Raw genomic sequence first — 115,343 nt, 5'->3', positions numbered from 1 at the left:
CCTTACCTTCGATCATCTTAGGCTGGAAAGCCTGAATACCCAGTCTGTGAAGAGTAGGTGCCCTGTTCAATAGTACCGGGTGACCTTTCATCACGTTTTCAAGGATATCATAAACTACCGGTTCTTTTCTGTCGATAATTCTCTTCATAGATTTTACTGTTTTTACAATACCTCTTTCAATCAGTTTTCTAATGATGAACGGTTTGTAAAGTTCAGCAGCCATATCTTTAGGAATACCACATTCGTGAAGCTGTAAGTTCGGACCTACAACAATTACCGAACGCGCAGAGTAGTCAACCCTTTTCCCTAGTAAGTTCTGACGGAAACGACCTTGCTTACCTTTCAATGAATCAGAAAGTGATTTCAATGGTCTGTTTGATTCAGATTTTACTGCAGAAGATTTTCTTGTGTTATCGAATAATGAATCTACTGATTCCTGAAGCATACGCTTCTCGTTTCTCAGGATTACTTCAGGAGCTTTAATCTCCAATAATCTCTTCAAACGGTTATTTCTGATGATAACTCTTCTATAAAGGTCATTCAAGTCAGAAGTAGCGAAACGTCCTCCATCCAATGGAACCAATGGTCTTAGTTCCGGTGGTATAACAGGAAGCACACGCATAATCATCCACTCCGGTCTGTTGATCATTCTTGTATTAGCACCTCTCAATGCTTCTACAACGTTCAATCTCTTAAGAGCTTCAGTTCTTCTTTGTTTTGAACCTTCGTTGTGAGCTTTGTGTCTCAAGTCGAAAGACAATGCATCAAGATCGATTCTTTTCAAAAGATCTTCCACAGCTTCAGCACCCATTCTGGCGATGAATTTGTTTGGATCGGAATCATCAAGATACTGGTTTTCTACAGGAAGAGTTTCCATGATGTCAAGGTACTCTTCTTCTGTAAGGAATTCCATATTTTCAAAATCAGAACCGTCTAATTTTTTAGCAATACCCTGCTGAATCACTACATATCTTTCGTAGTAGATGATCATATCTAATTTCTTAGAAGGAATTCCCAAAAGGTATCCGATTTTGTTTGGTAATGAACGGAAATACCAGATGTGTGCAATTGGAACTACAAGATTAATGTGCCCGATTCTCTCTCTTCTTACTTTTTTCTCAGTAACTTCTACTCCACAACGGTCACAAACGATCCCTTTGTAACGAATTCTCTTGTATTTACCACAAGCACATTCGTAATCCTTTACAGGACCAAAGATTTTCTCACAGAATAGCCCGTCTCTTTCAGGCTTGTGAGTTCTGTAGTTAATAGTTTCCGGTTTTAAAACCTCCCCTCTTGAGTCCTGTAAAATAGACTCCGGTGAAGCTAAACCGATGGTTATTTTATTAAATCTACTTGATTTATTTTTATTTGACATAATTTTTTTTAGATTTTAGATTTCAGATTTCAGATTTCAGACGAAATCATCATTCCAAATTCAAGGATTATAAAATTCTTAGAGTGCCATAGTCTGACATCTTGTGTCTGACATCTGATATCTTACTCCTCCAATCTTACGTCTAATCCAAGACCTTGTAACTCGTGAAGTAATACGTTGAATGATTCCGGAATACCTGGTTCAGGCATAGATTCACCTTTCGCAATAGCTTCATAAGTTTTTGCTCTACCAATCACGTCATCCGACTTCACAGTCAGGATTTCTCTCAGGATATTAGATGCACCGAATGCTTCAAGTGCCCAAACCTCCATCTCTCCGAATCTCTGACCTCCGAACTGAGCTTTACCTCCTAACGGCTGCTGAGTAATCAATGAGTAAGGACCAATAGAACGTGCGTGCATTTTGTCATCAACCATGTGTCCCAGCTTCAGCATATAAATAACACCTACAGTTGCAGCCTGAGTAAATCTTTCTCCGGTACCACCATCATAAAGGTAAGTGTGACCGAATTTAGGAAGACCTGCCTTGTCTGTATATTCAGTAATCTGATCAAGAGTTGCCCCATCAAAGATTGGTGTAGCGAACTTCATTCCCAGTTTCTGACCAGCCCATCCAAGAACTGTTTCATAGATCTGTCCGATGTTCATACGTGAAGGTACCCCAAGTGGATTCAATACGATATCTACCGGTGTTCCGTCTTCAAGGAATGGCATATCTTCTTCACGAACGATTCTTGAAACGATACCTTTGTTACCGTGACGTCCTGCCATCTTATCTCCTACATTCAGCTTACGTTTCTTAGCGATGTAAACTTTAGCCAGCTTCATGATACCTGCCGGAAGCTCGTCTCCGATTGAAATTGCGAATTTCTCACGGTTTTTAACCCCTGGATGTCGTTGTATTTGATTTTGTAATTGTGAATCAATTGTTTGATCAATTCATTCTTGTCAGCGTCTACTGTCCAGTCTGAACCGCTAACGTTTACATAATCTTCAACTGAAGTTAATAACTTGTGAGTGAATTTCACACCTTTACCGATGATCTCTTCGTCAAGGTCATTATGTACCCCCTGAGAAGTTTTACCGCTTACCAGTGTATTTAATTTTTCAATTAAAGTATTTCTCAACTCATCAAACTTAGCCTTGTAAGTGTTTTCAATTTCTTCAAGTTTAAGTTTTTCTTCAGTTCTTTTCTTTTTGTCTTTAATATTTCTGGAGAACAATTTCTTGTTGATAACAACTCCTCTTAATGAAGAGTCAGCTTTCAATGAAGCATCCTTCACATCACCTGCTTTATCACCGAAGATTGCTCTAAGAAGTTTTTCTTCAGGAGTCGGGTCAGATTCACCTTTTGGAGTGATTTTACCAATCATGATATCTCCAGGTTTCACTTCAGCACCAATTCTGATCATACCGTTCTCGTCAAGATCTTTGGTAGCTTCTTCAGATACGTTTGGAATATCTGCTGTAAGCTCTTCCATACCTAATTTGGTATCACGAACTTCAAGGGAATATTCATCTACGTGGATTGAAGTAAACCAGTCTTCACGTACAACTTTTTCGTTGATTACGATCGCATCCTCGAAATTGTATCCTTTCCAAGGCATGAACGCTACCACTAAGTTTCTACCAAGAGCCAATTCTCCTTTTTCAGTAGCATAACCGTCACAAAGTACCTGTCCTTTTTCCACTACATCACCTACTCTTACGTTTGGTCTTAGGGTAATGGTTGTACTCTGGTTGGTTTTTCTGAACTTAGTAAGGTTGTATGTTTTCGTAGCAGACTCGAATTGTACTAAATCCTCGTCTTCACTTCTTTCATATTTAATAACGATTTTGTCAGCATCTACGTACTGTACAGTACCTGTGCCTTCAGCGTTAATTAAGATTCTTGAATCTCTTGCAACCTGCTGCTCAAGCCCTGTACCCACGATCGGAGCCTGTGGCTTCAACAGAGGAACGGCCTGACGCATCATGTTGGATCCCATCAATGCACGGTTCGCATCATCATGCTCCAGGAATGGAATCAATGAAGCGGAAATACCGGAAATCTGGTTTGGCGCTACGTCGATAAGGTCTACCTGATTAGGTTCCACTACCGGATAGTCACCATCCAATCTTGCAATAATTCTATCTGTTTCGAAATCACCGTTATCGTTCAATTCAACGTTTGCCTGAGCAATTACCTTAGCTTCTTCGTCTTCTGCATTTAAGTAAATAGGATCAGCATTAAGATCGACCTTACCGCCTTCCACTTTTCTATATGGAGTTTCGATGAAACCTAGGTTGTTGATTTTTGCATAGATCCCTAAAGATGAAATCAAACCGATGTTTGGTCCTTCCGGAGTTTCAATCGGACAGATTCTTCCGTAGTGAGTATGGTGAACGTCTCGAACCTCGAAACCTGCTCTTTCTCTTGATAAACCACCAGGTCCTAGTGCCGATAATCTTCTCTTGTGAGTGATCTCTGACAGAGGGTTGGTTTGGTCCATGAACTGAGACAGCTGGTTGGTACCGAAGAATGAGTTGATTACAGACGTTAATGTCTTAGCATTTACAAGGTCAAGCGGAGTAAAGATTTCGTTATCTCTAACGTTCATTCTTTCCTTGATTGTTCTTGCAATTCTTGAAAGACCTACACCGAACTGTCCTGCTAATTGCTCACCAACAGTTTTAATTCTTCTGTTTGATAAGTGGTCGATATCATCAACCTCAGCCTTAGAGTTTACAAGCTCGATAAGGTGTCTTACGATAGCAATGATATCTTCTTTTGTAAGAACCTCAGTTGTTGTAGGAATGTTAAGACCTAATTTTTTGTTCAGTCTGTAACGTCCCACTTCACCTAGAGAGTATCTCTGCTCAGAGAAGAATAATTTTTCAATGATTCCTCTTGCCGTTTCCTCATCTGGCGGATCTGCGTTTCTTAACTGACGATAGATGTACTCTACCGCTTCTTTTTCAGAGTTGGTAGGGTCTTTTTGTAATGTATTCTGGATGATAGAGAATTCATTGCTGTTTTCTTTGTGAATCAGGATTGATTTCACACCAGCATCCAGGATAAGATCCAAGTGTTCTTTTTCAAGGATGGTTTCTCTATCCAGGATGATCTCGTTTCTTTCGATAGAAACTACTTCCCCTGTATCTTCGTCTACGAAGTCTTCGAACCATGTGTTCAATACTCTCGCAGCCAATGTTCTCCCTTCCACTTTTTTAAGCGCAGCTTTAGAAACTTTCACTTCTTCAGCAAGGTCGAAGATCTGAAGGATATCCTTATCAGACTCATACCCGATAGCTCTTAATAAAGTTGTTAATGGTAATTTTTTCTTACGGTCGATATACGCGTACATTACGCTGTTGATATCCGTTGTAAATTCCATCCAAGATCCTTTGAAAGGAATAATTCTTGAATAGTAAAGTTTGGTTCCGTTAGCGTGGTAAGTCTGTCCGAAGAATACACCAGGTGAACGGTGAAGCTGCGTAACGATAACTCTCTCAGCACCGTTGATGATGAAAGAACCACTTGGTGTCATATAAGGAACCGGACCTAAATATACATCCTGAACCACAGTCTGGAAATCTTCGTGTTCCGGGTCAGTACAGTACAGTTTAAGTCTAGCTTTTAGAGGAACTGAATAAGTAAGTCCTCTTTCCACACACTCATCAATTGAATAACGTGGAGAATCTACCAGATAGTCTAAGAATTCTAATACGAACTGGTTTCTTGAATCCGTAATTGGGAAATTCTCTTGGAAAGTCTTGTAAAGAGCTTCTGTCTTTCTGGCTTCAGGAAGTGTATCAAGCTGGAAAAACTCTCTGAAAGATTCGATTTGGATGTCCAAAAAGTCAGGAGTGATGATTTTTCCTTTCGCTGATGAGAAATTAATTCTCGGATTTCCTTGAGTTGTTGATTTTGTTTTACTCATAAAACTTTTAAGAAAGGGTTAAAAAATATTTTGATTCATTAAAAAATATCAGAAAAGAACAAGAAACAAGGTAAAAGTAAAGGTAGAAGTGTTTTTGGCGCTCACGAAAGACCTTAGGCTCTTTCCACTTTGTACTTGGCTCTTTCTAACTGCAACACTGGTATATCTTTTCACAGCGTAATGCAAAATATTTTTCTTACTTTTGAGGCAGCATGACTGCTGTATTTATATACACGAAATCCCTTCCATGCTTTACACAATGAAAGAGCTGATTTTCAGTATTTTATAAATTTACAAACAATTTTTCGCGCCAAAAGAGGGGCAAAGATACAAAAAATTATCCACAATAACAAATAAATCATCTCATTTTGAGGCTTTTAAAATAAGAGAGGCTGCCCAATATTGAGCAACCCCTCCACAACACAAGCTAATCCTATGATTATTTCACAATAACCTTATAAGATTTTATTTTTGATTGGGTTTCTATTTTAATAATATACACTCCTGCGGGAAGTGAAGATGTATCAATACCTGTACCGGCATTAAACTTATCTGTTTTAACTGCCTGTCCCTGTGCTGAGAACAATGTATATCCTCCTTCTTCTGCTGATGAAATTCTAAGATTCTCCCCTGCTTTTACCGGATTTGGATATACTTTTACATCATTCGCCGCATCAGTAATTTCTGTTGCAGTAATTTTTGCTGCAGTATTGGCAGCTTTTAATAATGAAGCATAAGGTGAAAGCGGGGAATCAGGAGATCCTCTCTTCACCAGATCTGTATCTACAACGGCCTGGATACCATCTTTATCTTTATCATCAATAGTAGAAATGAATCCACCACCTAAAGTATCAAGATTTCCTTTTCCGATCTGATAAAGATCCAGGTCTGAGCCATTGGAGGTAATGTCCAGGAAGTCCGGTTTATCATCTCCATCTGTATTTTTGATCGGATACTTCAATACTCCTGAGTCAGGCGAAGTTTCCAGAATGTCTGCAATTCCGTTTTTACCCACCGGAACACCGGCATCAATCACTCCATTATGGTCTGCATCAATCTGATTAATAACAGATGTAGGAATTCCTGATTCGAATAAATCCAAAATACCATCATTATCAGAGTCAAGATCAAGATAATTCGGAACCGAATCTCCCAGTACAGGAGTTAAAAGAATATCCCCTTCATTATCATCATCCTGGAACTTCCCGTTTTTATCAAAATCTTCCACGGCATCCGGAATTCCGTCATTATCAGAATCCTGATCACAGGCATCTACGATACCATCGCCATCCGTATCCAACGCCGGCGATTTGTCATTTACCGCTGTACATCCTTCTGCACAGTCAGGAATACCATTTCCGTTATTATCTATGTTGTCATCACCGCCGTTACATTGGTCGAAACAATTGGGAACCCCATCATTATCATCATCCCTGCTTGCAAAAGCATTGTAGATATAATAGTTTTGAGGAATACGAATTGCCGTTCCGCTGTTGAAAGTAATCTTAATACGGTTAAAAGGTTTTGTCGCTTTTCCTCCCACATAGAATTTATTAGAGTTTGTTGTGAAAAAATTTCCGCTGATAAGACTTCCTGAGCTTGTAAAAGTATCTGTCAGTATATTTCCGTTGTACAATGTCACGGTAATATTCTCCAGAACACTTACCCCAAGAAGGTTTCCTGCTTTTTCTACAGTGAAACCGGCCATTGTGTTGGCAGGAAGTACAGTATTGCTGCTTACTGTTGCAAACGCTGAGAAAATACTCAGAATAGATGCAGCAGGAACGGTAGCGGTGGCATAATTGGAAGGATTATTATCCACAATAGCCTCCGGATTGGTCATTTTAGCTAAAATAAGCCCGAGAAATCCCGGCCCCGATGTCCATGAAGCACCAGTGACCAAATTTCCGGGAACTGACGAGCCGCTTGTCTGTATCTTATCATCACATTCACAAGAAACCGGTTCTTCAAAAGCGTAGTATACTTTTAATGCTCCCAAATTAAATCCTACCGTTTGGGTAACTTTTAATCTTACTTCGTTAAAAGGTTTGGTTGTTGTTAAAGCTACCTTTTGTTTCCCTGAGCCATATCCCAGTACTTTAATATTAATCAGGCCTCCACCGTCAGACAGCTGTTTTGAGTCCTGCAGCTGTCCATACAGATAGGTCTCAATGGTAATATTCTTTAAAAACTCAGCGCTTAAAAGCTTCCCCTGGTCATCCGGCTCAATTACAAATCCGGCTTTGTTGCCTGCAGGATATACCTGGTTTTTATCAAGAACTCCCACTGAATAAGATCCCAGTAATCCGACAGGAAGAACGATTGATCCGTAAGAACTTTTATTTCCATCCCCAATTCTTTCTTTATTCTGAACATAGGAAAGCGGAGCCAGGAAACTGCTGCTTCCGGATACATTACCATCCACACCACTTCCTGCAATGATATCATCACAAATACCATTATTGTCTGTCGGAACCTTTGCAGGATCAAATGCAAATGCATAGTAAACATTCATTGCACTGAACACGGAAAGAACATTAGTCTGATACAGCCTTACTTCATCAAATTCCTTTGATGTTTTAAAATGCAGGAAAATCCTGTTTTTGCTTCCACCGAATGCAGGAACTGATAAAAGTGTACTGCTGGTAGTGGTTTCCTGCAAAACTCCATTTTTATAAGTACTGATTCTCAATGAGCTTAAAAGATCAACAGTAATAAAACTTGTTCCAAGGTCTACATTGAAACCGGTGATGTATCCTGCAGGGTAAGTTGTATTCTTATTTTTTACAGATATTCCGTTTCCACTTAACAAGGAAGCAAAATTTCCCATACTCACGCTGTTATCCAGGCTGGCATCTACCACCGGATTCATACTTCCGTTATAACATGCAAGACAGATCCCTGAGTTATTGACAGGTTTTGCCTCCACGCCCATCCCGCGGATCGGCTCATAACCTTGCTGCGCAAATAATACTACAGACATCACTAAGGTCATGAGCATAACAGCAGATTTATCGAATAATTTTCTGGTCATTTCTATTTTTTTAAGGTTTGTGTGTTTTTTTAATTAATAAAGAGCTTTCCAGTTAGTCCCGTTACAGCCTTCATGTACTTTTGATGTAGTATTATACCGGATTGCCCCTTCTTCAGCCGCTGAACAGGCTGCATTGGCACCGGATGCAATCCCTTTTATCTGAATAGCAGCCCCGTAGAAGTAGCAGCAGTAGGGATCATATTGATACCTAAAATGGTATCTGTCCCGTTACTTTTGTTGAAGAAAACATGCTGTTTATTGGCATAAACCATCTGCCCTGCAGCTGCCTGACCTGAGAACCCTATTGCAAAAGCCTCTGTACCGGTAGCTGTATTGGCAGAACCTACAGCAATATTATTTAAAGAGGTTGTATTTCCGCTTCCGATAGCTATTCCTCCACTGTTGTTATGATTATTACCTACTGTAAGCCCAGTAAGTCCTGTTACCGTATTCAGGTTCCCAAAAACTAAATTATTAGGTCCTGTAGCAGTATTGGTATTTCCAATTACTTTAGCTCCATTACTGGCCGTGTTTCCCAGTCCGATAGCTACAGCAGGAAAGTTTCCCTGTGCAGAAACCGTATTATCCTTTCCTAATGCAATATTCGAAGATGAACTGTTAGTAAGTATATTATTGGAGCCCCATGTAAACGATGCGTAAGGACCAGTTGCAGAATTGGCATTTCCTCCTGCAATGTTCCGTTAATATCTAATATGCCTTTTACATTCTTCTGAGTGGCCAAAACCAGATTCTGACCATCATTTGTTCCCAGATAGTTTCCGGTCCCAATATTGGTTCCTAAAGCAGCCGATGCAGCTGTTGTTCCGGAATTCCCAACTGTACGCCAGCTTCCGCCTAGACTTAACCATTTTGTACCGTCAAAATAATAATAACCTGATGCAAGTACTTCTGCTGTCTGTCCGGTAGGTGCGCTTTCTGCTGCAGTAACATATACTATTGCGCCAGTTTGAGCTGCAGTATAATTTTTGGCTTTTAATTCTGTACCCGTAATCCTGGGAGCAATCAGTCCGTCAAGTTTACTTGTATTGGAAGGTGATCCTACTATATCAAAAGTAGCTTGCGGCAAAGATGTATTAATCCCTAGCTGTGCGTTAATTGATAAACCAGCAGATAAAAGAGCTAATGTGAATAATTTGTTTTTCATTTCAAATGATATTTATGTTTTTATGTATGTGTTTTTTCAGGAAGTAAAATTCTCAGGTGTTTTCATCTGATAATAAATGAAATCATGACTATTCTTATGATGAAAACGCTAAAAATTTGTTACAGAATTAGTGCTTAAGCGTGGAGACCAGCTTATCAGGAATTTTAATAATAAATTTAAACCCGTCTATAAGTTTAACGGAATTGATATGAAACTTTGCAGCCTTTTTAAAGGTGAAAAAAGTATTTCCTTTGTGGAAAAGATATGAATATATCAGGTTATAGTTATTGACAACAGTCCTTATATCTTTAAGAAATAAAATCCTGATATAAATATCGTTAGAGAAATTATGCTGTGAGCCAATGTATAATGAATTGGCCGAATTCTGATCAGCAGATTGATGCAAAACCGAGCCATCTGCCCAATGACGAACCGAAGTACCAGCCAGGCACCGTTGAGTCTGTATATCTGCACAATAAGGTAATACATTTTTACTCATCGTTACAGGTATAAACTTCGCATTTAGTTTTCCCACAGCCACCAGCAGCAGCAGAAGTGCTATCTTATGACTATAAGAAAGAAAATAATTTCTATCCAAGTATATGTGTTTTTCGATACAAATATAATATTTTTTCAAACAATAATTATTTTTATTAATAAAAATTTACACAAAATAAACAATATATACACAAACAATAAAATAACCCATTATTTTTTATAAAATATTCAATCATAACAAAATATAGCAAAACAGGAATTAATAATATTTAAATACAATTACAAATTAAAATACAGATTTACAATAGTTTACAACAAAAAAGCCCGGGCAATATGCCCGGGCTTCTATATTTATAATAAAATTGAAATTATTTCAATTCTACTTCAGCACCAGCTTCTTCTAATTGCTTCTTAAGAGCTTCAGCTTCGTCTTTAGATACACCAGTTTTGATTGGAGCTGGAGCACCGTCTACGATATCTTTAGCTTCTTTAAGACCAGCACCTGTTAAATCTTTTACTAATTTAACGATAGCTAATTTAGAAGCACCTGCAGACTTAAGAATTACGTCGAATTCAGTCTTTTCTTCAGCAGCATCACCTGCACCACCTGCAGCAACAACTACAGCAGCAGCAGCTGGCTCAATTCCGTACTCATCCTTAAGGATAGCAGCTAATTCGTTTACGTCTTTTACAGTTAGGTTTACTAGCGTTTCAGCTAAATTTTTTAAATCTGACATTGTTGTAATGTTTTTGTTGATTATTTATTTAATTTTTTGAGTGTAATTATTCAGCACTAGTTTCTTCAGTGCTTTCTGCAGCAGCTTCTGGAGCTTCAGCAGGAGTTTCTTCTACCGCAGGAGCAGCTTCTTCAGCTTTAGCTTCTACAGTTTCAGGTTTGTTTTGAAGAGCAGAAACAACTCTCTGGATTGGAGACTGAAGTAATCCGATGATTTCACCGATCATTTCTTCTCTAGACTTGATGTTAGCCAACATGTCTAGGTTATTGTCACCAACGTAGAAAGTTTCCTGAACGAAAGCAGACTTCAAAGCCGGCTTTTCTTCTTTCTTTCTGAATCCTTGGATCAGTTTCGCAGGAGCGTTTGCTGTATCAGCAATCATTAACGCTGAGTTTCCTTTGAAAGATGGGAACATTTCAGAGTAATCTACTCCTTCAATCTGCTCCATTGCTTTTTGTAAAAGTGTATTTTTTACAACTTTTACTTTGATATTTTGTTTGAAAGCCTGTCTTCTGAAATCTGAAGATTTACCAGCGTTCAAACCTTCTAAATCTGCTACGTATACTACTTTTGCATCCTGAAGCAAATCTTTGATCTCTTGTATTGCTACAACTTTTTGGTCTTTTGTCATTGTTTTAGGATTAAATATTAGTTAACAGATTTAGTATCAATTGCAATACCCGGGCTCATTGTAGAAGATAAATAAATGCTCTTCACATAAGTTCCTTTAGCAGCAGTTGGCTTCATTTTGATCAATGTCTGGATTAACTCCTGAGCATTTTCCTTGATCTTAGCAGCATCGAAAGATACTTTACCAATACCAGCATGGATGATACCATACTTATCTACTTTGAAATCAATTTTACCTGCTTTTACTTCAGCTACTGCTTTACCAATTTCCATTGTTACAGTTCCTGATTTAGGGTTTGGCATTAAACCTCTTGGACCTAATACTCTACCTAATGGACCTAATTTACCCATTACAGCTGGCATAGTAACGATAACGTCAACATCTGTCCAACCTTCTTTGATTTTTTGTAAATATTCGTCAAGACCTACATAGTCAGCACCAGCAGCTTTAGCTTCTGCTTCTTTATCCGGAGTTACAAGAGCTAATACTTTAACATCTTTACCAGTTCCGTGAGGAAGAGATACAACACCTCTTACCATTTGGTTTGCTTTTCTAGGGTCTACACCTAATCTTACAGCGATATCTACTGAAGCATCAAACTTTGTAGTGTTCACTTCTTTTACAAGAGCTGAACCTTCTTCAAGGTTATAGATTCTTCCTTTTTCTACTTTGCTTAAAGCTTCCTTTTGCTTTTTAGTTAATTTTGCCATTTCTTTAAGTTTTAAGCGTTAGTTGGTTTAGTTCCTGTTACTCTTAATCCCATAGATCTGGCAGTACCTGCAACCATAGAAAGAGCAGAGTCCATTGTAAAACAGTTAAGATCCGCCATTTTATCTTCAGCGATTTTCTTTACTTGTTCCCAAGTTACAGAACCTACTTTGTTTCTGTTTGGTTCACCAGAACCTCCCTTGATCTTAGCTGCATCCATTAGCTGGATTGCTGCAGGTGGAGTTTTAATAACGAATTCAAAAGATTTGTCTTCGTATACTGTAATTACTACAGGTAAAACTTGCCCTGGCTTATCTTGGGTTCTTCCGTTAAATTGCTTACAAAACTCCATGATGTTCACACCTGCAGAACCCAATGCTGGACCTACTGGTGGAGAAGGGTTAGCTGCGCCACCTTTCACCTGAAGCTTTACCATTTTAAAGACTTTCTTAGCCATTGTTTGTTTTTTAAATTTGAATAATTAATGAGTTTGGAAGCATTTATTATTCAGCAGGTTATCGTACTCACCTATGACAAACCTACTTTTTGGACTGCAAAATTATAAAATATTTTTGAAATAGCAAATGGAAATTACTGATTTTTAAAAAGTTTTATAAAATACTTGTTATCCTGTGGGAATAAATTCTTTAAGTATTTTAAAATTATCCGAGCAACAAAAATAAAAACGGCTATTTACTTTTTAAATAGCCGTTTCATATATTCTGACAGAGAAAATCTGTTAAAAGCCAGAAGGTTTGGTAATGGTTTGGGTAGAACCGTCATTTCCTCCCAGATCAGCATTGATATCGTTGATATTTTGTTTTTCAATTAATCTTTTATATGCCATCAGATACAGATCAACAGTAAAGTTGTTGTAAGTTCTTGAGGGAGTGGAAGCATTCATCGCAATAATTCTGCTGTCTGTAAACTTTGCTCTGATATGCCATGTGCCGTTACTTTTGAATGCAACAACATTAGGGGATCCCTGTTTGTTATCATTAATACCGTTGTCTCCATAATCAAGCATTACACTGGTAGTTCCGTCATTCAGCTTGAATGAATAATTATGAAGTACAACAAGAAAATTGTTGGCATCTATCTTTGTGTCATAATCTTCAATTCCTGTACCTGGCACTCCGGTAAGGGTAAGTTTAAGGTAATTAAACAGTCCACTGCTTTCCAAAGCCGGGTCATACAGCTGCAAGGCATTTTCTGAAGTTGCCAGAAAACTCCCTCCAGACATGGTAGGTTCACCCGGATTTCTCAGATATAAAGTATTGGTATATGTTTTACCATTAACATCAAGTGTTTCTGTAGGATTGGCTGTATTTATTCCTACCTTCCCCTGCTGGGCATTCATAAACAGTCCCAGGCACATGATTATTGTGATATAAATTTTTCTTTTCATAACTTTTTATTGAAGTCCTAAAGGTGTGTTGGTGGAAACTCCTGAGTAGCCAGGCGAAGCTGATGCTGAAACAGAACCGTTGAAAGTTCCCCAGTCTTTAACTAATGATTTTTCAAAAACATTTAAAGTAAACGTCCACGTACCGTTTTGAGATGAAACAGTTCCGGCTCCTTTAAAAGCTAAATTAATGGCATGGTAGTTTTTGCCTCCACTGGTTACCTGAGTAATTTCTGTGGAATAAGATCCATACGATTTGGGATTTGTCGTCATATTTGCTGCAGAAACCGCTTCTGTAAAAACAGCACCTGTAATAGCCACAACATATTTACTTGCATCCAATCCTGTATTGAGATTCACTACTTCATCCTGTCTCACATTTTTCAATACCAGATTATACATATTTACAGGCGCTACATTACGAAGCGATATATCCAGCAGCTTAACTTTACCTACCGGTGAACTGTCTTTTGAACGGGTAAGAAGAAGGTAGTTTCCTGCCGCCTTCGTATTTTCCGTATCTATTAAATAGGACTCTACCAGTGTTTCCCCTTCCACATCAAGAGTTCCTTTCGGTGTTGTTGTATTGATTCCTACTTGGGCACGTATGCTTAATGCAGCAAAACCCATAAAGAGTACCGCAATAGTTTTTTTCATAATTTATGTTTTTATTGAATTAATGGTGCTGCTGCAGCACCTGTTCCTGAAGCATTAAGGTTTTGGGTAGAATTGAAATCCTTGGCATATGATCTGTCAAATACCAACAGATTCAGTGTCCAAACCCCTGTAGGAAGTGATGAATCCGGCGAGAATCCATGATAGTCTGCCTTAAGCTTCCATGTCCCTCCCGATGAATAGGCAAAAATCTGAGGTACGGGAGTAAGCCAGTTGGCAGAAAACGTTCTTGTAGGCTGTGTAAAACCAAAAGAAGAAATGACCACCAGAAATTTTTTAGAATTGATTTTTGTATCAAACTGATTCACCCAATCCTTGTCTGCAGGATCACACGTAATCTTGAACTGAATAAGGTTAATGGGAGCCGGTGAATTAGGTACAAAAGAATCATTGTACGCTGTAATTTTGTTTTCAGGAGCCGGAGATTTGATAATGAAAGTGTAGTTCTCATCCGCTTTCAGTTTTTCCATAGGCTGCTTGAAAACAATTCCTGATGTCTTCATCGTACCGTTTACGGTAAGTTCCTTTTCCGGTGTCGCAGTATTGATACCAACCTGCGCACTCGTGAGCACAGATGCACTCACCAAAGTGATCATCGAAATAATTTTTGTCATTGGGTTATGTGTTTATATAAGACTTGTGTTTTTAACCAGCCCATTTTTTATATTTCTTGCTTAAAAACATGAAATTTCACTACAACTGTAATCAGTGTATGAAATAAAAAATATAAAATTAATGGATTAGTTAACACCTTGGCTGCAAGAAACATGCCATCCGAAATTAAACTAAACAATCTGAAAATGATCTCCGCTGAAAAAACAAATATGATCACCTAACAGTGATTAAACCATTAAGGCAAACGGTTCTTTACAAGGAGCTAACAGATTTCTGAATTTAAAACATTGTTAAAATAATCTTAATAAACTTAAAAAAACTCTAACAATAGGGAGAAATTATGGAAATTAAATACCTATATTTTATTATGAGTTAATAGAATTTTGAGTTCAATCTTAAAAGCCGTAGAGATTAGAATATTTAAGCAAAGGATTCCATTTGCTGTATTCTATTTTCAGGAAGCCAAGACTGGTAACCTCATATGACTTTTAAGTGTGCAGATCTCGTAACGCTTAAACTTAACTGAATGTTGCAGAAATGCCAGAAAGCCATCAATGAAAAAAGACCGCTTAATAGCAGTCTTTTTTATATTTTATAAAATAATATTATACTTTTTCTACTTGCATGTAGCTTAGTTCCATTGGAGTTTTTCTACCGAAGATCAATACAGAAACTTCAATTTTCTTTTTGTCCTCAAGAATTTTCTCCACTGTACCATTGAATCCGTTGAAAGGTCCATCGATTACTTTAACGTTTTCACCTACTACGTAAGGGATTTCAACATCACTTGCAAATTCAGAAAGTTCATCCATTCTTCCAAGCATTCTGTTAACCTCTGACTTTCTCATTGGAACAGGATCACCTCCTTTTGTTAAGCTTAAGAAAGAAATAACTCCAGGGATATTCTTGATAACGTGAGGAATTTCTCCCATCAGATCAGCTTCGATCATTAAGTAGCCAGGATAGTAAGGTCTTTCTTTAGGAACTTTTTTACCGTTTCTAATCTGGATCACCTTTTCCATAGGAATAACCACTTGAGTAACGTACTGCTCAAACCCTAGACGTTTGATTTCTGTCTCAATATAGTTTTTCACTTTATTTTCCTGTCCGCTGATAGCTTTCAGCACATACCATTTCAATTCGCTCATTATGGGAAAATACTTTTTTGTTAATTAAACAAGTTGATTAACATTCCTATTATGTTGCTGATTGCTTTTGAAAACAATTCATCAACTCCAAAGGTAAATAAAGCCAGAATCACTGTCGCAATAGTCACTACAATTGTAGAAGACTGAAGGTCAGCCCATTTTGGCCATTCAACTTTATGTCTGAATTCGTTATAAGAACCTTTTAAAAAATCGACAAATGAACTCATAATTTATATTTGCACGGGCACAAGGATTCGAACCCTGATCAACGGTTTTGGAGACCGGTATCCTACCATTGGACGATGCCCGTAGTTAAAAAGCTTCCGTAAAGAGATTCCTTACGGAAGCTTTTATATTTTAAGATATTAATCTAAGATTTCAGTAACCTGACCAGCACCAACTGTTCTACCTCCTTCTCTGATCGCGAATCTAAGACCCTCGTTAAGAGCGATTGGTTGTAACAATTCTACAGTGATCGTTAAGTTATCACCAGGCATTACCATTTCTACACCTTCTGGTAAGAAGATTTCACCTGTAACGTCAGTAGTTCTTACGTAGAACTGAGGACGGTATTTGTTGTGGAATGGAGTGTGACGTCCACCTTCTTCTTTAGAAAGGATATAAACCTCAGCTTTGAATTTTTTGTGTGGTTTAACAGAATCTTTCTTAGCGATAACCATACCTCTCTTGATGTCAGTTTTTTCAATACCTCTCAACAATAGACCTACGTTATCACCAGCTTCACCTCTGTCTAGGATTTTTCTGAACATCTCAACCCCTGTAATTGTAGAAGTTAATTTTTCATCACCCATACCAACGATATCAACCGGATCACCAGTGTTGATAACACCAGACTCGATTCTACCAGTTGCTACAGTACCTCTACCTGTAATAGAGAATACGTCTTCGATTGGCATCAAGAATGGCTTATCCTGATCTCTTACCGGCTGCTCGATCCAAGTATCAACAGCATCCATTAATTCTTCTACAGTTTTAACCCACTTCTCGTCTCCGTTAAGAGCACCAAGAGCAGATCCCTGGATTACTGGAGAGTTATCTCCGTCATATTCGTAAGTAGATAATAAATCTCTAAGTTCAAGTTCAACAAGCTCTAAAAGCTCAGCATCATCCACCATATCAACTTTGTTCATGAAAACAACGATTCTTGGTACGTTTACCTGACGGCAAAGTAGGATGTGCTCTCTAGTTTGAGGCATTGGTCCATCAGTTGCAGCACATACTAAGATTGCTCCATCCATCTGAGCAGCACCAGTTACCATGTTCTTAACGTAGTCAGCGTGACCTGGACAGTCAACGTGTGCATAGTGTCTGTTTTCAGTTTCGTACTCGATGTGAGCTGTATTAATAGTGATACCTCTTTCTTTTTCTTCTGGAGCAGAGTCAATAGCAGAGAAGTCTTTTTCTCAGCAAGACCTTTGTTAGCTAATACACTACTGATAGCTGCAGTAAGTGTAGTTTTACCATGGTCAACGTGACCAATAGTACCAATGTTCAAGTGTGGTTTGTTACGATTAAACGTTTCCTTTGCCATGATTTAAAATTATTTATTTATTGTTTTTCAAATTTTCGGTGTGCAAATATAATGAATTTTTAAATACCAAAAACTTTTTATTAAAAAAACTTTCAATATTCTCATCCAGTGAAGGACAAACCTTATATTTTAACGTATTGAGACTGCAAATTTACACATTTTTCCGGATTGAAAAAAACTTTCTGAAACCTTTTACCAAAAAGCCTGAAATACAGAATATTCCAGGCTCAATTAATATAAATGAAAGATAAGATCAGATTTGGCTGAGTTTTTTGGTTCTGTTGAAAATCCAGAAAATAATTGGGAAAATAAGCAGGGTAAGCACGGTTGCTGTAATTAATCCTCCAATAATAACAATGGCCAGGGGTTTCTGGGATTCTGAACCGATCCCTGTAGACAATGCCGCCGGCATAAGCCCGATAGAAGCCATAAGCGCGGTCATAATCACCGGTCTTGTTCTGGATTTCACTCCATTTAAAATAGCAGTCTCTATATCAAGGCCATTTTTAACATTCTGGTGGAATTCTGTGATAAGAATGACTCCGTTCTGGATACAGATTCCCAAAAGAGCAATCATTCCTACTCCGGCAGAGATTCCAAAATTGATTCCCGTAACATGCAAGGCGATAATTCCCCCTATTAAAGCAAAAGGCACATTGGCCAATACCAGAAGAGAGTCCTTCATATTTCCAAACAGGATAAACAGCAGGAAGAAGATCATAAGAATACTCACCGGCACCACCTGGGCGAGCCTGTGAGAGGCGCGCTGCTGATTTTCAAACTGACCGGTCCATCCTACGGAATAGCCATCCGGCAGCTCAATTGCTGCTACTTTTTCTGGGCATCAGCAATGGTACTTCCCAGGTCCCTGTCGCGGATTGAGAACTTAACCCCAATATAACGTTTGATATTATCCCTGTAAATAAATGCAGCTCCGTTATCTTTAACAATCGTACTTATTTCCTTTAAAGGGATCTTTGCTCCATCCTGGGTAGGAACCATCAAAGCAGCAATGTCATTTTCATTGGTTCTGTATTCCTGCGAATACCGGAGACGGATCGGAAATTTTCTTTCACCGTCAAACATTTCCGAAGCAGTTTTACCACCAAAAGCCATTTCCAGCACAGCCTGTGCGTCTGCCGGCATTACTCCGTAAGCTGCCATTTTATCTCTGTCCAAAACAACACTTACTTCCGGCTGGCCGATATTTTTAATAATCCCGGGATCTTTTACGCCGTCCACATCTTTGATTTTCAATAAAACTTCATGGGCCAGTTTATCCAGTGTTTCCAGGTTATCACCATAGATTTTAATTCCGTTTTCTGCTTTAAAGCCTGCCACTGCTTCTGCCACGTTATCTGAAATAGGCTGGGAATAATTGAAGGTAATTCCCTGATAGCTTCTGAGTTTTTTGTCAATTTCATTAATCAGCTCATCGTAAGTAATTTTACGCTTCCATTCTTCTCTTGGTTTGAGATTCACTGCGAACTGTACAAATCCGAATCCGTTGGGATCCGTTCCATCGTTACTTCTTCCGGTCTGGGCAAGCACATCCGTTACCTCAGAGAAGCTCATAATGTCTTTTTTAGAAGGTCTGCCGTTTTCAGAGATTCTTTCAGTGAGGAGCTCATCGGCATTTCAGCAGTGATCCAGAGTGAGCCTTCATTCAACTGAGGTAAGAATTCTGTTCCAAGGAATTTTCCGGAAAACAGGGTAACTGCCAGGAAGGAGACCGCTACGATCATACTGATTTTTTTATGTTTAAATGTGAAATTAAAGCCTTTCAAAACGATTCTGTCCCAGAAGTTAACAAAGGGATTATTTTTTCCTTCACATTTTTATTCAAAAGGATATGGGAAAGAACAGGAACCAGAGTTAAAGTAAATATCAGTGCTCCCATTAATGCAAACCCAAGTGTGAATGCCAGCGGAGAGAACATTTTTCCTTCCACTTTCTGGAATGAGAAAATAGGAATCAGAGAGGTAATGATGATTAATTTTGAAAAGAAGATGGCTTTTCCCAATCCGGTACCGGTCTGCTTGATCCAGCCTCCTTTTGCCAGTTTATTGAATTTCTCGGTTCCGTACCGGTGTGCTTTATGATCGAGCATCACAAAGAGACCTTCCACCATGACGACGGCTCCGTCTATAATAATCCCGAAATCTACTGCTCCTAACGAAAGGAGGTTTGCACTCATACCAGCCAGTTTTAAGCATAAAAATGCAAACAACAGAGATAAAGGGATGATGATGGAAACAATAAGTGTTGTTCTCCAGTCGGCCATAAAAATTAAAACAATTACCGTTACCAGTACAATTCCTTCAATAAGGTTATGCATTACGGTATGGGTGGTAAAGTCCATCAAATTGTCGCGGTCATAGAAAGTGACCATTTTAACATCTTTGGGAAGGATTTTTTCGTTAAGCTCTTTGATTTTAGCTTTTACTCCTACCAGGACTTCTCTGGGATTCTCTCCTTTTCTCATCACAACAATTCCTTCCACCGTATCATCATGATGATTCAGTGCAGCCTGTCCTACCCTTGGCATAGAGCTTTCATGAACATCTGCTACATTTTTTACCAGCACAGGGTTTCCACTGTCATTCTGGATAGTGATATTGCCAATGTCCGCAACTGATTTTACCAAACCGATTCCTCTTACCACATAAGCCTGCCCGTTCTTTTCAATAACATCACCGCCTACATTCAGGTTACTCTTGGTAACGGCATCATATACCTGAAGCGGAGTCAGATTATATTTATCCAATGCTCTGGGGTCAATGCTCAGCTCAAAAACTTTATCCTGTCCGCCGAAGACATTGATATCAGCAACACCGGGTACTCCTCTTAAAGCACGGTCTATCACCCAATTCTGCAGGGTGAGCAACGCCCGGGAATCTTTTGTTTTACTTTCCAGCGTATATCGGAAAATCTCCCCGGTTGGCCCGTAGGGTGGCTGTACTTCGGGATCTACCTCATCAGGAAGGCTAATGGTTCTTAACTGGTTATTGACCTGATTTCTGGCAAAAGTATCATCCACCCCGTCGTCAAACAGAATTTTAACAATAGAAAGTCCGAACATGGTGGTACTTCTCACACTTGTTTTCTTCTGAACCGGGCTCATCGCCAATTCGATGGGTGTGGTGACAAAGCGTTCTACTTCTTCTGCACTGCGCCCATTCCATTGGGTAATGATTACGATCTGGGTATTGGTTACATCCGGAAAAGCTTCAATAGGCATATTTTTGAAACTTATAAATCCGGAGATGGCCAAAATGGCTACCCAGATAAAGGTAAACGCTTTATTTTTTAATGAAAAAGCAATTATATTTTTTATGAATTTATTCATGACAGATACATTGATGACCTAAAAAAGCCGTTAAAAAAAATGTAGCATTCTTAAGGGTTTCATAAGATTAGCTGTTCAGCGAGCGGTATATCAGCAGCTGGTTGTTGGTAATTACTTCTTCTCCTTCTTTCAGTCCGTCGGAAACATAAGTGACATCACCTACCTGTTTCAATACTTTGATTTCTCTGATCTTCACATCCGTTCTGGATTTAAAAATCACAACAAAGCTTTTATTGTCATCAAAGATTACGGCTTTGGAAGGAACCGTTAAGGTTGTATTACTTTCCAGGCTGGAAACTTTTATCGTTGCTTTACTGTCCGGAATCAGAAGTCCGTTGGCATTATCCAGGACTACCCTTGCCTGCATGGCATTGGTCTGCGGATCAATAATCCTGAATATTTTATCAATTTTACCATCAAAAACTTTATCCGGATAAGAAAGGGTAGAAACCTGGGCTTTCATTCCAAGGCTGATCTTATCAATGTCAGACTCATTGACATTCATAATGGCCCATACATTGGTGGTGTTGGCAACGTCAAAAATATTATCGCTCCTATCACTTCTCAGCTGCATATCTTTATTGATACTTTTCTGGACAATATAGCCACTGATAGGTGCTACTACGCTGTATATATTTCCGGTTTTCACATTATAAACCGTACTCACTGCTGTTGCTCTCTGCAATTGATCTTCGGCTTTTTGCAGCTGGCTTTTGGCTTCCAGAACATCTCTTTCGGTATTCAGTTTTCCTTCGTAGAGTTCTTTGGCAACACGAAGGTTATTTTTTGCCACTACCAGATCGGTTTTCGAATCACTTACATCTTTCTGGATTTCTGCAAGCTCAGTACTCCTGATGGTTGCCAGTACCTGTCCTTTCTTCACATAGTCTCCCAGCTCCACATTGACACTCATCACGTTCCCTCCAACCAATGGGTAAACGTCTATATAACTGTTTTTGTCTGCAGAGATTTTACCGTAAAAGCTGTATTCATCTTCTATATTCTTTTTTCTACTTTGGCTAAGGAAATAGAATTCAACATGGTGTTGCTCAGTTCAAATCCTTTTTTGGCATGACTGGTTTTCTCTTCTTCTTTTTTTGAACAGGCCGCTAACGAAAGGACCATCAATACGGGAATAATATATGTTTTCATGATTTAATAGAAGATTTTCGTTTGTACTAGTTGATTAAGCTGTTCTGCGGACTGCATGATCTCATTTTTCATATCATAAATCTGAAGGGCTGTTTCCCTGTAGCTGTCCATAAAATCTGTGAACTCAATCAGATTCACATTTCCTTTTCTGAAATTGTTCAGCATTCCGTTGTAGACAAGCTCCATATTCTGCAGATCTGTAGTTTTCACATCCTGAAGCTGGTCATACTGAGCTTTCCAGGTCTTATAGGCAGACTGTACTTTGGTTTCAAGAGTGAGTTTCTGAAAATCAGCATTTTTCTGATTCTGCTGAACAGCATAATTAGCTTTTTCCACATTACCCTGGTTCGCTTTCCATAAAGGCAATGGAATTCCAAAAGTCAGATTCGCTTCATTATTAAAGGTTCCTCCCGCCTGATCCCATGCAGCACCTACTGTGACATCCGGTACATTCAAAGATTTCTGCCACTGCGCATACAGCTTACTGTTATCAATAAGTTTCAGATTATACCGGTAATCGGCATTATTCTCGAGGGCTTTACTTTTAAGCTCTTCTTCATCACCAAAAGGCTGTGCAGCCAAGGCTTCTTTAGCTTCTGCCTCAGACATTGTCGGTTCTATATCCTCTGAAACCCCCGTTAAAACTTTTAAATTCTGTTCAAAATCCAGAATATTTTTATTAATCTCCAGTTTATCATGATTCAGCTGGATTACAATACTCTGCAGCCTTACAGCATCTTTGAGGGAAACGTTTCCTTTTGCTGACTGTACACGATAAGCATTTAAAAGCTCATTCATATACCCTAACTGCCTGTTGGTATTTTCAAGTTTTAGCTTTTCGTAGTAAAGATTAAAATAAGCAGAACGGAGTTGGGCTCTCAGGTCGGCAAGCAGTTGGGAAAACTGAAGCTGCGCCAGTTCTTTATTGGATTTGGCAAAAGCGATTTCATTTTTCTTTTTACCACCCATATAAATCAATTGTGTAACTCCTGCTCCTTTTGAGTGTCCGACATCAAAAAACTTTTTATCCTGAGGATTATAGGCATTGAACTGCCCGCTTAACTGAGGTAATTCCCAGATTTTAGCCTGCAGAATATCCGCATCAGCCATATTGATGTTATATTGTTCGGCGAGCAGCTGGAGGTTGTTCTTCTGAAAAGCTTCTTCGCATTCCAAAAGAGACATCTGCTGTTGTGCCGCCATGAATGAGGAAACGGCAAGGCACAGCACTGCAATTCTGTTCATTATTTTTCTTTTTAAATTACAAAATTGCTTTGATGCGATTAAAAGAAACTTAAATGACGCTTAAAAAATATTAAAATAGCCTTAAACAGGCTGTTTTATGAAAGCTTAACGGATAAAAAAGAAATCTTTTTTCCCGGAACGTTGATATTTTTATTAAAAATTTAATCCGGAGTTTAACAAAAAGAACTGCTGCTCAGATCAGCTGTTTTAATTTATTTTTAAAATACAGGGTAAACCTGTTAATATATTCTTCAGGTGAAGAATAGATGATATCCGCATCATGATATTCCAGGATTCTTTTGACAATTCTGAGACCTAAACCTGATCCTGCAATATTCTGGGCATTGTTCCCCCTTGTGAAAGCTTCAAACAGTTTAGCCTGCTCTTCTTCAGGAATAGTATTACCGTGGGAAATAACTTCAATGGAAAGGTTATCATTTGTTTCGGTAATCAAAACTTTTACTTCCGTATTGTCCGAATAGACGGCAGCATTTTTAAACAGATTGATAAAGACAATCACCAAGAGTGACTGGATTCCATTTATCGTCAGAAATGCATTTTCGGAGCTGTCTTCATTAATCAGGAAATCCAGTTTAAGCTGTGGATAACTTTTTTCCACAGCCTCAAAAGCTTCAAAAATAACTTCATCAATTCTTACTTCTTCATAAATGCTCTGAATATTTTCTTTATCAAACTTTGTCAGCAGCAAAAGCGAATTGGTAAGATCTGACAACTGGTAGATATCCCGTTGAATCTGTTTTAAAGAAGATAATGTTTCCGGTGAGTGTTCTTCAAATTTTATTAAGTTTTCCAGCTGAAAGGCCATTCTTGTAATAGGAGTACGGATTTCATGCGAAGCACTTGCCGTAAAATCCTTTTGTGACTGAAATACATCATCCAGTCTTGCAATCATTGTATTAAAAGATTTGGCAAGAACGCTTACTTCATCATTAGACTGCTCAACAGGAATCTGAGTTGTCAGTTTATGAGCAGTAACCTCGGAGATCTCTTTGTTCAGGTCTTCCAGCGGACGAAGAAACTTTTCAACAAAATAATAACTGAAAAAACCAATGAGCATTGTACTCATCACATAAGCGGTAATCAAAAGATATTTCAGGTATCCCAGCTTGGATTTTCCGTTGGTATCAAAGGCGCTGGTAAGGATATAATAATTTTCACCATTAATATTCCTGAGTGCTGCATAAATTTCCGGAACTGTTTTTTCGGTATAAATGATTTTCTTTTTATCCAGTTCTTTCAGCATGGCGCTGTCCCAGGTAACATTCCGGTCTTTGATCGTACTGTAGATGAGCTCTTTTTTCTCGTTGAAAATTAAGATTTTTTCATTCAAAAGAATATTATCAGAATTCTCATTAAAAAAAACGGGTGCCTCTTCTTCAAAGTCTTTGGATTTTGAGATAAAATGGGAAGTAAATTCAAGTCTCTGCCTGAACCGCTCTTTAAATTCATCTCGTCTGAAATCATTAAAAGATAAATAAATGACCGCCATCACCATTCCAAAAAGCAATGAAAAGGCGATACTGATCGTTAAAGCTATCTTTCTTTTTAAAGACATTTATAATGGACTTAGGTAGTATCCGAACCCTGAACGGGTATGGATCAGTTTTATTTTAAAATCCTTATCAATCTTTTTCCTCAGAAAGTTGATATAAACTTCCACCGTATTGGTATTCGTATTGAAATTATGTTCCCAGACATGTTCTGTGATCTGCTGTTTGGAAACTGTTCTTCCCTGCGCCTCGGCAAGATAAACCAGCAGCTGGAATTCTTTTAGTGTTAGGGTTATTTCATTTCCTCCACGATACACCTTCTGCTCTGTCTTGTTAATAATAAGGTCATCGATTCTGAGAATATCCTGATCTGCATTATCGGAAGGAGCCTTTCTTCTCAACAGTGAATTGATTCTTAAAAGAAGTTCTTCAAACTGAAAAGGTTTTACCAGATAATCATCCGCAAGTCTTGTGAAAGCATCTTTTTTATCAGAGATATCTCCATAAGCAGAAATGATAATGATCGGGGTATTTTTATCAAAAGAACGGATCGTCTGGCAGACATCAAGCCCGTTTATTTTAGGAACGTTGATATCCAGCAGATACAGATCATAGGCATTGTTCTTTATCTGGCGGAGAAAAGTCTCCCCGTCGTAGATCTTATCACAGTTAAAATTATTTGATTCTAAAAATCTGCAAAGCTCCGCAGACAGAATGAGATCATCTTCCAATAAAAGAATATTCATCAAAATTTATTTTACACGAATTTAAAGAAAATTTATGATTGTGATTCTAAAGGTGAAGTAAAAGTTTCAATGATGCCTGCATTTCAGCTCATCAATAAAAAGCTGATGAAAGAATGGAAAGTAATCTCTGGAATTTATTCAATCAGATGTTTAACGATAAAAATAGGTAGACCGGATGGGTAAAAAAATCCCGAACAACTTCGGGAAAATTGAGAGCCAACTACGGGACTTGAACCCGTGACCTCTTCCTTACCAAGGAAGCACTCTACCGCTGAGCTAAGTCGGCGTCAACTAAAAAAATCACACTGAGTAGCGTGATTTTTCGTTGAGCGGAAGACGGGGGTCGAACCCGCGACATTCAGCTTGGAAGGCTGACGCTCTACCAACTGAGCTACTTCCGCAATTTTGTTTCCAAAACTATTGGTAACGCTGTGCAAAACTAAGAAAACTTCTTTAATCCTGCAAGTTTTTTTATAATATAAAATGTGGGGAGAGCAGGATTCGAACCTACGAAGCCGAAGCAACTGAGTTACAGTCAGTCCCATTTAGCCACTCTGGAATCTCCCCTCATGTTTATATTAAAATGAGCCTCCAGAGGGATTCGAACCCACGACCCCGAGATTACAAATCACGTGCTCTGGCCAACTGAGCTATGGAGGCATTTTAATAAGGACTGAAAGCGATTGAGAAACTCTACTCTACACATTTCAGTGTTAAAAAAAAATCACACAATAAGAGTGATTTTCTGAGCGGAAGACGGGGGTCGAACCCGCGACATTCAGCTTGGAAGGCTGACGCTCTACCAACTGAGCTACTTCCGCAATTTTGTTTCCAAAATTATTGGTAAACGCTGTGCAAAACTAAATAAACTTATTTAATCCTGCAAGTTTTTTTATAAAAATATAAAGTGGGGAGAGCAGGATTCGAACCTACGAAGCCGAAGCAACTGAGTTACAGTCAGTCCCATTTAGCCACTCTGGAATCTCCCAAAAGTTTATATTTTATGAGCCTCCAGAGGGATTCGAACCCACGACCCCGAGATTACAAATCACGTGCTCTGGCCAACTGAGCTATGGAGGCAAATATAAAAAAGAATTCAAAAGATCGCTGTTCCTTTTTGCGAGTGCAAATATAGAACGGATTTTTGAATTCTCAAATTTTTTATGAACTTTTTTTAACTTTTTTCCTATGCCATTTCTTTTTTCTTGATTAATAGCTTTTTAGCAGTATCAACGCAAAGGTCCAGACTTTCTTCAAAACTTGTAGTAGTTTTCTTTACTACGATATCGTCTCCCGGAACCGCTAAAATAATCTCGGCTGTTTTATTCGCTTTATCCGAATTATTTTCAACTTTCAAGAATACCTTACACTCCTGAATCTTGTCATAGAAGGTATCTAATTTGCTTACTTTTTTGTCGATGTGTGATTCTAGTGGTTCGTGTGGAGTTAAACCAATTGATTGTACTGAAATCTTCATAATTCTTCTTTTTTGATGCTCGAGGGTGAGCCTGATTAAACACTTTTTTCAATTGTTCAATATTAGCATTCGTATAGACCTGAGTACTGGCAAGACTGGAATGCCCTAATATTTTTTCACTTTGGAGATCTCCGCCCCATTATCCAAAACGTGTGTAGCAAAGCTATGCCGAAGGATGTGAGGACTTTTTTTTCTTTTGTTGTTATAAGACTAAGGTACTTATTAACTACCACATAAACAAATTTTTCGTTGAGTTTTTTCCCTTTCTTATTGACAAAAAAATATGATTTATATTCTGTCTGCGGATTTCTTATTTCAAGATAACTTGTAAGAAGTTCAGCCAGTTCATTGGATATGGGAACTACCCTTTCTTTATTCCCTTTTCCTATTATTTTTAATTCTTTTCCGTATAAGTCAACATTCTCAAATATCAGGCCACAAAGTTCAGCTTTACGCATGCCGGTCTGATAAAGAACTTCCATAATGCATTGTTCAAGTACATCATGCACCTGTTCAAAAACCCTCTCATTAAGATCTGTCATTTCTTCTTTAGACATAGGTATCTGTTTTTCAGCATAAAACTTCAGGGAAGAAATCCCTTCAGCGGGAGAAACTTTAATTTCACCAATTTTTAAAAGAAAAAGATAAAAACTACGGAGAGAAGAGAGTTTTCTGTTGATACTTCTCTTGGAAATATTATGTTCACTCAATTCGACAATAAAATTTCTGATTATTTTCTTGTCTGCCCTGGCTAAATTGTCGGAAGATTCTGTTCGGAGAAAGAAATGGGAAAAGTCTTCAAGGTCTTTTTTGTAGCTTGTGACAGTATGAGGAGAGTACCTTTTTTCGAATTCCAGGTATTCTAAAAACTTTTCCAGCATCATGGGGTATAAAAATAAAAATTCATTTCTCAAATATAAGAATTTAAGAAATGAATTAATATATGGTTAAGAAAAATCTTAAGCCTGCTCTTCTTTGCTAAGTGTTCTTTGTTTGTAAGCAGCTTTTAGTCTAGCTTGTCTTAAAGTCACAGAAGGCTTAATAAACTGTTGTCTAGCTCTTAATTGACGAACTGTACCTGTTTTATCAAATTTTCTCTTGTATTTTTTTAAAGCTCTGTCGATGGATTCACCATCTTTTACTGGAATTATTAACATATTTTACATCTCATTTTGGATTGCAAAAGTAGACATTTTTTATGAGAACACAAAATATATTACAGTAAACAATCACCACTGTACTTCGGATCTTTAAAAAATACTGTAATAAAAGGCCCTCACAGATAATAAAATTTTTATCAGCAACAATCCGATTTTTTATTCTTAACGACTTCAGTGAATTATTTCAACCCTGATTTCCATTAAAACCCATTCATATTAACGAAATATAAACAAAAAACGCTATCTTTGCATTCACTTTATTCATGGGGTTGACTGGTTTCGACAGCAAGACCAATGGGTAAGTAAGCATGCAGAGAACCGTAGCGCGATCTCTATAATCCCTTGCTACAGAATTTTAACTGGCAACGAAGAGTTCGCTCTTGCAGCTTAATATCGAAGTATAGTAGATTCAAGCGTTTTCCCGAAGATTTCAGTAGGGAAGCAAGATATTCCACAAATGCTCTGTTCTGCGGCGTTTGATCCTGGGATATAGGAATGCGGAAATAAGGCTTTAGAAGCTTCGGCTAAAGCACGAAAACCTCAGAAGATAAGCCGGAAGTTGGGCGTCTGCTCTCTGCTTCCCGTCGAAAACCAATAGCAGAATAAGCATGTAGAAAGCTTATGTATTGCTTGTTTGGACGAGGGTTCGAATCCCTCCAACTCCACCTAAATGAAAGGTTATGAAACCTTTTGACGACTAAAAACCCTTTATATCAAAGATATAGAGGGTTTTTAATTTCTCATCTTCACTCATTGATTATCTTTAAATATCACTTCTGTGGTAGCAATAGTGGTGGCAACATATTTTATAACCGCCAATTAATTCTCGAAATCATTTCTCATCAATTTCATTGTACAAAATTTATAATATTTCTTGTGTGTGGCTAGTGAAATATTTCTAAATTGCCGCCTTTTATCTCCACTTTAAGCGCCTTACCTTAGCCTAAATCAATACATTATGAGTACAAAATTATATCTAAGAAAAAACAGTGGAAATGTAAAAATTAGTCTCCGATACAGACCAGATAGGCAAACAAATATTGTGATTGCAACCCCATCAACGTTGGGATCAAAAAGCGGATTAGGTAGATCAAAATTATATATACTTAATAGAATGTTAGCACCATATTTTAGACTTGATCCAATGAGTTTTTCCGGTTACTTACATCTGACCTCTCAAATGCTTGAAGCAGCAATAAATGATCAAAAATCATTTTTAAGAAAAATAAGTGATAAAGAATATGATACTGATACTCCGAAAATAATCCAGTTAGATCTTTTTGATAATTTACTATATGATGAGACCAATTAAATTAAACGAAATAGGAAACAAACTGCCTCAAATTGATTTATTTATAGGAGCAGTTTCTTTTGAAGAAAGATTTTTTTCATTTATTGATAATATTGATTCTTCTCAATTTTCTACAATATGGTTCACCTATAATGAAAATGAGAAAGAATTCTATTCCGAAAACTTAAGCAAGGCAAAAAATATCAGTTCGGAACTAATAGAGTTTAGCACCGACGACTCTTTAGTGACAGGTAAAAATTTATTAGAAAAATTTTCTAATTTAGAAAGTAATATCAATATTCTTATAGATATCTCAACATTCACCCATGAAGGGTTGCTAATATTAATAAAATTTATCTCTTTATTTAAGCTGAAATTTAGAAATATCTATTCGGTATATGTTGGGGCGAAATCCTATTCAGTAAATGAACAAGATGATAATAAGTGGTTATCAAAAGGTACTAAAACAATTCGTTCTGTTTTAGGTTATCCAGGTGTAATGAATCCTTCCCAAAAAAATCATTTATTAATTCTATTTGGGTTTGAAATTGAAAGAACTGAAAGAGTTATTGAAGAATTTGAATTTGAAAAGGTAAGTATAGGTGTAGGACCAGAAAAAGATTCAATCTCTTCCACACATTATGATTTAAATAGGAAACGACATATTGACCTTCTCAATAAATATAATATTGCCGAAACTTTTGAAATCTCCCTCACGGATCCATTTCAAGCTGCAACTGTAATTACCGAACAGATCAGTAAATATCCAAATTTTAACATCGTGATTACTCCTTTGAGCAATAAAATGTCCACCTTAGCTGTTGCGTTAGTTGCCTTAAAAAATCCCAAGATACAAATTGCTTATGTTAGACCTCATGAGTATAATTTCCAAGGCTACTCAGAAGCTGCGGATGAATGCTTTTTCTTACAAATTCCTTTAAAAACAATAAGTTATCCAAAAGAATTTTAATTCGGTAATAGCACTAAATAGAAACCGGTTCCAACACTTATAAATAAAAAAGAGTTTTCCGAATCATCTAATAATCAAAATTTATATTTAATCATAAGTATGGTGAATGTAGATAAAGAGCCAATTATGAAATATGTAGAAGAAAGAAAACCTGCCGAAAAGGCAGGTTAGTATTTAATCGTCTTTTATTTTTTAATCTTGCATAAGTTTTCCTGCATCACATATTAATATAACTATTCCTTCTGCAACGGAGTCAGGAATAACATTTTTCACTCCTTCGTAAGAACGATCATAAGAATCTATTGGACTACCTTTAGAATTATATGTTACAGTCTCCGAAACAGAATATTGATTTTCAACGCAATACACAGTCCAGTATTGTAAAGAATAACCTCCTCCAATTTTCACTCCTTCTTATTTTTTTTCGCTGGTGAGACCATTTTAACCCAACAAGAAAATGTATCTGAGCTTTTCTTTTCAAGATTTTTAATGTAATTTTTTGTACCGTCAACTCCAACGTTGGCTAAAAACCATCCGTTAGCATCTTGCTGTGAAAAATAAAAAATTGGAAATAATAAAAAAGTTAGTAATAGTGTTTTCATGGCCTAGTTTAATATAAATTGATCCTTTAAAATTTCTTTCAAATAATTTTCTTGAATATCTAATTACTTTATATTTTTGATTTTACTACTATTAAGTTTCTGTTATTTAAACATATTATCAATTATTTATAAACAAAAATAATGGTTCAGTGCGACAAAACTAAGTGTACAGATTTCAACTTTTATTTTTTCAATTTTTGGTTTAAATTTAAACATATTTGAGGGAGAAATATACGATACAAAAAATAGACTTTTTATCTACTGAAAAATTTTTTCCGAAAATTTACTTTTACTGTAAAAGATATTTTTAAAATCTACACCAAGAAAATCAGAAATACTTCTATAATGTGTTATTTCTAATTTGCCATTAATATAAATTTTAATATTTTCAGAAATCATATGGTCAATACAAGTAATCAATAGATTTTTATTAAGTTCTTTTGAATATTGTTTATCACAGTTAAGTGCATAAATTAAATCATCAATGTCAAGGAAATTAGATCTCATTTTTCCTTGGTAAAGATTATCAACATTAGTTTCTTCTAAATTATTTATTAAATGAAAATCTGGATTATTTTCTTTAAAAGGACCGTTTCCATGTCTTGTTTGATATGCCCGGGTTACATAAAAAATTTCCGTATCAATATTTAGCTTAGATTTTTGAATCATAGCAATCGCATTTTGCGAGGTAGTATTACTTTTAGTAATATATGGTTTTGTTCCAAAATTTTGATCTATTAAAATACCTTGTGATCCCTCAAAAATAAATGTATCCCACTTTTCAAATATTTCACTATCACAATTAACAATATGTATATTACCTTTTTTTAATAATTTTTTTAAAAATAATATCTGTTCAAGAAAAAAAGATCTTCAACATGGTGATCAAATTGATCAAAATCAAATGATGTTTCAATATTAACAAGTCTCTTATAGTAATTATGAATTTCTTGAAGTTTTGAAATTAGAAATTCTTCATTTTTAAATAAATCTGAAATTGTAAATGATATAACTTTATTTCTTTCTACGGTTGTGCCGAATCCTACACCGCAACTTCCTTTTCTCTTATCATCTCTTTGGGTTAGCTCCGAAGTACGATTAAATAATACGTCATAATGAGTTGTAATTGGAGAATTACAATTAACGTAAAATTTAAAATCAGTATTTATTTCATTAATTTCTTCAAGAAAATAAGTAGGTGCAAAAGTACATTTCTCTGACCAATATGTTGGTAAACCTCTAAATGTTCCAGATCCTAAATTTGAAAACACATGACTTTTACCCGTCTTACTATCAACAACACAATGACCTGCTTGGTGACCACCGTTAAATCTAATTATTATAGAATTTGGATATTTGGTTGCAAGAAAATCCGTTGCAATTCCTTTTCCTTCATCTCCATATCCTAACCCCACCACGATAAAAGCTTTTTTACCATGAGACTTTATATATTGCTGTTGATAAGTCAGATGTGATTTCACAGTCAGTTCCTTTAAACATGAATAAGTCATTTTCTTTATAATTTTCACAAAGCAAAATGACTTTTTTACCTGATGCTTTTGCATATCCAACCTCAAAAAGCGTTCCCGGATCATTTCCTGAAATAACTGCTAAAACAGCATCACAATTGTTTAAATTATCAATATCTATTTTTGCTATTTTTTCAAAATCTTCTTTAAAAACTGGTATACCTGCGTCATGAAATGGCGAGAAAATATCAACATCAAACCCATTTAATATAGAATAAATCTCATTGATTAAAAATCTTTCTGAAACCGTAAAAAATGGTCCTGCCAAATAGATTTTTTTCTTTTTCCGACATTATACTCTTAAACTCCTTCGGATTTTTGGAAAGTGGTACATTCCTAGAATTACAATAATCTGCTGTATATTTTGAAGCAAACATGGCAGAATCATCAGGAGGAAGTTTTTCAATCATCCATTTCCAAGCAAAAACCGCGGAAAATATATCCCCACTACCTATTGGCCATACTGATTCTGTTTCAAAAACAGGAATCACTCTATATTTGTTTTCAAAAAAACTGTAGCGCCTTTTGCTCCATTTTTTATTACTACCACCTCTGCTTCTTCAGTTTCCAATAAAAATTTTCCAACTTCATTTATATCATTACTAATATTATTACTTAACATCATAGCCTCGTTTTTATTTAGTATCAAAGCTAAATGCTGTGCTTTTGAATTAGTTTTTCTAAATCCTATGTGATTTTGAGGATCATATACTACATATTCTCCGTCTACAGAACAATCCGACTCAATCATTCCATAATAAAGAATATGCTTTGCTTCTACCTTTGGTAAGATGAAATTTTTGGTAGGTAAATTATAAGGTATTGGTTTTGCTAATGGATGATAATAATCGAATATAATAGATTTCTCATGTACCTGTATATATTGATTAATTTTGTAAGCTGAAACCTTATACTCAAAAAGTTCTTTGAAATCATCACCAACTGATGAATGATAATTAATTTCAAATCCTTTGTCACTTAATGCAATAGCTCCCCTTAAACCGGACCCAAAAAGATCTTCGTATTTTGGATCATGACATACTTCGTAATATGTTCCACCAACGATATCAATCATAGTACAGTTTGTAAATATTGTATTCTTACTTTACATTTCTCCTCATTTCCATCTAACTCAATAATTGTAGCTTTATATCTGTAGCCCTTTTTTATACAATTTCGCAATTGTAGTACTTGTGGAGTATCAACTATTCCACATAGTATACCCTTTGATAAAACATTCACTAATTGCATTTCCTGATCTAAATCGATCTGTAAAATATCTCCGACATTCAGTTTAAATATCTGACTTTGAATCTTTTTAAGATATACGTCAAATAATATATTTAAACATTCATCATCGCCACCTGTAGAACCTGCTCCTTGTGTTCCTGCTAATTGTCTGCTGTAATTTTGGCTTCCGCCTCCACCTCCTTTCATGGTTTTAATTTTTTAGTTAATATTATGTATGAATTTCTTTTATTAATGGCATCAGATTATTAACCCAATTCTTTCCATTTTTATTTGTCCAACGAGCAAGACCACTCTCGCAATTATTTTCTAAATAAATAAGAATTGCACCATCACATTTAAACCTCTTAACAAACTCTTTTAGAACTTGTTCATCTGACAATTGATCTAATTTTGATGATAAACTTTTTGTTTCCATAGAATATAATATTATATAATTTAAATATATAATTTTTTACAATTCAGAAAAAATAATTTTATCATTCAAAAGTAAAATAGAATACATTATATACATTACGGTTTCCCATAAATAAGCTTGTAATTTTAAAATATATTTTTCTATTTTTAAAGTATAAACTAATCAACATGAAAGATATTTGTTACCTCTGTGGTCAAACAATGATTGAAAAAAAGGATATTTGAGAAAAGATCTTGATAAAGAATTACCAAAATTTAAACATGACGAACATATCATTCAAAATGCTTTATATGGTCGTTTAAAAGCACCAAATATTCTTTGCGAAATGTGTGGAAGTAAATTATCCAAATCCATTGACACTGATTTTGTAAAAATCTTTGATCTATTTACAAGTCCGATAAGTCATATTCTTGCATCTAAAGACCACGGTGAAAATGGTGGTAAAACCCTTATAGGTTATATTAAAAAATCTGATGGAACTAAAATAGAAGTACAAGTAAAAGATGGAAAAATCGTTCCAAAAAAACCCGATTCCGATTTTAATAAAGAAACCAATACTGTAAAAATTTATGGTGCAAAAAAGATTCTTGATTCTTTTCAAAAGAAAGTTCTCCAAGATCTCGAGAAGGAAGGTCATGATACCAAAACCATAAGTGTGGAATTGATAGATCATATTAGTGATTGGCAAGAATTAGGTATAAATTTTTCGCAAGGAATCGAAAATTTCAATGAAAAATTTAAACTTGGACTTAATAAAATAGCGACTGGTTTTGCCTCTTTACATGGTATAAAAAGAACAGATATGCCGTGTACAATAGATACAGAAAACGAACAGATAATTTTCACTACAAATGTTTTAGCCTTTTATCCTGTTGGTACTATTGACAAACTAATGGAACCCGTTAGAAGTGTTATAGAAGATGGTTTCCCAACACACACTTTAATGCTTTACACCGACAGAAGCTTTGGAAATACAAGATTAGTATGTTATATTGATTTATTTAGTACGTTTCAATATTATGTGATTCTAAATCATAACTACAAGGCACCTGAAATTAATAAAACATACTACCAAACAATTATTAAACAAGAAAAGCCTGATATTAATATACGAGCTACTCGTCCAAAATATTTAAATATTTTAATTGAAGAATTAGGTGTGGACAGAAAAGATATTAGAGGAATGAAATTAAATGAAATATATGATTTTCTTGAGACGAAACAAAAACAATATACTGTAAAATATGTACTTGATATAAATAGCTATGTAAGGAAAGTATCATCCCTAATAAGTAAATTTATATTATTAAAAAATCACCCACAATTAGAAGAACTTTCTGTTGGAATCGAAAAAGAAATTATAGACGCAATACCAGAATTAGAAGTTGAGGAATTATTGTGCCTCCAACAAGAATTTCATAGGATAGAAAGTATATCACCGGAAGAATTTTATAAAAAAGAATATATTACTTTTGATAGAAATAATAATAAGAGGATAATTTTATATTCAACTTTAATGCGACTATTTGAATTAAATCGAGAGAACTTAAATGTAAGGGATTACACCTTTTCCAAATTCTTTCTTCTACAACAGTTTGTCAATTCAAATTCAGAAAAGTAAAACAAATGTTGGTGGTAGCAAAAGTGGTAGCAAAGTTTACAAATGAACCTAAAGTTCTGAAAATCTGAATGGATTCTATATCCTCCAACTCCACAAAACCATCGATTTCTCGATGTTTTTTTTAATTATACTTTTTATACATTTTAGTATTTAAGAATTCTATGCATTATATACTATATAAGTATGTTTCAAAAAATAAAAACCTATTTAGCTGAATAAGTAGTTAATTGCAAGATGACATTCTAAAAACTGAAGTCCATAAGATGGAAATTGAAAACATATCATTCCGGACTCTTCCAGTCTTTCTAAATATTGATTTTACATTCATCTTCAGGCAACAAATATAACCTGCTGAAAACTAAAAGACTAAAACTCCACAACCCAAAATAAAACCTTCTGGTCCACAAAAAAGACTAAAAAATGTTTTATCGTAAAGAATTTTATATATTTGCACCATCTAACAATTAAAAAAATAATTTACTATGTCAGACATTGCATCAAGAGTAAAAGCTATCATCGCTGATAAGCTTGACGTTGAAGAAACAGAAGTAACTCCTGAAGCTAGCTTCACTAACGATTTAGGAGCTGATTCACTAGATACAGTTGAGTTAATCATGGAATTTGAAAAAGAATTTAACATTCAGATCCCTGATGACCAAGCTGAAAAAATTACTACTGTAGGACACGCTATCGCTTACATCGAAGAAGTAGTAAATAAATAATATTCTTCAACAAAAAAGAAATTAAACAAAGTTTATGGAATTAAAAAGAGTAGTTGTAACCGGATTTGGAGCAATAACACCAATAGGAAATAATGCAAAAGAATACTGGGAAAATCTTGTGAAAGGTGAGAGCGGTGCCGCTCCGATTACTCTTTTGATGCCACAAACTTTAAAACAAAGTTCGCTTGCGAGGTAAAAAACTTCGATCCGCTACAGCATTTCGATAAGAAAGAGGCTAAGAAAATGGACCGAAATACTCAATTGGGACTTGTTGCTGCAAGAGAAGCAGTAGCGCATTCCGGAATTATTGAAGACAATGTGGATAAAAACAGAGTCGGTGTAATCTGGGGTTCCGGAATCGGAGGATTAGAGACTTTTGAAACTGAAGTGTTAGGATGGGCCAATACGGAAATTCCGAGATTCAACCCTTTCTTTATCCCAAAAATGATTGCGGATATCACTCCTGGACACATTTCAATTGAATATGGTTTCCACGGACCTAATTATACTACTGTATCTGCATGTGCCTCTTCAGCAAATGCTATAATTGATTCCAAAATGCTGATCCAGTTAGGAAAAGCAGACGTGATTGTGTGCGGAGGCTCTGAAGCAGCCGTTACAGCAAGTGGTGTCGGTGGATTCAACGCAATGATGGCACTTTCTACAAGAAATGACGATCCCAAAACAGCTTCAAGACCTTTCGACAAAGACAGAGATGGATTTGTGCTAGGTGAAGGGGCAGGATGTATCGTTCTTGAAGAATACGAGCACGCCGTAAAACGTGGTGCTACAATTTATGCGGAATTACTGGGAGGAGGTCTGAGTGCTGATGCACATCACATGACTGCTCCACATCCTGAAGGTCTTGGCGCTTATCTGGTAATGAAAAACTGTTTGGAAGATGCAGGCTTAACTGCTGATGAAGTAGATCATATCAACATGCATGGTACTTCTACTCCATTAGGAGACATCGCAGAATCCAATGCAATTTCGAAATTATTAGGCGAGCATGCGTATGATATTCAGATTAATTCTACAAAATCAATGACCGGCCACCTTTTAGGAGCGGCAGGAGTTATTGAAGCTATCGCTGCATTGGGAACTATTATTCATGGTACTGTTCCTCCTACCATCAACCATTTTACTGATGATGAAAACATTGACAGCCGATTAAACTTTACGTTTAACACCGCTGTAAAGAAAGATGTAAAAGTAGCCATGAGCAATACTTTTGGATTTGGCGGGCACAACGCTTGCGTTCTATTTAAGAAAATCTAAATTCAATGAATGGAGTTACAGAAATACTTTTCTAAATTCCTTCTCAAAAAAGAAAAAGACAATTAACGGAGAGAGATTATTTTCTCAGTACCGAACTTAAAAAAGTGCTGGGTACAGAGGTACAGAATATTGCTCTTTACCGTGAAGCTTTTTCTTTGAAAAATTCTTCTAAAAATCAAGACAGCAATTACGAAAGACTTGAATTTTTGGGAGATTCTGTTTTGGGTACAATTATTTCTTGTCATTTGTTCCAGACCTATCCTCAGGCTAATGAAGGATACCTGACACAAATGAAATCTAAGATTGTTAATAGGAAAAACCTCAATAAACTAGGAGAAGATCTCAAGCTTACCAGCCTTTTGCAAAAGCAAAACAGTTCTTCAGCTTTGGGAGAGAATATCTCCGGAAATTTATTCGAAGCCTTAATAGGTGCCGTTTATTTAGACTTCCATTATGATGCCTGCAAAAGGATTATTTTGGAAAAATTGCTGACTCCTTCCGAGATCAATAAGCTGGAAAATAAAATTGTAAGCTATAAAGGTCTTCTGCTCGAATGGAGTCAAAAAGAAGGTCAATATAAAGTACGAAACCTGTGAGGAAATACAGGCCAATAAATCTGTCGTATTCAGGTGCCACGTGTGGCTGGGAGAAGAGAAAATTGCTAACGCAACAGAGACTTCCAAAAAGAAGGCAGAGGAAAAGGCAGCACAGAGGGCATTTTATATTTTAAACAAAAAAGAAAATATACTTGGAAATTCAAAAACTTTATGATCTTGATGATATAGAATTTGAAGATATTGCCATAGGACTGGTAAGATTAGCAAAAGATATACCCGCTCATGAGTTTTTCTATAAAATAAATCAAACCAACAACCTCTGTTTTTCAAGAAAGAAAGATCTTGTCTTTCACGGAGGGTACTATGATTATTTTTTTCCAAGATTTGAGGCTTATCACAAGTCTACAAAGACCTGTTTTACCTTCATTTCAAATAAATCTTCTGAAAGTAAGCAAAAAAAAATTCAGACAGAACTCTTTACAGAAGAAGAAAACATTAAATTTTTATTAAATAATCAGGTAGATGTAGAATATATTTTGCATAGTTCGGAACAGTTTCCTGATTTTTCCGTAATTTTGCTCCCTGAAAATCTTGTGTTTCCAATTCAAGATTATACACTGAGTTCTGAAGAGGAACTTTATCAAATTATCCAGTATTATGAATAAGTATTTAAAGAAGACAAAAATTATCGCAACACTAGGGCCTGCTTCATCGTCAAAGGAGGTAATGTTAGATTTAATGAAAGCGGGTGTTGATATTTTCAGAATAAATTTTTCCCATGCAGATTACGACTTAGTCCGAAAAAATATTGAAATAATTAGAGAGCTAAACAGCGAGTATGGTTATTCAGTGGGTATTTTGGGAGACCTTCAGGGTCCTAAGCTGAGAGTAGGTGTCGTAAAGGAAGGATCTTACCTGAACCCGGGTGATATTCTTACTTTCACCAATGAAAAGATGGAAGGAGATTCTACAAAGGTATACATGACTTATCAACAGTTTCCACAGGACGTAAAAGTAGGGGAAAGAATCCTTATCGATGACGGGAAGCTGGTACTGGAAGTTACCGAAACCAATGAAAAGGATACTGTAAAAGCTAAAACCATTCAGGGGGACCTCTAAGTTCCAAAAAGGAGTTAACCTTCCTAATACACAGGTATCTCTTCCTGCACTGACAGAAAAGGATATTCAGGATGCTAATTTCATGCTTGACATGGAAGTAGACTGGATCGCTCTTTCTTTTGTGCGCCATGCTCAGGATATCATTGACCTGAAAGAATTAATTGCAAGCCATCCGAATGGTAAATTCAAGACTCCGATTATTGCGAAGATTGAAAAACCTGAAGGGGTTAAAAATATTGAAGAAATCCTTGTTGAGTGTGACGGATTAATGGTTGCACGTGGTGACCTTGGTGTAGAAGTTCCGATGGAAGAAGTTCCTGCGATCCAGAAAAACCTGGTAGAAAAAGCAAGATTCTTCTCCAAGCCGGTAATCATCGCTACCCAGATGATGGAAACGATGATCAACAGCTTAACGCCAACCAGAGCGGAAGTAAATGACGTAGCTAACTCTGTATTGGATGGAGCAGATGCCGTAATGCTTTCAGGAGAAACTTCTGTAGGTAGATATCCGGTACAGGTTGTGGAAAACATGGCTAAAATTGTAAAGAATATCGAAACCACTCATTTCTATCAACATAAAAATGAGCCTATCGAAAAAGATTATAACTGTATTGATGAAAGATTCATTACAAACAGGGTTTGTCTTGCGGCGGTAAGAATTGCTAAAACAACAAACGTTTCTGCTATCGTAACACTTACCCATTCAGGATATACGGCTTTCCAGCTTGCAGCACACAGACCCAACTCACACATCATTGTATACAGTGGTAACAGAAGAGTGATCACAATGCTGAACCTGCTTTGGGGTGTTCACGCCTATTATTATGATATGAAAAAGTCTACAGATGAAACAATCATCCAGGTAAATATGCTGACTCATAACTATGGTTATATTGAAACAGGAGACTTTGTAATCAACATCAATGCTACTCCATCATATGAAGGTGGAAAAACCAATACATTGAGATTGACTACAGTATAAGCAATAAGCAAAATTACTTTTTGTAAAAGCATAAAAAACTCCCGGGAATTAATTTCCGGGAGTTTTTATTTATAGTGTAAGGTATACTGTTAACTTATAAAAGACAGTTTGTCATTCTGAACGAACGGGGGTGAAGTGAAGAATCTCCGGATTCCCGGTTGCTCGGAATGACATCCCAATATATTTTAATTACCTACAATTGTTTTAGCTGTTACGAATTCTTTCAAAGCTAATAGAGACAATTCTGTTCCATATCCTGAAGCTTTTGTTCCCCCAAACGGAAAACGCGGATCAGAGCTTGTCATTCTGTTGATGTTGACCGTTCCTGATTCAAGGTTTTCAATAAAGAATAACTGACGCTCTTTATTTTTGGTCCAAACAGAATTGGAAAGTCCGAAAGGAATATCATTGGCCATTTGTAAAGCTTCTTCCTCATTCTTTGCAGTCATAACCATACCAAGCGGTCCGAAAAGTTCCTCTTTTAAGATCGGATTTCCTTCCTGAACTCTGATCAAACCTGGTTTAAATTCATTCTCTGAAACCCTTTCCAAAGGAATAATAATCTCTGCACCATTTTCCAGTGCTCTGTTGAACTGGGCTTCCAGTTCATCTGCCAGATCAGGTCTTGCCATTCCGGCTAATTTCGTTTCTTTATCTAAAGGATCCCCAATCTCATACTTTTTATATTCCTCAATGAAAACAGGTAAAAACTGATCTTCAATTTTTTCATCAATGATGAATCTTTTAGCCGCAGTACAGGTTTGCCCGCAATTTTGAAGCCTTGATTTTGCTCCGGCTTTTGCCGCTTCTTCCAGATCAGCATCGTCAAAAATGATAAAAGAATCACTTCCTCCCAGTTCAAGTAAAGATTTCTTGATATTTAAACCTGCTATTGAAGCTACTTCCCCACCTGCTTTTCCGCTACCTGTCAGGCTCACGCCTTTTACAGTGTCATGCTCAAGGATTTCTTTTACAGCCTTGTGCCCCACTTCAAGATTCTGGAAAATCCCTTCCGGGAAGCCAGCTTCCAAAAGAACATCTTCAATAGCATTTCCGCTTCCGAAACAAATTGATGCATGCTTTAAAACCACTGTATTTCCAGCCAGAATTGCAGGAATAGCGAATCTCAGTACCTGCCAGAAAGGAAAGTTCCAGGGCATTACTCCTAAAATCACACCTTTCGGAGCATAATGAACTTCAGAGTAAGCAAATTCAGATTCTACTTTTTCAGGCTTTAATATATTTTCTGCAGCTGCATAATAATTCATCATCAATGCACACTTTTCCACTTCAGCAATCGATTCCGAGATGGGCTTATTCATTTCTGTTGTAATGATCCTTCCAAATTTCTCCGAATTATTCTTTAAAATCTCCGCTGCTTTTGCAATTAACTTCTGCCTTTCCTCAAACGGCACTTTTCTCCACACTGAAAACGCTTTATCTGCTTTAATAAGCTTGCTTTCAATTAATTGTTCCATAATATAAATTTCTGTTTTAAATTCAGCTAATGAATTTATAGGTGCTTTTATTTTAAAAGCACGGTGAAATCAGCAAATTTCATTCCTTAGGGGTCAATAAAATAATGATTTTCTCTATCGGAAGAATATAGCTTTGCCTTAAATCATTAGCCATTCATTCACAAGACATGCTGCCAGTCTTGCGGTTCTGTCCTGAATATCAAAAGAAGGATTCACTTCTGCGACATCCAGTGCAACCAGTTTTTTGTTTTTTAAGATATGCCTGTAAAAATGCATAAAGGTTGTATCTGCAAAGATACCATTATACGCTGCAGCGGAAACTCCGGGAGCAACTGATGCATTAAAAACGTCCATACAGATAGTAAGATAGGCAAAATCCACATTGTCCAGCAAATCATTAATACGCTGGTAAATGGAAGGAAGATTTTCAAAAAACAATTCATCTGCCAGGATGTACTTCATCCTGTATTGATGAGCCGTATCAAAAAGTTTCAGCGTATTTGAGTTTCTCTGAATTCCAATATGCAGAGAATTGATCGGTCCCTCCTGAGCAATCTGCCAGAATCCGGTTCCGGAACTTGGCCCGACTCCTTTTTCAGGCTGTCTGTTGTCAAAATGGGCATCAATGTTGATGATCCCGATTTTTTGTTCCGGGAAAGCTGTTTTAACCCCCAAATAATGGGCATAAGTAACTTCATGCCCTCCACCCAGCACAAGGGATTTTCCGCCTTTTAAAAGTACTTTTGAAACATTTTTAGCAAGATCATTTTGTGTACTTTCCAGATTGCCGTTTTCACAGGTGACATTTCCAAAATCCAGCATTGAAAAATCCGGAAGGATTACAGGAAAATTAGACATGTTTTTTCTGATGACATCGGGAGCATCTTTAGCGCCCTGACGGCCTTTATTTCTTCTGACACCTTCATCTACAGCAAAACCATGCAATGCAAAATCACCTGTAGAAATGTTATCATAATTACGCTCTTCCTTTACTCTTTGAAATATCCTGTGATAGAGAAGTTCTTCTCCGTCCAATCTGCCTTGCCAAATATTATTCATTATTCAGTCATTTGCCTATTGTCTGTTCTTCATTCAGCAGACATTGGGAACCGGCTGCCTGAAGAACAAATATGGTTAATTTATAATTTTATATCAGATTTCCATCAATATACACTTTCTCAGCTTTTAAACTACCCTGATTATACAGTATATTCTGGAAGTTGTTTGTTTTAAAAGTGACAAAATCCGCCTTCTTGCCTGCCTGCAGCTGCCCTCTATCTTTAAGATTCAATGCATATGCAGCACGGAAAGTCATTCCTGCTAATACTTCAGCCGTTGTAAGCTTCTGAAAAGTGGCCAGAATAGAAGCCTGAGTAACTAAATTTCCCATAGGTGCAGATCCGGGATTCCAGTCACTAGCAATGGCTACAATAGCGCCTGCGTCCAATAATTTTCTTGCAGGAGTAAACTTCTCCCCTAATCCCAGGCTCGCTCCGGGAAGAGCTGTTGCTACAGTGTCAGACTCTGCGAGGAATTGAATATCTTCATCAATGGTTGCTTCCAGATGGTCTGCAGACTTCGCTCCTACTTCTACTGCAATTCTAGAGCTTCCGGGAGTAAACTGATCCGCATGGACCGTAATTTCAAAGCCTAGTTCTTTTGCTTTAAGTAAGAATTCCTTACTTTCTTCAGGCTGAAATGCAGATTTTTCAATAAAAATATCTACCCGGTTTGCCAATCCTTCCTCTTTTACTTTTGGTAAAATTTCAGTAAGAATATATTCAAGATATTCAGGATTGCTTCCTTCAAAATCTCTTGGTTTTAAGTGGGCGGAAAGACATGTGGGAACCAAAGTTGCCTTGGTTTCATTCTGAGCTTTTTTAATGATCCTAAGCATTTTCAGTTCGTTTTCCACATCCAGGCCATAACCGCTCTTTACTTCAATTGTGGTAATTCCCAAACCCATCAAAAAGTTGATTCTTTCTGCTAAGGTTTTCAGCAGTTCTCCTTCAGACGCATTTCTTGTGTGCTGTACAGAACTCCAGATTCCACCGCCGCTTTCTGCAATCTCCAGATAAGTTTTACCTGCATTACGCATGGCAAAATCATTGGCACGGTTTCCTCCGAAACAAATATGGGTATGAGAATCTACAAAAGCAGGAAGAACGACCTGGTCTCCTTCAATCTGCTCCATTTCTATGGCAGGATTTTCTGTTTTTAATGCTTCAAAATTTCCAACCTTAAGAATGGTATTCTGATCTACTATTATTCCTCCGTCTACAATAATTTCCAGCTGTTCATCGGAAATTTCTCCTCTTAAAGGAAGGTCAGCAAGTGTTACCACCTGCCTGAATGGTCCTATTAATTTCATTAGTTTAAAGTTAATGTAATGCTTAGATTGAGATTTACTCATTTTACAATCAGTACCTTTGTGCTAAACATTCAAAATTTTATTAATTTTTTATTAATAATTTCTTCTCTCAAAAATACTTAAAATATCCCAATTATTTAAATCTTAGGTCTTCTCATTTTTAACCTTAGCCTGAACCTTGGCTTCAATCCAAACCTTTTCTCAATCTGCCCTTTAATCTTAGTCTAAATTTGCTATCTTTGAGGTAAATGAAATGAATTAATGCCAGATTTTTTACATCCAGATAAGGAAAACTACTCACGAGAGGAGCTGATGCAGGAAGAGCAGATCCGTCCCCAGAGCTTTAAAGATTTTGCGGGACAGAGAAAAACGCTGGAGAACCTTGAGGTCTTTGTTACTGCTGCGAAAAGGCGTGGCGGAGCACTGGATCATGTTTTACTGCATGGCCCGCCGGGCCTTGGAAAAACTACTTTAGCCAATATTATTGCCAATGAGCTGGGAGTAAACTGCAAAATTACTTCCGGTCCTGTATTGGATAAACCCGGAAGTTTAGCCGGTTTATTGACCAATCTGGAAGAAAATGATGTGCTTTTCATTGATGAGATACACCGTCTTTCTCCTGTTGTAGAGGAATATCTGTATTCTGCAATGGAAGACTACAAGATTGATATTATGCTGGAGACAGGTCCCAATGCCAGAAGCGTACAGATTGGATTAAATCCTTTTACTTTGGTAGGAGCTACTACAAGAAGTGGTATGCTTACCAAGCCAATGCTTGCCCGATTCGGGATCCAAAGCAGGCTGGAATATTATTCTATTGAGCTTTTGTCAATGATCATTCAGAGAAGTGCGAGGGTTCTGGGAGTCATCATTTATGAAGATGCAGCCATTGAGATTGCAAGAAGAAGCCGCGGAACTCCAAGGATTGCCAATGCCCTGCTCAGAAGGGTTCGTGACTTTGCTGAAATTAAAGGAAATGGTGAAATTGAGATTAAGATCACTAAATATGCACTGGACTCTCTGAATGTAGATGAATTTGGTCTGGATGAGATGGACAATAAAATCATGCGTGTTATGATTGAAAATTTTAAAGGAAAGCCTGTTGGTATTTCTGCCCTGGCAACATCCATTGGTGAAAATCCGGAAACATTAGAAGAGGTTTACGAGCCGTTTCTGATTCAGGAAGGATTTATTATCCGGACACCAAGAGGAAGAGAAGTTACGGACAAAGCCTACAGACATCTGAATATTACAAGACCTAAAAACCCGGGAGAGCTATTTTAAGTTTAAAATTCAAGAATTGATTAATTTATGTTTATCCCTAAATTATACAAAAGTGAAGATTATAATTTGATGAGAGAGATCATCAGAGAAAACTCTTTTGCTTTACTGATCTCTTCTGTTGACAAGATAAGAGCAACCCATTCAATGATGATGCTCAATGAAGATGATCCTGAAAATGGTTATATTGAAACCCATATTTCAAGGGCTAATCCTCAGGCAAAAACCTTAAAAAACGGAGATGAAGTTCTTTGTGACTTTTTGGGAGCTCACACTTATATATCCAGCAGCTGGTATGATCATATTAATGTTTCCACCTGGAATTATGAAGCAGTACAGATTCGCGGAAAAGTTGAAATAATGGATCATGATGAACTGTATGCCCATTTGGATAAATTAACGTTCAAATATGAAAGTTTCCAGCAATGTCCGATGATGGTGAAAGATATGGGAAAAGAGTTTGTAGAAAAGGAAATGAAGGGAGCTTTTGGGATTAAAATCATCCCAACTGAGATATTTATCAAACAAAAACTTTCTCAGAACAGAAAAGAGAATGATTTTAACAATATCATCATACAGCTTGGGCAATCTGATGATAACGCAAGAAAAATTGCGGAGAAAATGAAAGTAATAAAAAAATAATCAAAATATACATATGAAGCTATATCCGATACAATGTGGAAAATTTAAACTGGACGGCGGTGCCATGTTCGGAGTCGTCCCGAAGAGTCTGTGGGAAAAAACCAACCCGGCAGACGAAAAAACCTGATCGAATTGGGAACCCGTTCCCTGCTCATTGAAGACGGAAAAAAACTGATCCTTGTAGACTGCGGTCTTGGGAATAAACAGGATGACAAATTTTTCGGTCACTACTCTCTTTGGGGAGATGATACCCTTGATAAAAATCTTAAAAAATACGGCTTTGTAAAGGAAGACATTACAGATGTGTTCCTTACACACCTCCACTTCGACCACTGTGGTGGAGCTATAGAATGGAACGATGACAGAACCGGGTACAGACCTGCTTTTAAAAATGCCAACTTCTGGACTAATGAAAACCACTGGCAATGGGCAACAGAACCTAATCCAAGAGAAAAAGCAAGCTTCCTGAAGGAAAACATTATGCCGATGCAGGAAAGCGGACAGCTTAACTTTTTACCTCTTCCTACTACCGGAAACTACGGTTTTGCACCGGATCTTAAAATGGATGTGATCTTTGTAGACGGCCATACGGAAAAGCAAATGCTTCCGGTAATTCAGTACCAGGAAAAAACAGTTGTTTTTGCAGCTGACCTTATTCCTACGGCAGGTCATATCAACCAGGTATATGTGATGGGATATGATACCAGACCTCTTTTAACACTGGAAGAAAAAGGAAAATTCCTTAAGCAGTGTGTAGATAATGAATATTTATTGTTCTTTGAACACGATGCCCACAATGAGCTTGCAAGTTTAAAAATGACCGATAAAGGGGTAAGACTTGATGAGACGTTCAGCTTTAATGATGTTTTTGGATATTAATTTTTAATTATGGAAGAATTACATTCAGAAACACAGCAGACAGAGCCGGAACCAGCACCCAAGATCATAGGTTTAACCGGCGGAATAGGCTCCGGAAAAACTACAGTGGCTCATTTTATAGAGGAATTCGGTTTTCCGGTGTATTACTCTGATGACAGGGCCAAAGCTATTGTCAATGAAAGTGAAGAACTGAAAATAAAAATCAAGGACCTTCTTGGTGAAGATGCTTACGATGAAAACGGATTGTATGACAGAAAATTTGTTGCGGATAAAGTTTTTAATAACAGAGATCTGCTTCAACAATTAAATGAAATCATTCATCCTGCGGTAAGAATTGATTTTGAAAACTGGGTGAATCAACAAAGCAAATATTTAGTTTTCAAAGAAACAGCTCTTCTGTTTGAACTCAAACTGAACAGACAATGCTATAAATCTCTTTTGGTAACCGCTGAGGATAATATCAGAATCAAAAGAGTAATGGACAGAGACAACAAGACCTACCGTGAGGTAGAAGCAGTCATGGAAAAACAAATGCCTGAAAGGGATAAAATTAAAATGGCAGATTGCATCATTTACAATAACACCAATCTGGAAGAATTAAAGGAACAGACCGAAAAAGTAATCTTCGGTATTGAATAAAAAAACTCGTTAGAAGCTTCTAACGAGTTTTTTTCGCTAAAACAATTTATGTGGATAAGAGATCCGCCACAAAAAAAGCCTCCATTTCTGGAGGCTTATTCTATTTGAAATTTATGTTTTATTCTTTGATAAATTTCTTTTGTGTAGTGTTACCGTTATCATCGATATCAATTACATAAACACCGTTAATCAATCTGCTTACGTTGATCTGGTTGTTTAATAAGATACCGTCTGCGATTACCTGTCCTGCAGCATTGTAGATCTTATATTTAGCTCTCTTGCTAACATTTTTCACAAACAATACTGAACTTACAGGGTTAGGATAAATCATAACGCTTGTCTGATCAATCGGATTGGAAACAGCAGGTTTAGAAATTCTTACCGTGTAATCTTCTACTTCTCCGTTTTTGAAGTCTGTACAGTTTACCGGGATACCATCTCTGGACATTGCTACTCTCATCACGACGTACTTATAGTCTGTCATACTTACAAATGCATCTGACGGCACATTGAATTTACCTGAAACCGGGCTGTTTGAGTTAGGTGAAGAAGTGAATACTCTTTCATTGATGTCAAACTCTCCGTTTCTGTTGAAGTCAATCCATACAGCGATTCCTTCGTTGTAAGTAGTTCCGGTCCATTTTTTCTCGATGATGATCTCGTTATCCGTTGATCCCTGAATCATCTCGATAAATGTTTTAGGCACTCCTGTATAATCTGTATAGGTAGAAGCTCCGGATTCATTTTCCATTGTTTTCTTACCGGTAGGCTTAACAGTCACTTTAGAAATATGCTCTCCTGTAGAGTTCTCAGCCTTCATCTTACAGTAGATTACTGTAGGTGTTGTAAAGTAGTAAGGAGGAGTATAGTTTCCTGGCGTACCGTTACAGATATTCACTACCTGCATTTCATATTTTGTTAATTCTGTAAGACCTGTCAATACAAGGTTATTAACTAATGACGGTACTTCTGTCCAGCTTGGAATCCCTACTTTTCTATATCTAAGAACATACGTTGCTCCAGGGAAAGGATCCCACTGAATTGCCGCTGATGTAGGAAGCAATTGGGTAATTGTTAATCCTGGTGGCGGAATCTCGCAGATTCTTTCTGTTGTAAATACTTTAGGGTTTGAATATGGATTCAGTGTCGTTTCACCATTACACTGGTTAGCGATCTGAACTTCATACGTTGTATATGACTCTAATGGAGTTGTACTTCCTAAAACATAAGTATTTGCTGGTGGTGCAGGTAAGCTTACAGTTGTCCATGTAGTTGTACCCACTTTTCTCCATCTCATGGTATAGGTAGAGCTTGCCGCTAATGGAGCCCATGTAATCAATGCTGTTGTTGGCGTAATGTTACTTACTGTTACATTAGGAGGTGTAGGGTCACATCTGGTTGTAAATGTCTTGATTGGAGTAGCTGTTCCTACAACATCCCCGCAAATAGCGGCTACTTCAACCTCATAAGTAGTAGCAGGTGTCAGGTTGTTGATGACTAACGGAAGGTTACCCAATAGTGTAGAAGCATATACTTCTGTCCATGTTGTTGTTCCCTGAACTCTGTATCTTACTACGTAGCTTACTCCTCCACCTGTGATCGTAACAGTAGCTGTTGTATGAGTGGTTGTAAATGTCGGTGCGTTTGGAGTTGCATTGCTGCAAGGTCTGATTCTTACTCTGTAATCTTCAACTTCTCCATCCACAGCATTCTGACACATTACAGGAGCACTTGAACGTTTCAGTACCACTCTCATTGTTGTAGTCAATGCACCAGTATAAGCTGTTGAAGGAACTGCAAATGTAGCCGTAACAGGAGTAGTTGTATTAGCCGGAGAAATTAAAATTCTCTCTGCATCTGTAAACTGTCCGTTTCTGTCAAAGTCGATCCAGGCTGTTACAGCATCGTTTCCTGTTGAACCCGTCCAGCCTTTTGCTACTGAGATTTTATTATTTTGAGAATTTACATCTAAAGTAATCAGTGTCTCAGGAGTAGTATAGCTGGTATAGTTACCCTGTACCGAAGTATTATTCATTGGTGGAACACCAAGGTTCGAAGAGGTAACTGTTACATTCGAAATATGGTCATTTGTTCCTGTACCTGTCATCTGACAGTAAGACAACGGTGGTGTTGTAAATGTTACTGAGCCGGAGTAAGATCCTGTAGAACCATTACAAGTTGTTGAAACCTGAACTTCATAATTGGTCTGTTCTGTAAGACCGGTAAGCCCATAGAAGTTCTGACCGGCAGGAACTGCAGCAGTTTGCCAAACACCTCCAGGAGTAGTTCTCCATCTGATATTATAAGTAGCTCCTACAGTAGCAACCCATGATACAGTTGCTGTAGTTGCACCAATATTGTTTACTGTGATATTTGTAGGAGGAGCCGTTGAACAGTTCTGAGAGTCTACAAATTTTACCGCATAGTCTTCCACCTCTCCCTGGGAGAATGTTCCACAAGGGTTAGCATTATCAAAATATCTCATTACAACACGCATCCGGGTAGGAAGATTTCCTGTATATACATTACCGCTTGCTACAGTAGGTACTGAGAAAGTAGCCGTTACCGGAGTAGTTGTGTTATAAGTTGTGTTAAGAATTCTTTCACTTGTTTCAAACGTACCGTTTCTGTTAAAATCTACCCATGCTGAAACTCCATATGATGTAGGAGAACCAGGCCAGTATTTGTTTACAGAAATTTTATTATTTGCTGAACCTCTTTCAAAGATAACTACTCTTGTTGCATCTGTGGTATAATCTTTATAATTATCAGATACGGAATTACTTATCATTATAGGAGTATTCGTCGGAGTAACCGTTACATTATTAATATACCCGCTTGTTGCAGTATTACTTGTAGGACCAGCTGTACAATAGGTAAGAGCAGGTGTTGTAAAGGTAACACTTGGTGAGAAAGCACCTGTTGTTCCTCCACAAATAGTAGCTACCTGTACTTCATATGTTGTCTGCTCCAATAATCCTGAAAGCAATTGGTTACTGATTAATGGTGTGTTGACTGCAATTTGCTGCCATGCTCCGGAAGGAGAAACTCTGTATCTTACAATATAAGTAGCTCCTGTAGTAGAAACCCAGGTAACATTAGCTGAAGAAGGAGTTACGTTATTCACCATGATGCCAGAAGGCGGCGCTGTATTACACGCTGACAAATCTATCAGTTTTACCGCATAGTCTTCAGTTTCACCGTAAGAATATGTTCCACAAGCATTGATAGGGCTGTATTCGTTTAATACAACACGCATTCTTGTAGTCAGGTTTCCTGTATAAGCACCACCGGCAGCGGTTGGTACTGTAAATGTGGCTGTTACCGGAGTGGTGGTATTACTTGGTGAGGTAAGTACTCTTTCAGACGCTTCAAAAGTACCATTACGGTTAAAGTCAATCCAAACTCCTGTTAAGAAGCCATACTGATAACCTGGCCACGTTTTTGAAACAGAAACGGTAGCACTACCACCTCTTACCAAAGTAACCACTCTTGTAGGATCTGTACTGTAATCTGTATAACCACTCTGATCAGAGTTACTATACATAGATGGAGCACCTTGTGCGTTAACTGCAACCTGGTTGATATATCCATCAATATAAGTACTCGTAGCACCCGAATTACAATAACTAAGTGCCGGAGTTGTAAAGTTTACACTGGAAGAAAATGCTCCCTGAGTACCACCACAGATAGTAGCCACCTGTACTTCATACTGGGTCTGCTCTGTCAGTCCGGGAATTGTGGCACTCCCTGAAAGAGGGGCGGTAACGTTAACCTGCTGCCATGCCCCTGAAGGTAAACTTCTATATCTTACTACATAAGTAGACCCTGTAGCCGTGTACCAGTTAACAACTGCCGATACAGTAGTTATGTTACTCACAGTAATATTTGATGGCGGAGCAGTAGTACATGGAGTCAGCTGATGGCTTACCAGCTGTATTCTTGGAATGTCAGAATATCTGTCTGATGCAGAAGGCGGTGAAGCCGGATTTGGATTTGCTGTATCTTCATAATAAAGAATACCTCTGTTAGGCCCAGCATTATATGTTCCCCAGGCTGTCCCCGGAGAGGATGAATAACCTGGCGTTTTTTCATTTACAGCAATCGCAAGATTGTCTGTCCCATTCCAAATAAACGGAGTATTCAACTGAAGAGTAACCCAGTTTCCATTCGATATAGCAGGTAAGTCTCCTGCATACACCTGAGTTAAGGAACCTAATGGAATCCAGTTTGTGTTGGATGTAAAGTTATTCTGGGTAGTGTTCCCCATGTAAACAACCCAATCCTTGTAGGAATCCGGAGAGTTTGATACGGTGTTTACATAAAACTTTATGGCTGTGATATAGGTCGACGTACCAATGGCAGCCGAAACTTCCGCAGCAGTATAAATCTGCTGGGAATAACTATACCCGTAATAGGAACGTATGGGGAGATACACTGAGGTACCCGTTCCTGTCCCGATCTGGCCTGCCTGAGCCGAGACTTTAGATACAAAGCCTGTGCAAATCAAACAGAGAAACAGAATTAAAGAGGTAAAGAGTTTCTTCATAATGTTTTCATTATATATTAATCAGACAAATCTAATCATTTTTTATTATTAATTTATAAGTGCATTTAGGTTTTTTTGAAAAAAACAGCAAATTAACTCTTTATGCTTTAAATAAAGAAATCCCCGGAGATTTCCGGGGATTTGCTAATATTTAAAGGTTATCTTTATTTCTTAATGAATTTAGATTTGAATTGCTCAATTCCTTTATCATCTATTGTAATTACGTAACCACCTTTAACTAAAGTAGAAACATTTACTTTTCCATTATTGATATTTCCTTTATCTACTAATTGTCCGGCTGCACTATAAATTTTATAAGTTGCTTTATCTGAAACCTTAGTAACGTTTAGAATATCACTTACCGGATTTGGATAAATCTGAATACCATTATTTTTAACAGCAGTTTCAGCAGTAGCAAGGTTACCTGTAATAACTACGTTATAGTCTTCAACTTCTCCGTAGTCAAAATTATCTCCACATATATAATCTGTAGGTAATGACAGACCAACATTTCCGTTTCCAGTACCAGCACCTACATAGAAAGCTACCACTCTCATTCTTAACGGCTGTCCTTCTACTGCATCAGCTGGAATTGCAACATTTCCACTAACTACAGTTGATGGTTGTGTTAATGCTACAGGGTAATTCAGTACTCTTTCAGAATCACTGAACACACCATCCTTGTTAAAATCAATAAATGCAGCTACTGTATCATAATCTGCAGCATCAGGGTTTCCAACCGTAACAGACATAGGATAAACATTTCCTTTTGTCATGTTAATCTGAAGTGCTGAATTCGTTGTATAGTTTGTATATGTACTGCTTGCAGAAGTATTATTTATATTGGCAAGTGTTACATTTGCAATATACTCATAGCTCGTATCAGTTGTAGAAGCTGAACAATAAGTAACTGCAGGCGTACTGAAGTTTACAGAAGCAGAATATGTCCCTACTACAGTACCACAAACTAAAGCTACCTGAACTTCATATGTTGTACCATCAATTAAATTACTTAAGTTGATTGAAGGAACTGCTGTATCAGCTTCAGTCCATACAGTTGTACCTACCTTTCTGTAACGTACTTTATACGTTGCTCCGGTATAAGACATCCAAGATACACTTGCAGAAGATACAGTAATATTACTTACAGCAACATTAGTTGGCGCAGCACTGCTACATGCAGATAGAGGCGCAATACTAACAGGCCCTACAGCATAGAATACATTCCCTATTGAAGAAACTCTTACCTTAATAGTCTGACCGTTCAATGAAGAAGGGAAAGTAAAGTTTTCAGATCCGTCATTAGGAGTTGAAGCAGATAGTACAGTCCAGGTTGTTCCGTTATCTGTAGTATAGTCAATTTTTACATTAGCAACATTATAAGGAGCTGCATTGGTATTAGCAACAATCCACTGAACCGGAGTTGGAGTATTTACATCAGCATATTGGTTAGCTAATCTGAAAGGGCCATTATCTCCTACAACAATTGTCTGAACTTTAAAAGCTGATTGCTGTTGAGATACAACAGGATTATTATCTCTTACTGTTAATGCGAATTTTGTAGTTCTTGCTTTAGTAGATACAGCTTCCCAGGTATTGTTTGCATTATTCAATACTCCACTCATTACGGATGTAAATTTCGGGAAGTATCTTGTTGGGCTTGTGCTTGGAGCAACCGATCTGAATGAAGCTCCTGACGTAGTATTTCCTAAGTTATATTTATCAATAGAAAGGGTTGCGTCATCTACTTCTTCCCAAGAATAAGTCATCGGATCATTTTCAGGATCTGTAGCAGTACCCGTTAAAGCAAAAGCAGTCCCCTTAGGAATAGTATATGTTGGAAGATCATTAATTACCGGTGGATTGTTGGTAATTGTAGTCTCCACATCACAGGTTTTTGCGATTAAGTTAGCCTGAACCTGCCCGATACTTGCTTTATGGAAATAAGCATCAGAATTTGGCTGAATATCTGTATCAGGACCAGTAATCCCTGCATATCCCATAATGGTAGATCCTGAACCAGGTTCCATATTTACTCCACTTCCTTCAATATTATGAGAGAAGGTATGGTTAGCTCCTAACTGGTGCCCCATCTCGTGTGCAACATAGTCGATATCAAAGCTATCACCTGATGGAATTCCGTTTGCAGGAGAAGTAAACCCTGAACCTTTCCCTTTAGGAACTGTAGTGGTAGGATTAACACATACACATCCGATACATCCGGCGTTTCCTCCACCTCCAGATTTACCGAATAAGTGCCCGATATCATAGTTTTCATTTCCAACATTGGCTGTCAAAGCTGCTTGCAGCTGTCCGTTCCATGCACCTTGTGCCCCGGTTGCAGCAGCGGCATATGGATCTGTAGCCGGATCAATATAAATTACATTTGGGAAATTCTGTAAATTCAAATGCAATGCAAAATCTTTTTCAAAAACTCCGTTTACTCTTGTTAAAGTATTATTGATAGCAACCAGTGCAGGAGCTCTTTTCTGGTCATCTGTAGCGGTAGCAGGTACACCTGCAAGCGTCATAAAGTACTGGGTATACTCACCTGTAACAGACATTGCCAATCTCATTGTTCTGTATTTTTTATCAGAACTCTTATTAAAAATTGTTGGCTGGTTTGAGAATGACTGTCCGTTTTTTAGTAAAGCATCTATTTCCTTCTTAGCAGCAGGAGATTCTTCTGTAGAACATAAGAACCCATTCTTTTCCTTTTTTGTTTTCGGGTGAACAGCATAAACTGTTTTATCTGCAGAAGCAGGGTCAATAAATTCATACTTGTCTCCATGAATGATCATTGACTGAAAATCATTAGGAGCAATACTGAATCTTAAATACTTGGTTGGATCATCAACACTTGTTCCAACATAAGATCCTAGTTCATACTTATCTGCCAGTTCTTTTACAACCACTGGAAAACTGTATACATTAAATCTTTCAATCTTCCCACTCATAGTAGGAAGAGAAATTACTACAGGAGTGGAATTTGCTCCCATTTCCTGTGCATTCTTCAGCTGAGATCTCAGTAAGTTCAGGTCTAACTTATAGTACCCATTACCTCTTACATTAGATTGATCTACTCTAAATCCTGTACTTCTTTTGTTATCGTCTCCTTTTTTAAAAGAAGTTGGTGTCCATTGGCCGAACACTGCTCCTCCTATAAAAGTAAACATTAAAGCAGTAAATACTCTTTTCATAAATTAAAACACAATTATAATTTTCGCCAAATATAGCTAATTTATAACTCACACAGATAAAATAAGTTAATATTTTTTAATATTATACACCCTTCAAGCTTATTCATTAAAAAAAATACAAACTCCAGAATGTACTGAAGTTTGTATTTTATATATTTTAAAAGTTAAGGATGGCTATTTTTAAAACTTATAGGCAATATTCCATGCAAATCCCATATTAAACTTTGAAGAACTTCTTCCGAATCCGGGAACAATCATTGGAGAGATATCATCCTGCTTGGAAGTGTATACCAAATATCTTGGCTGAAGATTCACGTCAATATAGAAGTTGGAATTGAATAACTGCACTCTGCCGCCTATAGTCCCCTCAAGCCAGAAAGAAGACTGTGATGATGAAGGAAAAGCTTCAGAAGAGTTACTTCCTCCAAATCCACGAACTGGTACTGCCATATATTCCTGGTTGTAGAATGATCCGGCAGCCTTCCCTCCTGCATAAAATCCGTTGAATTCATTTTCCGCATCTTTTGCCAGCATATAGAATGCACCCAACTTAACGAAAGGACCATTTACTTTAGCATCATAACCATTCTTCTGGTATATATTTTTTTCAAAACCAGCCTCTGCAATGGCGTGTACATTTCCTCTGATTTTCGAAGAAATAAATCCCTGATACAGCTTTCTGTCCGAAAAGAACCCAACTCCGGTATTCAATACATCAAGCCCAACCATAAAATTAGGCTCATATTTCTCATGAACTTTCTTCTCTGCTTCCTTTTTTCTCTTGTGCCCAGCTTATTATTCCCAATAAACTAAAAAGAAAGGTAAAGATTAGTCTTGTCTTCATTCTCTATTTGATTTTGTCCGGCTTCCAGTTTCAGAACAGGATTCGGAGTTACTAATTCTGAAGTTAAATTTTCATAAGTTTTTTGATCCCACATCCAGGAGATACATAGGTTGACTTTGTACTATACCCGATTCTTACATGAGACTCGGGGCCTTTGAATCTGGTTTTGAAATAAACGTCTGTATACGGTGAGTTGTCTACACGTAAAGGAATTAACCTGGAATCAATGTTTGCAAGTTTTCCCAGATCCACCTTTCCTGCGCCATAGTCTACTGATACATACAAAGTATCTATGGTGGTATCTTTTCCGCTTGCCAGTGTCCTGAAGCCTACCTTCATTCTGGGAGTTCCTTCTCCGCTTTCACAGATATCATCATCACCGCCACAGGAAAAAAGCATCCCTAAAAAACAGATTGCAATGAGAAATTTAAAGTACTTCATAGTAAGATTTGGAAATTCAAATTTAAATAATTTATTTTTTAACCAGCAATGCGATGTTCTCGACATGGTGTGTCTGCGGGAACATATCTACCGGTAAGATCTTTACTAAAGTATAATGTTCTTTCATCAAAGCAAGGTCTCTTGCCTGTGTTGCAGAATTACAGCTTACATAAACTACTTTTTCCGGTGAAAGTTTTAAGATCTGTTCCACAACTTTCTGGTGCATTCCGTCTCTTGGAGGATCCGTGATTAACACATCTGCTTTAGGATGGTTAGCCATAAATTCATCATTGAAAATATCTTTCATATCTCCGCAATAGAACGTTGTGTTGGTAAGTCCGTTCAATGCAGCATGTTCTATCGCTGCATCTATCGCTTCCTGTACGGATTCTATTCCGATTACCTGTTTTGCATTTCTTGCCACATACTGTGCAATAGTACCCGTTCCTGTATAAAGGTCATACACCACTTCATCTCCTTTCAGGTCTGCGAACTCCAGGGTTTTTCTATACAGTTCCAAAGCCTGCTTGTAGTTGGTCTGAAAGAATGATTTCGGACCGATCTTAAACTGCAGTCCGTCCATTTCTTCCATAAGGTATCCTTCCCCAAAATATACTTCAATATTTAAATCATAAATAGAATCATTCTGTTTAGAGTTGATAGCATACACCAACGTTTTAATCTGAGGGAATTTCTCTAATAGGAATTCAAAAAGCTTTTCTCTGTTTTCTTTTTCTTCCCTGTAAAGCTGGAAAAGAACCATCCATTCTCCTTTGGAATTCTGTCTCATCATTAAGGTTCTTAAAAACCCTTCCTGATTTCTCACATCAAAGAAGTCCAGACCATTGTTTACTCCATATTCTTTTACTGCCAGTCTTATTGCATTGGAAGGATCTTCCTGAAGGAAACATTCTTTCAGGTCAAGAATTTTGCTCCACATTCCCGGGATATGGAAACCTAGAGCATCTTTGCTTCCGAAATTCTCTTCAGAGCTGATTTCGTACTGGGTAAGCCATCTTGCATTGGAGAAAGAAAACTCCATTTTATTTCTGTAAAAATATTGCTCCTCAGATCCTAGAATCGGCACGGTTTCAAAAGCATCAATACCGCCTATTCTTTTAATATTATTGTATACTTCTTCCTGCTTAAAATCAAGCTGTTTTTCATAGCTCATATTCTGCCACTTACACCCTCCGCAGGTACCGAAATGAACACATTTAGGTTCAACCCTGTAAGGTGATTTCTCAAGCACTTCCACAGCTTCGCCTTCATAATATTTTGACTTCGCTTTTTTCACTCTCACATTGACAACATCACCTGGAATTGCACCTGAGACCATTACAGTCTTACCTTCGTCTGTTCTTCCAATTGCCACGCCTTTTGCACCGGCTGTTAACAGCTTTATATTTTCAAGAACTATATCTCTTTTTTCTTCCTGCTCATTCTAAAATTTTCTATTTTCCTAATTGAAACCTTACGTTTCAGTTTGCAAAAATACAATAAAAAAACCTTATCCGCAGATAAGGTTTCTATACTGTGTTAAAGTTTATTATTTTGTCGGAGCCGGCTGCGGATTTGCTGGCTGTGGAGCTTGCTGCTGTGCCGCAGAAGGATCAAGCTGCAATTGTGGCTGCATTTGAGCATTCGGATCTACTTTTGGTGCAGAAAGGCCTGTTTGCTTATCCAGAATAGTCACTAATTCCTGCTCACCAAGGTTCACAAATGATCTGCTGGCGATTTTACCGTCTTTATCAATGATGACAAAGCAAGGTAATTTGAATCCGTATACCCCGTATTTCTTTGCGATATCAGAGTTCAGGCCTCCTTCTCCGTAAACATTCACTCCCTGAATTCCTTTCAACAAAGCGTTGCTTGTTTTAATGAACTGGTCTTTTGTATCGTCAACGTTTACATATACAAAATTCATTTTAGACTTATAGAAGTTCACCACTTCTTTCAATACAGGTACTGTAGCTTCGCTGATGTAAGGATTCCATGAAGCATAGAAGAACAGCATATAAGGTTTTCCTTTGTTTTCAGAAAGTTTATAAGCCTTTCCGTCTTGCTTTACCAAAGCCGCTTCAGGAGCCGCTTCACCAATTTTAAGTCCTGTAATAGCAACCTGCATTTTTAAAAGGTCACTTTTAATCGTAGCATCTTTAATATCTGAATCGATAATCTTTTTAATCTTGTCAATATTTGCAGCAGGAGTTGTAGGATGAATATCAGCCTGAGCCATTACAAATGCCAAAAGATAATCCTTTGCAGTCTGAGATAAATCTTTCTTTGTTTTTAAATACTGAGCGAACATCTCAGAAGTTGTAATTCCTGTTTTTCCTTTGCTGTTGGCTTCAGCATATTTCTGGAAATCCGGAGTCATTTTTACAAGAAGATATTGTCTGTAAAGAGGAATGGTTTTTACCATCGTATCTTTGTCGGTTTCTAACTGAGTTTCGTAATCTTTGAAAGCCTTGGAAGCTTTGTAAGAAGGATTTCCGGACATTGGTCCATGAGACATTTCATAGTTGGCAAGTAAATTAAGAATGGTTACTTTCACATCGTTTTTCTTCCATTCTAAAAGTGCTTTACTTGGATTATTCTTTTTTGCAAGATCATCTACATTTTTATTAATATCAGTTTCAATTTTGTGCATTCCTTTCAGAAATGCAGCTTCATCTCCACTCATTAATACCTGTAAGTTAACTTTAGTACCATAGTCAGCTAAAAATTTCTGAGTAGCTGTAAGGAAATCATTATTTTTCTTAGCATCTCCGGTAATTACGAATTCATTTGGGAAAGTAGCCCCGTTTCCAGAGATATTTACTTTTTGTCCTCCTTCAAGATAGATCAGGTTTTGTCTGCCTGCATAGTTGATCACGTACATCCCGTCTTTAGGAGCGTCAAAATTTCCTGAAAAGTTTCCGTCTTTATCCAGACCAATATTAATTAAAGGCAGGGTTCCTACCCCTGAAGCTTCTACAAATTCAATTCTTTCTAAAGGTGAGCTTCCAGTAATTTTTCCTTTTACTTCTACTTTTTTTGAACAAGACATCACAAAAAATGTGATGATAAACAATAAAAGATATTTTTTCATTTCAATTTTTAATATTACACAAAAATACGCTTTTTAGGGCTTGCTAATTCACACTATTTATTTTTTTAAAAATTTTATTATTACCGTTCAAAAGCGGGATTTGCATTGTTTAACAATCTCTTTTTCATGGTAAAAAGCAATTGAAAGTGTTTTCTGAAAACCATTCAACTACGCTCCAAATATATACTTAATAAATAAAGAATAGCAAAAACCAGTCAATAAGTTAACAAACTTTAACAGGCTAATCCCTATCATAAAAAAATCGCCTCCAAAATGAAGGCGATTTTCTATGTATTTGAATCAATTCTATCCTTGATCTACAAGAGCAGCCATGTATTCTCTGTTCATTCTTGCGATATTTTCAAGAGAAATCCCTTTAGGACATTCTACTTCACATGCACCAGTGTTTGAACAGTTACCAAATCCTTCTTCATCCATAGCTTTCACCATGTTCAGAACTCTTCTCTTAGCTTCTACTCTACCTTGAGGAAGCAATGCATACTGAGAAACCTTAGCTCCTACGAAAAGCATTGCAGATCCGTTTTTACAGGTAGCTACACAGGCACCACATCCGATACAAGCCGCAGCATCCATTGCTCTGTCTGCATCTTCTTTCGGAACCGGAATAGCGTTAGCATCCAATGTATTACCAGAAGTATTCACAGAAATGAAACCACCTGCTGCCATTACTCTGTCGAATGCGCTTCTGTCTACCATTAAGTCTTTGATAACCGGGAAAGCAGCACTTCTCCATGGTTCAATAACGATTGTTTCACCATCTTTGAACATTCTCATGTGAAGCTGGCAGGTAGTGATCCCTGTATCCGGCCCGTGAGCTCTACCATTGATGTAAAGGGAACACATTCCGCAGATCCCTTCACGGCAGTCGTGATCGAAAGCGATAGGTTCTTTACCTTCGTTAATTAAATTTTCGTTCAGGATATCCAGCATCTCTAAAAATGAAGAGTCTGTAGATACATCTGATATTTTATAGGTCTCAAACTGACCTTTAGTTTTACTATTTTTTTGTCTCCAAATTTTCAGCGTAAGATGTAAGCCTTTTTTGCACTCATAATGTTATATTTATAGGTTGGAGATTATTTATAACTTCTAGTTTTAACCTCGATGTTCTCGTAGATCAGTTCTTCTTTATGCAACACTTCCGCGTTGATATCTGCTCCCTGATATTCCCAAGCTCCGACGTATTTGTAGTTTACGTCATCTCTTTCCGCTTCTCCGTCCGGAGTTGAATGGTCTTCACGGAAATGTCCACCACAAGATTCATTTCTGTGTAGTGCATCGATAGCCATTAATTGTCCAAGTTCCAGGAAGTCTGCTACTCTGAATGCTTTTTCAAGCTCAGTGTTCATCCCTTCTCCTTCACCAGGTACTTTTACGTTTTTCCAGAAATCGTTTCTTACTTCTTCGATTTCTTTGATTGCTTCTCTCAACCCTTCAGGAGTTCTTCCCATACCTACTTTGTTCCACATAATGTGCCCCAGTTTCTTATGGAAATAGTCTACTGAATGAGTTCCTTTATTATTTAAGAAGAAATCAATTTTCTCTTTAATTCCTTTTTCAGCTTCGTCAAACGCTCCTGAATTGGTAGGAATAGCTCCTGTTCTGATATCTGCAGAAAGGTAATCTGCAATCGTGTACGGAAGTACAAAATACCCGTCAGCAAGACCTTGCATCAATGCAGAAGCACCAAGTCTGTTTGCACCGTGATCTGAGAAGTTGGCCTCACCGATTACGAAACATCCAGGAATTGTAGACTGAAGGTTATAATCAACCCATACACCACCCATTGTATAGTGAACTGCAGGATAGATCTTCATTGGAGTTTTGTAAGGATCATCTGCTGTAATTTTTTCGTACATTACGAATAAGTTACCGTATTTCTCCTCTACCCACTTCTTACCAAGGTCATAGATCTGCTGATCTGTTGGGTTATGAATATGTTTTTCGATAGCGGCTTCTCTACCTTTCTTCATGATCTCTGTAGAGAAATCAAGGTAAACGCCTTCTTTGGTGTCATTATTTTCAATTCCGAATCCGGCATCACATCTTTCCTTAGCAGCTCTTGAAGCAACGTCTCTAGGTACAAGGTTACCGAATGCAGGATATCTTCTTTCCAAATAATAATCTCTGTCTTCTTCTTTAATATTTTCAGGTCTCAGTTTACCTTCTCTGATGGCCACAGAATCTTCAATCTTTTTAGGAACCCAGATTCTTCCTGAGTTTCTTAATGATTCAGACATCAAAGTCAGTTTAGACTGCTGTGTTCCGTGAACAGGAATACAAGTCGGGTGAATCTGTACATAGCAAGGATTTGCGAAGTAAGCTCCTTTCTTGTGAATTTTCCATGCTGCAGAAACGTTCGATCCCATTGCGTTGGTAGAAAGGAAATATACGTTTCCGTATCCTCCCGAAGCAATAACTACAGCGTGGGCAGAATGTCTTTCGATTTCACCTGTTACAAGGTTTCTTGCGATGATTCCTCTTGCTTTTCCGTCAACAATTACAAGATCCATCATTTCATGACGGTTGTACATTTTGATTCTACCTTTACCGATCTGACGGCTCATTGCAGAATAAGCACCTAATAATAACTGCTGTCCGGTTTGTCCTTTTGCATAGAAAGTTCTTTTTACCTGAACCCCACCAAATGAACGGTTATCTAACTGACCTCCGTAATCTCTACCGAAAGGAACCCCCTGGGAAACACACTGGTCAATAATATTTGCAGAAACTTCAGCTAATCTGTAAACGTTGGCCTCTCTTGCTCTATAGTCGCCACCTTTGATGGTATCATAGAATAATCTATAAGTAGAGTCACCGTCTCCCTGATAATTCTTAGCTGCGTTGATCCCTCCCTGAGCTGCAATAGAGTGAGCTCTTCTTGGAGAATCCTGATAGCAGAATGCTTTTACGTTATAGCCTTGCTCAGCTAATGTAGCTGCTGCAGAACCTCCTGCCAAACCTGTACCTACAACAATAATATCAATCTTATCTCTGTTGTTTGGTGCAACAAGGTTCATATGGTCTTTATGATTTTTCCATTTATCCTTTAAAGGACCCGCTGGAATTTTTGAATCTAATTTACTCATATTAGTATATTGATATTATTGAGTTACAAAGTGAAAAATTGCGATAAAAATAAACCCTGCAGGAATAAGGATTGAATACCATTTTCCGAAAGCTTTGATTACCGGTGTATATTTTGGATGTCTTGCTCCAATAGACTGGAATGAAGACTGGAATCCGTGAGCTAAGTGTAAGCCTAATAAAACAAAAGCAATTACATACAAAGCGACTCTCCAGATATCCGCAAACTTCTCATGAAGCTCCGGCCAGAAACGTTCTGCATCAGGAGTCAAAACTTCTACATACTTGTAGTTGATCTCGTGTAACCAGAAATCGTAAAAGTGAAGCACTAAAAAAGCTAAAACAACAGCTCCTGAAATAATCATATTTCTGGACATCCATGAAGAGTTCACAGAAGGATTGTTAGATGCGTACTTGATCGGACGCGCTTTATTATTCTTGATCTCCAATACAAACCCCATAATGAAATGGAAAATTACTGCAAAACCAAGAATAGGCTGCATTAAGAACTGCACAAAAGGATTATAGCCCATAAAATCTGATGCTGTATTGAATGCATCACGATTCAGAACTGATAACAAATTGGTCGTCAAATGCAGTATAAGAAAAATCAGCAAAAATAGAGCTGATAATGCCATAGCATATTTTCTACCTATCGTAGAACTCGTTAAACCTGCCATATAAGTTTAAATTTGAATTTCCACAAAATTAAGAAAGTTTAACAATATCAAAAAGTGAGAAATCTCACAATTAGACAGTTTGTAATCTTTCTAAATAAGAATTTATCCATTATAGATGCGGGAAAATTTCTAACTTAAGAACCATTATTTCAGATCATAAATTTTATCTCTGAAAACTGCTTTTTGGGCAGAAGATGACATGCTTTTTATTTCAAAACCGCCCACCCTTCTGGATGCACAATAAGGGTTGATAACATACCGTAGAATCTTCGCCTCATTTTTCATATCCGAAATCCAGAAAGACACTTTGTTCCCCGTTTTTATGGAGAGAATTTTATTTTTACCAAAGGTATGAACCAGTATTTCTTCTTTCCGGTTTTCAAAAGCCGTACTTCCTGTTCTTATCATCAGAAATACTAAAACAGCCATCATCAATGCCATTGAGTTTTTAAAATTGAATTTCAGCATCAAAGATCTTAATAAAAAAACGGCTGCTGAAACTGACAGTACTTCCATCCCATTCATCGGAATATTTTCAAAGAACAATACATCTGCCTCAGCAAACCAATGGATCGCCTTGAGTAAAATATGAATAACCCAATCATAGACCCGGTTTATCAATTCAAAATCAGCGCTGGCAGAAATGAGCGCGGTCATTAAGAATGAAAAAACAATGATGATTTCAGAAAAGGGAACAATAACAAAATTCGCAAGGATCGAGACCAATGAAAACTGATGAAAGTAATACAGTACCACAGGTAATGTTGCCAGCTGAGCTGACAGAGATATTGTAATGGTATTAAACAGTATTTTTTTAATATAATTATCCTGTTTGGGAAAATATTTTAAAAAGGGCTGATTCAGCCAATAAATCCCCAAAACGGCTAAAAAGCTAAGCTGAAATCCTATATCAAAAAGCTGTTGTGTATCTGCAATTAAAATAAAAAAGGCTGATAAAGCCAATGAATGAAGCAAATCCGGCTTCCGTTGAAGCAACATGAAGATAAAATAAACGCTCAGCATAATACACGAACGCAGAACCGAATTTCCAAATCCAATAAAAGCAGCAAACATCCAGATAAAAGCCAAACTGATAGTTACTGCATATTTTCTGAATCTTAATGGAGTAAAACGGATCAGCAAAAAGTAAAGCATTCCAAAGATCACAACGATATGGGTTCCGGAGATCGCCAAAAAGTGAACCAGCCCTGACTTATTGAAATCCCTGACAGTATCTGCATCAATTTCTGTACGGTCTGCGAGAATAATGCCTTTTAAAAATTCTTTGCTTTTTCCTGACATTCCGGTTTCATCAATTCTATTGAGAACTGTAAACCTGTATTGCCGCAGCTTATCTGTAATTATTAAATCATCCCGCCCTGCAGATCCGATCTCTTTTGAAATATAAATCTGATAATAAATATGCTTTCTTCCGAGATACCGGGTGTAATCAAACTGAAAATCATATTGAGGAGCTTCAGGCTGCGTAATATAAGCCTCAGTCTTGTAATAATGAATAAAATTCAGCTCTTTATAATCTCTTGGAACATAAAAAATTGAATGTAAACTTTTGTTTCCAGTTTGTGTTGTTCCTTCATATTTTCTATATTTTTCAGTAGAGCTCAGTTTTTGAGAAATCTTAAAAATTATTATGTCTTTTTGCTTTACCTGCAAATGTTCACCTGATGAAAAGGAATTATAAAAATGAAGAATAATTCCTGCTCCAAAAAACAAAAGCATCAGTAAAACGGGTTTGGTTTTGTACAGAAAATAAGAATGGAAGCATATTAAGATCAGAAGAAGCAAACAAATTGCGGCAGTCCAATAAATAGTGCATTCTGCCAACATCATTTTATCCTGAAAAAAATTCCAAGAATAAAACATACTGCGAGAATAAGAAGAGGCTGTTTTTGCAATTCCAGTTAATTATCTGTAAAAAGTAGATAATTAATAAATGATTTATGATCTCCTAAATAATTGATAAGCGTCCCGTTATCCATCAAAGATGTCAACAGAACGCTTAATTTATTTTTATAAAAATTACGTTTGAAAGTATGCTATTTCTTTTTCAGAAATTTATCCGTCAAACGCTTTGTTTCTTTAATATAAAATAAAGGATCTTTCCCATAATCTTCGTATTTGAAATCCCCTGCCTTTTTAGGAACAGCTGGCTCTATCTGTGTTCCTTCATGCCATTCGTTGAATGATGTGATTCCAATGAAATCCGGATTAACTTTAATGGCAGCATCAAACATATTTTCGTAATACTTTCCATTGTTTCTGCTTTTGAAGTTGGCTTCATTCCACGGACGTATTCTTGTATCCGAATAACCCGGCCCGACACAAGGGATAAAAATCAGGTGATGCTCTTTGGCAAAACCAGCCATAAAATCCCAGTTGGCAACAGTACTTCCATACACAAAGCCTTCGCTGGCAAAATAGGTATAGAAACCGTCAAATCCTGACGAATCAAAAAATTCAGCATCATCCTTTTCAACCCAAAGCCCGATATAAACAGCATCTAAATCTGTATTCCTGACTGTTTTCTCCCCATTTTCGGATAGTATTTTTTTCCATTCTTCTTTGGGAATTTTATAGCTGTCATACACATAAAAAAGGGGCTTCCCTTCTTTTTTATAGAAAGCATGGTGTTGAGAATAGGTTTTTATGAGATAAGAAAGCTGCTCTTTTAATTCTGATGTATTTTTATAGAAAGGCTCTATGTGGAATGCTATTTTTAAATGAAACCGGTCTGCAATATCCAGATATTTGATAAGACTCTTATCTGTGAACGAATCTTTTCCCAGCCAGCTTACTACAACGACTCCCACCCCGGCATCCTTGATCATTTTCATATGCTTCTCAATGATCTTTGGGTCATTGGAGCTGTAATTTCCCAGTGCCGGGTAAAAATTAGCTCCAATATCATCTCCTCCTTTGTGATGCCCCAGGTTGTTCCATTTCGGATTATTCCAATGAGGAAGGATCTCATGATTCCAGTGATGATAGCTTCCGTCTGTTGCAGGATTTCCGTACCAGCCGTAATAAAATATCTGGACTTTATCTCTTTCGTTATTCTGCTGTGCAAAACTGTTTGAAAAAAATAATGTAATGGTCAGTAATAACAGGAAACGGTTAAAATAATTCATAGTTAAAAAGTAATTAAATTCTCAAAGACCCTGGTAAAAATTATACTTTCAATATTACCTCAGCAGCATGTTCACTGGCTCCTTTTCCACCAAGTTTTTCTCTCAGAAGATGGTAGTCATTCAGAACCTGCTCTCTTTTTTCTCCTGCCAGAATTTTATTGAGTTCTGCTACCAGATTTTTAGTATTCAGATCATTTTGAATCAGTTCTTTCACAACTTCTCGATCCATAATCAGGTTAACCAGAGAAATGTAATTGATATTTTTCACCAGTCTTTTTGCAATGGCATAAGAAATTTTGCTTCCGCGATAGCACACCACTTCAGGAATGTTCAGCAAAGCAGTTTCCAGGGTAGCCGTTCCGGAAGTTACGAGAGCTGCTTTTGAACATCTTAGCAAATCATAGGTTTTATTGGAAACAAAGTGAACATTATCATCCACATATTTCTGATAAAATTCTTTCGGAAGGCTCGGCGCTCCGGCAATTACAAACTGATAGTTCTGAAATTGCGGTCTTACAGAAAGCATCATTTCAAGCATCTTTTCCACTTCCTGTTCTCTGGAACCCGGTAAAAGAGCAATGATTTCTTTTTCATTGAGTCCGTTTTCCGATTTGAATTTTTCAACACTGATTTCCTGCAAATCTGAAATAGCATCCAGCAAAGGATGGCCTACAAAATGAGAGTGAACACCATGCTTTCTGTAAAAATCCTCTTCAAAAGGAAGAATCACCATCATTTCATCCACATATTTTTTGATAATCTCTACACGTCCTTCTTTCCACGCCCAAAGCTGTGGGGAAATATAATAAACGACCTTGATTCCAAGCTCTTTGGCAAATCTGGCAATTCTCAGGTTAAAACCCGGATAATCTACCAGAATCAAAACATCAGGTCTGTTCTTCTGAATATCCTCTTTACAGAATTTAATATTATTCAGAATGGTGCGGAGGTTCATTACAACTTCCAGGAATCCCATAAAAGCAAGGTCACGATAATGTTTTACCAGTGTTCCCCCTGAGCTTTCATCAGATCACCTCCCCAAAATCTGAATTCCGCATTGGGATCTTTATGTTTCAAGGCTTTCATCAGGTTGCTTCCATGCAAGTCACCGGAAGCTTCTCCTGCAATAATATAATACTTCATTTCTATAGTAAGGATAGAGAACAAATTAAGACAGATATGATCTTAATTCGTAAATTTGTTCAAAGATAATGATAAAAAATGTCAGAAGAATTTGAAATCAGGAATAAAGTTGCAGAAAGCGGCCTTATCAATTTTGACCTTACCACTTTACTGCCAAAAGGGGAAAGAAAGGGTATTGACCTTAAAGATTTTCTTTTCCAGGAGATGATCCTCAAAGAAAAAGATTTCCGTGAAAAGGTAGACGCAATCGATACTGAACAATATAAAGATGCTTATATATACATCTACAATTCTGTAGATACTATTATTCCTCTTTGGGCTTATTTTGTGTTAACGGCAAAACTTACGGATGTAGCCAAGAAAATAGTATTTGGAAGCCGCGAAGATCTGGAGGTTATTTTAATGCATAATGCCATCCAGACTTATGATTTTGAGGAAATGAGAGGAAAAAGAGTGCTTGTAAAAGGCTGCTCTGATAAAGAAATCCCTGAAAATGCTTATATTGAATTGGTAGAACAGTTAAAACCAATAGTAAAATCCCTGATGTTCGGAGAAGCTTGCTCTAATGTTCCTATTGTAAAGAACTAATATGAACAAATCTTTATCAGCCGTATTTTTATTTATTATTTTTCTTGGTATCTATTATTGCGGGAGTTTTTCAAAAATTCCTTTTGCAGACTGTGTGGGATTTGTGCTGAGTGCAGAAAAAGGCATATGGGAAACAACGGCTACCGCAACCAGTCACTTTTTATATATTAATACTGTTATTTTCATTAAAAATCTGGCAGGGATCAACGCTATTGAAGCAAGCAGGTTTTTAGTAGTTTCTTCAGGGGCCGCCACAGTTTCTGTCATTTATCTCACGGTGAAAAGTATTTCAAAAACAGAATGGGCTTCTATTACGGCTGCTTTTGTATTTGGTTTCAGTTTTACCTTTTGGAGAAATGCGGAAATCGTGGAAGTATATACTTATAATTCGTTTTGGGTAAGCCTTTTTTTCTTTTCGGTTATCAAAAGTTTTACAGAAAACAAAAGAATCTATATCCTGTTAAGCAGTGTATTTCTAGGGATAAGCTTATGGGTACATATTCAGAATATTCTCCTGATCCCAGCTTTACTGATCTTTCTATTTTATTTCAGAAATGAAAAAAATATGCTGCAGCTTCACTATTGATTTTTGTTGTGCTATTCAGTTCTTTATTCATTCTGAATATCTCCCAGGGGCTTCCTTTCAAATCTCCTTATAGTTCTGACCAGGGAACATGGGTAGAAGATTCCCTGAAAAAAGATTTCATTCAATATGTAAAGGATTTTTTTCAATCTTTCGTATATCTTATTTATAATTTCAATCTGTTCACCTATTTTGGTATCGCTGGAATTTTTCTATTGTACAAGACCAACAGAAAAATGTTTTCTGTTTTTGCTGCGGGAGCCGTATGTGTGTATGGATTTTCAACGTTTTATGCGGTATCAGACAATTATGTTTTCTTTTTGCCTTTCAATATCATTTTTGCTTTGTCTATAGGATATGGCCTCTCTTCTGTCAAATATGCTCATCTAAGAAAATTTTCATGGGTTTGCCTGTTGATTCCTGTGGGATATTTCTTGCTGTATAAAGTCATATTCTTAACAGAGAAAGGAAAAGAGTTCCATTCATTTAAGGAGTATAAAGGCGGGCTCTCTTATTATATACTTCCATGGATGAATAACAATGTAGGTATTCTGGAATTCACCATTGATAAAAAGCAGGCTCCAGAACCTATTGAATGGATGACCGTTAGTGCAGTAGAATATATAAAGCTGTTAAAAAGCAAAGGATATACAGAAGATCAGATCAGAAAACTTTAACAATAATTATGAAAGGCGGTCATTTTATGAGGCATATTTTTTGATAACTTTGGTGTACTTAATACTTAATAAACACAAAAATGAGTTTAATTGACCTACTTACAGGGAATACAGGCAACCAGGTTGCTGAACAGGCTGAAAACAAATTCGGAATCAGCAAAAACCAGGTGATCGCCCTATTAGCTGTAGCGACCCCTCTTATCATTTCTTATCTCAGAAATAAATCTCAGGATGCAAAAGAAGCAGAAGCTTTAAATAATGCTTTAGATAAAGACCATAACGGAAGTATCTTAAATGACGCTTCACAAATTGAAGCAAGACAGGCTGAAGGTGGATCTATCCTTGATCATATCTTTGGCGGACAAAAAAGTACTGTTGAAAACCAGCTGTCACAAAACACAGGGATTTCAATAGACAAAATAGGACCTATCCTTGCCATGCTTGCACCTGTTGTAATGGGTTACATCGGTCAGCAAAAGCAACAAAATAATGTAGGAGCAGGCGGCCTGGGAGATTTGTTGGGAGGAATCCTTGGAAATGCTTCAAACCAGGCTCAGACTCAGCAGTCTAATCCTTTAAATGACATACTTGGAAGCGTTTTAGGCGGCGGGCAATCCCAGTCATCAGGAAATCCACTGAACGATATACTGGGAAGTGTATTGGGCGGCGGTGGAAACCAACAACAAGGAGGTGGCGGCTTAGGCAGCATCCTTGGCAATATTCTTGGAGGTAAATAATTAATTTAATTTTCATAAAAAAGACCGGAGATAATAATCTTCGGTCTTTTTATTTTTAATTACTTTTTAGATTTTTCTTCAGAAGCTACAAAAGATTTTGAGGCTTTTTTAGGTCTTCTTTTACCATAACTTCCGGAATTAATCTTTCCTCTTCTTGATTTTTTGTCACCTTTTCCCATAGTATGATGTATTTGTTGTTCTACGAATTTAGAAAATACAGCGCTAAAATCCAATTAATGAAGCTGTTAAAATTTTATAAATTAAGAAGGGAAGCTGGGAGAGGGAGGCTGGAAGTTATTATCAGGTTACCAGTTTCGTTTCTTAATCTGCAGATCACTTATTTTTTTTCATTTTGCCAACAAAAGGCTATTTAAATATTTCAGGCTGCCAGGACTTCCTTTTTCCAGCCTTCCTCTTCTTGATTTTTTGTCTTACGAATTAAAAAATACAGCGATAAATACTATTAATGAAGCTGTTAAAATTTTATAAATTAAGAAGGGAAGCTGGGAGAGGGAGGCTGGAAGTTATTATCAGGTTACCAGTTTCGTTTCTTAATCTGCAGATCACTTATCTTTTTTTCCATTTTGCCAACAAAAGGCTATTTAATATTTCAGGCTGCCAGGACTTCTTTTGTCCAGCTTCCGGCACCCACCCTCTTAAACTTTTATCGTTTTCCATTTTCCTTTTTTAAATAAAATAAAAGCGACAATGGTAATTAAGGTTTCTGCAGCGGGAATTGAAATAAAGACTCCTTTGGGACCCAGTTCAAAATATTTCGATAAAAAATAGGCCAGAGGAATCTGAAACAGCCAGAACCCAAAAAGATTAACCCAGGTTGGTGTCCACGTGTCACCTGCACCATTGAATGTATTGATCATCACCATTCCGATTCCATAAAAAATAAATCCGGTACTCATAATCTGAAGGGCATTTTTGGCAAAGTCTTTAATAGCAGTTTCCTGAGTGAAAAAGCCCACTAAAAATTTCCCATAAAAATAAATATCAGGCTTACCACCAGCATAAAGATGACATTATATTTCACCGTTTTCATTACGGACTGTTCGGCTCTCAGCATTTCATTAGCTCCCATGTTTTGTCCTACCAAAGTGGAGGCTGCATTACTCAATCCCCAGGCCGGAAGCATAAAGAACATCATCAGTCTCAAAGCAGTCTGATAACCGGCTGAAGCATTTTCGCCCCCGGTTGTTGCGACCAATTCTGCAAGGAAAATCCAGCTGCATGAAGCAATGACAAACTGAAAAATTCCCGGTGTTGCAATTTTGATGATGGATTGGATCAATTCATAATTGGGTTTAAAATAAGAAAGTTTAATTCTTATCTGAGTATCCGCCACCAACAGATGGTATAATTGGTAAACAACTCCTATGCTGCGCCCTATTGTAGTTGCCAGAGCAGCGCCAGTCAATCCCAAAGCAGGCACAGGTCCCAGACCTTTTATCAGAACCGGACAAAGAATAATATTGGCAATATTGGCAATCCATAAACTTTTCATCGCAATCATCGCATTTCCTGCTCCTCTGAAAATCCCATTGATTAAAAACAAAAGCATGATAATCGTACTGCTTCCCATCATAATCCTGGTAAAATTCTTTCCATAATATGCAGCCTCTGGTTTAGCCCCCATCAGAATCAGAATTTCTTCCGCATAGATCACTCCCAGTAAACTTAAAATAAACGTAATAGCAAAGGAAACAAGCAATACCTGCGCAGCACTTCTGGAAGCCTGCTCCGGATTTTTCTCCCCGATCCGTCTTGCCACCAGAGCCGTTGCTGCCATACTCATGCCTATCGCAATAGAATACATTACTGAAAGTACGGATTCGGTAAGCCCAACTGTCTGAATAGCGAAACCACTTTCTTTCAGATGACCGACAAAATAAAGGTCTACAAGCGCAAATACGGACTCCATAGCCATTTCCAGCATCATAGGGATGGCTAAAAGCAATACAGCACTTCTGATATTCACTCTGGTAAAATCTGTCTCTTCCCCGCTAAACGCTTTTTCAAAAACTCAATATATTTTGTCATTTCACAATTAATAATTTAGATAATCCCAAAAATACAAATCCAATTATTAGAAAAACTTAGCAATTGGTAATAAAATTTAATTTAGATTTGTATATTCTTAAAAATTATTCTTATGAAAAAAATAATCTCTACTATCTTTCTATTTGGAATGTTACTGTCCGGAAGCATGTTATCGGCCCAGAGAATGACTCAGGAAAAGATGAAAGCCATTTATTCTGATGATATAGCAACATTTAAAAAACAGTTTGCCCCGGGAGATTACAACAAATGTTTCCTTGTTGGAGATATACTTTATTCACCTCTTGGTTTCAGTGTGATGGCTGACAGAAAGAATATTCTGAACTTCCTTTTGGACAATAAAGCCAATGTTAACAAAAAATGTCAGAACAAAACACCTCTTGAAGTTGCTGATGATACAAAAGGCAGTGAAGAAATAAAGAAAATTCTGATAGCGAAAGGCGGCAATAGAGATTAAAAATCTAAAAACAATATATGAAACTTCCGAAAGGAAGTTTTTTTATTTATAAAACCTGCAAAAATCTTATCTTTGCCAACGAAAAATTCAAGGTCCGGAATTGGGCCTTAAACATTGAACTTTAAACAAATAATTATGTTTCGATCACACACCAACGGAGAGCTATCTCTGAAAAATCTGAATGAAGAAGTTACACTATCAGGATGGGTACAGACTATCCGTGATAAAGGATTTATGATTTGGGTAGATCTTCGAGATCGTTACGGAATTACCCAGCTGGTTTTTGACCAGGAGCGTTCTTCAGCACAGTTGATGGAAGAGGCTAAAAAACTGGGCCGTGAATTTGTGATTCAGGCTACCGGAAAAGTTATTGAAAGAGTCAGCAAAAACCCTAATATTCCGACAGGAGAAATTGAAATTCTTGTGGAAAAACTGACGATTCTGAATGATTCTCAGCTGCCACCTTTCACCATTGAGGATGAAACCGACGGCGGTGAGGAATTAAGAATGAAATACCGTTACCTGGATATCAGAAGAAATCCGGTAAAAGATAAACTGATCTTCCGTCACAAAATGGCGCAGAAAGTAAGAAATTATTTGTCTGATGAAGGTTTCATTGAAGTGGAAACTCCTGTACTGATCAAATCTACTCCGGAAGGAGCAAGAGACTTCGTCGTGCCAAGCAGAATGAATCCGGGACAATTTTATGCATTACCACAGTCTCCACAGACTTTCAAACAGCTTTTGATGGTAGGTGGAATGGATAAATATTTTCAGATTGTAAAATGTTTCCGTGATGAGGATTTAAGAGCTGACAGACAGCCGGAGTTTACACAGATCGACTGTGAAATGGCTTTTGTAGAGCAGGAAGATGTTATGAACGTATTTGAAGGAATGACTAAAACTCTTTTAAAAGATATTACAGGTCAGGAATTCGGAGACTTCCCAAGAATGACTTTCGCAGATGCGATGAGAAAATATGGAAATGACAAACCGGATATCCGTTTCGGAATGGAGTTCGTAGAACTGAATGAACTGGTAAAAGGAAAAGAATTTAAAATATTTGATGATGCTGAACTGGTTGTCGGAATCAATGTAGAAGGTTGTGCAGAATATACAAGAAAACAGATCGATGAACTTGTTGATTGGGTAAAACGTCCTCAGATCGGTGCCTCAGGAATGGTTTGGGTAAAATTCCAGAATGATGGTGTAAAGACCTCATCAGTAAACAAATTCTACAGTGAAGAGGATTTAGCGAAAATTATCGAAAAATTCGGTGCAAAAGAAGGTGACCTCATGTTGATTCTTTCCGGAAACGAAAACAAAGTAAGAGCTCAGCTTTCTGCGTTGAGAATGGAACTTGGAAACCGTTTAGGATTAAGAAAAGGAAACGAGTTTGCACCACTTTGGGTTGTTGACTTCCCTCTGTTGGAATGGGACGAAGACACTGAAAGATACCATGCAATGCACCACCCTTTTACCTCTCCAAAACCGGAAGATATCCATTTATTGGAAACTGAACCTGGAAAAGCAAGAGCCAACGCTTATGATATGGTTCTTAACGGAAATGAAATCGGAGGAGGATCTATCAGAATTTTTGACAGAGATCTTCAGTCTAAAATGTTTGATTTACTAGGATTTACCAGAGAAGAAGCAGAAGCTCAGTTTGGATTCCTTATGAATGCCTTTAAATATGGCGCACCGCCACACGGAGGTCTGGCATTCGGGTTTGACCGCCTGGTAGCGATCCTTGACGGAAACGAAGTCATCAGAGATTACATCGCTTTCCCTAAAAACAATTCGGGAAGAGATGTAATGATTGACGCTCCAGCTTCTATTGCTGATGCACAGCTCGACGAACTGGAATTACAATTGAACTTAAAAGCATAAATATAAAGCGGGGTTTTACCTCGCTTTTTTTATATCCTCAATTACAGGAATCTTCAATTTAATTTTACAAAAATATATGTTCATGAGGCAGCATGATGCCGGGTTCATGACTTTACAAATTCAGCACACTTTCTTATTTATCAACAGAATAGACTTTATATCAGTATAAAGTCTAATTTTCATTTGCAAATCAAATATTCTGGCGCTGAATTCATGTAGGCCAGATATTGAAAATGCACAGGCAGATTCAATAGATCAAACAACAACGAAGCTGGACAATGCAAAGATTCACAAATTATTAATTAATGGAAAATACACCTATGTTAATGAAGTGAATGGTGAATATTTTTATGCAGATGATATTACTATTAGTGCTGAGCAGTTTGACAAATTAAAGATGCAGGCCAGTTCCGGAATATCCACAGCTGAGAAAAGCACCTTTGTAAGTTCTTTTATTAAGACTTGGCCGAATGCAACAGTCTATTATACATTACCCAGCCAGGGAAATCTGAGTACTCAGAATTACAATAAATTCCTTACCAATATCAACAAAGCGTTTGATATGATCTCTTCCCAAACCAGTATGCAGTTTGTTGAACGTACTCATCAAGCAGAATATATCACCTTTACTTATACAAGAAGCAACAGCTCACCACTTGGATGGCAAAAAAACAGAGTAAACGGCATTACAATTTATAATATCATGTCTCCCGGCATTATTGCCCACGAAATAATGCACTCAATGGGAATCCTGCATGAACAGTGCCGTCCGGACAGAGATCAGTATATTATTGTAGATGTTAACAAAGCCGTGGAAGGCAGCCGTCATAACTTCAGCCTTTACAATGATTACGAAGGATATGGTGCATTTGATTTCGGATCAGTGATGGTATATGGGTCTACAGACTTTGCCATAGACCCAAACCAGCCTGTAATGACTAAGCTGGACGGATCCACCTTTACCGATCAGCGAACAGGATTATCTGCAGGTGATTATGCAGGAATAAATCATTTGTATGGACCTGTTAATGCCAGTGCTGCAATCAACGGAACTTATACCATGACAACAGCTTTAGCGAATGATAAAAATATAGATATTACCGGAAATTCCACGACAGACGGCACCAGCATAATTCTGTATTCCGCTTCTACAGGGAATAACCAGAGATTTACTTTCAGCAAATCAGATCACGGGTATTATATCATCAAATCCATACTTGATCCCTCAAAAGTACTGACTGTAAAAGGTAGCGGAACAACGAACGGAACTGCTGTTGAATTAAGAACCCATGCCAATACAGATTCCCAGAAATGGCTATTATTCAATCTGGGAAACAATGGCTTTGGATTTACCCCAAAGAATGCACCAGCCTTGAGATTAGAGGTAAAAGACGGCTTAACGACCAATCTTACTCCTATTGTAATCGGCAACTACGGTTCAAACGGTTCAGCCTTCTACAAAGCAGCGTTTTATCCTTACAAAAGTTAATTAAACTATTTTAACAGATAAAGAGGCTGTTTCATCACAATTGATAATACAAGATTCTTCACTCCATTACATTTTGTTCAGAGTGGCAGCGTCAGCTTATTTGACTTTTGAGACAGCCTCTTCTTGTTTATCAGATCAGTATATGCAAACTGGTCTAAATTATTTAATGGTCAACTTCAACATCTGTTCCCTTCCCGGTCCGGTAGAAAGATAAGCCACCGGAATTCCCAATTCCGCTTCCAGAAATGATAGAAATTCATTCATTTCTTTTGGCAGCTCTGAAGGGCTTTTCATTGCAGAAAAATCAGCATTCCAGCCATTCATCCATTTGAATACCGGCTTTCCATTCTCCGGAAGTAACCCCGAAACGGATACTGCTTTTCCGTCTTCAAGTTCATAATGTGTACAAACTGCTACCGATTTCAATCCACTCAAAACATCGGCTTTTGTCAGAACCAATTGAGTGACCCCATTGATCATCACTGCATATTTTAAAGCAGGAAGATCCAGCCATCCTGTTCTTCTCGGACGTCCTGTATTGGAACCAAACTCATTCCCTTTCATTCTGAGATCATCTCCAAATTCATCTAAAAGTTCCGTAGGGAATGCACCATTTCCAACACGGGTACAATATGCTTTCGCAATTCCGTAAATTTCACCGATCTTTTTCGGTGAAACACCTAATCCGCTGCTCGCCCCTGATGCCGTCGTTGAAGAAGACGTTACATACGGATAAGTACCGTGATCAATATCCAGCATCGCTGCCTGAGATCCTTCTGCCAACACTTTTTTACCTTCAGATAGAGCTTTGTTAAGATAAATCTCAGTTTCTGTACAATTGAATTTTTTAAGGAATTCCACCGCTTCAAAAACTCTTTACTGATTTCCTCTAAAGCAGGCAAAACAATCATTCCTCCCTCTTCCAGTATTCTGTAATCTCTGTCTAAGATATGCTGTGCCCTGCTTTGAAAATCTGATGAAAATATATCCCCTGCTCTCAGATTCTGCCTTAATATTTTGTTTGAATACGCCTGAGCAATTCCATTTCTTGTAGTTCCTACCGTGGTATACTCAGAGCTTTCCTCCATAAAAATATCCAGAAGCTTATGCGTTGGCATTACCAGGTGCGCTTTTTGAGAAATAATGATAGTGTTTTCCGGCTGAATGGTTTTATCAAATACCTGAAGATTTAGTATTTCTTTTAAAGCTTACAGGATCCAGAACAGTGCCTGTCCCTATCACATTCTGTACTCCTTGCATAAAAATCCCGGAAGGAATCATTTTCAGCGTGATTCTTCGACCGTTTCTTTCTATGCTGTGTCCAGCATTAGATCCACCATTAAAACGTGCTGTAATGTCATAATTTTCACTGATAAGATCAATGAACTTGCCTTTACCTTCATCTCCCCATTGTAGTCCTAATACAATATCCATATTTATACTTAATTTTTATGAAGCAAAGCTATGACAGTCAACAGGAAAGACCATTGTCATTTGACAAAAGCGATTATGAGATATCAGAAGTAGTAAAACCCACAAACTCTATTATCTCCTGCTCTCAAACCTTATAAGATATTTCTCCTGATCCTGCTCAGCGATGAAGGAGTAACCCCAAGATAAGATGCCAGCATAGACTATGGAACCCTGTTAGCAAGGCCGGGATAATGATTTAAAAGTGAATATAGCGCGATTTTGCATCCTGATTCAGCATGATGCTCGCCACTTTGAGTTTGTTTTCAGCAACAAAGGCATGGATTCTTGCAAACAAAACCGGCCATACAGCAATTTTATCTTCCAGAATTTTAAAGTGCTTAAAATTAATCACCAACAGGACAGCATCAGTAATCGCTTCAATATCTTCATGGGCGGGCAGCTGATCAGTAAAGCCCTGAAAATCCCCGATAAACCGCCCTTCATAAATGAAATACCTTGTGAAATCATCTCCCTGTCTGTTATAATATAAAGACCGGAAAACACCTTTATTCACAAAAGCAATTCTTTGGCTTACTTTCCCTGCTTCTACAAAAAGTTCCCCCTTCTTTACAGTAATTTCCTGAATTCCTTCAGCAATCAAAAGCTCATCCTGAGGATTCAGTGTTACGAATTTTTTGATATAAGTAAAAAGCTCTTCCATATCTATTATCAACCACGGATTTATATAAAGGTATAAAAGTCACCGCTAAAAACAATTGTCATTTGGTAACAAAGTTCACAAAAGGTACCACATGAGCTTCTGGCGGCATATTAATTGCTTGATTTTTAAAAACGTAAGACAATGAAAGCAATTTGGAACGGCGCCATTGGCTTCGGTTTAGTAAACATTCCTGTTAAAATTTACTCAGCAACGGAAACCACAAAACTGGATCTCGATATGCTCGATAAATCTGATTTTTCCAATATCCGCTTCAAAAGAGTCAATGAAAATACAGGAAAAGAAGTGAAATGGGAAAACATCGTCAAAGGTTATCTCATGGACGACAAATACATCGTTCTTGATGAAGAAGATTACGAAGCAGCAAGCCCTGAAAAAACAAAAATACTTTCCATTGACCAGTTCGTTAAAGAAGAGGAAGTGGATAGTGTTTATTTTGAAACGCCTTATTACCTGGAACCCCAGAAAAATGGAGAAAGTGCCTACAGGCTTTTATTGAAGGCACTTGAAAAGACCGGCATGGTGGGCATAGGGACCTTTGTACTCCGTGAAAGCGAAGCGATCGGAATGATACGTCCTTACAACGATGAAATTCTGGTCCTGAACCGCTTAAGGTTTGACCAGGAAATAAGAGATTATGCTGATTTAAAAATTCCTGCTCAAAAGGCACCCAAACCTGCAGAGCTTAAAATGGCAGTAAGCCTGATTGAACAGCTTTCCCAGGAATTTGACCCCGCAATGTATAAAGATACCTATTCTGATGAATTGATGAAAATCATCAAGCAGAAAGCCAAAGGCAAAAATATAAAAGCAAGAAAAGCACAGCCTGCAAAAGAAGGTAAGGTGATCGATCTCATGGCGCAGTTAAAAGCCAGCTTAAATACTTCTAAATCCAAATCCGCATCGTAATGGCTCTCAAAGATTATCATAAAAAACGAAAGTTCGATGAAACCAGCGAACCCAAAGGAAAAACAAAGAAAAGTAAGAATAAGCTGATTTTTGTAATCCAAAGGCATGCTGCAACCAGACTTCATTATGACTTCCGCCTTGAAATGGAAGGCGTATTGAAAAGCTGGGCTGTCCCGAAAGGGCCTTCTTTAGATCCTAAAGATAAACGCCTTGCCATGATGGTAGAAGATCATCCTTATGATTATAAAGATTTTGAAGGAAATATTCCGGAAGGAAATTATGGTGCCGGACAGGTAGAAATCTGGGACAGCGGAACGTACGAACCTCTGGAAGAAAACAGTAAACTTTCTGATGAAAAAGAGCTTCTGAAAGAATTGCATTCAGGATCTCTAAAATTCATTTTACACGGTAAAAAGCTGAAAGGTGAATTTGCCTTGGTTAAAATGAAAAATACGGAGGACAATTCATGGCTGCTCATTAAGCATAAAGATGAATTTGCGGAAAGTCCGTATGATGCTGAAGAAAATACATCACCAAAATCTTTGGTTTCCCAGTTTTTAGAGGAAAAAAGCCTAAAAATAAAAGAAAAAAGAAGTCATAACTACTGAAAAACCATTCAGAAGTTTTAATTCTCTAACAAACGAAAAAAGCTTTCATCTTTCATCAGACCAATGCTGGCCAAGCTTTCTGAAGATGCTTTCAACGATAAAGACTGGATATTCGAAATAAAATGGGACGGCTACAGAGCCATTGCAGACCTCAGCCATGAAACCCCACTTTTTTATTCACGGAACGGAATTTCATTTTTATCAAAATTCGATAAAATCAGCCAGGATTTTGATAGACAAAGATATCAAATGATCCTGGATGGCGAAGTTGTAGCCTATGACGAACAGGGGAAACCCAATTTCCAGCTTTTACAGCAAATCGCAGATAATCCCGGTGCTCCACTTGTTTACCAGGTTTTTGACCTTCTCTGGCTGAATGGTCATTCTACTGAAGAACTTCCGCTCATTCAGCGGAAAGAACTTTTAAAAGAAGCCTTAATTGAAACTGATGCCATTAAATACTGCGATCATATTCCTGAAAAAGGTATTGAATTTTTTAAGCAAATGAAAAAATGCAGCTGGAAGGTATGATTGCAAAACGGGCAGATAGCCTGTATATTGAAAACCACAGAACCACTGACTGGCTTAAAATAAAATTTTCAAATACTGAAGAAGTAATTATTTGCGGTTTTACGGAACCGAGAGGATCCCGTGAAAGTTTCGGGGCATTGATCCTGGGGAGATATATTAATCAAAAGCTTACGTATTGCGGCCATACAGGTACGGGATTTAATAAGACGTCTTTAAAGGAACTCTATCAAAGACTTGAGAAATTAATTGTACAATCTTCACCTTTCGAAAAAATTCCTAAAACGAATATGCCTGTAACCTGGATAAAGCCGGAACTGGTATGCGAAATCAAATATTCTGAGATTACCCTGGATGGAATATTCAGGCACCCTGTATTTATAACCGTCAGAGAGGATAAAGAACCAGAAGATATCAAGGAATCATCCTTCACCGAAAAACCTAAAGAAATGAAGACAAAAACATCATCTAAAAAAACCGAAGTTTCTGAAAAAGAAAAGGAGATCACATTAGATAAGCATAAAGTTAAACTGACCAATCAGGATAAGATCTATTTTCCTAAAGATGGTATTACGAAGGGAAAGGTTATTGACTATTACCAGTCTGTGGCGACTTATATTTTGCCTTATCTGAGGAACCGCCCTCTTCTCTCAACCGGTTTCCAAACGGAATTGAAGAACAGGGCTTTTATCAGAAAGATGCAGGAGACACCATACCTGACTGGATAAAAACCACGCAGGTATATTCTGAATCGAATGACAAATACATTGATTATATTTACTGTAATGATAAAGCCACATTAGCCTATCTGAATAATTTAGGATGTATTGATATGAATCCATGGAACAGTTCACTTCCTGACCTTGACCATCCTGATTACCTCGTTTTGGATCTTGATCCGTCAAAAAAGAATACATTTGATGATGTGATTGAAACAGCCCTTCAGGTGAATGAAGTTTTAAAATCAATTAAAATAAAAGGTTACTGTAAAACTTCAGGCAGCACCGGTATTCACGTTTATATTCCGATGGGTGGTAAATATGATTTTGACCAGGTAAAAGACTTCGCCCATATTCTGATGAAGCAGGTGAATGAAAGACTCCCTGAACTCACCACCTTAGAAAGAAGCCTTCAGAAAAGAGATAACAAAAAAATTTATCTTGATTATCTGCAGAACAGAACAGGGCAAACCCTGGCAAGTGCATACAGCTTAAGACCCAAACAGGGAGCTTCAGTTTCTATGCCTTTGGATTGGGATGAATTAAAACCTGGAGTGAAACCTACGGATTTTAATATTGATAATGCTCTTGAAAGAATTAAAGAAAAGGGGGATTTGTTCAAGCCGGTTTTGGGCAAGGGAATTGATATGATGAAGGCCTTGGACCTGCTGCAGGATATGGATTAAAATAAAACTCCCACATCGTATCATGCAGGAGTCTCTTAAAAAAATTAAATATAATTATTGATTGTAAATATGTACATCTCTCTGTGGAAAAGGAATTCCGATTCCTGCTTTGTCGAGAGCTTCTTTACAACTGATGATCAGTTCCTCGTTCATCGCCCAGAAATTTTCAGTCGAAGAGCTTACCCTTACAGATAAATTGACCGCACTCTCTCCAAGTTCTGTTACTACTACCTGTGGAGCAGGTGCTGCAAGAGCGTATTGATTATTTTTAATGACATTCATTAAAAGATCTTTTGTATGTCTTAAATCTGCATCATAAGCAACTCCGATATCCAATGAGGTTCTTCGTGTTCCCAGCTGGGTAAAATTGGTAATGCTATTATTGGACACTACTCCGTTAGGGATAACAATCAGTTGGTTCTGTGGTGTAATCAGTCTCGTATGAAAAATATCTATAGCCTCTACAGTTCCTGAAACGCCTGAACTGGTAGAAATAAAATCACCAATCTTAAAAGGTTTTAATAATAAAATTAAAATTCCACCGGCAAAGTTCGTCAGAGAGCCCTGCAATGCCAAACCTACAGCCAGACCTGCCGCACCAATCATGGCAACAAATGCAGAAGTCTGCACTCCCAGCTGAGTTACAACGACAATGAACAACAGAATATTCAGTCCCCAATTGATAATATTTAAAAGGAAATGCTGCAGAGAAGCTTCCATATTCCGCTTTTTGAAGGCTTTTTCAACCAGTTTTTTGATCATTCTTATCATCCATGATCCAATCAGGTAAATTAATAATGCAGAAATGATTGCAGTAAAAATTCTCGGAGCCCAGGAAATTGCTGAAGAGATTAATGTGTCCCAGTGCTGCTGGATATTGTTCAATTCTAAATCGTCCATTTTTGTATTATGTATGTGTTTTACTATTTATAAGGTATTGACATCTCCTGCAAAATTTAAACAGAAATTTACCTTACACTCCCGGAGTGAAAGTAAATTATATTGATCCTTAAAAACAGATTGTAAGCAGAACGGAATGTTTCAGCTTTACTCAATAATCATTCAGAAACTGAATCTTGCAGGAAGAAATAATTTTCGGGTCATAGAATTACAAAAACGGTACCGAAGTGTATCAACCTTGAAGAAAATAATATTAAATAAACAGTACTTAAGGTAATTTTGCCGCCAGATTTTCCGGTAAAAGCCTAAGGATATGGTAAATAATTTTCCACTTAAAGTTTGGAACAACGGTAAAAGAATTTCCTGCATTAACAATGAATTTCGCTACATACTCCGGTTCCATGATCAGAGATTCATTCAAATCCAGTCCTTCATTTATTTTTGTTCTGATATAACCGATGACCAAAGCATTCACAATGATTTTACGGGAAGCCAGTTCCTGTCTCAATCCGGCCAGAAACTGTGTAAATGCGGCTTTTGTACTTCCATAGACAAAATTACTTTTCCTTCCTCTTACTCCGACAATGAAGAAAGCCCGACAATCCTTTCCAGATTCTTATTGCTTTTATCCATTGCAATAATACTGAGAACAGACACCCCTCCCATATAATTGACCTCCATCATTTGCTTTGCTCCCTTGAAATCAGTTAGCGCTTTTTGATTGTCTACTAAAAACCCTGCGGCATAGACCACAATATGAGGTTTTACGGAAAGGCCGGAATAGAATTTCTGATGAGAATCAAAATCTGAGGCGTCAAAATACAAAACAGAAACTTTTGAATGATCCAGGTTATTCGAGTCGATAAAATTTTCCAGTGAAGCTGTATTTCTGGAAGCAGCAATTACTGAAAACCCTTTTTCCAGATATTGCTTTATACATTGCTTGGCTACATCTGAATTGGCTCCCAAAATAAGGACCGTTTTGTTTGTGTTTTGATTCATGTGACAAAGATAAATTTTATTAACCACTAATTTCACCCATTGTTTTCATAAATAAACACAGGATCAATTTACCTTTTATCATTATGCATAAAGGAGGGTGAACTTCGTTCACCCGCCGCAGACAGATATTTTCAGACTGAATTATTTTTTCTTCAGTTACTGTTTCTTTTTTATCATCTGCCTTACCAGCAGATTTTGCTCCAAAGCGGGCTTCTGTCATTTCTCTTGAAACCGCTGCTTTTTCGAATTTCAGCTTTCCGGATAAAGTTTCAATTACAAAACCGTCATCCTGAACCTGAGCAATTCTTCCGTGAAGACCTGATGTAAGCACGACTCTCGTTCCTACTTTAAGGTTTTCCTGAAAGTTTTTTTCCTGCTTCTGTTTTCTCATCTGAGGTCTGATCATCAGGAAATAAAACCCTACAAACATTACACCCATCGTGATCAGCATCATTGATGAAGATCCCTGAGGCTGTGCCTGTAAAAATAGTGTCAGCATATTTTAATTATTATGGTTGAATGTTCGCAGTGAACGTTAATCTGATCGGCGCTTTTTCTACGTTTGCAAAAACATCTGCATACTTCTGAACGTTTCCGTCAAAGCTTGAAGAGTCAAAGTGCAATGTAACTTTTCCTTTTTTGCCAGGCATAATGGGTTCTTTCGTAAAGTCCGGAGCTGTACATCCGCATCCTGGCTTCACTTCAGAAATGATCAATGGATTTTTCCCCGTGTTGGTAATTTCATATACATGCTCTACTTTATCTCCTTTTTGATTTTTCCGAAATCAAAACTGTTTTCAGATAAAGCAACAGAAGTAGACGGTTGATTAGAAACCGGAGCAGCTGCTTCACCAGTTGCAGGTGTTGCTGCAGAATCAGTAGTTAGAGGAGCCGCAACAGCTGCAGAGTCAGTCGTTGCAGTTTCAGTACCTTGAGTTTCTTTGTTTTCTTTTTTGCATGAAACTAACCCAAAGCCTATAATTGACAAGGCGATAATTGATAACGTCTTTTTCATTTTATATTCTATTTTGATCTTTACAATATTTATCTAAAATACCATTGATGAAAATATTGGAACGGTCTGTAGCAAATACTTTTGCAATTTCAATATATTCATTAATGATGACTCTTGAAGGCGTGAAAGCAAAGTTATCAAGTTCAGCAATTGTTGTAGACAAAATTACTTTATCCATTAGAGAAACTCTTTCCAGGTCCCAGTTTTCAAGTCTTTCTTCCAGTTTCTTTTCATTGTTCTCCCAGTTGTTCAACGTATCTTTCAACAGTTTTGCAGCGAAAGTTTTATCATCTTCATCTTTAATCATCTTGATCAAAGTTCTGCTTTCTTCATCCTCTCTCAGGAAACCAATTGTTTTCTGTACCATTGAGTTGGCAATGTGGATATCATCATACCATGAAAGTTCCTTATCTCCTAAATAATCATGAAAATCTTCATTCTCAGCAATATATCTCAAGAATAATTTACCAATAAACTTCTGATCTTCTTCAAAAGAGTAACCTTCTTCTTTCATGAAATCCTGATAACGTTTCCCTGCAGTAATTCTTTGGAAAGTCTTTACCAATAAATCATCATGCATATCCCATTTCAACTGCTTGTGCTGGCCAGTAAAAATAATCTTTCAGGATTTTCTTCCAGTTTAAGCAATACCTGGTTATTGATGAATTTTTGGTTAGGATTGATATCAGCATCAGTCTTAAGAAACTTATTCTTACCAATTTCGATCTGATGTTCTGCCAATTCTTTCAGCGCTACCAAAAAATTGAGCTGATAGATGTACAGATAATAGATTTTCTCTATCCCGGCAAACATGTTTTTCTCTAAAACATCAAATTTTACAGGGTTTTGGTAGTATGAATACACTGTCTGTACTACTTTTTCACGGATTTGTCGTCTTCCTAACATTCAAAGAGCTTTTTTATGGGTGCAAAGATACAAAATTTAAAATTGATGAAATTCGTAGTGTGATGACATTTTTGTAATTTTGTCAAACTATATGAAAGCGCTAAAAACCTTAAACCCTTATTTTTGGAAACACAAAATACTATTGTTTTGGGGGGTACTATTTATCATTGCCAGTAATTTCTTTAATATATATAAGGTTCAGTTTGTAGGTAAATCTGTAGATGAGCTTACCAAAAGCGGGAATCTTGGCTTTAACCAACAGGTTTTAATCTATGTTGGAATTATCGTGGGATGTTCTCTTCTGACCGGATTCTTTACCTTTATGATGAGACAGACTATCATTGTTGCTTCCAGAAGGATAGAATACGAACTTAAAAATAAAATTTACAGACACTATCAGAATTTATCTTTAACGGATTATAAGCAGACCACCATTGGAGACTTGATGAACAGACTGAGTGAAGATGTAGTGGCGGTAAGAATGTATCTCGGTCCCGGAGTAATGTATGTGGCCAACCTGATTGTTCTTGTACTGATTACCGCTATTTATATGGTAAAAACGGATGCTTCCATGACGATGTGGACTTTACTTCCGCTTCCTATTTTATCATATGCTATTTATAAGGTAAGTTCGATCATCAATAAAAAGTCTAAGATCATGCAGAAAAGCCAGTCTGCAATTTCCACTTTTGTTCAGGACAGTTTTTCCGGAATCCGTGTTGTAAAATTTTTCGCAAGAGAAAAATACATTGAAAAAAACTACGGAATTAAGGTTACTGATTATCAGAATAAAGCTTTGGACCTGGCTAAAACAGAAGCCTACTTCTTCACCATTATTCTTTTTGTCATCGGATTATTGAACGTTGCCATTATATTGATAGGTGGCACAAAATACATTGCCGGAGAGTTAAGCATTGGTAAGATTGCTGATTTCTTCATGTATATCAACACGCTGATTTTCCCATTCTCTATGGTTGGATGGGTAACTTCCGTGAACCAGAGAGCTGAAGCATCTATGCAGAGAATCAATGAATTCATGGATAAGAAATCTGAGATCATTAACACTAATTTTGAAAACTATCCTATTAAAGGAGATATAGAATTCAGAAACGTTTCTTATGTGTATCCTAATACGGGAATCAAGGCACTGGATAATTTAAGTTTCAAAGTAAAAGCCGGGGAATCTTTGGCTATTATGGGTAAAACCGGAAGCGGAAAATCAACAATTGCCCTTCTTTTATGCCGACTGATTGACCCAAGTGAAGGAGAAATTCTGATTGATGGTAAAAACCTGAAAGATCATAATCTGGATAACTACAGAAACTTTCTGGGATATATTCCCCAGGAAAGCTATTTATTCTCAGATACTATTGAAAATAATATTGGTTTTGCCATCGACTATCCTTCTCATGAGAAAGTGATAGAGTATGCCAATATTGCAGATGTTCACAAAAATATTGTCGAGTTCAAAGAGCAATATAAAACACTTGTAGGTGAACGTGGCGTCATGCTTTCAGGGGGACAAAAGCAGAGAATTTGTATCGCAAGAGCTCTAATTAAGAACCCTACTATTATTATTTTTGACGATTCTCTGTCTGCCTTAGATACCGAAACAGAGCACAATATTTTGGAGAATATTGATAAAAAAATCAGTAACGCTACTTCCATAATTATCACACACAGAGAGTCTAGCGCTCAAAAAGCCCACCAAATTATCAACCTGACTGAAATTACCAATTCTGTAACCGCATAGCCATTTCGTTCTCAATTGTTAAATAAATCATAAAAAATTTTGTGATTAAAAGAATTCTTTTATATTTGTTCTTAACAAGATTAAAAAATATCTAACAATGAGTGAATACAAGGAACGCCATGAAAATGAGATTTTCACGAAGGTGTTAAAAGCAGGAAGAAGAACTTATTTCTTTGATGTGCGCGAGACGAAAGCAGGAGATTATTATCTTACAATTACCGAGAGTAAGAAGAATTTCGGAGAGAATGGGGAAGCTACATTCGAGAAGCATAAAATTTACCTTTACAAGGAAGATTTTAAAAGTTTCCAGGAGATGTTTAATGAGTCCACAGATTTCATCATTAATGAAAAGGGTGAGGATGTAATTTCAGAAAAACATGACAAGGACTTCAAAAGCAGATCTTACACAATAGATTCTGACGACGAGGTTTAAAAAAAGAATATCTAAAAACACAAGCATCTGAAAAAGATGCTTTTTTTATGCTCTGAAGACATTCTATCTAAAAATATGAATATCAACTTCAACTCCCCATAGAGTACTTCAAGGTTTTAGTAAAAACCATTTTTGCATACCTACACAAGATTTAAAGGTACAGACTGAAAAAAGTATTCAATAAAAAGTAAACAAAAACAGAGTTGCCAATGATTGAAATGGATAGAAAATAAAAAAGTACACTTTTAAAAAGTGTACTTTCTTTGGGTGAATGATGGGTCTCGAACCCACGACCTTCGGAACCACAATCCGACGCTCTAACCAACTGAGCTACAATCACCGTTTTCTGAGTGCAAATATAGGACAATTTCCTCAACTACCAAACAATTCCGTCAAAATTTTTCAAAGAAATTAACTTCTCAGACGTAAACCCCTCAGCATAAGTAACTCCCGATAACCGGCCTAGATCCTGCGCACGGTAAGTTAAGCTCTCATAAAAGTCTTTTGTGGTAATTGGGGTCTCAGGTTCTTTAGAAGTCGGATCATAGAACTGGGTTTTGTAGGCCATACATGCAGCGATCTTTTTGTCAAGAAACTCAGAAATGTCAATAACAAATTCCGGTTGAATATTTTTCCATTGGATGTAATGAAAAACATGCTTCGGTCTCCATACTTCCTGGCTCTCTCCTTCCAAAACCGTTTCAATTTTTCTCAGTCCGGACAAAAAGCACGCATCCGACACTAATTTCGCTCCTTTTGCATGATCCGGATGTCTATCATCAATTGCATTAGCTAAAACGATTTCTGGCCTGTATTTGCGGATCATTTTTACGATCCTCATCTGATAATCTTCTGAGTTCACCAAAAAACCATCTTTCATTCCCAGGTTCTCTCTTGCGGAAAGCCCCAGGATTTTGGCAGCATCAGCCGCCTCCGTTTTTCTGGTTTCATCTGTTCCTCTTGTTCCGAGCTCACCTCTTGTAAGATCTACAACCACACATTTTTTTCCTTCAGAAACCATTTTAGCAATAGTTCCTCCACATCCCAGTTCCACATCATCAGGATGTGCACCAAAAGCAAGTATATCAGTTTTCATAGATTCAAATATAGGATTTAAAATAAAAACTTCCCAAACATTACGAATGGGAAGTTTTAATATCTATAATTTAAATTTTAAATTACTTGTTGATTTCTGCATTTAATTTTACAGCATCCTGGTAAGTAGGATCTAACTGTAAAGACTTAGCAACATAATCTTTTGCTTTTGCAATATCAGAATCTTTACTCATGTACGCCACTGCGAAGTAAGCGTAAGCAAGGGTCTGCTTGTTAGCTTCCTGATCAGCAGGTTTTACTGTACTGATAAATTTCTCATAAGCCAATTTTGCTGCTTCATTGTTTCCTGCCTGCTGGTAAGAATATCCCTGGCTATAATATGCCGGCGCCCAGTCTGGAAGAAGAGCAGACATTTTCTGCCATGTAAGGATGGCTCCGTTCCAGTTTTTAGCATCCTGGTAAGCCGTTGCCAGCTTAAATAAAGCATCAGAGTCCTGGCTGTTTGCAGCAACCTGCTTTTTCAACGCTTCAATTGTAGGGTTAGTAGGTCCTTTGTCAGCTTCTGCCTGAGAAGCACCTCCACCACCTGCGATGTTAGCCAATTCAAGATCCCACTTCATTGTTTCATCCTTAGCCGCTTTTGCAATACCCACTTTTTGCTGAGCTTCAGCCATTAGAGCAGATTTTTTAGCAGCATCTTTTTCATCTTTTGCTAAACCAGCAGCAATAAGTCCCTGTAAACCTTGGTCAGCAGGCAATATTCTTGTCTTCTCAGCCTGAGAAACAAAAGTATCCATATTTTGCTTGGCATCTGCATAGTTTCTGTCTGCATATGCGTTGTAAGCTCTTAGCTTGAACTTAATAGGATCGTCAATTTTATCAAATATCTTGTCCAACACCATTTTAGAGTTTGCGTAGTCTTCATTTGTGAAGTATAATTTAGCAATTTCTAATTGAGTATATGGATCCTCATCAGCATATTTTGTATAGTTGATAAGGTCTTGTGTAGCTTTTGCATTTTGTTGGTATCTGATATCATAACCAGCCAGTGCTTTGTATGCCGGAGCATAAGTAGGGTCTACTGCAATTGCTTTATCAACGCTCTCTTTCGCTTTTTGCCATACCTGTGCAGCCATCCATAATGTAGCCATTCTCGTGTAAACGGAAGCTTTATTTTTAGCTACAGGTAACGCTTTGTCGTAAGCTGACATAGCCTCTCCCGGAGATCTTTTCAGTCTGTAAGCGTCTCCTAATGTATAATAATAATGTGCAGGAACTCCTTTTTTCTCAGCTTTTTCAATAGCTTTATTAAGGTACTGAATAGCAAGATCAGGGGAACTGTTCTTTTCGAATAAAGTTAAAGCTTCTGCAGCTCTGAATAATACTTCAGCATCTTTTTCTTTTGAATCAGTTACTACTTTCTGAATTTCAGCAACGGCATTTTTATCACCCTTTCCTAATTTAACAGCGGCTAAACCAATTTTATTAAGATAGCTTTTACCGTCAGCAGCTAATCCCTTGTTGAAATTCTCAGTTGCTTTAGCATAATCCGGCTCTCCTTGTCTTAAGAAAGTATTTCCTAAATAGAAGTAGTTTTCAGCTGTAGGCTCTTTAGCGATCATTTCAGTGAAGTTTGTTTTTGCCTGTGCAAATTTATCACTGTCTATACTGTTGATACCATCCTGCAGTGTCTGTGCAGAGGCGAAACCGGTAAAAAATACCACGGCTGCTCCAAAAGCAATCTTCTTTACATTCATATTCATTATATCTTTCATTTTATATTTCTAAATAATTGAGTTATATTCTACACAATTTTCAGACCAAATCCTTATTTTTAGTGGGAATAAATTGTGAATTTAATTTTTTTAACGCATCTGCACTTTCTCTTATACAGATTATAAGGCTGCAAACCTTCTTTCTGTACAATTTTCTGCCCCAAATGGGTACATGAAAATCTTATAAATCCATTGGCGATATTAAAATTACCTTCGTTAATCAGAAAGTAAAGTACTCTTGTAAACGGATATTCCATAGTACGGAGTCCATCAAAATCTGCGTTATATGATTTTCCTTTGTCTACTACAGGAAGAACCTTTACCATCTCTCTTAATCTTTCCGAAGTTTTATCATAAGGACGGCTAAAAGTATTAAGGCCAATAACGCCTATTTTATCCGGATACTTTCCCAGTTCCTCAATAATCTTCTGATTTCCGGGAATAATGGAAAATTTCAGGTCTTTTGGCTGTTTTTTAAATTTTTCAGCAACAAAATTCAGATTACTTGAATTGGTTCCGTCAAAGATAAATTCTTTTTTATCAGACATCAGCCCGTTATTGATTTCATCCATAGAAATACTTTCTTTCGGAGAATCTTTAGGCACAACAAAAACGACTGCATCTGCAGCGAATCTGGCGGGAAGAAACTTTAAATCTGTTCTTTCCTCGTATGTTTTTATTTCTTCGGGAGTAAGATTTCTGGACATTACCACCACTTTAGCACTTCCTTTTAAAAGATCGAGAAGCCCTAAATCTTCCTTCTTGGTTTCTACTTTGATGTGGGTTTCAGGGTAGTTGATCATATAGCCTTCAGCTAATGCTTCTGTAACGCTTTGAAAGGATTCGTCAGTAAAAATTGTGAGATCACCTTTGTGATAGGAAGGAGCATTTTTCTCCTTTTTGCAGCCTGCCAGCATTATGCTCAAAGCAAAAATTACTGCAAGCTTGAAACTATTCTTCATTTCTCGATTGTTTAATTCTTGAGATCGCCCTGTAAATTCTGAAAATACCATAAATAACCAGTACTATTCCTAATGCATAGGCAACAGCAGGTTCTAAAATAGTAAAGAAGAATTTGTAGACAATCACTACAATTCCTAAAACGATATAAAACAATCCTGTAACCAGGGATAACCAATTGAACATCATGTAACAAAAATACCAAAAAAAATAAAAAGAGAAGCATATGCCTCTCTTTTTATTTATATTTTGAATAAATAAGTCTTATTCAAAGTTCATAGTAAATGGTACACTATAGTAAGATCTAACGCTCTCCCCGTTTCTCTTCGCAGGAGTCCATTTTTTAAGTTTCTTAACTACACGTACAGCTTCATTGTTGAAGTCACCATTTGGAGATTTCTCCTCAATAGTAACGTTTGATACAGTTCCGTCTTTTTCTACAACGAACTTAAGCTTAGCTTTAAGTGTTCCTTCACCTCCTTCCATCAGGGAAGTATCGAAGTTATCACCCAGGAACTTTCTTAATGCTCCCATACCTCCAGGATATTCTGCAGACTGGTCAACATCTTTATAGATCTCGTTAGGGTTGTTCGCTTTTACTTCTACTGTACTTGCTTTAGTACCTGTAGATGGTGGCGGCGGTGGTGGCGTATAAGCCGGAGCTTTTACCCCCTCCTGATTCTGTAAACCAGTTGTCGTTTCCAACTGCTTAGAAATCGGTGGTGGTGGAGTTTCAATTTTCGGAGCTTTTACAGGCTCAGGAACCACGTTCTGAATAACCTCAATTTTCTCCTCTTCTTTTGGAGGTGGAGGTGGTGGAGGTGGTTCTTCTTCTTTAGGCTGCTCGATAATCGGATCTTCTTCGATAATATCTACTAGATCTGCCTTTACTTCCTGCTTAGGCGGAGCTGTAAGATTTTTAATCGTAAGATAGATGAACGGAGACAAAGCTGCCAAAAGGAATAAAGCTGTTCCGATGATAAAAGACTTTGTTAAAAGTCTCGGATACTGATGTCTAAGATCATAGGCACCATATTCCTTGTTTCTATTTTCAAATACGATTTCGTCTAAAGTAAGATTCTGACCGTATACATTTTCATCTGCCATAGATTAGATATAACAATTTTATGGTTAAATTACTTTGTCGCAGCAGCCGGTGCAGCAGCACCTCCTACTTTTTCTCATACACAGCTTTCTCCCAAGGCTTGATATCAGTAACACCGTACTGCTCACTCTTGGTAATTGCCATTTCGTCAAGAATATCAACAAAGTTCTTATATACAGCATCGTCAGTCGGCTTAATGATCACGGTAAATTTCGTTTGATCTGCAGCTCTAGATTTTGCCTGCTGAATTACTTTTCTGATTCCTTCTCTATCAAGGGTAGTTTCCATAAGTGTCTGGTCATTCAAGGATGTAGCATCCTGCTGGTGCCAGAAAACTCTGTTATTTTTTCCTAATAAGATAGAAATTGAGTTAGAAAGTTTAATTTCTGTTGGAGGTGGTTTTTGTTTTTCATCTTTCGGTTTAGCCGGAAGACCCAAATCCATAACATTCGGTTTACTGAACGTAGTTGTGAACATAAAGAAGGTAATCAATAGAAAACCCAAGTCCACCATCGGAGTCATATCGACTCTGGTACTCTGCTTCTTGGAACGGACCTTGCCGCCCTTGCCGCCTTTTTCTTGTACTTGTACTTCTGCCATTTCTATCGATATTATTCGTTAGGTTTACCTTCTTGTGATGTAATCAACCAAAATTTAAGAAAATCAATATCTCTTAAACCTTCAAATAAGCTTTTCACTTTAGGGTATTGAGTAGTAACGTCACCTTTAATTGCTAACTTGTAGTCAGGATTAACGCTCAAACTTTCTTTTACCCAATCAATTAATTGCTTATTTGTACTGTCCATAGGAATTCCTGTAGGACTCTTATAATTTTTCTGCTCATCTTCAGACATATCCAAGTAGCCTTTAAGCTGGTTCATTGGAACACCGATTGCCTGAACTTTCTGGAAAGCAGCCTTTTGATTGTTGTTAAAAGTAATTCCATACTTTTGTCCCATTTTATCCAAAAGAGCAACTCTTTCTGATGCGTTTTCTACTGGCTGGAAATAGAATTTTCCGTCCGGAGTAGCATTGATAGTCATTAAACTAGCATCAGGAAGCAATTTTTCCGAAATTGAAGATGGCGGTTTGATCTGCTCCACGTCAGGTTTTTTAAACTGAGTGGTCAAGATAAAGAACGTAAGGAGTAGGAACGCAACGTCACACATTGCAGTCATGTCCGTAATTACTCCATGTCTTTTTGGTTTGACTCTCGCCATTATTATAAAATATTTTTAATTAAACTTCTTTTAATTGCTAATGCAAATATCTTGCTAATTTCTTAGTTGAATTCAGCGAAAGATTGTTGGATACTCATAGAGATCTCATCGATCTTGTAAGTTAATCCGTCAATTTTAGATGTAAAGAAGTTGTAAAGGATAATAGCGATTGCTGAAGTACCAATACCTAATGCCGTGTTGATCAAGGCTTCAGAGATACCTGTAGATAGAGCAGCAGCATCCGGAGTACCACCTCCTGAACCTAATGCGAAGAACGCCTTGATCATCCCGATTACCGTTCCTAGTAGTGCTACTAACGTTGCAACTGTACCTAAAGTAGAAAGGATCATCATGTTTTTCTCAAGCATTGGCATCTCAAGAGTAGTAGCTTCTTCGATAGCTTTGTTAAGTGCTACCATTTTCTGCTCCTTATTTAATGTAGTATCGTGAGCAAGTGCTTTATAAGTAGTAAGACCTTCTTTTACTACGTTACCAACAGAACCTTGTTGTCTGTCACACTCTTCGATAGCTTCGTCGATTTTGTTTTGGTTTAGTAAGCTTCTTACCTGAACAACGAAGTTGTCTAAGTTTCCTTTTCCAGCTGCTTTACCAAGAACGAAATATCTTTCAAAAGAGAAAACGATTACAGTAATCATGAAAGTAATCAAGATTGGTACGATAACCCCTCCTTTGTAGATAATACCTAAAAACGATTCTGGGTGAATGTCTTTTCCTTCAACACTTGAAAAAGCTACAGATCCACTTCCTAGTTTGTCTGCATCTTTAAAGTTTCCTGGGCTACCAAGAACGAATAAATAAATACATACTCCTATAGCAAATAGAATAGGAATAATAACAGCTGGATTTAAACCTCCTGCCTTTCTAGCAACTACTTGCTCATCATTTTTTGAAACATTCATTTCCATATTTAACTAAATTATATTGTTTTAAAATTTTACAGGGTGTAAATTAAAGGCAAAATTAATTAAAATGCAAGAGTCTTAATTAAACATTTTGCTTTTTTTGATAAAGAAATTTTAATACGATTTCGAAATAATAATTATTTTAAATTATTTTATTTATTTTTTCCAAATTTAACATTTCAATTAAAAAATCAAAAAAATTAGACTCCCATTTTTTTAATTTCCCAATGTTAATTTTTTTTTAAATTACGATATTCACAATACGGTGAGGGACTACAATGATTTTTTTAGGGGTTTTACCCTCCAAAATCTGTTGCATTTTCTCGTTCGAAATCACCAAATCTTCCACCTCCTTGGCAGATAATTGAGCTGAAAGTGAAATTTTGAACTTCATTTTGCCATTTACGCTTACCGGATACTCAATTTCGTCTTCAACAAGATAATCCTCATTCAATACCGGGAATTTCTCAAATTCTATCGAAGTATCATGTCCTAATAAATTCCACAGTTCTTCACAGATATGAGGAGCATAAGGAGAAATGATAACGGCTAACGGTTCCAAAATATTGCGTTTGTTACATTTTATTTTCTGAAGTTCGTTTACAGCAATCATAAATGATGATACGGATGTATTGAAAGAGAAGTTTTCAATATCATATACAACCTTCTTTATTAAGGTATGTAAAACTTTATATTCCGCTTTTGTAGGTTCTTCGTCTGAAACTTCAAATACCTCCCCATTGAAATAAAGGTTCCAGAATTTTTAAGGAAACCGTATACTCCGCTAAGCCCTTGTGTATTCCAAGGCTTGGATTGCTCCAATGGTCCTAAGAACATTTCATATAATCTTAAACCATCCGCACCATATTCTTCACAGATGTCATCAGGGTTTACTACATTATATTTAGACTTGGACATTTTTTCTACTTCACGGTCTGTGATGTATTTTCCATCTTCCAGAATAAATTCTGCATCAGCATAATCCGGTCTCCATGCCTTGAAAGCTTCTGTATCCAGTTCATCAGAGGTTCCTTTTAATAAGGATACATCTACATGGATCTGCTGAGTCTTATAATCTTTAGCCAGATTTTTGGATACATATTGATTTGTACCGTCAATTCTGTACACAAATGCGCTCATTCCTAAGATCATCCCCTGGTTGATCAGTTTCTGGAACGGTTCATCATGGCTGATCCACCCTCTGTCTTTTAAGAACATATTCCAGAAACGGGAATACAGCAAGTGTCCGGTTGCGTGTTCGCTTCCTCCTATATATAGGTCTACCTGTCCCCAGTAGTCTGAAAGGTTCTTTGCACAGAATTCCCCGTCATTCTGCGGATCCATATATCTAAGGAAGTACCAGGAGCTTCCTGCCCAGCCTGGCATTGTAGATAATTCTAAAGGGAAAACAGTTTTATCATCTATTAAGTCTGTAGCAACTACTTTCTGATTGGCTTCATCCCATGCAAATTCTTTTGCATTTCCTAATGGCGGATCTCCATCTTCTGTTGGTAAATATTTTTCAACCTCAGGAAGCTCCAAAGGTAAGGCAGAAGCTGGCAACGTATATGGCATTCCATCCTTATAATATATAGGAACAGGTTCTCCCCAATAACGCTGTCTTGAGAAAATAGCGTCACGCTGTCTGTAATTCGTTGTTCCATGACCTATTCCTCTGGTTTCGATCTCGGAAATTATTTTTGCTTTCGCATCATTATAATGTAATCCGTTTAAGAAATCAGAGTTTACACAAACAGAATCTTTAGAATCAAAAGATTTCTCCTGAACATCCTCTTCAGTCTCTACAACTTTTTTAATTTCAAGATTAAACTTCTTGGCAAATCTGTGATCACGCTCATCATGTGCAGGAACGGCCATTACCGCACCTGTTCCATATCCCATCAATACATAGTCTGAAATATAGATCGGCATTTTTTCATTGCTGAACGGATTGATCGCATAACTTCCTGTGAAAGCTCCGCTGACGTTTTTAACGTCAGACATTCTGTCTCTCTCCGTTTTTTTGGAAGTTTCTTCAATATAAGTGTCTACTTCGGCTTTTTGAGCATCAGTAGTAATCGTTTCCACTAAAGGGTTTTCAGGAGCCAATACCATAAAGGTTGCTCCGAAGATGGTATCAGGTCTTGTTGTAAATACCTCAACAATCTCGTCATGACCTTCTACCTGAAACTGAACCTGCGCTCCCTGAGATTTTCCAATCCAGTATTCCTGGGAATCTTTCAATGGCTGAGGCCAGTCTAAAGTATTTAATCCCTGTAACAGTCTTTCAGAATATGCAGAAATTCTCATACTCCACTGCATCATTTTCTTTTGGAAAACCGGGAATCCTCCTCTTTCGGATTTCCCATCTTTTACCTCATCGTTTGCCAGTACTGTTCCTAACGCCGGGCACCAGTTTACGGTAGTCTCTGCTCTGTAAGCAAGACGATAGTTCAATAAGATATCTTCTTTATCAAGATCGGAAGCATTCTTCCATTCTTCTGCTGTGAAGTTTAATTCGTCGTTCTGATTTGCATTTAAACCTTCTGTTCCTTTTTCTTCAAAATGCTGAATTAAAGAATCAATAACTTCTGCCTTGTCAGTATTTTTATTATACCAGGAATGGTACAGCTGGATGAAAATCCATTGTGTCCATTTATAATAAGACGCATCTGAAGTTCTTACTTCTCTGCTCCAGTCAAATGAAAAACCTATTTTTCTTAACTGCTCCTCATATCTGTTGATATTCTGTTCTGTAGTAATTGCCGGATGCTGTCCTGTCTGGATAGCATACTGTTCAGCAGGAAGACCAAAGCTGTCATATCCTACCGGGTGAAGCACATTAAACCCTGATGTCTTTTATATCTCGCATAGATATCCGATGCAATATATCCCAGCGGGTGACCTACGTGAAGTCCTGCTCCTGATGGGTACGGGAACATATCGAGTACATAAAACTTAGGTTTATCTGTGTTATTAGAGGTTTTATAGGTTTGATTATCCTCCCAGTATTTCTGCCACTTTTTTCTATCTGCTGATGATCGTAAAACACTTTATATAGATGTTATATGTTAGACTTTAAATATTGAATTATTTTTCCCTTTTTTACAAGAATCACAAAAATAATGATTTTAAAGGAAATAGAAATTTAATTTATGATGAATTGCAATTCCGGCTTCAACAAAAAAATCCCATCCGGAGATGAGATCTGTTTTATATCCTGAAGTATATACTATTATTGAGTAACTCTCTTGAAGGTATATGTTCTTGTCTGGAATATTTTAGGATCCTGAGTCTCCTCTCTTACTGCAAGGTTAAGCGTTGTTTCATTCAAAGTAATAATCTTTGCATTCTGCGGCTCTACGATTCCCTGAATTTTCATCTGAACATCTTTTCCTTCTTTATTATAGGTATAGTTGAATTTTATCTCTGAAAGAATAGCACACTGACCAGGTGTAGCAGTATCTCCCCAGTTTGTTTTCCCTCCCTTGGAGTCAGCGCTGAACCACCATCTGGTCTGTTTCTGACAGTCAGTATAAGTAATTGTGTTAGAAACCGGATCCTCGCCGGTCTCCACAGTAGTAACTACTTCTTTTAATGGTTGCCAGGTCCCAACCAGAGGAGCTTCCAGAACAGTATCATTATTATCACTACATCCTGTAGCTGCAAACAAAGACAAACCTGCAAATAGTAATGCTAATTTCTTCATAGATCAATTTTTTCAAGCGCTAAAATTATAATTTTTTTGATTTATATTACTATTTTTTATGAAAAATTATTTCATCGGGCTTTATTTATATATATTTTAAAACACTCAGATGCAATTTTCCCTTTATTTAACAAATAATGAATAATGGGGCACCATTCATTTTATTAAAAAAGTTATTTTTGTAAGAAAGAAAATACAAATGCAGGACATTACGAAAAACAATTTTGACTTCATACGCGTTCTCCTTGCTTTCATCGTCTTTGTAGGACACCTGGGAGCATTAAGTGGTTCCGATCAGCTCGCCATTTTAACATACAGCCCGGTAGAAGTAGCCGTTTTTTCGTTTTTCATTGTGAGTGGATTTCTTATTGCAAGAAGCTATGAAAGATCTTCCAGTTTGAAAAGTTACGCCAAAAAGAGGTTTAACAGAATTGTTCCTGCCTATTTATTAGTTGTATTCCTATGTGCAACATTATTAAGCCTGGTCAGCACTTTACCTTTTTCTGAATATTTTGGCAACACACAGGTTTATAAATACCTATTCTGGAATTCAATTTTCATGAATTTTAAAGCACCATGGCTTCCCGGAGTATTCGGAAACCAGGCGGTAAACGGAGCATTGTGGACCCTTAAAATAGAAATGTGCTTTTATATTGCTGTTCCGCTGATGTTTTTATTGTTTGGAAAAAATAACAAATACCGGAATACCAGCCTGATTGTATTGTATTTTCTCTCACTGATTTATCTCAATTATTTTGAAATGGCCGGAAAAGCTGCCCTTTCGAGACAATTACCGGGATCATTATGTTATTTCATCGGCGGAATGCTGATCTACTTTAATTTTGATAAGTTTATCAAACATAAAAATGCATTATTCATTATTGCGATAATGACTGTTTGGATAGATCTTATTTTTAAAATAAAACTATTCTCTCCAATGATGATCAGTATTATTGTTCTGTATATTGCTTATTCTTTTAAGTTCCTGAACAATTTTGGAAAGTACGGAGATTTCACTTACGGCATTTATATATTCCACTTCCTATTATCAGGGTATTTGCAACATTAGGGCTTTTTGCCAGCTATAATCCTTATTTCATGGGATTGGTATGCATGTTGGTAGTAATCGGGGTAGGAATTGCTTCCTGGCATCTTTATGAAAAAAGATTTTTATAATTTTACAATTCAAAAAGCATAAATGAAAGATCTTGTCTCCATTATTACTCCCTGTTATAATTCTGCAGAATTTATCGAGGAAACCATACAGTCTGTACTTAACCAAACCTACGAAAACTGGGAATGGCTGATCACTGATGATCTTTCTAAAGATAATACTGTTGAGATCATCAGAAAATATAATGATCCCAGAATAAAGCTACAGGTACTGGAGAAAAACGGAGGCGCAGAAATGCAAGGAACAACAGTCTGGAAAGAGCCCAGGGAAGATATATCGCATTCCTGGATTCTGATGATTATTGGTATCCCGAATATCTTGAAACCATGACCGGTTATATGCAGGAACACCATGTAGAGCTTGTCTACTGTAATTATTCCAGATGTAATGAGCAGCTGCAGCCTATTCTGAAAGACTTTCTGGCTGACAAAACAGTTACTTTCTCCAATCTGCTGAAGACATGCCGTCTTGCTCCGGTCTCTACCATGTATGATACCAAAAGAGTCGGCAAATTCCTGTTCCTGTAAAAGCAAACGCGAAGACCATGTGATGTGGCTTAATCTTTTAAAGGTGATTCCGGAAGGGATGCCTGTAAAAAAAACACTGGCAAAGTACAGAATGCGGGAAAACAGTGTTTCCAGAAATAAAAAAAACATCATCAAAGATCAATACCTTGTCTATAAAGATTTCATGGGATTTTCAACATTAAAATCATTATACTACACGGCCAACTGGGCGTTAAACGGATTCCTAAAATATTCGAAAATTTTTAATTAATGGAGTATTCAAAAGAGTTCAAAGCCGCTCTGAGTGCTTTTTCAGGTACCGAGAAAGACAAACTCATTTTCAGACTCCTGAGGAAGGATAAATTGTTATCTAAAAAGCTGTATTTCGAACTGATAGACCCAGAAACTACAGATGATAAAAGAAATGCTATGGAAGAACATGTGGAAGAACAGGTTCTTCTGGCTTCAAAATATATTGGAAATGCCAAATATTTTCTGACCCTCATCCGAAAAATAAGCGCTGAAATTACTGAACACGTCAAAATCACCACTGACAAATTCGGGGAAGTTTCACTCAATCTTCTTCTTATCAACAAAGTACTGGAAAACAACAGCGACCTCAGCAGGCAGAGGTTTGATAATGTTTACAAGCTTTATATTTATATGATCAACAAAGTATTTAAATCCTTGATTTTAATTAAAAAACTGGATGAAGATTACTGGATGGAAATTGATGAATATCTTCGTGAAACTTCAGATAAAATCTTAGAAAATCACTACCTGCAAAAGCTGTGTATTAATAATGGGCTTGATTTCAATTGGTTTGAATGCGGCAAAATCCCCTCCAATATCGATCAGATTATGAAAGAAATTAAAAGCCAGGGATTTTTAAGATAAAATTTTCTGGAGAATCATTCTGGTAGAATCAGGCTTGTCATCTATAAATTTCCCTGCATTCCGGGACATTTCTGTGAGCTCTTCCTTATTATCTTCATTGGTAAGAAATAAAACAAATTCTGCAGCCGTATATTCGTCTGGAAAAGACTTCCCGCCGTCCACAGCAATCAGATCATCAGCTTCGGGATTCTTTTTGTAATGATTTCCAAAGACTACAGGAACAGCAAAGGTTGCCGCTTCCAGAATATTATGAAGCCCTGCATCGTGAAATCCTCCTCCCACAACAGCCACATCTGAATATGAATATAATTTTGATAGCAAGCCTATACTGTCTATAATCAGAATCTGAGAATTAAGAGTTGAAGACCGAAAATTTTGTATTTCACTGTACAATAAGGCATCGGGGAATATATTTTTAAGATGCTCTACCCTTTTCAGGTCATGAGGTGCTATGATAAGCTTCACCGCACTATTTTTACGGGAAAGCACTTCTGCTATTTTCTCTTCTGCCTGCCACGAACTTCCGAAAACAACAGCTTTGCTTTCTCCTTTAAAATCAGAAATAAAGTCTACATGATTGTTACGCTCACGAAGTTGTTTTACCCTGTCAAACCTTGTATCTCCCGTTACGGAAGACTTTATTAACCCTACACTTTTCGCAAGGGCCATGGAAAACTGAGTCTGATGGAAAAACCAGTCTACATTATTCTGAAGCTGCTTTACAAACCATTTTCCATACGACGTAAAAAAGGACTGTCTTTCATAGAACAGTGCAGAAATTACATATACCTTCGTCCCCTGATTCTTAAGCTCAGCAAGAAGGTTATACCAGTAATCATATTTAACCGTAAAAAATAGTTCAGTATTAAACTGTGATATAAACTCTTTAACAGTACTTTTTTTATCAAAAGGCAGATAACAGATCACCTCGGCCATGTGTTTCTTTTTCACTACATTCTCATATCCTGACGGGGAAAAGAAGGTTACCAAAACTTTATGGCCCGGAAAACGCTCCTTAAGCTTTTCCAGAACAGGTAATCCCTGTTCATATTCTCCTAAACTGGCAGCATGCATCCAGATGACCTTATCTGTTTGTGAAAATGCAGATTTCACTTTAGCCAAAGACTCCTTTCTTCCTTCAACGCCTTTTTTAGTTTTATCATTAAACAAGGCAAAAACCTTCATTCCAAAAGTCAGCAGACTGATAAATAGATTGTATAAAAAAGCCATTTTACTTATTCTTTAATTTCAATTCTGTCATGATCCGTAGGAGGATTGGATATGACTAAAAACTCAATTTCTTCAGTGGATTCATTGGAGATAAAATGCTTTGCTCCCGGTGGAATAGAAATAGATTCATTTTGTTTAACCCAAAACTTTTCTTCATTGATAAAGAATACGGCTTCTCCTTTCAGGAGGTAGAAAAACTGTTCCGCCATCTCATGGTAGTGCAGTTTTTCTGAAGTTCCGGCAGGCATCTTCTCCTGCTTTACAGATAAGTTTTGTGTATTTTTAAGGACCCAGCTGTCACATTGGTTCCCCCAGATATAATGCTCTGAATTTTTTTAGAATGTATCATTTAAACAAGTGAGTAATAAAAAGCAACAAGGGAACAAACAATACAACAGATAAAAAGATGGTGGCAATTGAGATTCTAGGTTTAGCATTATCATCAGCAGCATATCTGAACATATAATCCTGGATATTCAAAAAAACCATTCCCAATACAAGGAAGAGAGTTCTCAGCCCGATTTTCATAATTAAAAACTGGGCATTCATATTCTGATCTGTAATCTCTACCGGGAAATTAGTATCTTCAGGATGTCTGGTTCCATAGGTGAACACAGCATACAGTCCCAGAGCCAGCACAGGCATCAGAAAGGCATAGATTTTACCTCCGAACCCATCTGGTTTTCCATCCAGATCAAAATGCACCGGAATCCGGTCTGGTAAAGCGCTATAATTTTTCAGGGTAAACCACCACAAAAAAGCGACCCATCCAAAATTAAAAATATCAAAAATTATAAAGAGAATATTTTCCATTTTAAATGAGATTTAGCTGAACTATATTACACTTTTCAGCACTCTCAGCTTATGAGTATGCTTGTTCATTTCTTTATTGAAAATCCCGGTGGAATCCAGCGTGTCTATTCTTACTTTTCCGGAAGCATGGATGATCTTTTGATTCTCCAGCATAATTCCTACATGGATAATCTTTCCTTCTGCATTTTCAAAAAAGCAAGATCACCAGGCTGTGTTTCTTCTACAAAAGTAAGCGGTTCCCCTACCTCAGCCTGCTGTGAAGCATCTCTGGGTATCTTTATATTGTGAATTTTATAAACCAACTGGGTAAATCCGGAGCAGTCTACTGCAAAAAAGCTTTTGCCTCCCCACAGATAAGGTACGTTCAGGAATTCTTTTGCCGTCAGAGCGATACTTTCACGCACATCATGACTTCTTCTTGAAGCGACTACCGGAAATTCAACTTCTGAACCCATAGAAAGCAAAGTTTTCCCATCGTTCATTAATACGGAAGAAAAATCTTCGGTAACGACAGTCACTTTTCTTTTGGCCAGCTCTTCGTCTGTTACAGGCTTCAGCTGTTTGGTATCCATCCATCCTTCATAGCCGTCATAGTGCATCTTTATTTTGGTCCAGTTTTTATCTACTTCCAAAATATCAGCACTTTCTCCAAACAATATTTCCGTAACAATTTCAGCTCTGTCAGAATTTTCTGCACGAACCGGCGCTACTGTAACAATACAAACTCCTTTATTCATTAATTTTCAATTTAAAGATTGAATAATTTAAAGATTGAATAATTTAAAGATTAAAAATACAATGTTGTATCTCTTTAAATGTTTAATCCTTGAATATTTCAGTTACTTTCTGCGAAGAAAGTTCACTCCATCACGCAAAGGTAAAATAAGATTTTCAAAATCTTCGTCTTTTGCTGCCAAATCATTTAATTCCTGGATCGACTGGGTAGATTTCAGTTTCGGATTTTCTTCCAGCACTTTCCCATACCATAATACATTATCAAATAACACCACCGTTCCGGATTTTGTATGAGGTTTAATCAATCTGAAATATTCGGCATAGTTTTCCTTATCAGCATCTACAAAAATCAGATCAAAAAATTCATCTGTTTCTTCTAAATATTCCTTGGCATCCTGAAGTTTAAAATCGATCTGGCTGGCATATTCGCTGGATTCAAAATATTTTTTAGGAAGATAGGCAAGATCCTCATTCACATCCAACGTGGTGATTTTTCCGTCTTTTGCCAATCCTGATGCAAGACATAAAGTAGCATATCCTGTAAAAGTTCCTATTTCCAGGATACTTTTCGGCTGCAACATCTGGGAAATAATCGTCAGCAGTCTTCCTGCTGATATCCGGAAATCATATGAGGCTGTGTTGTTTTCTGATATGTCTCTCTTCTCAGCTTTTTCAGAATTTCGGATTCCGAAGAAGCGTGCGCCTCCAAATATCTGTCCATTTCAGGATTCTTTTCTTCAAAAAAACTCATACCATTTTAATTTAAACAAATTTAAGGATTTTAAAGCTACTTTTTTAATTCAGGAAGAAGATACAAAAAAAGAGAGAAATTACTCTCTCTTACATGCATCTATATACTTTAAAAGTTTATTATACTGCTACACAATATTGTCTTATACCAGCACAAACCCATCCTGGGCAACACTTTGTTTGTAGACTGGTACAAAATATCTGTGGATTACACCCGTTAATAGCACCTTGTACAGTTTTCATTGCCCCTCTTGAAAGCTTTTTTAAATTTTTCATAATTATTGTAGTTTAGTATTAACCCCTACTCTTTAGATTTTCGGGAACCTCTTTTTAATTATTTCCTCGTATGGAGATTTAAATATAAACATTTTATTGTTAACCAAACAATTACAGGGTAAAAAAACTGATATAAAAATATCGAACCACAACAAATCAGTAAAAACCCCATATAAAATACCGGGAAAACACGGATGGTATTTTTGTGGTACTAGTGTTAAATTTGCCATAAGAATAAGGGGTAAAAACACTAAGAGAAAACAAGATGATTGCAGGAGAGACACAAACTAACCATGAGAATCACAAAAAAGTTGTACTGAAAAGTAGAACTGATTCTTCTGCAGCAAAAAGCAAGACAGAAATATCCACTTCATTTTTGCAACGAATTATTTCACTCCTGAAAAAGGAAGAATTAATTTGATTAAAAATAAGCCCCGGCCACCTTCGGGGTTTATTTTGTTTAAACAGTACTTTGCTTGAAACTTAAAAATTAATAACTTAAGATTGATAATTACATAAAAAAAATCCCGAAGCAATTCGGGATTTTTTTATGTATGATGGCTGATTATTTTTTAGGAGCAATATCCATCAGTTTCATAAACTCGTCAAGTTTAGGCATAATGATGATTTCTGTCCTTCTGTTTTCTGCTCTTCCTGAAACGCTCATGTTTGTAGCTTTCGGGTTATACTCAGAACGTCCGCCGGCTGTAATTCTTGCAGGATCCACCCCAAACTGAGTCTGAAGAACTTTAGCAACAGAAGTACCTCTTAGCGCAGAAAGATCCCAGTTGTCTCTCGGAAGATTCGGAGAGTTTAATGGAGCATTATCCGTGTTCCCTTCAATCAGCACTGAATATTTATCATAATCATTGATCACTTTTGCGACTTTACCTAACACTTCCTGAGCGGCAGGTAAAATATTGTAATCTCCCGTCTTGTATAACATTTTATCAGAAAGAGAGATCATTACTACTCCTTTCAATACTTTTACCTGTACATCCTCATCTGATACATTATCCAAAGATCTCTTCAGCTTGTTAGACAATGCAAGGTTCAGACTGTCATTCTTCGCATTACTGGAGATCAGCTGCTTGATATAAGAATTGGAAGCATTGATTTCTCCTACCAACTTATCAATGTTGGCAGAACTTTTTCCAGTATTGGACAAACACGCATCCAATGATGATTTTAAAGCATCGTGCTGACTTTTCAGCAAATTGTTTTCACCTGTCAATGCAGAGTTCTGAGATTTCAAATCCTGAATTTCTCTCTGTCTTTCCCCGATATTTTCAATGCATTGCTTATAGTTTGTGCTTAAAGCATCATACTGCTTCTTGCTGACACAAGATGTCATTCCCAGCGCCATTGCAGAAACTGCTAAAATTTTTAAAATCTTCATAAATAATCATTTTTAGACTACTCAAAGTTAGGGAAATTCAATTGAATTATATCGGTTATCTTTGCATAAAAGAAATTCTCAACATATATGTTGGAAAAATTAACCTTTATCAATCAATTAAAAAATCTTGTTCACAAGCCGGAAAAGCACACCTATCTTCTGGCAGTAAGCGGAGGTGCCGACTCTATGGTTTTAACGTCCTTATTCAGGGATTTTGAGCAGGAAATTCAGGATTCAAAGTTCCAGTTTCAGGTTGCTCACATCAACTATAAGCTCCGTGGTAATGATTCGGATCTGGATCAGAAAACAGTACAGGATTTTTGTGAGAAAAATCATATAAAATTTCATCTGTATGAAGTTTCAGAAAAAGATCAGAAACCGGAAAACTCTATTCAGCTTTGGGCACGGGAACTCAGATACAGGTTTTTCAAAGAAATCCAGGAAAAGGAAAAACTGGAATTTCTGGTAACAGCCCATCATCTGAATGATCAGCTGGAGACTTTTATCATCAACCTTTCCAAGGCTGCCGGCATCAACGGATTAAGCGGGATTCCTTCCCATGACAATAATATTCTCAGACCGCTTTTAAATTTTTCAAAAAAAGAAATTTACCAGTTTGCAGAATTGAACTGTATCGAATTCCGGGAAGATCTCTCCAATAAAAAAAATGATTATCTGAGGAATAAGATTAGAAATGAGATTGTTCCAAAGCTGATGGAAACCAATGACCATTTTCTGGACAACTTCAGAAAAAGCTCTTCTCTGCTGAATCAAACCAAAGATTTTGTTCAGAAACAGATCCAGGAAATAGAAAATAACCTTACCGTATTTAACCAAGACTATAAAATCTTATCAAAGGAAAAGCTGGATCAGGAAAGCGATTTCGTAAAATTTGAAATTTTAAAAAATACGGTTTCAACCAGGAGGAAGAAATCCCCAAAATTTTCAAAGCAGAAAACAACAGTTCTTTTTTTCAAAAGAATATCAGTTGATTGTCAACCGTGACGAACTGATTTTTATTGACAGAAGCCAGGAAAAGGAATCTGAGGAAGATATTGTCCTGATCGATCATTTTGATTTTTCCGAAAACCAGAGTAACATTAATCTCGTAGATCATATTGAAAGCATTGATGGAATCAATAAAGGTTTTGAGTGGGACTTTGATGCTGAAAAACTTCATTTCCCACTGCGTTTAAGAAAACAAAAAGAAGGTGATGAATTTTATCCCACAGGTTTTTCGGGGAAAAGAAAGTTTCTAAATTTTTTAGGGACGAAAAATTATCTATTTTAGCGAGGCAAAAAATCTGGATACTGACTGACAGCAATGATTCTGTACTTGGGGTTATCCCCTTCAGGCAGGACAGACGATATGCAAAGTATGAGAAGACGAAATGGAGTCTCAAAATTTTTAATGAAATGAACAATGAAATTTAGAAATTGGTTTTTATTAATTCTACTATTTTTAGCGACGGGGATTAATGCGCAGATAAAAAATCCTGTAAAGTTTAAATTCACCATCAACGATCTTGGCAACAACCAGTATGAAGCAGTACTGAATGCCACAATGGAAAGCGGATGGCACATCTATTCCAAAGATTTACCGGAAGATACCGGAATTCCTACAGAATATAAGGTGACCGGAAAAAATATTGAACTGATCGGAAAGTTTACCGAAGTGGGTAAAAAACATGAGGAATTTTCTGAAGCATTCGGTGGAACAATTGTTTATTATTCTAATTCAGCCGGCTTTAAGCAGAAATTTAAACTAAAAGATCCGGCAAAACCTGCAGATGTCACGTCTGAAATTACTTATCAGACTTGTGATGACAGGGTTTGTCTGGCTCCCAACACATTAGAATTCAACCAAAAAGTCACTCCAAAGGGTGCAGCGGAAGAGACTGCCACTGAAGAAACTGCAGCTCCTGTAAAAGACTCTGTAAAAGTAACTGAGACAGTTACTGAAAACCCTGCAAAAACAGAAGCTACAATCACAGAAACTTCAAAGCTTGATCCCAAGCAGCTGAAAATCGAAACTATTGACTTCAAAAAACCATTAACGGATTGTGGTACAGCTTCCGCAAAAATGGATGAAAATTACTGGACTTATTTGTTCTTAGGGTTTATCGGAGGATTAATCGCATTGCTTACGCCTTGTGTTTTTCCGATGATTCCGCTGACGGTTTCATTCTTTACAAAAGGAACTAAAAATAAAGCCAAAGGAAAAAGGGATGCTCTTATTTATGGGTTTTTCATTCTTCTTATTTTCGTGCTGTTAAGTATTCCCTTTCACGTTATCGACGGCATTGCAGGAAATATCTTCAACGAAATTTCCACAAGTGTATGGCTGAATATTGCCTTCTTTATTATATTTATCTTCTTTGCCGGAAGTTTCTTCGGGTATTATGATATCACATTGCCAAGTTCTATCGCCAACAAATCTTCCAAAGCTGAAGAAGCGGGAGGAATTATCGGAATTTTCTTCATGGCATTAACGCTGGTGATCGTTTCTTTCTCTTGTACAGGACCTATTTTAGGAAGTTTACTAGGAAGTGCGGTAACAGGTTCTACAAACGTTCCTATGTTGCTGACATTTGCTTTAGCGGGATTTGGTCTTGCCTGGGCTATTGTTTTCGGACTGCTGGCTTTATTCCCGCAAGCTCTGCAAAGTCTTCCGAAATCAGGAGGATGGATGAATACCGTAAAAGTAGTTTTAGGTTTCGTAGAGCTGGCATTAGCATTGAAATTCTTATCGAAAGCAGACCTTGTCTCCAAAACTTTCTTTTTAAAAAGAGAGCTTTTCATCGCTATCTGGATCATTGTTGCATTAGGATTAGCCTTATATTTATTAGGATTCATCAGATTCCCGCATGATGATAAAAAACCTAAAATCTCTGTTACAAGAAAGGTATTGGGAATATTGGGAATTGGTTTTGTGGTTTATCTGATCCAGGGATTGATTCCATCTGACCGCCCTAAACTTCAATTATTAAGCGGAATTTTACCTCCACTGAATGTAAGTTATTTCCATGACGAAAAAGACGGAATCCTGGGAATGCACCCTGAACACGATTTCTTCAAAGCTGTGGAACTGGCCAAAAAGAGGATAAACCTATTCTAATAGACTTTACCGGCTATGGTTGTGAAAACTGCAGAAAAATGGAAGAGTTTGTCTGGAGTGAAGCAGACATCTTACCTATCCTTCAGAATGATGTGGTATTAGCTTCTTTATACGTAGATGATAAGGAAGAGCTTCCTGAAGATCAGAAAACTAAAATTGACCTTGGTGACGGACAGATCAAAAAGGTAAAAACAATAGGTGACCGATGGAGCTTATTCCAGCAGGTTAACTTTAACAATAACTCTCAGCCTCACTATGTTTTGATCACTCCGGACGGAAAAGTAATCAACACTCCGGTTTCAGGATATATGCCAAAAGAAGATTTCAAAAAATTCCTTGAATGCGGGGTTAATTACTATAAAAAGAATAAATAAATAAATTATTTATATATCATTTAAAAACTCACACGTTGCCGTGTGAGTTTTTTTTGCAGCAGTTGATGAAAATTTTAGAATCCATTTTGAAAAATACAATTATCAGAAAGCCAAAAGAATCATTGGTTATTCATTTTTAAAAAGAAGGAACGGAATTTTAAAATTCACCACAAAAACAATCAATAGATTCATGAATTTATTGATTATTCAACAAACAAGGCATGCGTTTTGTTTGAATTATTCAAAAAATACCGTTTAACATTTAAAAACTTTAAATCATGGCAGAAGTAATTGCACAAGAAAAACAAGGCAGCAAACAAAAGAAAAAAATGATCAGAGTAGACATGACTCCTATGGTAGATCTGGGATTCTTACTGATCACATTCTTTATGTTCACCACTAACTTTACAAAACCAAACGTAATGGATCTGGGACTACCGGCAAAAGATCCTGATCAGAAGCCCACTGAAAATGTAATCAGAGACAAAAACCAGATCACATTTATCCTGGGGAAAGACAATCGGGTATTTTATCATCAAAGTAATGCTAAAGATTTAAATACAGGAAATCTTAAAGAAACCGATTTCAGCGGAATCAAAATTTCAAAAATCATTGCTGAAGCTTACAAAAATGCTCCAGCACCTGATAAATTCACAGTTATTGTGAAACCATCGGATGAAGCCACTTACAAGAATTTTGTAGATATGCTGGATAATCTTGCGATTTCTAAAAAGGAAAAATATGGTGTAACAGATATCAAACCCTGGGAAACAAAGGTTTACAAGGAATTAACTCAATAAAAGGCAAGGGCATTTTTGGATGCCCTTTTTTGATTAAATTTGAAAAGAGAAACGGATCTGCAGTATATAAAGACCGTATCATTTAACCTTCTAAATTTGGAATCATGCTGAACTTTGAAAGAAAAGGAAACGGAAAAGAAATCTTGGTGCTTCTTCACGGTTTTATGGAAAATCTATCCATCTGGAGCGATATGGAATCTCATCTTTCCAAAGATTTTTCATTCCTTAAAATTGACCTTCCAGGTCACGGACAATCTGAGATTCTGGCTGAGGTTCACACCATGGAACTAATGGCAGAGGAAGTAAAAAAAGTATTGGATGACCAGCATTTAGAAAAAGTTCACCTTTTGGGACATTCCATGGGAGGGTATACGGCACTTGCCTTTGCAGAAAAATATCCTGATCTTTTAAAAGCTTAACTTTATTTTTCTCTACTTATTTTCCGGATGATGAGGAGAAAAACAACAGCGCATCAAAAGTTACAGAATCATTAAAGATGCATTTGCCCATTATGCAAGAGCCGGAGTACCCAATTTATTCAATCCGAACGAAAGAGACATCCTGGAAGGAAAAATTGAAACCGCTCTTGAAACGGCCCTTTCCACCAACAACTTAGGGGCTCTTGCCTGTGTGAAAGGTATGGTAGAAAGAACAGACAAAAAACATGTCCTTGAAAACCTGGAAGCTAAAATCTTAGTATTAGCCGGTAAACATGATAACGCCGTAAAAACCGATATGATGATCAAACATCTTCCGGACAGGACGAATATCAAATCTTATATTCTGGACTGCGGACATAACGGACACTGGGAAAAGCCGGGTATCTGTGCAGAAATCATCAATACGGAACTCCTCCATAATCTTCCTAAAAAACTGGTTTTATAACATTCTCTCCTGATAGATTAAAGTCTTATTTAACAAAAATCCTGTATATTAGTAGAGGATAATTTTGGTAATGGCTTTATTTTCATTTAAAAGAAGAAACCACCGGCACCACCGGTTATCGGGCTTACACTTTCAGGCGGAGGAATGCGTGGAATTGCCCATATTGCCGTACTGAAAGCTCTGGAAGAATATAACCTGAAACCACACATTATCTCCGGAACCAGTGCAGGCTCTATTATTGGTGCTTTTTATTCTTTCGGAAAAACACCGGATGAGATGATGGAAATTGTAAGACAGACTTCTTTTTCTCCAGATCAGCATTAAAATTATCAAAAAACGGAATTTTCAGTTCTAATTTTATTGTAAAGCTCTTCAAAGATTATTTCCCGGAAGATAACTTTAGTATTTTAAAAATTCCTGTGTATGTTGCGGCTACTGAAATGACGCACGGTATTGTAGATTTCTTTTCTGAAGGAGAACTTTTCGGACCGCTGCTGGCTTCATCAAGTGTTCCTTTTATCCTTCCTCCGGTAAGGATGGGAGAAAAAATTTATGTAGACGGAGGTGTTCTGGACAACCTTCCCATTGAACCCATCATGGATAAATGTAATTTCCTGATTGCTTCCCATGTCAACTCCATCAGCTACGATGAATTAAAAAAAATGAGCCTGATGAAGGAGTTTGACAGAATCCTTCACCTAGCAATTGCAAAGTCTGTATATTCTAAAGCGAAATACTGCAATATATTTCTGGATCCACCCAAAATGACAAAATACAGTCTTTTCAACAAAAGATATTTGGATGAAATGTTTCAGCAGGTGTATGAATATACCTGTGAGGAACTTGAAGAAAAAGGATATCGTAAAAGTATCCAGGAGTTTAGATAAAGAAATTTACAGACTTTTATAATTTGTCTTTGGGTATTCCTACCAGCCTTCCTCCTTAACTTTATCCTTAAAGGTTTCTATCGTTCCTGTCAGAGAATCTAAAGATTTTCCGCCTGCTGCATTAATATGCCCGCCGCCGTTGAAGTATTTTCTTGAAAACTGATTCACATCTACATCATCTTTACTCCTGAATGAGATTTTAACAAAATCTTCATACAGATCTTCCATAAAAAATGCTGACATTTTAACGCCGGCAATACTTAAGCCATAGTTCACAAAACCTTCTGTATCTCCTTTCTGGAAACCATATTCTTTCAGCTCGTTTCTGGTAAGGCTCAAAACCGCTACTGTGCCGTCATTCACCACCTCTATTCTTCCAAGAACCAGGGCAAGCAAATGCAGGCGGGAAACCGTATTGGTATCCCAGGTATTGGAGGTGATCATGGCAGGATCTGCACCATTTTCAATCAGGTTAGCAATAATCCTGTGTGTGGTGGCACTGGTAGAACGAAAACGGAAACCACCGGTATCCGTCATAATTCCTGTATAAAGACATTCTGCCATATCCTGATTCACCAGTTTTTCATCATCCATTGCCTCTATGAAATGATAGATCATCTGTGAAGTGGCAGGGATTACCGTATCCGAGTACACAAAATCAAATTTTTCCGGCTGCTGGTGGTGGTCGATAAGGATTTTCTTTCAGGGGCTTTTACCAGCCAGTCACCCAGTAATCCGATCCTTGACGGAGAATTAAAATCCAGACAGAAAATAACATCTGCTCCTGCAATCATATCAGAAGCCAGCTTTCTTTTATACTCAGCAATAATAACTTTTTTAGATTCCGGCATCCATTTCAGAAACTTCGGGAAATCATTAGGGACAATAACCTCGGCATGAATTCCTTTTGCTTTCAGATAATGTTTCAATCCCAAACTTGAACCAATAGCATCTCCATCCGGATTATAATGGGTAAGGATCACTATTTTGCTTTCTTGGGTAAGTAATGTATTGATATCTAAAAGTTCTGCTGGTGTAAACATCCGGTGTTTATTTTTCGTTAAAATTAAAGTTTTCAAAGATAGAGCTTTTATATAAATCATTTAAATATTATTTTTGTACCGGAAAACGGGTTTGCTATGAGGGTTTGTAAAAGCCCGACTGAAAAACATTAAATTTAATTTTAAAAAAGATAATTAAAGTTTGTAACTTATAAAATTTTATATATCTTTGCAACCTGAAAATTAATAGATTAATTACGATTTAAACATATAGTAATGAGTAAAAGAACATTCCAGCCATCAGAAAGAAAGAGAAGAAACAAACACGGTTTCAGAGAAAGAATGTCTACGCCAAATGGAAGAAGAGTTTTGGCTGCGAGAAGAGCTAAAGGCAGAAAGAGATTAACTGTAAGTGCTGCACGCGCTAAGAGATAATTTCTACATTATCATATACAAAACATGCTTGAGAAGTTACTTTTCAGGCATTTTTTGTTGTTAAAATTTACTAAAATTAGAGTCAGATAGACTTCTTTTTTCTATTTTTAAAGATTGAAATTTTTTTGTTAGAAAACAGCCTTTAAAATTTAATTATGCCACATACACATATCTCCGGAGATAATATTATAAGTTTACAACACGCCAAGATTGCGCAAAAAAACTTTACTGTACTTTCTGATGTAAATCTTAACATTAAAAAAGGCAGATTCTGCTATCTTATCGGAAAAACAGGTTCCGGAAAAAGTTCTCTTCTGAAAACGCTTTACGGACACATTCCATTGGCATCAGGACACGGAGCGGTTGTAGGGTTTGATCTGGCAAAGCTAAAGCCTTCCGACATTCCTAACCTAAGAAGAAAATTAGGAATCGTATTCCAGGACTTCCAGTTACTTTCGGACAGAACCGTTGAAAAGAATTTAAAATTTGTTCTCGAAGCAACAGGCTGGAATGACAAAGTAAAAATGGAGGACCGTATCAACGAAGTTTTGGGAAGCGTAAACATGAAAAGCAAAAAGCACAAAATGCCTCATGAGCTTTCCGGAGGAGAACAACAGCGTATTGCTATTGCAAGGGCTCTTCTTAACCACCCGGATCTCATCTTAGCGGATGAGCCGACCGGAAACCTTGACCCTGAAACGTCTAACGAGATTATGACGTTATTAAAGCAGGTTGCCCTTGAAAACGGTGCCGCTGTAGTAATGGCAACCCATGATTACCATATGATCCAGAACTTCCCTGGTGAAGCGATCAGATGTGAGGACGGAAAAGTTTCTGTGCTGGATACTTCAGAATTATTCGAATAAGAACTAAAAGATTAAGAAAGCCAGAAATAACTAACTTCTAAAATCTAATTTCTAACTTCCTTATTTAAAAACATGAAACTCTTTGGTGAGTTCAAGATATGGGTCCGAGTATTGTCTCGGACTTTTTTCTACAATAAAATCAGATTCATCAATCTCTTTTGCTTCTGAAGAAAACTCCAGAATAAGTCTTTTAGTCTTTGAGCCTTCAATTCCTTTAATATTAATCTTCCTTCTCAGGTACAGATTATTCTCTTTACCTATGGAAACAAAAATCTCTCCTGCTTCAACAGGTATGATCACGGAAAAGATTCCGCTGCCGGACAGCAATTCTGCTGCCTTGGTTATCAACTGTCTGAAATTCAATTCTACTGTCTGACGGGCTATTT

96 protein-coding genes, 9 tRNA genes, 1 other RNA gene and 21 pseudogenes (2 of these 127 only partly in view) are annotated in these 115,343 nt (G+C 37.1%); 42 read left to right on the top strand and 85 right to left on the bottom strand.

Annotated elements, in window-relative coordinates; all coding sequences use genetic code 11:
* The 31 genes and pseudogenes from rpoC to rpsU all read right to left on the bottom strand — a co-directional run.
* Positions 1 to 1,378 (bottom strand): annotated as a pseudogene (gene rpoC / locus OWR28_RS05120) (DNA-directed RNA polymerase subunit beta') (it extends 2,887 nt beyond the left edge of the window).
* Positions 1,379 to 1,500: 122 nt separating this feature from the next.
* Positions 1,501 to 5,321: pseudogene (rpoB, locus tag OWR28_RS05115) on the bottom strand (DNA-directed RNA polymerase subunit beta).
* A gap of 439 nt (positions 5,322 to 5,760) precedes the next feature.
* Positions 5,761 to 8,355: a T9SS type A sorting domain-containing protein gene (locus tag OWR28_RS05110; RefSeq protein WP_332385723.1), complete on the bottom strand. Its 2,595-nt coding sequence runs from the start codon at positions 8,353 to 8,355 to the stop codon at positions 5,761 to 5,763.
* Between the two features lie 592 nt (positions 8,356 to 8,947).
* Positions 8,948 to 9,520, bottom strand: a complete 573-nt coding sequence (locus OWR28_RS05105) for a phage tail-like protein (RefSeq protein WP_332385722.1) — start codon at positions 9,518 to 9,520, stop codon at positions 8,948 to 8,950.
* A 127-nt stretch (positions 9,521 to 9,647) separates the two neighbouring features.
* Positions 9,648 to 10,118 (bottom strand): hypothetical protein, encoded by a 471-nt coding sequence (locus OWR28_RS05100; protein ID WP_332385721.1) that lies wholly within the window; start codon positions 10,116 to 10,118, stop codon positions 9,648 to 9,650.
* A 268-nt stretch (positions 10,119 to 10,386) separates the two neighbouring features.
* A complete protein-coding gene (gene rplL, locus OWR28_RS05095; protein WP_332385720.1) occupies positions 10,387 to 10,755 on the bottom strand; it encodes a 50S ribosomal protein L7/L12 in 369 nt (122 codons plus the stop codon).
* Between the two features lie 46 nt (positions 10,756 to 10,801).
* Entirely contained in the window at positions 10,802 to 11,386 is a 585-nt protein-coding gene (rplJ, locus tag OWR28_RS05090) for a 50S ribosomal protein L10 (protein WP_332385719.1), read from the bottom strand.
* Between the two features lie 17 nt (positions 11,387 to 11,403).
* Positions 11,404 to 12,096, bottom strand: coding sequence for a 50S ribosomal protein L1 (gene rplA, locus OWR28_RS05085; RefSeq protein ID WP_027375532.1), 693 nt, complete (start codon positions 12,094 to 12,096; stop codon positions 11,404 to 11,406).
* 11 nt (positions 12,097 to 12,107) lie between these two features.
* The gene (gene rplK, locus OWR28_RS05080) at positions 12,108 to 12,551 is read right to left on the bottom strand and encodes a 50S ribosomal protein L11 (protein ID WP_047435399.1); all 444 of its coding nucleotides are present in this window, start codon (positions 12,549 to 12,551) and stop codon (positions 12,108 to 12,110) included.
* 282 nt (positions 12,552 to 12,833) lie between these two features.
* A complete protein-coding gene (locus tag OWR28_RS05075; RefSeq protein ID WP_332385718.1) occupies positions 12,834 to 13,502 on the bottom strand; it encodes a hypothetical protein in 669 nt (222 codons plus the stop codon).
* 6 nt (positions 13,503 to 13,508) lie between these two features.
* Positions 13,509 to 14,156 carry a hypothetical protein gene (locus OWR28_RS05070; protein WP_332385717.1) on the bottom strand — a complete coding sequence of 216 codons (648 nt, stop codon included), beginning with the start codon at positions 14,154 to 14,156 and terminating at the stop codon, positions 13,509 to 13,511.
* Between the two features lie 11 nt (positions 14,157 to 14,167).
* Positions 14,168 to 14,788, bottom strand: a complete 621-nt coding sequence (locus tag OWR28_RS05065; protein ID WP_332385716.1) for a hypothetical protein — start codon at positions 14,786 to 14,788, stop codon at positions 14,168 to 14,170.
* 606 nt (positions 14,789 to 15,394) lie between these two features.
* Positions 15,395 to 15,937 (bottom strand): transcription termination/antitermination protein NusG, encoded by a 543-nt coding sequence (gene nusG, locus OWR28_RS05060; RefSeq protein WP_002976412.1) that lies wholly within the window; start codon positions 15,935 to 15,937, stop codon positions 15,395 to 15,397.
* A 20-nt stretch (positions 15,938 to 15,957) separates the two neighbouring features.
* The gene (secE, locus tag OWR28_RS05055; RefSeq protein ID WP_002976410.1) at positions 15,958 to 16,164 is read right to left on the bottom strand and encodes a preprotein translocase subunit SecE; all 207 of its coding nucleotides are present in this window, start codon (positions 16,162 to 16,164) and stop codon (positions 15,958 to 15,960) included.
* A gap of 12 nt (positions 16,165 to 16,176) precedes the next feature.
* Positions 16,177 to 16,247 (bottom strand) — tRNA-Trp (locus OWR28_RS05050).
* Between the two features lie 55 nt (positions 16,248 to 16,302).
* A pseudogene (gene tuf / locus OWR28_RS05045) lies at positions 16,303 to 17,489 on the bottom strand (elongation factor Tu).
* 253 nt (positions 17,490 to 17,742) lie between these two features.
* Positions 17,743 to 20,838, bottom strand: a pseudogene (locus tag OWR28_RS05040) (efflux RND transporter permease subunit).
* Between the two features lie 67 nt (positions 20,839 to 20,905).
* Positions 20,906 to 21,990: pseudogene (locus OWR28_RS05035) on the bottom strand (efflux RND transporter periplasmic adaptor subunit).
* Between the two features lie 3 nt (positions 21,991 to 21,993).
* Positions 21,994 to 23,235 carry a TolC family protein gene (locus OWR28_RS05025; protein WP_332385713.1) on the bottom strand — a complete coding sequence of 414 codons (1,242 nt, stop codon included), beginning with the start codon at positions 23,233 to 23,235 and terminating at the stop codon, positions 21,994 to 21,996.
* A gap of 193 nt (positions 23,236 to 23,428) precedes the next feature.
* On the bottom strand, positions 23,429 to 24,811 hold the full coding sequence (locus OWR28_RS05020; protein WP_332385712.1) for an ATP-binding protein: 1,383 nt from the start codon (positions 24,809 to 24,811) through the stop codon (positions 23,429 to 23,431).
* Positions 24,812 to 25,492, bottom strand: coding sequence for a response regulator transcription factor (locus OWR28_RS05015; RefSeq protein ID WP_332385711.1), 681 nt, complete (start codon positions 25,490 to 25,492; stop codon positions 24,812 to 24,814).
* A gap of 214 nt (positions 25,493 to 25,706) precedes the next feature.
* Positions 25,707 to 25,778, bottom strand: a tRNA-Thr gene (locus tag OWR28_RS05010).
* Between the two features lie 42 nt (positions 25,779 to 25,820).
* Positions 25,821 to 25,893 (bottom strand) — tRNA-Gly (locus OWR28_RS05005).
* A gap of 85 nt (positions 25,894 to 25,978) precedes the next feature.
* A tRNA-Tyr gene (locus tag OWR28_RS05000) sits at positions 25,979 to 26,059 on the bottom strand.
* Positions 26,060 to 26,078: 19 nt separating this feature from the next.
* A tRNA-Thr gene (locus OWR28_RS04995) sits at positions 26,079 to 26,152 on the bottom strand.
* Between the two features lie 88 nt (positions 26,153 to 26,240).
* Positions 26,241 to 26,313 (bottom strand) — tRNA-Gly (locus OWR28_RS04990).
* A gap of 87 nt (positions 26,314 to 26,400) precedes the next feature.
* A tRNA-Tyr gene (locus tag OWR28_RS04985) sits at positions 26,401 to 26,480 on the bottom strand.
* 18 nt (positions 26,481 to 26,498) lie between these two features.
* Positions 26,499 to 26,572: transfer RNA gene (locus tag OWR28_RS04980), tRNA-Thr, on the bottom strand.
* Between the two features lie 106 nt (positions 26,573 to 26,678).
* Positions 26,679 to 26,969 carry an HPF/RaiA family ribosome-associated protein gene (locus OWR28_RS04975; RefSeq protein WP_002976393.1) on the bottom strand — a complete coding sequence of 97 codons (291 nt, stop codon included), beginning with the start codon at positions 26,967 to 26,969 and terminating at the stop codon, positions 26,679 to 26,681.
* A gap of 7 nt (positions 26,970 to 26,976) precedes the next feature.
* A pseudogene (locus OWR28_RS04970) lies at positions 26,977 to 27,850 on the bottom strand (tyrosine-type recombinase/integrase); the annotation flags it as partial.
* A gap of 78 nt (positions 27,851 to 27,928) precedes the next feature.
* Complete coding sequence (gene rpsU, locus OWR28_RS04965; RefSeq protein ID WP_002976389.1) at positions 27,929 to 28,126, bottom strand: 30S ribosomal protein S21; 198 nt, start codon at positions 28,124 to 28,126, stop codon at positions 27,929 to 27,931.
* 268 nt (positions 28,127 to 28,394) lie between these two features.
* On the opposite strand from rpsU, the gene ssrA reads away from it, so the two are divergent.
* From ssrA to OWR28_RS04950, 3 genes are all read left to right on the top strand, one after another.
* Positions 28,395 to 28,797, top strand: a transfer-messenger RNA (tmRNA) gene (gene ssrA / locus OWR28_RS04960).
* A gap of 290 nt (positions 28,798 to 29,087) precedes the next feature.
* On the top strand, positions 29,088 to 29,441 hold the full coding sequence (locus OWR28_RS04955) for a hypothetical protein (RefSeq protein ID WP_332385710.1): 354 nt from the start codon (positions 29,088 to 29,090) through the stop codon (positions 29,439 to 29,441).
* Positions 29,425 to 30,390 (top strand): hypothetical protein, encoded by a 966-nt coding sequence (locus tag OWR28_RS04950; protein ID WP_332385709.1) that lies wholly within the window; start codon positions 29,425 to 29,427, stop codon positions 30,388 to 30,390. The genes OWR28_RS04955 and OWR28_RS04950 overlap by 17 nt, the downstream gene beginning before the upstream one ends.
* A 192-nt stretch (positions 30,391 to 30,582) precedes the next feature.
* Here the strand turns inward: OWR28_RS04950 and OWR28_RS04945 are convergent, their stop codons facing one another.
* The 9 genes from OWR28_RS04945 to OWR28_RS04905 all read right to left on the bottom strand — a co-directional run bounded on the left by OWR28_RS04945 (position 30,583) and on the right by OWR28_RS04905 (position 34,187).
* The gene (locus tag OWR28_RS04945) at positions 30,583 to 30,798 is read right to left on the bottom strand and encodes a hypothetical protein (RefSeq protein WP_332385708.1); all 216 of its coding nucleotides are present in this window, start codon (positions 30,796 to 30,798) and stop codon (positions 30,583 to 30,585) included.
* Positions 30,795 to 30,992, bottom strand: coding sequence for a hypothetical protein (locus OWR28_RS04940; RefSeq protein ID WP_332385707.1), 198 nt, complete (start codon positions 30,990 to 30,992; stop codon positions 30,795 to 30,797). Before OWR28_RS04940 ends, OWR28_RS04945 begins: the two co-directional genes overlap by 4 nt.
* Positions 30,993 to 31,250: 258 nt before the next feature.
* Complete coding sequence (locus OWR28_RS04935; protein WP_332385832.1) at positions 31,251 to 31,781, bottom strand: adenylosuccinate synthetase; 531 nt, start codon at positions 31,779 to 31,781, stop codon at positions 31,251 to 31,253.
* Between the two features lie 50 nt (positions 31,782 to 31,831).
* Complete coding sequence (locus OWR28_RS04930) at positions 31,832 to 32,410, bottom strand: adenylosuccinate synthetase (RefSeq protein WP_332385706.1); 579 nt, start codon at positions 32,408 to 32,410, stop codon at positions 31,832 to 31,834.
* A 13-nt stretch (positions 32,411 to 32,423) separates the two neighbouring features.
* Positions 32,424 to 32,789 carry a nucleoside 2-deoxyribosyltransferase gene (locus tag OWR28_RS04925; protein ID WP_332385705.1) on the bottom strand — a complete coding sequence of 122 codons (366 nt, stop codon included), beginning with the start codon at positions 32,787 to 32,789 and terminating at the stop codon, positions 32,424 to 32,426.
* Positions 32,743 to 33,012 carry a hypothetical protein gene (locus tag OWR28_RS04920; protein ID WP_332385704.1) on the bottom strand — a complete coding sequence of 90 codons (270 nt, stop codon included), beginning with the start codon at positions 33,010 to 33,012 and terminating at the stop codon, positions 32,743 to 32,745. Before OWR28_RS04920 ends, OWR28_RS04925 begins: the two co-directional genes overlap by 47 nt.
* Positions 33,009 to 33,596, bottom strand: coding sequence for a hypothetical protein (locus OWR28_RS04915; protein WP_332385703.1), 588 nt, complete (start codon positions 33,594 to 33,596; stop codon positions 33,009 to 33,011). Before OWR28_RS04915 ends, OWR28_RS04920 begins: the two co-directional genes overlap by 4 nt.
* Positions 33,593 to 33,958 carry a hypothetical protein gene (locus OWR28_RS04910; RefSeq protein ID WP_332385702.1) on the bottom strand — a complete coding sequence of 122 codons (366 nt, stop codon included), beginning with the start codon at positions 33,956 to 33,958 and terminating at the stop codon, positions 33,593 to 33,595. The genes OWR28_RS04915 and OWR28_RS04910 overlap by 4 nt, the downstream gene beginning before the upstream one ends.
* A 22-nt stretch (positions 33,959 to 33,980) precedes the next feature.
* Positions 33,981 to 34,187: a hypothetical protein gene (locus OWR28_RS04905; RefSeq protein WP_332385701.1), complete on the bottom strand. Its 207-nt coding sequence runs from the start codon at positions 34,185 to 34,187 to the stop codon at positions 33,981 to 33,983.
* A gap of 220 nt (positions 34,188 to 34,407) precedes the next feature.
* Here OWR28_RS04905 and OWR28_RS04900 point away from each other — a divergent pair, with 220 nt between their 5' ends.
* The 7 genes and pseudogenes from OWR28_RS04900 (at position 34,408) to pyk (ending at position 40,466) form a co-directional block, all read left to right on the top strand.
* The gene (locus OWR28_RS04900; RefSeq protein ID WP_332385700.1) at positions 34,408 to 35,808 is read left to right on the top strand and encodes a hypothetical protein; all 1,401 of its coding nucleotides are present in this window, start codon (positions 34,408 to 34,410) and stop codon (positions 35,806 to 35,808) included.
* Between the two features lie 482 nt (positions 35,809 to 36,290).
* Positions 36,291 to 36,530: an acyl carrier protein gene (locus tag OWR28_RS04895; protein WP_002976354.1), complete on the top strand. Its 240-nt coding sequence runs from the start codon at positions 36,291 to 36,293 to the stop codon at positions 36,528 to 36,530.
* Between the two features lie 34 nt (positions 36,531 to 36,564).
* A pseudogene (gene fabF, locus OWR28_RS04890) lies at positions 36,565 to 37,808 on the top strand (beta-ketoacyl-ACP synthase II).
* A gap of 104 nt (positions 37,809 to 37,912) precedes the next feature.
* Entirely contained in the window at positions 37,913 to 38,404 is a 492-nt protein-coding gene (locus tag OWR28_RS26825; protein WP_494168427.1) for a ribonuclease III domain-containing protein, read from the top strand.
* The gene (locus OWR28_RS26820) at positions 38,343 to 38,579 is read left to right on the top strand and encodes a putative dsRNA-binding protein (RefSeq protein ID WP_494168431.1); all 237 of its coding nucleotides are present in this window, start codon (positions 38,343 to 38,345) and stop codon (positions 38,577 to 38,579) included. Before OWR28_RS26825 ends, OWR28_RS26820 begins: the two co-directional genes overlap by 62 nt.
* The gene (locus OWR28_RS04880) at positions 38,557 to 39,030 is read left to right on the top strand and encodes an IPExxxVDY family protein (protein WP_002976347.1); all 474 of its coding nucleotides are present in this window, start codon (positions 38,557 to 38,559) and stop codon (positions 39,028 to 39,030) included. Before OWR28_RS26820 ends, OWR28_RS04880 begins: the two co-directional genes overlap by 23 nt.
* Positions 39,023 to 40,466: pseudogene (gene pyk / locus OWR28_RS04875) on the top strand (pyruvate kinase). Before OWR28_RS04880 ends, pyk begins: the two are co-directional and overlap by 8 nt.
* Before the next feature lie 185 nt (positions 40,467 to 40,651).
* Here the strand turns inward: pyk and OWR28_RS04870 are convergent.
* From OWR28_RS04870 to hutI, 3 genes are all read right to left on the bottom strand, one after another.
* Complete coding sequence (locus tag OWR28_RS04870) at positions 40,652 to 41,944, bottom strand: aldehyde dehydrogenase family protein (protein ID WP_332385697.1); 1,293 nt, start codon at positions 41,942 to 41,944, stop codon at positions 40,652 to 40,654.
* A gap of 138 nt (positions 41,945 to 42,082) precedes the next feature.
* Positions 42,083 to 43,003 (bottom strand): formimidoylglutamase, encoded by a 921-nt coding sequence (gene hutG, locus OWR28_RS04865; protein ID WP_332385696.1) that lies wholly within the window; start codon positions 43,001 to 43,003, stop codon positions 42,083 to 42,085.
* Positions 43,004 to 43,091: 88 nt separating this feature from the next.
* The gene (gene hutI, locus OWR28_RS04860; protein WP_332385695.1) at positions 43,092 to 44,315 is read right to left on the bottom strand and encodes an imidazolonepropionase; all 1,224 of its coding nucleotides are present in this window, start codon (positions 44,313 to 44,315) and stop codon (positions 43,092 to 43,094) included.
* A 261-nt stretch (positions 44,316 to 44,576) separates the two neighbouring features.
* On the opposite strand from hutI, the gene ruvB reads away from it, so the two are divergent.
* From ruvB to coaE, 4 genes and pseudogenes are all read left to right on the top strand, one after another.
* On the top strand, positions 44,577 to 45,599 hold the full coding sequence (ruvB, locus tag OWR28_RS04855; RefSeq protein ID WP_002976338.1) for a Holliday junction branch migration DNA helicase RuvB: 1,023 nt from the start codon (positions 44,577 to 44,579) through the stop codon (positions 45,597 to 45,599).
* Positions 45,600 to 45,626: 27 nt separating this feature from the next.
* Positions 45,627 to 46,238, top strand: a complete 612-nt coding sequence (locus tag OWR28_RS04850) for an FMN-binding negative transcriptional regulator (RefSeq protein ID WP_332385694.1) — start codon at positions 45,627 to 45,629, stop codon at positions 46,236 to 46,238.
* A 13-nt stretch (positions 46,239 to 46,251) separates the two neighbouring features.
* Positions 46,252 to 47,117: pseudogene (locus OWR28_RS04845) on the top strand (MBL fold metallo-hydrolase).
* Between the two features lie 9 nt (positions 47,118 to 47,126).
* Positions 47,127 to 47,756, top strand: a complete 630-nt coding sequence (gene coaE / locus OWR28_RS04840; protein ID WP_332385693.1) for a dephospho-CoA kinase — start codon at positions 47,127 to 47,129, stop codon at positions 47,754 to 47,756.
* A 118-nt stretch (positions 47,757 to 47,874) separates the two neighbouring features.
* Here coaE and OWR28_RS04835 read toward each other — a convergent pair whose 3' ends face one another.
* From OWR28_RS04835 to lpxB, 12 genes and pseudogenes are all read right to left on the bottom strand, one after another.
* The gene (locus OWR28_RS04835) at positions 47,875 to 52,305 is read right to left on the bottom strand and encodes a GEVED domain-containing protein (protein WP_332385692.1); all 4,431 of its coding nucleotides are present in this window, start codon (positions 52,303 to 52,305) and stop codon (positions 47,875 to 47,877) included.
* Between the two features lie 164 nt (positions 52,306 to 52,469).
* On the bottom strand, positions 52,470 to 55,505 hold the full coding sequence (locus OWR28_RS04830) for a reprolysin-like metallopeptidase (protein WP_332385691.1): 3,036 nt from the start codon (positions 55,503 to 55,505) through the stop codon (positions 52,470 to 52,472).
* A 180-nt stretch (positions 55,506 to 55,685) separates the two neighbouring features.
* The gene (locus OWR28_RS04825; RefSeq protein ID WP_494168426.1) at positions 55,686 to 56,234 is read right to left on the bottom strand and encodes a DUF6048 family protein; all 549 of its coding nucleotides are present in this window, start codon (positions 56,232 to 56,234) and stop codon (positions 55,686 to 55,688) included.
* Positions 56,235 to 56,412: 178 nt separating this feature from the next.
* A complete protein-coding gene (locus tag OWR28_RS04820) occupies positions 56,413 to 56,790 on the bottom strand; it encodes a hypothetical protein (protein ID WP_332385690.1) in 378 nt (125 codons plus the stop codon).
* A gap of 31 nt (positions 56,791 to 56,821) precedes the next feature.
* A complete protein-coding gene (gene rlmD, locus OWR28_RS04815; protein WP_332385831.1) occupies positions 56,822 to 58,210 on the bottom strand; it encodes a 23S rRNA (uracil(1939)-C(5))-methyltransferase RlmD in 1,389 nt (462 codons plus the stop codon).
* Between the two features lie 129 nt (positions 58,211 to 58,339).
* Positions 58,340 to 59,884 carry a TlpA disulfide reductase family protein gene (locus OWR28_RS04810; protein ID WP_332385689.1) on the bottom strand — a complete coding sequence of 515 codons (1,545 nt, stop codon included), beginning with the start codon at positions 59,882 to 59,884 and terminating at the stop codon, positions 58,340 to 58,342.
* A gap of 306 nt (positions 59,885 to 60,190) precedes the next feature.
* Positions 60,191 to 60,928, bottom strand: a complete 738-nt coding sequence (locus tag OWR28_RS04805) for a succinate dehydrogenase/fumarate reductase iron-sulfur subunit (protein ID WP_332385830.1) — start codon at positions 60,926 to 60,928, stop codon at positions 60,191 to 60,193.
* Between the two features lie 53 nt (positions 60,929 to 60,981).
* On the bottom strand, positions 60,982 to 62,994 hold the full coding sequence (locus tag OWR28_RS04800; RefSeq protein WP_002976315.1) for a fumarate reductase/succinate dehydrogenase flavoprotein subunit: 2,013 nt from the start codon (positions 62,992 to 62,994) through the stop codon (positions 60,982 to 60,984).
* 15 nt (positions 62,995 to 63,009) lie between these two features.
* Positions 63,010 to 63,672, bottom strand: coding sequence for a succinate dehydrogenase cytochrome b subunit (locus OWR28_RS04795; protein WP_002976313.1), 663 nt, complete (start codon positions 63,670 to 63,672; stop codon positions 63,010 to 63,012).
* Positions 63,673 to 63,816: 144 nt separating this feature from the next.
* Positions 63,817 to 65,520 (bottom strand): ComEC/Rec2 family competence protein, encoded by a 1,704-nt coding sequence (locus OWR28_RS04790; protein ID WP_332385829.1) that lies wholly within the window; start codon positions 65,518 to 65,520, stop codon positions 63,817 to 63,819.
* A gap of 209 nt (positions 65,521 to 65,729) precedes the next feature.
* Entirely contained in the window at positions 65,730 to 66,821 is a 1,092-nt protein-coding gene (locus tag OWR28_RS04785; protein ID WP_332385687.1) for a glycoside hydrolase family 99 protein, read from the bottom strand.
* 40 nt (positions 66,822 to 66,861) lie between these two features.
* Positions 66,862 to 67,964, bottom strand: a pseudogene (gene lpxB / locus OWR28_RS04780) (lipid-A-disaccharide synthase).
* 78 nt (positions 67,965 to 68,042) lie between these two features.
* On the opposite strand from lpxB, the gene OWR28_RS04775 reads away from it, so the two are divergent.
* The 4 genes from OWR28_RS04775 (at position 68,043) to OWR28_RS04760 (ending at position 70,549) form a co-directional block, all read left to right on the top strand.
* Positions 68,043 to 68,552, top strand: coding sequence for a DUF2480 family protein (locus OWR28_RS04775; protein ID WP_332385686.1), 510 nt, complete (start codon positions 68,043 to 68,045; stop codon positions 68,550 to 68,552).
* 1 nt (position 68,553) lies between these two features.
* Positions 68,554 to 69,138, top strand: coding sequence for a protein O-mannosyl-transferase family (locus OWR28_RS04770; RefSeq protein WP_332385685.1), 585 nt, complete (start codon positions 68,554 to 68,556; stop codon positions 69,136 to 69,138).
* Positions 69,135 to 69,812, top strand: coding sequence for a hypothetical protein (locus OWR28_RS04765; RefSeq protein ID WP_332385684.1), 678 nt, complete (start codon positions 69,135 to 69,137; stop codon positions 69,810 to 69,812). The genes OWR28_RS04770 and OWR28_RS04765 overlap by 4 nt, the downstream gene beginning before the upstream one ends.
* A gap of 80 nt (positions 69,813 to 69,892) precedes the next feature.
* On the top strand, positions 69,893 to 70,549 hold the full coding sequence (locus tag OWR28_RS04760) for a DUF937 domain-containing protein (protein ID WP_233333673.1): 657 nt from the start codon (positions 69,893 to 69,895) through the stop codon (positions 70,547 to 70,549).
* A 59-nt stretch (positions 70,550 to 70,608) separates the two neighbouring features.
* Here OWR28_RS04760 and OWR28_RS04755 read toward each other — a convergent pair whose 3' ends face one another.
* Together OWR28_RS04755 and OWR28_RS04750 are read right to left on the bottom strand one after the other, a co-directional pair.
* Positions 70,609 to 70,728 carry a 30S ribosomal protein THX gene (locus OWR28_RS04755; RefSeq protein WP_002976304.1) on the bottom strand — a complete coding sequence of 40 codons (120 nt, stop codon included), beginning with the start codon at positions 70,726 to 70,728 and terminating at the stop codon, positions 70,609 to 70,611.
* Positions 70,729 to 71,205: 477 nt separating this feature from the next.
* Positions 71,206 to 72,581, bottom strand: a pseudogene (locus OWR28_RS04750) (MATE family efflux transporter); the annotation flags it as partial.
* Between the two features lie 129 nt (positions 72,582 to 72,710).
* Here OWR28_RS04750 and OWR28_RS04745 point away from each other — a divergent pair.
* The 3 genes from OWR28_RS04745 to OWR28_RS04735 all read left to right on the top strand — a co-directional run bounded on the left by OWR28_RS04745 (position 72,711) and on the right by OWR28_RS04735 (position 76,452).
* Complete coding sequence (locus OWR28_RS04745; RefSeq protein WP_332385683.1) at positions 72,711 to 73,073, top strand: ankyrin repeat domain-containing protein; 363 nt, start codon at positions 72,711 to 72,713, stop codon at positions 73,071 to 73,073.
* A 135-nt stretch (positions 73,074 to 73,208) separates the two neighbouring features.
* A complete protein-coding gene (aspS, locus tag OWR28_RS04740; protein ID WP_332385682.1) occupies positions 73,209 to 74,963 on the top strand; it encodes an aspartate--tRNA ligase in 1,755 nt (584 codons plus the stop codon).
* 331 nt (positions 74,964 to 75,294) lie between these two features.
* Entirely contained in the window at positions 75,295 to 76,452 is a 1,158-nt protein-coding gene (locus OWR28_RS04735) for a M12 family metallopeptidase (protein ID WP_332385681.1), read from the top strand.
* Positions 76,453 to 76,611: 159 nt separating this feature from the next.
* Here the strand turns inward: OWR28_RS04735 and OWR28_RS04730 are convergent.
* Positions 76,612 to 77,886 (bottom strand): annotated as a pseudogene (locus OWR28_RS04730) (adenylosuccinate synthase).
* Between the two features lie 235 nt (positions 77,887 to 78,121).
* Positions 78,122 to 78,586, bottom strand: a complete 465-nt coding sequence (locus OWR28_RS04725; RefSeq protein WP_332385680.1) for a cyclic nucleotide-binding domain-containing protein — start codon at positions 78,584 to 78,586, stop codon at positions 78,122 to 78,124.
* Positions 78,587 to 78,727: 141 nt separating this feature from the next.
* On the opposite strand from OWR28_RS04725, the gene ku reads away from it, so the two are divergent.
* The 5 genes from ku (at position 78,728) to OWR28_RS04700 (ending at position 82,054) form a co-directional block, all read left to right on the top strand.
* Positions 78,728 to 79,513, top strand: coding sequence for a non-homologous end joining protein Ku (gene ku, locus OWR28_RS04720; RefSeq protein WP_332385679.1), 786 nt, complete (start codon positions 78,728 to 78,730; stop codon positions 79,511 to 79,513).
* A complete protein-coding gene (locus OWR28_RS04715; RefSeq protein ID WP_332385678.1) occupies positions 79,513 to 80,121 on the top strand; it encodes a DNA polymerase ligase N-terminal domain-containing protein in 609 nt (202 codons plus the stop codon). Before ku ends, OWR28_RS04715 begins: the two co-directional genes overlap by 1 nt.
* A 63-nt stretch (positions 80,122 to 80,184) precedes the next feature.
* Entirely contained in the window at positions 80,185 to 80,652 is a 468-nt protein-coding gene (locus tag OWR28_RS04710; protein WP_332385677.1) for an ATP-dependent DNA ligase, read from the top strand.
* Positions 80,634 to 81,377 (top strand): ATP dependent DNA ligase, encoded by a 744-nt coding sequence (locus OWR28_RS04705; protein ID WP_332385676.1) that lies wholly within the window; start codon positions 80,634 to 80,636, stop codon positions 81,375 to 81,377. The genes OWR28_RS04710 and OWR28_RS04705 overlap by 19 nt, the downstream gene beginning before the upstream one ends.
* Complete coding sequence (locus OWR28_RS04700) at positions 81,320 to 82,054, top strand: non-homologous end-joining DNA ligase LigD (protein ID WP_332385828.1); 735 nt, start codon at positions 81,320 to 81,322, stop codon at positions 82,052 to 82,054. The genes OWR28_RS04705 and OWR28_RS04700 overlap by 58 nt, the downstream gene beginning before the upstream one ends.
* A gap of 54 nt (positions 82,055 to 82,108) precedes the next feature.
* Here the strand turns inward: OWR28_RS04700 and OWR28_RS04695 are convergent, their stop codons facing one another.
* The 6 genes and pseudogenes from OWR28_RS04695 to OWR28_RS04670 all read right to left on the bottom strand — a co-directional run bounded on the left by OWR28_RS04695 (position 82,109) and on the right by OWR28_RS04670 (position 85,877).
* A complete protein-coding gene (locus OWR28_RS04695) occupies positions 82,109 to 82,954 on the bottom strand; it encodes a mechanosensitive ion channel family protein (RefSeq protein ID WP_332385675.1) in 846 nt (281 codons plus the stop codon).
* Positions 82,955 to 83,222: 268 nt separating this feature from the next.
* Positions 83,223 to 83,540 (bottom strand): SDR family NAD(P)-dependent oxidoreductase, encoded by a 318-nt coding sequence (locus OWR28_RS04690; RefSeq protein WP_332385827.1) that lies wholly within the window; start codon positions 83,538 to 83,540, stop codon positions 83,223 to 83,225.
* The gene (locus OWR28_RS04685) at positions 83,528 to 83,956 is read right to left on the bottom strand and encodes an SDR family NAD(P)-dependent oxidoreductase (protein WP_332385674.1); all 429 of its coding nucleotides are present in this window, start codon (positions 83,954 to 83,956) and stop codon (positions 83,528 to 83,530) included. The genes OWR28_RS04690 and OWR28_RS04685 overlap by 13 nt, the downstream gene beginning before the upstream one ends.
* Positions 83,957 to 84,125: 169 nt before the next feature.
* Positions 84,126 to 84,455, bottom strand: a pseudogene (gene yajC, locus OWR28_RS04680) (preprotein translocase subunit YajC); the annotation flags it as partial.
* A 10-nt stretch (positions 84,456 to 84,465) separates the two neighbouring features.
* A pseudogene (locus OWR28_RS04675) lies at positions 84,466 to 84,971 on the bottom strand (DUF1573 domain-containing protein).
* A gap of 1 nt (position 84,972) precedes the next feature.
* Positions 84,973 to 85,877: pseudogene (locus OWR28_RS04670) on the bottom strand (transcription antitermination protein NusB).
* A 91-nt stretch (positions 85,878 to 85,968) separates the two neighbouring features.
* Here OWR28_RS04670 and OWR28_RS04665 point away from each other — a divergent pair.
* Complete coding sequence (locus OWR28_RS04665; RefSeq protein ID WP_332385673.1) at positions 85,969 to 87,630, top strand: ABC transporter ATP-binding protein; 1,662 nt, start codon at positions 85,969 to 85,971, stop codon at positions 87,628 to 87,630.
* Positions 87,631 to 87,727: 97 nt separating this feature from the next.
* The gene (locus OWR28_RS04660) at positions 87,728 to 88,063 is read left to right on the top strand and encodes a DUF3276 family protein (RefSeq protein ID WP_002976288.1); all 336 of its coding nucleotides are present in this window, start codon (positions 87,728 to 87,730) and stop codon (positions 88,061 to 88,063) included.
* Positions 88,064 to 88,328: 265 nt separating this feature from the next.
* Here the strand turns inward: OWR28_RS04660 and OWR28_RS04655 are convergent.
* The 11 genes and pseudogenes from OWR28_RS04655 to OWR28_RS04605 form a co-directional block, all read right to left on the bottom strand.
* Positions 88,329 to 88,404: transfer RNA gene (locus OWR28_RS04655), tRNA-His, on the bottom strand.
* Between the two features lie 35 nt (positions 88,405 to 88,439).
* A complete protein-coding gene (gene bshB1, locus OWR28_RS04650; protein WP_332385672.1) occupies positions 88,440 to 89,159 on the bottom strand; it encodes a bacillithiol biosynthesis deacetylase BshB1 in 720 nt (239 codons plus the stop codon).
* 82 nt (positions 89,160 to 89,241) lie between these two features.
* Positions 89,242 to 90,894, bottom strand: a complete 1,653-nt coding sequence (locus tag OWR28_RS04645) for a tetratricopeptide repeat protein (RefSeq protein WP_332385671.1) — start codon at positions 90,892 to 90,894, stop codon at positions 89,242 to 89,244.
* 59 nt (positions 90,895 to 90,953) lie between these two features.
* Positions 90,954 to 91,856, bottom strand: coding sequence for a substrate-binding domain-containing protein (locus OWR28_RS04640; RefSeq protein WP_332385670.1), 903 nt, complete (start codon positions 91,854 to 91,856; stop codon positions 90,954 to 90,956).
* A complete protein-coding gene (locus OWR28_RS04635) occupies positions 91,846 to 92,043 on the bottom strand; it encodes a DUF308 domain-containing protein (protein WP_332385669.1) in 198 nt (65 codons plus the stop codon). The genes OWR28_RS04640 and OWR28_RS04635 overlap by 11 nt, the downstream gene beginning before the upstream one ends.
* 75 nt (positions 92,044 to 92,118) lie before the next feature.
* Positions 92,119 to 92,961 (bottom strand): energy transducer TonB, encoded by an 843-nt coding sequence (locus OWR28_RS04630; RefSeq protein WP_332385668.1) that lies wholly within the window; start codon positions 92,959 to 92,961, stop codon positions 92,119 to 92,121.
* A gap of 64 nt (positions 92,962 to 93,025) precedes the next feature.
* Positions 93,026 to 93,559 (bottom strand): biopolymer transporter ExbD, encoded by a 534-nt coding sequence (locus OWR28_RS04625; protein ID WP_332385667.1) that lies wholly within the window; start codon positions 93,557 to 93,559, stop codon positions 93,026 to 93,028.
* Positions 93,560 to 93,570: 11 nt separating this feature from the next.
* Positions 93,571 to 94,179, bottom strand: coding sequence for an ExbD/TolR family protein (locus tag OWR28_RS04620; RefSeq protein WP_002976281.1), 609 nt, complete (start codon positions 94,177 to 94,179; stop codon positions 93,571 to 93,573).
* Between the two features lie 62 nt (positions 94,180 to 94,241).
* A complete protein-coding gene (locus OWR28_RS04615) occupies positions 94,242 to 95,105 on the bottom strand; it encodes a MotA/TolQ/ExbB proton channel family protein (RefSeq protein ID WP_002976280.1) in 864 nt (287 codons plus the stop codon).
* Positions 95,106 to 95,343: 238 nt separating this feature from the next.
* Positions 95,344 to 98,154, bottom strand: a pseudogene (leuS, locus tag OWR28_RS04610) (leucine--tRNA ligase).
* Positions 98,155 to 98,337: 183 nt separating this feature from the next.
* Entirely contained in the window at positions 98,338 to 98,811 is a 474-nt protein-coding gene (locus OWR28_RS04605) for a lipocalin-like domain-containing protein (RefSeq protein WP_332385666.1), read from the bottom strand.
* A gap of 199 nt (positions 98,812 to 99,010) precedes the next feature.
* Between OWR28_RS04605 and OWR28_RS04600 the strand changes: the two genes are divergently transcribed.
* From OWR28_RS04600 to OWR28_RS04580, 4 genes and pseudogenes are all read left to right on the top strand, one after another.
* Entirely contained in the window at positions 99,011 to 99,880 is an 870-nt protein-coding gene (locus tag OWR28_RS04600; protein WP_332385665.1) for an acyltransferase, read from the top strand.
* 129 nt (positions 99,881 to 100,009) lie between these two features.
* Positions 100,010 to 100,512 (top strand): annotated as a pseudogene (locus OWR28_RS26815) (glycosyltransferase family 2 protein).
* 22 nt (positions 100,513 to 100,534) lie between these two features.
* A complete protein-coding gene (locus OWR28_RS04585) occupies positions 100,535 to 100,762 on the top strand; it encodes a hypothetical protein (RefSeq protein WP_332385663.1) in 228 nt (75 codons plus the stop codon).
* Complete coding sequence (locus OWR28_RS04580; protein WP_332385662.1) at positions 100,762 to 101,388, top strand: deoxyuridine 5'-triphosphate nucleotidohydrolase; 627 nt, start codon at positions 100,762 to 100,764, stop codon at positions 101,386 to 101,388. Before OWR28_RS04585 ends, OWR28_RS04580 begins: the two co-directional genes overlap by 1 nt.
* Here the strand turns inward: OWR28_RS04580 and OWR28_RS04575 are convergent.
* The 7 genes and pseudogenes from OWR28_RS04575 to OWR28_RS04550 form a co-directional block, all read right to left on the bottom strand.
* Entirely contained in the window at positions 101,380 to 102,618 is a 1,239-nt protein-coding gene (locus tag OWR28_RS04575) for a glycosyltransferase N-terminal domain-containing protein (RefSeq protein ID WP_332385661.1), read from the bottom strand. The two genes, OWR28_RS04580 and OWR28_RS04575, sit on opposite strands and share 9 nt — an antisense overlap.
* A 5-nt stretch (positions 102,619 to 102,623) precedes the next feature.
* Complete coding sequence (locus OWR28_RS04570) at positions 102,624 to 102,866, bottom strand: cupin domain-containing protein (RefSeq protein ID WP_332385660.1); 243 nt, start codon at positions 102,864 to 102,866, stop codon at positions 102,624 to 102,626.
* Between the two features lie 97 nt (positions 102,867 to 102,963).
* Entirely contained in the window at positions 102,964 to 103,431 is a 468-nt protein-coding gene (locus OWR28_RS04565) for a DUF1648 domain-containing protein (protein ID WP_332385659.1), read from the bottom strand.
* 21 nt (positions 103,432 to 103,452) lie between these two features.
* Positions 103,453 to 104,168: pseudogene (locus OWR28_RS04560) on the bottom strand (C40 family peptidase).
* A gap of 102 nt (positions 104,169 to 104,270) precedes the next feature.
* Positions 104,271 to 104,917 (bottom strand): annotated as a pseudogene (locus tag OWR28_RS04555) (O-methyltransferase).
* Between the two features lie 119 nt (positions 104,918 to 105,036).
* The gene (locus tag OWR28_RS26810; protein ID WP_433986122.1) at positions 105,037 to 105,192 is read right to left on the bottom strand and encodes a CCPGW family putative bacteriocin; all 156 of its coding nucleotides are present in this window, start codon (positions 105,190 to 105,192) and stop codon (positions 105,037 to 105,039) included.
* A gap of 565 nt (positions 105,193 to 105,757) precedes the next feature.
* On the bottom strand, positions 105,758 to 106,591 hold the full coding sequence (locus OWR28_RS04550; protein WP_002976267.1) for an OmpA family protein: 834 nt from the start codon (positions 106,589 to 106,591) through the stop codon (positions 105,758 to 105,760).
* 87 nt (positions 106,592 to 106,678) lie between these two features.
* Between OWR28_RS04550 and tilS the strand changes: the two genes are divergently transcribed.
* From tilS to OWR28_RS04515, 8 genes and pseudogenes are all read left to right on the top strand, one after another.
* Positions 106,679 to 107,596: a tRNA lysidine(34) synthetase TilS gene (gene tilS, locus OWR28_RS04545; RefSeq protein ID WP_332385658.1), complete on the top strand. Its 918-nt coding sequence runs from the start codon at positions 106,679 to 106,681 to the stop codon at positions 107,594 to 107,596.
* A complete protein-coding gene (locus OWR28_RS04540; protein WP_332385657.1) occupies positions 107,580 to 107,882 on the top strand; it encodes a hypothetical protein in 303 nt (100 codons plus the stop codon). The genes tilS and OWR28_RS04540 overlap by 17 nt, the downstream gene beginning before the upstream one ends.
* A 132-nt stretch (positions 107,883 to 108,014) precedes the next feature.
* A complete protein-coding gene (locus tag OWR28_RS04535) occupies positions 108,015 to 109,709 on the top strand; it encodes a protein-disulfide reductase DsbD family protein (protein WP_494168425.1) in 1,695 nt (564 codons plus the stop codon).
* Positions 109,703 to 110,083, top strand: a complete 381-nt coding sequence (locus OWR28_RS26805; protein ID WP_494168430.1) for a thioredoxin fold domain-containing protein — start codon at positions 109,703 to 109,705, stop codon at positions 110,081 to 110,083. Before OWR28_RS04535 ends, OWR28_RS26805 begins: the two co-directional genes overlap by 7 nt.
* A 278-nt stretch (positions 110,084 to 110,361) precedes the next feature.
* On the top strand, positions 110,362 to 110,883 hold the full coding sequence (locus OWR28_RS04530; protein ID WP_332385656.1) for an ExbD/TolR family protein: 522 nt from the start codon (positions 110,362 to 110,364) through the stop codon (positions 110,881 to 110,883).
* 104 nt (positions 110,884 to 110,987) lie between these two features.
* Positions 110,988 to 111,768 (top strand): annotated as a pseudogene (locus OWR28_RS04525) (alpha/beta fold hydrolase).
* 144 nt (positions 111,769 to 111,912) lie between these two features.
* Positions 111,913 to 112,092 carry a patatin-like phospholipase family protein gene (locus OWR28_RS04520; RefSeq protein WP_332385655.1) on the top strand — a complete coding sequence of 60 codons (180 nt, stop codon included), beginning with the start codon at positions 111,913 to 111,915 and terminating at the stop codon, positions 112,090 to 112,092.
* A 17-nt stretch (positions 112,093 to 112,109) separates the two neighbouring features.
* Positions 112,110 to 112,655: a patatin-like phospholipase family protein gene (locus OWR28_RS04515; RefSeq protein WP_332385825.1), complete on the top strand. Its 546-nt coding sequence runs from the start codon at positions 112,110 to 112,112 to the stop codon at positions 112,653 to 112,655.
* Between the two features lie 39 nt (positions 112,656 to 112,694).
* Here OWR28_RS04515 and OWR28_RS04510 read toward each other — a convergent pair.
* Positions 112,695 to 113,698, bottom strand: a pseudogene (locus OWR28_RS04510) (DHH family phosphoesterase).
* A gap of 234 nt (positions 113,699 to 113,932) precedes the next feature.
* Here OWR28_RS04510 and rpmH point away from each other — a divergent pair.
* Both rpmH and OWR28_RS04500 read left to right on the top strand, forming a co-directional pair.
* The gene (gene rpmH / locus OWR28_RS04505) at positions 113,933 to 114,091 is read left to right on the top strand and encodes a 50S ribosomal protein L34 (RefSeq protein WP_002976260.1); all 159 of its coding nucleotides are present in this window, start codon (positions 113,933 to 113,935) and stop codon (positions 114,089 to 114,091) included.
* Between the two features lie 155 nt (positions 114,092 to 114,246).
* Positions 114,247 to 114,957: a cell division ATP-binding protein FtsE gene (locus tag OWR28_RS04500; RefSeq protein WP_002976259.1), complete on the top strand. Its 711-nt coding sequence runs from the start codon at positions 114,247 to 114,249 to the stop codon at positions 114,955 to 114,957.
* 60 nt (positions 114,958 to 115,017) lie between these two features.
* On the opposite strand, the gene OWR28_RS04495 is transcribed toward OWR28_RS04500, so the two are convergent.
* Positions 115,018 to 115,343, bottom strand: partial view of a tRNA1(Val) (adenine(37)-N6)-methyltransferase gene (locus OWR28_RS04495; RefSeq protein ID WP_332385653.1) — the 3' end only. 367 nt of this gene lie beyond the right edge of the window; 326 of the gene's 693 nt are visible here — the last part of the coding sequence; the start codon falls outside the window, past its right edge; it ends in the stop codon at positions 115,018 to 115,020.

Origin of the sequence: Chryseobacterium sp. 1B4, from assembly GCF_036631475.1 — a bacterium.
Lineage (GTDB): Bacteria > Bacteroidota > Bacteroidia > Flavobacteriales > Weeksellaceae > Chryseobacterium.
This window is presented reverse-complemented; position numbering and strand designations above follow the sequence as displayed.

What these genes read in the sequence shown, in the direction of transcription:
- OWR28_RS05075 (WP_332385718.1), bottom strand. Translation starts at nt 13,502, where the DNA reads ATGAAAAGAAAAATTTATATCACAATAATCATGTGCCTGGGACTGTTT.
- OWR28_RS04715 (WP_332385678.1), top strand. Translation starts at nt 79,513, where the DNA reads ATGGCTCTCAAAGATTATCATAAAAAACGAAAGTTCGATGAAACCAGC.
- OWR28_RS04760 (WP_233333673.1), top strand. Translation starts at nt 69,893, where the DNA reads ATGAGTTTAATTGACCTACTTACAGGGAATACAGGCAACCAGGTTGCT.
- rplA (WP_027375532.1), bottom strand. Translation starts at nt 12,096, where the DNA reads ATGGCAAAATTAACTAAAAAGCAAAAGGAAGCTTTAAGCAAAGTAGAA.
- rplJ (WP_332385719.1), bottom strand. Translation starts at nt 11,386, where the DNA reads ATGACAAAAGACCAAAAAGTTGTAGCAATACAAGAGATCAAAGATTTG.
- OWR28_RS04580 (WP_332385662.1), top strand. Translation starts at nt 100,762, where the DNA reads ATGGAGTATTCAAAAGAGTTCAAAGCCGCTCTGAGTGCTTTTTCAGGT.
- OWR28_RS04575 (WP_332385661.1), bottom strand. Translation starts at nt 102,618, where the DNA reads ATGGCTTTTTTATACAATCTATTTATCAGTCTGCTGACTTTTGGAATG.
- OWR28_RS04530 (WP_332385656.1), top strand. Translation starts at nt 110,362, where the DNA reads ATGGCAGAAGTAATTGCACAAGAAAAACAAGGCAGCAAACAAAAGAAA.
- OWR28_RS04600 (WP_332385665.1), top strand. Translation starts at nt 99,011, where the DNA reads ATGCAGGACATTACGAAAAACAATTTTGACTTCATACGCGTTCTCCTT.
- OWR28_RS04585 (WP_332385663.1), top strand. Translation starts at nt 100,535, where the DNA reads ATGTGGCTTAATCTTTTAAAGGTGATTCCGGAAGGGATGCCTGTAAAA.
- OWR28_RS04705 (WP_332385676.1), top strand. Translation starts at nt 80,634, where the DNA reads ATGCAGCTGGAAGGTATGATTGCAAAACGGGCAGATAGCCTGTATATT.
- aspS (WP_332385682.1), top strand. Translation starts at nt 73,209, where the DNA reads ATGTTTCGATCACACACCAACGGAGAGCTATCTCTGAAAAATCTGAAT.
- OWR28_RS04950 (WP_332385709.1), top strand. Translation starts at nt 29,425, where the DNA reads ATGATGAGACCAATTAAATTAAACGAAATAGGAAACAAACTGCCTCAA.
- OWR28_RS04625 (WP_332385667.1), bottom strand. Translation starts at nt 93,559, where the DNA reads ATGGCAGAAGTACAAGTACAAGAAAAAGGCGGCAAGGGCGGCAAGGTC.
- OWR28_RS04830 (WP_332385691.1), bottom strand. Translation starts at nt 55,505, where the DNA reads ATGAAAAGAGTATTTACTGCTTTAATGTTTACTTTTATAGGAGGAGCA.
- OWR28_RS04685 (WP_332385674.1), bottom strand. Translation starts at nt 83,956, where the DNA reads ATGAATCAAAACACAAACAAAACGGTCCTTATTTTGGGAGCCAATTCA.
- OWR28_RS04635 (WP_332385669.1), bottom strand. Translation starts at nt 92,043, where the DNA reads ATGATGTTCAATTGGTTATCCCTGGTTACAGGATTGTTTTATATCGTT.
- rpmH (WP_002976260.1), top strand. Translation starts at nt 113,933, where the DNA reads ATGAGTAAAAGAACATTCCAGCCATCAGAAAGAAAGAGAAGAAACAAA.
- OWR28_RS04535 (WP_494168425.1), top strand. Translation starts at nt 108,015, where the DNA reads ATGAAATTTAGAAATTGGTTTTTATTAATTCTACTATTTTTAGCGACG.
- hutG (WP_332385696.1), bottom strand. Translation starts at nt 43,003, where the DNA reads ATGAATAATATTTGGCAAGGCAGATTGGACGGAGAAGAACTTCTCTAT.
- OWR28_RS04940 (WP_332385707.1), bottom strand. Translation starts at nt 30,992, where the DNA reads ATGAAAACACTATTACTAACTTTTTTATTATTTCCAATTTTTTATTTT.
- OWR28_RS05015 (WP_332385711.1), bottom strand. Translation starts at nt 25,492, where the DNA reads ATGAATATTCTTTTATTGGAAGATGATCTCATTCTGTCTGCGGAGCTT.
- OWR28_RS04825 (WP_494168426.1), bottom strand. Translation starts at nt 56,234, where the DNA reads ATGGTTGGGCTTGATGTATTGAATACCGGAGTTGGGTTCTTTTCGGAC.
- OWR28_RS26810 (WP_433986122.1), bottom strand. Translation starts at nt 105,192, where the DNA reads ATGAAAAATTTAAAAAAGCTTTCAAGAGGGGCAATGAAAACTGTACAA.
- hutI (WP_332385695.1), bottom strand. Translation starts at nt 44,315, where the DNA reads ATGAAATTAATAGGACCATTCAGGCAGGTGGTAACACTTGCTGACCTT.
- rpsU (WP_002976389.1), bottom strand. Translation starts at nt 28,126, where the DNA reads ATGTTAATAATTCCAGTAAAAGATGGTGAATCCATCGACAGAGCTTTA.
- OWR28_RS04770 (WP_332385685.1), top strand. Translation starts at nt 68,554, where the DNA reads ATGAACAAATCTTTATCAGCCGTATTTTTATTTATTATTTTTCTTGGT.
- OWR28_RS04725 (WP_332385680.1), bottom strand. Translation starts at nt 78,586, where the DNA reads ATGGAAGAGCTTTTTACTTATATCAAAAAATTCGTAACACTGAATCCT.
- OWR28_RS05065 (WP_332385716.1), bottom strand. Translation starts at nt 14,788, where the DNA reads ATGACAAAAATTATTTCGATGATCACTTTGGTGAGTGCATCTGTGCTC.
- OWR28_RS05020 (WP_332385712.1), bottom strand. Translation starts at nt 24,811, where the DNA reads ATGTCTTTAAAAAGAAAGATAGCTTTAACGATCAGTATCGCCTTTTCA.
- rplL (WP_332385720.1), bottom strand. Translation starts at nt 10,755, where the DNA reads ATGTCAGATTTAAAAAATTTAGCTGAAACGCTAGTAAACCTAACTGTA.
- OWR28_RS04630 (WP_332385668.1), bottom strand. Translation starts at nt 92,961, where the DNA reads ATGGCAGATGAAAATGTATACGGTCAGAATCTTACTTTAGACGAAATC.
- OWR28_RS04640 (WP_332385670.1), bottom strand. Translation starts at nt 91,856, where the DNA reads ATGAAGAATAGTTTCAAGCTTGCAGTAATTTTTGCTTTGAGCATAATG.
- OWR28_RS04795 (WP_002976313.1), bottom strand. Translation starts at nt 63,672, where the DNA reads ATGGCAGGTTTAACGAGTTCTACGATAGGTAGAAAATATGCTATGGCA.
- OWR28_RS04895 (WP_002976354.1), top strand. Translation starts at nt 36,291, where the DNA reads ATGTCAGACATTGCATCAAGAGTAAAAGCTATCATCGCTGATAAGCTT.
- OWR28_RS04975 (WP_002976393.1), bottom strand. Translation starts at nt 26,969, where the DNA reads ATGAAGATTTCAGTACAATCAATTGGTTTAACTCCACACGAACCACTA.
- ku (WP_332385679.1), top strand. Translation starts at nt 78,728, where the DNA reads ATGAAAGCAATTTGGAACGGCGCCATTGGCTTCGGTTTAGTAAACATT.
- OWR28_RS04755 (WP_002976304.1), bottom strand. Translation starts at nt 70,728, where the DNA reads ATGGGAAAAGGTGACAAAAAATCAAGAAGAGGAAAGATTAATTCCGGA.
- OWR28_RS04790 (WP_332385829.1), bottom strand. Translation starts at nt 65,520, where the DNA reads ATGTTGGCAGAATGCACTATTTATTGGACTGCCGCAATTTGTTTGCTT.
- OWR28_RS04620 (WP_002976281.1), bottom strand. Translation starts at nt 94,179, where the DNA reads ATGGCGAGAGTCAAACCAAAAAGACATGGAGTAATTACGGACATGACT.
- OWR28_RS05110 (WP_332385723.1), bottom strand. Translation starts at nt 8,355, where the DNA reads ATGACCAGAAAATTATTCGATAAATCTGCTGTTATGCTCATGACCTTA.
- OWR28_RS04665 (WP_332385673.1), top strand. Translation starts at nt 85,969, where the DNA reads ATGAAAGCGCTAAAAACCTTAAACCCTTATTTTTGGAAACACAAAATA.
- OWR28_RS04870 (WP_332385697.1), bottom strand. Translation starts at nt 41,944, where the DNA reads ATGGAACAATTAATTGAAAGCAAGCTTATTAAAGCAGATAAAGCGTTT.
- OWR28_RS04910 (WP_332385702.1), bottom strand. Translation starts at nt 33,958, where the DNA reads ATGAAAGGAGGTGGAGGCGGAAGCCAAAATTACAGCAGACAATTAGCA.
- OWR28_RS04800 (WP_002976315.1), bottom strand. Translation starts at nt 62,994, where the DNA reads ATGAGTAAATTAGATTCAAAAATTCCAGCGGGTCCTTTAAAGGATAAA.
- OWR28_RS04745 (WP_332385683.1), top strand. Translation starts at nt 72,711, where the DNA reads ATGAAAAAAATAATCTCTACTATCTTTCTATTTGGAATGTTACTGTCC.
- OWR28_RS04660 (WP_002976288.1), top strand. Translation starts at nt 87,728, where the DNA reads ATGAGTGAATACAAGGAACGCCATGAAAATGAGATTTTCACGAAGGTG.
- OWR28_RS05070 (WP_332385717.1), bottom strand. Translation starts at nt 14,156, where the DNA reads ATGAAAAAAACTATTGCGGTACTCTTTATGGGTTTTGCTGCATTAAGC.
- OWR28_RS04550 (WP_002976267.1), bottom strand. Translation starts at nt 106,591, where the DNA reads ATGAAGATTTTAAAAATTTTAGCAGTTTCTGCAATGGCGCTGGGAATG.
- OWR28_RS04785 (WP_332385687.1), bottom strand. Translation starts at nt 66,821, where the DNA reads ATGAATTATTTTAACCGTTTCCTGTTATTACTGACCATTACATTATTT.
- OWR28_RS04695 (WP_332385675.1), bottom strand. Translation starts at nt 82,954, where the DNA reads ATGGACGATTTAGAATTGAACAATATCCAGCAGCACTGGGACACATTA.
- tilS (WP_332385658.1), top strand. Translation starts at nt 106,679, where the DNA reads ATGTTGGAAAAATTAACCTTTATCAATCAATTAAAAAATCTTGTTCAC.
- OWR28_RS04520 (WP_332385655.1), top strand. Translation starts at nt 111,913, where the DNA reads ATGCGTGGAATTGCCCATATTGCCGTACTGAAAGCTCTGGAAGAATAT.
- OWR28_RS04645 (WP_332385671.1), bottom strand. Translation starts at nt 90,894, where the DNA reads ATGAAAGATATAATGAATATGAATGTAAAGAAGATTGCTTTTGGAGCA.
- OWR28_RS04565 (WP_332385659.1), bottom strand. Translation starts at nt 103,431, where the DNA reads ATGGAAAATATTCTCTTTATAATTTTTGATATTTTTAATTTTGGATGG.
- OWR28_RS04955 (WP_332385710.1), top strand. Translation starts at nt 29,088, where the DNA reads ATGAGTACAAAATTATATCTAAGAAAAAACAGTGGAAATGTAAAAATT.
- OWR28_RS04500 (WP_002976259.1), top strand. Translation starts at nt 114,247, where the DNA reads ATGCCACATACACATATCTCCGGAGATAATATTATAAGTTTACAACAC.
- coaE (WP_332385693.1), top strand. Translation starts at nt 47,127, where the DNA reads ATGGAAGAATTACATTCAGAAACACAGCAGACAGAGCCGGAACCAGCA.
- OWR28_RS04605 (WP_332385666.1), bottom strand. Translation starts at nt 98,811, where the DNA reads ATGAAGAAATTAGCATTACTATTTGCAGGTTTGTCTTTGTTTGCAGCT.
- OWR28_RS04775 (WP_332385686.1), top strand. Translation starts at nt 68,043, where the DNA reads ATGTCAGAAGAATTTGAAATCAGGAATAAAGTTGCAGAAAGCGGCCTT.
- OWR28_RS05025 (WP_332385713.1), bottom strand. Translation starts at nt 23,235, where the DNA reads ATGAACAGAATTGCAGTGCTGTGCCTTGCCGTTTCCTCATTCATGGCG.
- OWR28_RS04820 (WP_332385690.1), bottom strand. Translation starts at nt 56,790, where the DNA reads ATGAAGTACTTTAAATTTCTCATTGCAATCTGTTTTTTAGGGATGCTT.
- OWR28_RS05105 (WP_332385722.1), bottom strand. Translation starts at nt 9,520, where the DNA reads ATGAAAAACAAATTATTCACATTAGCTCTTTTATCTGCTGGTTTATCA.
- OWR28_RS04570 (WP_332385660.1), bottom strand. Translation starts at nt 102,866, where the DNA reads ATGCCTGCCGGAACTTCAGAAAAACTGCACTACCATGAGATGGCGGAA.
- OWR28_RS04850 (WP_332385694.1), top strand. Translation starts at nt 45,627, where the DNA reads ATGTTTATCCCTAAATTATACAAAAGTGAAGATTATAATTTGATGAGA.
- ruvB (WP_002976338.1), top strand. Translation starts at nt 44,577, where the DNA reads ATGCCAGATTTTTTACATCCAGATAAGGAAAACTACTCACGAGAGGAG.
- OWR28_RS04905 (WP_332385701.1), bottom strand. Translation starts at nt 34,187, where the DNA reads ATGGAAACAAAAAGTTTATCATCAAAATTAGATCAATTGTCAGATGAA.
- OWR28_RS04810 (WP_332385689.1), bottom strand. Translation starts at nt 59,884, where the DNA reads ATGAAAAAATATCTTTTATTGTTTATCATCACATTTTTTGTGATGTCT.
- OWR28_RS04835 (WP_332385692.1), bottom strand. Translation starts at nt 52,305, where the DNA reads ATGAAGAAACTCTTTACCTCTTTAATTCTGTTTCTCTGTTTGATTTGC.
- OWR28_RS04710 (WP_332385677.1), top strand. Translation starts at nt 80,185, where the DNA reads ATGCTGGCCAAGCTTTCTGAAGATGCTTTCAACGATAAAGACTGGATA.
- rplK (WP_047435399.1), bottom strand. Translation starts at nt 12,551, where the DNA reads ATGGCTAAGAAAGTCTTTAAAATGGTAAAGCTTCAGGTGAAAGGTGGC.
- bshB1 (WP_332385672.1), bottom strand. Translation starts at nt 89,159, where the DNA reads ATGAAAACTGATATACTTGCTTTTGGTGCACATCCTGATGATGTGGAA.
- OWR28_RS04915 (WP_332385703.1), bottom strand. Translation starts at nt 33,596, where the DNA reads ATGATTGATATCGTTGGTGGAACATATTACGAAGTATGTCATGATCCA.
- secE (WP_002976410.1), bottom strand. Translation starts at nt 16,164, where the DNA reads ATGAGTTCATTTGTCGATTTTTTAAAAGGTTCTTATAACGAATTCAGA.
- nusG (WP_002976412.1), bottom strand. Translation starts at nt 15,937, where the DNA reads ATGAGCGAATTGAAATGGTATGTGCTGAAAGCTATCAGCGGACAGGAA.
- OWR28_RS04615 (WP_002976280.1), bottom strand. Translation starts at nt 95,105, where the DNA reads ATGGAAATGAATGTTTCAAAAAATGATGAGCAAGTAGTTGCTAGAAAG.